This window comes from Microbispora bryophytorum, from assembly GCF_043197435.1.
Taxonomy (GTDB): domain Bacteria; phylum Actinomycetota; class Actinomycetes; order Streptosporangiales; family Streptosporangiaceae; genus Microbispora; species Microbispora bryophytorum.
The window spans coordinates 112,589-227,931 of record NZ_JBICTF010000009.1 but is presented as its reverse complement, the minus strand read 5'-3'; the positions used below and the strand labels follow the sequence as shown (position 1 = coordinate 227,931).

Annotated in this window: 99 protein-coding genes and 2 pseudogenes (2 of these 101 running past the window's edge); 65 read left to right on the top strand and 36 right to left on the bottom strand. The window is 69.7% G+C overall.

Annotated features, from left to right (window positions below; all coding sequences use genetic code 11):
• Positions 1-320 carry the start of a LacI family DNA-binding transcriptional regulator gene (locus ACGFIB_RS28435; protein ID WP_030510556.1) on the bottom strand. The gene continues 685 nt to the left of window position 1, outside the view, so only the first 320 of its 1,005 coding nucleotides appear in the window; it begins with the start codon at positions 318-320; its stop codon lies beyond the left edge, outside the window.
• Between the two features lie 459 nt (positions 321-779).
• Between ACGFIB_RS28435 and ACGFIB_RS28430 the strand changes: the two genes are divergently transcribed.
• Positions 780-1,430, top strand: coding sequence for a DUF305 domain-containing protein (locus ACGFIB_RS28430; RefSeq protein WP_393376198.1), 651 nt, complete (start codon positions 780-782; stop codon positions 1,428-1,430).
• Between the two features lie 27 nt (positions 1,431-1,457).
• On the opposite strand, the gene ACGFIB_RS28425 is transcribed toward ACGFIB_RS28430, so the two are convergent.
• Positions 1,458-2,099 (bottom strand): hypothetical protein, encoded by a 642-nt coding sequence (locus tag ACGFIB_RS28425; protein ID WP_393376196.1) that lies wholly within the window; start codon positions 2,097-2,099, stop codon positions 1,458-1,460.
• Between the two features lie 156 nt (positions 2,100-2,255).
• Between ACGFIB_RS28425 and ACGFIB_RS28420 the strand changes: the two genes are divergently transcribed.
• Both ACGFIB_RS28420 and ACGFIB_RS28415 read left to right on the top strand, forming a co-directional pair.
• Positions 2,256-2,939, top strand: a complete 684-nt coding sequence (locus ACGFIB_RS28420) for a response regulator transcription factor (protein ID WP_142571583.1) — start codon at positions 2,256-2,258, stop codon at positions 2,937-2,939.
• A 43-nt stretch (positions 2,940-2,982) separates the two neighbouring features.
• Positions 2,983-4,308 (top strand): sensor histidine kinase, encoded by a 1,326-nt coding sequence (locus tag ACGFIB_RS28415; RefSeq protein ID WP_393376194.1) that lies wholly within the window; start codon positions 2,983-2,985, stop codon positions 4,306-4,308.
• 64 nt (positions 4,309-4,372) lie between these two features.
• Here the strand turns inward: ACGFIB_RS28415 and ACGFIB_RS28410 are convergent, their stop codons facing one another.
• Entirely contained in the window at positions 4,373-5,230 is an 858-nt protein-coding gene (locus ACGFIB_RS28410; protein WP_393376192.1) for an SDR family oxidoreductase, read from the bottom strand.
• Between the two features lie 77 nt (positions 5,231-5,307).
• On the opposite strand from ACGFIB_RS28410, the gene ACGFIB_RS28405 reads away from it, so the two are divergent.
• The 6 genes from ACGFIB_RS28405 (at position 5,308) to ACGFIB_RS28380 (ending at position 14,263) form a co-directional block, all read left to right on the top strand.
• Positions 5,308-5,679, top strand: a complete 372-nt coding sequence (locus tag ACGFIB_RS28405; protein WP_142571581.1) for a winged helix-turn-helix transcriptional regulator — start codon at positions 5,308-5,310, stop codon at positions 5,677-5,679.
• Between the two features lie 354 nt (positions 5,680-6,033).
• Positions 6,034-8,190 carry a glycogen debranching protein GlgX gene (glgX, locus tag ACGFIB_RS28400; RefSeq protein WP_357244551.1) on the top strand — a complete coding sequence of 719 codons (2,157 nt, stop codon included), beginning with the start codon at positions 6,034-6,036 and terminating at the stop codon, positions 8,188-8,190.
• A gap of 168 nt (positions 8,191-8,358) precedes the next feature.
• Positions 8,359-10,569 (top strand): malto-oligosyltrehalose synthase, encoded by a 2,211-nt coding sequence (gene treY / locus ACGFIB_RS28395; protein WP_393376190.1) that lies wholly within the window; start codon positions 8,359-8,361, stop codon positions 10,567-10,569.
• Between the two features lie 28 nt (positions 10,570-10,597).
• Positions 10,598-12,295 carry a malto-oligosyltrehalose trehalohydrolase gene (gene treZ, locus ACGFIB_RS28390; protein ID WP_357244557.1) on the top strand — a complete coding sequence of 566 codons (1,698 nt, stop codon included), beginning with the start codon at positions 10,598-10,600 and terminating at the stop codon, positions 12,293-12,295.
• 109 nt (positions 12,296-12,404) lie between these two features.
• Positions 12,405-13,682, top strand: coding sequence for an AAA family ATPase (locus tag ACGFIB_RS28385; protein ID WP_393376188.1), 1,278 nt, complete (start codon positions 12,405-12,407; stop codon positions 13,680-13,682).
• On the top strand, positions 13,679-14,263 hold the full coding sequence (locus ACGFIB_RS28380; RefSeq protein WP_393376187.1) for a hypothetical protein: 585 nt from the start codon (positions 13,679-13,681) through the stop codon (positions 14,261-14,263). Before ACGFIB_RS28385 ends, ACGFIB_RS28380 begins: the two co-directional genes overlap by 4 nt.
• A 66-nt stretch (positions 14,264-14,329) precedes the next feature.
• On the opposite strand, the gene ACGFIB_RS28375 is transcribed toward ACGFIB_RS28380, so the two are convergent.
• Both ACGFIB_RS28375 and ACGFIB_RS28370 read right to left on the bottom strand, forming a co-directional pair.
• Complete coding sequence (locus ACGFIB_RS28375) at positions 14,330-15,928, bottom strand: GMC family oxidoreductase (RefSeq protein WP_393376186.1); 1,599 nt, start codon at positions 15,926-15,928, stop codon at positions 14,330-14,332.
• A 40-nt stretch (positions 15,929-15,968) separates the two neighbouring features.
• The gene (locus ACGFIB_RS28370) at positions 15,969-16,448 is read right to left on the bottom strand and encodes a hypothetical protein (RefSeq protein ID WP_142571576.1); all 480 of its coding nucleotides are present in this window, start codon (positions 16,446-16,448) and stop codon (positions 15,969-15,971) included.
• Between the two features lie 146 nt (positions 16,449-16,594).
• Between ACGFIB_RS28370 and ACGFIB_RS28365 the strand changes: the two genes are divergently transcribed.
• Positions 16,595-18,610, top strand: a complete 2,016-nt coding sequence (locus ACGFIB_RS28365) for an N-6 DNA methylase (RefSeq protein ID WP_393376184.1) — start codon at positions 16,595-16,597, stop codon at positions 18,608-18,610.
• A gap of 263 nt (positions 18,611-18,873) precedes the next feature.
• Here ACGFIB_RS28365 and ACGFIB_RS28360 read toward each other — a convergent pair whose 3' ends face one another.
• Genes ACGFIB_RS28360 through ACGFIB_RS28345 form a run of 4 tightly spaced genes read right to left on the bottom strand, consistent with a single transcriptional unit; the run spans position 18,874 to position 26,641 of the window.
• Positions 18,874-22,491, bottom strand: a complete 3,618-nt coding sequence (locus tag ACGFIB_RS28360; RefSeq protein ID WP_393376182.1) for an AAA family ATPase — start codon at positions 22,489-22,491, stop codon at positions 18,874-18,876.
• Complete coding sequence (locus ACGFIB_RS28355) at positions 22,488-23,831, bottom strand: metallophosphoesterase family protein (RefSeq protein WP_393376180.1); 1,344 nt, start codon at positions 23,829-23,831, stop codon at positions 22,488-22,490. Before ACGFIB_RS28355 ends, ACGFIB_RS28360 begins: the two co-directional genes overlap by 4 nt.
• Before the next feature lie 43 nt (positions 23,832-23,874).
• Entirely contained in the window at positions 23,875-24,237 is a 363-nt protein-coding gene (locus ACGFIB_RS28350; protein ID WP_393376178.1) for a hypothetical protein, read from the bottom strand.
• Position 24,238: 1 nt separating this feature from the next.
• Positions 24,239-26,641 (bottom strand): AAA family ATPase, encoded by a 2,403-nt coding sequence (locus ACGFIB_RS28345; RefSeq protein ID WP_393376177.1) that lies wholly within the window; start codon positions 26,639-26,641, stop codon positions 24,239-24,241.
• Between the two features lie 150 nt (positions 26,642-26,791).
• Here ACGFIB_RS28345 and ACGFIB_RS28340 point away from each other — a divergent pair, with 150 nt between their 5' ends.
• Genes ACGFIB_RS28340 through ACGFIB_RS28320 form a run of 5 tightly spaced genes read left to right on the top strand, consistent with a single transcriptional unit; the run spans position 26,792 to position 33,793 of the window.
• Entirely contained in the window at positions 26,792-28,657 is a 1,866-nt protein-coding gene (locus ACGFIB_RS28340) for an N-6 DNA methylase (RefSeq protein ID WP_393376175.1), read from the top strand.
• A 1-nt stretch (position 28,658) separates the two neighbouring features.
• A complete protein-coding gene (locus tag ACGFIB_RS28335; RefSeq protein ID WP_393376174.1) occupies positions 28,659-30,656 on the top strand; it encodes a type I restriction-modification system subunit M in 1,998 nt (665 codons plus the stop codon).
• Positions 30,653-31,954, top strand: a complete 1,302-nt coding sequence (locus ACGFIB_RS28330; RefSeq protein ID WP_393376172.1) for a restriction endonuclease subunit S — start codon at positions 30,653-30,655, stop codon at positions 31,952-31,954. Before ACGFIB_RS28335 ends, ACGFIB_RS28330 begins: the two co-directional genes overlap by 4 nt.
• On the top strand, positions 31,954-33,117 hold the full coding sequence (locus ACGFIB_RS28325; protein ID WP_393376170.1) for an AAA family ATPase: 1,164 nt from the start codon (positions 31,954-31,956) through the stop codon (positions 33,115-33,117). Before ACGFIB_RS28330 ends, ACGFIB_RS28325 begins: the two co-directional genes overlap by 1 nt.
• A 46-nt stretch (positions 33,118-33,163) precedes the next feature.
• Entirely contained in the window at positions 33,164-33,793 is a 630-nt protein-coding gene (locus ACGFIB_RS28320) for a DUF4276 family protein (RefSeq protein WP_393376168.1), read from the top strand.
• Positions 33,794-33,905: 112 nt separating this feature from the next.
• Here ACGFIB_RS28320 and ACGFIB_RS28315 read toward each other — a convergent pair whose 3' ends face one another.
• Positions 33,906-34,367, bottom strand: a complete 462-nt coding sequence (locus ACGFIB_RS28315; RefSeq protein ID WP_393376167.1) for an ATP-binding protein — start codon at positions 34,365-34,367, stop codon at positions 33,906-33,908.
• A gap of 131 nt (positions 34,368-34,498) precedes the next feature.
• Here ACGFIB_RS28315 and ACGFIB_RS28310 point away from each other — a divergent pair, with 131 nt between their 5' ends.
• The 4 genes from ACGFIB_RS28310 (at position 34,499) to ACGFIB_RS28295 (ending at position 40,520) form a co-directional block, all read left to right on the top strand.
• Complete coding sequence (locus ACGFIB_RS28310) at positions 34,499-35,278, top strand: helix-turn-helix domain-containing protein (RefSeq protein WP_393376166.1); 780 nt, start codon at positions 34,499-34,501, stop codon at positions 35,276-35,278.
• Positions 35,269-35,565: a DUF397 domain-containing protein gene (locus tag ACGFIB_RS28305; RefSeq protein WP_393376165.1), complete on the top strand. Its 297-nt coding sequence runs from the start codon at positions 35,269-35,271 to the stop codon at positions 35,563-35,565. The genes ACGFIB_RS28310 and ACGFIB_RS28305 overlap by 10 nt, the downstream gene beginning before the upstream one ends.
• 153 nt (positions 35,566-35,718) lie before the next feature.
• A complete protein-coding gene (locus ACGFIB_RS28300) occupies positions 35,719-38,955 on the top strand; it encodes a type I restriction endonuclease subunit R (RefSeq protein ID WP_393376164.1) in 3,237 nt (1,078 codons plus the stop codon).
• 44 nt (positions 38,956-38,999) lie between these two features.
• Positions 39,000-40,520, top strand: coding sequence for a protein kinase domain-containing protein (locus tag ACGFIB_RS28295; RefSeq protein ID WP_393376162.1), 1,521 nt, complete (start codon positions 39,000-39,002; stop codon positions 40,518-40,520).
• Positions 40,521-40,529: 9 nt separating this feature from the next.
• Here ACGFIB_RS28295 and ACGFIB_RS28290 read toward each other — a convergent pair whose 3' ends face one another.
• Positions 40,530-40,709, bottom strand: a complete 180-nt coding sequence (locus ACGFIB_RS28290) for an ATP-binding protein (RefSeq protein WP_393376161.1) — start codon at positions 40,707-40,709, stop codon at positions 40,530-40,532.
• A 155-nt stretch (positions 40,710-40,864) separates the two neighbouring features.
• Here ACGFIB_RS28290 and ACGFIB_RS28285 point away from each other — a divergent pair, with 155 nt between their 5' ends.
• The 3 genes and pseudogenes from ACGFIB_RS28285 to ACGFIB_RS28275 all read left to right on the top strand — a co-directional run.
• The gene (locus ACGFIB_RS28285) at positions 40,865-41,095 is read left to right on the top strand and encodes a helix-turn-helix domain-containing protein (RefSeq protein WP_393376160.1); all 231 of its coding nucleotides are present in this window, start codon (positions 40,865-40,867) and stop codon (positions 41,093-41,095) included.
• Positions 41,096-41,104: 9 nt separating this feature from the next.
• Positions 41,105-41,194 (top strand): annotated as a pseudogene (locus tag ACGFIB_RS28280) (hypothetical protein); the annotation flags it as partial.
• Positions 41,195-41,454: 260 nt separating this feature from the next.
• Positions 41,455-41,634, top strand: a pseudogene (locus ACGFIB_RS28275) (hypothetical protein); the annotation flags it as partial.
• Positions 41,635-42,020: 386 nt separating this feature from the next.
• On the opposite strand, the gene ACGFIB_RS28270 reads toward ACGFIB_RS28275, so the two are convergent.
• The 6 genes from ACGFIB_RS28270 to ACGFIB_RS28245 all read right to left on the bottom strand — a co-directional run bounded on the left by ACGFIB_RS28270 (position 42,021) and on the right by ACGFIB_RS28245 (position 47,433).
• Positions 42,021-42,488 (bottom strand): NUDIX domain-containing protein, encoded by a 468-nt coding sequence (locus ACGFIB_RS28270; protein WP_393376158.1) that lies wholly within the window; start codon positions 42,486-42,488, stop codon positions 42,021-42,023.
• 1 nt (position 42,489) lies between these two features.
• Positions 42,490-43,323 (bottom strand): protein phosphatase 2C domain-containing protein, encoded by an 834-nt coding sequence (locus tag ACGFIB_RS28265; protein ID WP_393376156.1) that lies wholly within the window; start codon positions 43,321-43,323, stop codon positions 42,490-42,492.
• Between the two features lie 4 nt (positions 43,324-43,327).
• Entirely contained in the window at positions 43,328-44,317 is a 990-nt protein-coding gene (locus tag ACGFIB_RS28260) for a hypothetical protein (RefSeq protein ID WP_393376155.1), read from the bottom strand.
• A gap of 3 nt (positions 44,318-44,320) precedes the next feature.
• Positions 44,321-45,061: a Fe(II)-2OG oxygenase family protein gene (locus ACGFIB_RS28255; RefSeq protein ID WP_393376153.1), complete on the bottom strand. Its 741-nt coding sequence runs from the start codon at positions 45,059-45,061 to the stop codon at positions 44,321-44,323.
• A 632-nt stretch (positions 45,062-45,693) separates the two neighbouring features.
• Entirely contained in the window at positions 45,694-46,059 is a 366-nt protein-coding gene (locus ACGFIB_RS28250; RefSeq protein ID WP_393376151.1) for a nuclear transport factor 2 family protein, read from the bottom strand.
• 21 nt (positions 46,060-46,080) lie between these two features.
• A complete protein-coding gene (locus ACGFIB_RS28245; RefSeq protein WP_393376150.1) occupies positions 46,081-47,433 on the bottom strand; it encodes an MFS transporter in 1,353 nt (450 codons plus the stop codon).
• Positions 47,434-47,525: 92 nt separating this feature from the next.
• On the opposite strand from ACGFIB_RS28245, the gene ACGFIB_RS28240 reads away from it, so the two are divergent.
• A complete protein-coding gene (locus ACGFIB_RS28240) occupies positions 47,526-48,083 on the top strand; it encodes a TetR/AcrR family transcriptional regulator (protein WP_393376149.1) in 558 nt (185 codons plus the stop codon).
• Positions 48,084-48,192: 109 nt separating this feature from the next.
• Here the strand turns inward: ACGFIB_RS28240 and ACGFIB_RS28235 are convergent, their stop codons facing one another.
• Together ACGFIB_RS28235 and ACGFIB_RS28230 are read right to left on the bottom strand one after the other, a co-directional pair.
• Complete coding sequence (locus tag ACGFIB_RS28235; protein WP_393376147.1) at positions 48,193-49,671, bottom strand: cellulose binding domain-containing protein; 1,479 nt, start codon at positions 49,669-49,671, stop codon at positions 48,193-48,195.
• Positions 49,672-49,683: 12 nt separating this feature from the next.
• Positions 49,684-51,267 (bottom strand): cellulose binding domain-containing protein, encoded by a 1,584-nt coding sequence (locus ACGFIB_RS28230; protein WP_393376146.1) that lies wholly within the window; start codon positions 51,265-51,267, stop codon positions 49,684-49,686.
• A 413-nt stretch (positions 51,268-51,680) separates the two neighbouring features.
• On the opposite strand from ACGFIB_RS28230, the gene ACGFIB_RS28225 reads away from it, so the two are divergent.
• The 5 genes from ACGFIB_RS28225 to ACGFIB_RS28205 all read left to right on the top strand — a co-directional run bounded on the left by ACGFIB_RS28225 (position 51,681) and on the right by ACGFIB_RS28205 (position 56,399).
• Positions 51,681-52,151: a hypothetical protein gene (locus tag ACGFIB_RS28225; RefSeq protein WP_142571570.1), complete on the top strand. Its 471-nt coding sequence runs from the start codon at positions 51,681-51,683 to the stop codon at positions 52,149-52,151.
• A 388-nt stretch (positions 52,152-52,539) separates the two neighbouring features.
• Positions 52,540-53,499 (top strand): GNAT family N-acetyltransferase, encoded by a 960-nt coding sequence (locus tag ACGFIB_RS28220; protein WP_393376145.1) that lies wholly within the window; start codon positions 52,540-52,542, stop codon positions 53,497-53,499.
• Positions 53,500-53,611: 112 nt separating this feature from the next.
• Positions 53,612-54,064 carry an NUDIX domain-containing protein gene (locus ACGFIB_RS28215; protein ID WP_393376143.1) on the top strand — a complete coding sequence of 151 codons (453 nt, stop codon included), beginning with the start codon at positions 53,612-53,614 and terminating at the stop codon, positions 54,062-54,064.
• A gap of 245 nt (positions 54,065-54,309) precedes the next feature.
• The gene (locus tag ACGFIB_RS28210) at positions 54,310-55,338 is read left to right on the top strand and encodes a hypothetical protein (RefSeq protein WP_393376142.1); all 1,029 of its coding nucleotides are present in this window, start codon (positions 54,310-54,312) and stop codon (positions 55,336-55,338) included.
• A 236-nt stretch (positions 55,339-55,574) separates the two neighbouring features.
• Positions 55,575-56,399: a hypothetical protein gene (locus ACGFIB_RS28205; protein WP_393376140.1), complete on the top strand. Its 825-nt coding sequence runs from the start codon at positions 55,575-55,577 to the stop codon at positions 56,397-56,399.
• Positions 56,400-56,478: 79 nt separating this feature from the next.
• Here the strand turns inward: ACGFIB_RS28205 and ACGFIB_RS28200 are convergent, their stop codons facing one another.
• Positions 56,479-57,405: a TIGR03564 family F420-dependent LLM class oxidoreductase gene (locus ACGFIB_RS28200; protein WP_393376138.1), complete on the bottom strand. Its 927-nt coding sequence runs from the start codon at positions 57,403-57,405 to the stop codon at positions 56,479-56,481.
• Between the two features lie 251 nt (positions 57,406-57,656).
• Here ACGFIB_RS28200 and ACGFIB_RS28195 point away from each other — a divergent pair, with 251 nt between their 5' ends.
• The gene (locus ACGFIB_RS28195; RefSeq protein ID WP_393376137.1) at positions 57,657-58,226 is read left to right on the top strand and encodes a TetR/AcrR family transcriptional regulator; all 570 of its coding nucleotides are present in this window, start codon (positions 57,657-57,659) and stop codon (positions 58,224-58,226) included.
• The gene (locus ACGFIB_RS28190) at positions 58,223-58,765 is read left to right on the top strand and encodes an MOSC domain-containing protein (RefSeq protein WP_357261260.1); all 543 of its coding nucleotides are present in this window, start codon (positions 58,223-58,225) and stop codon (positions 58,763-58,765) included. Before ACGFIB_RS28195 ends, ACGFIB_RS28190 begins: the two co-directional genes overlap by 4 nt.
• 261 nt (positions 58,766-59,026) lie before the next feature.
• On the opposite strand, the gene ACGFIB_RS28185 is transcribed toward ACGFIB_RS28190, so the two are convergent.
• The 6 genes from ACGFIB_RS28185 to ACGFIB_RS28160 form a co-directional block, all read right to left on the bottom strand.
• On the bottom strand, positions 59,027-59,383 hold the full coding sequence (locus tag ACGFIB_RS28185; RefSeq protein WP_357160690.1) for a hypothetical protein: 357 nt from the start codon (positions 59,381-59,383) through the stop codon (positions 59,027-59,029).
• 24 nt (positions 59,384-59,407) lie between these two features.
• Entirely contained in the window at positions 59,408-60,088 is a 681-nt protein-coding gene (locus tag ACGFIB_RS28180) for a uracil-DNA glycosylase (protein WP_191053414.1), read from the bottom strand.
• A gap of 183 nt (positions 60,089-60,271) precedes the next feature.
• Positions 60,272-61,159: a carbohydrate ABC transporter permease gene (locus ACGFIB_RS28175; protein ID WP_142571562.1), complete on the bottom strand. Its 888-nt coding sequence runs from the start codon at positions 61,157-61,159 to the stop codon at positions 60,272-60,274.
• Positions 61,156-62,790 (bottom strand): ABC transporter permease, encoded by a 1,635-nt coding sequence (locus ACGFIB_RS28170; protein WP_393376135.1) that lies wholly within the window; start codon positions 62,788-62,790, stop codon positions 61,156-61,158. The genes ACGFIB_RS28175 and ACGFIB_RS28170 overlap by 4 nt, the downstream gene beginning before the upstream one ends.
• Positions 62,791-62,803: 13 nt before the next feature.
• Positions 62,804-64,132: an ABC transporter substrate-binding protein gene (locus tag ACGFIB_RS28165; protein ID WP_393376134.1), complete on the bottom strand. Its 1,329-nt coding sequence runs from the start codon at positions 64,130-64,132 to the stop codon at positions 62,804-62,806.
• A 2-nt stretch (positions 64,133-64,134) separates the two neighbouring features.
• Complete coding sequence (locus ACGFIB_RS28160; RefSeq protein ID WP_393376132.1) at positions 64,135-65,397, bottom strand: ABC transporter substrate-binding protein; 1,263 nt, start codon at positions 65,395-65,397, stop codon at positions 64,135-64,137.
• Positions 65,398-65,533: 136 nt separating this feature from the next.
• On the opposite strand from ACGFIB_RS28160, the gene ACGFIB_RS28155 reads away from it, so the two are divergent.
• The 3 genes from ACGFIB_RS28155 to ACGFIB_RS28145 all read left to right on the top strand — a co-directional run bounded on the left by ACGFIB_RS28155 (position 65,534) and on the right by ACGFIB_RS28145 (position 69,136).
• Complete coding sequence (locus ACGFIB_RS28155) at positions 65,534-66,040, top strand: PadR family transcriptional regulator (protein ID WP_142571559.1); 507 nt, start codon at positions 65,534-65,536, stop codon at positions 66,038-66,040.
• Positions 66,037-66,786, top strand: coding sequence for an ABC transporter ATP-binding protein (locus ACGFIB_RS28150; protein ID WP_393376131.1), 750 nt, complete (start codon positions 66,037-66,039; stop codon positions 66,784-66,786). Before ACGFIB_RS28155 ends, ACGFIB_RS28150 begins: the two co-directional genes overlap by 4 nt.
• 76 nt (positions 66,787-66,862) lie before the next feature.
• Entirely contained in the window at positions 66,863-69,136 is a 2,274-nt protein-coding gene (locus tag ACGFIB_RS28145) for an ABC transporter permease (RefSeq protein ID WP_393376129.1), read from the top strand.
• A gap of 141 nt (positions 69,137-69,277) precedes the next feature.
• Here the strand turns inward: ACGFIB_RS28145 and ACGFIB_RS28140 are convergent, their stop codons facing one another.
• From ACGFIB_RS28140 to ACGFIB_RS28130, 3 genes are all read right to left on the bottom strand, one after another.
• Positions 69,278-69,868, bottom strand: coding sequence for a superoxide dismutase family protein (locus tag ACGFIB_RS28140; RefSeq protein WP_357261278.1), 591 nt, complete (start codon positions 69,866-69,868; stop codon positions 69,278-69,280).
• A 164-nt stretch (positions 69,869-70,032) separates the two neighbouring features.
• Complete coding sequence (gene treS / locus ACGFIB_RS28135) at positions 70,033-71,778, bottom strand: maltose alpha-D-glucosyltransferase (protein ID WP_142571555.1); 1,746 nt, start codon at positions 71,776-71,778, stop codon at positions 70,033-70,035.
• Positions 71,779-71,996: 218 nt separating this feature from the next.
• Entirely contained in the window at positions 71,997-73,673 is a 1,677-nt protein-coding gene (locus ACGFIB_RS28130) for an asparagine synthetase B family protein (RefSeq protein WP_393376127.1), read from the bottom strand.
• Between the two features lie 3 nt (positions 73,674-73,676).
• Here ACGFIB_RS28130 and ACGFIB_RS28125 point away from each other — a divergent pair, with 3 nt between their 5' ends.
• From ACGFIB_RS28125 to ACGFIB_RS28115, 3 genes are read left to right on the top strand one after another with little or no spacing between them, the layout of a single operon-like run.
• Entirely contained in the window at positions 73,677-74,033 is a 357-nt protein-coding gene (locus tag ACGFIB_RS28125; protein ID WP_393376126.1) for a hypothetical protein, read from the top strand.
• Positions 74,030-75,427, top strand: a complete 1,398-nt coding sequence (locus ACGFIB_RS28120) for an RHS repeat-associated core domain-containing protein (protein WP_393376124.1) — start codon at positions 74,030-74,032, stop codon at positions 75,425-75,427. Before ACGFIB_RS28125 ends, ACGFIB_RS28120 begins: the two co-directional genes overlap by 4 nt.
• Positions 75,424-75,903 carry an LptM family lipoprotein gene (locus ACGFIB_RS28115; RefSeq protein WP_393376122.1) on the top strand — a complete coding sequence of 160 codons (480 nt, stop codon included), beginning with the start codon at positions 75,424-75,426 and terminating at the stop codon, positions 75,901-75,903. The genes ACGFIB_RS28120 and ACGFIB_RS28115 overlap by 4 nt, the downstream gene beginning before the upstream one ends.
• A gap of 74 nt (positions 75,904-75,977) precedes the next feature.
• Here ACGFIB_RS28115 and ACGFIB_RS28110 read toward each other — a convergent pair whose 3' ends face one another.
• The 4 genes from ACGFIB_RS28110 to ACGFIB_RS28095 form a co-directional block, all read right to left on the bottom strand.
• Positions 75,978-76,409 carry a DUF4143 domain-containing protein gene (locus tag ACGFIB_RS28110; RefSeq protein WP_393376121.1) on the bottom strand — a complete coding sequence of 144 codons (432 nt, stop codon included), beginning with the start codon at positions 76,407-76,409 and terminating at the stop codon, positions 75,978-75,980.
• A 26-nt stretch (positions 76,410-76,435) separates the two neighbouring features.
• Positions 76,436-76,735 (bottom strand): helix-turn-helix domain-containing protein, encoded by a 300-nt coding sequence (locus ACGFIB_RS28105; RefSeq protein WP_393376120.1) that lies wholly within the window; start codon positions 76,733-76,735, stop codon positions 76,436-76,438.
• A gap of 5 nt (positions 76,736-76,740) precedes the next feature.
• Positions 76,741-77,085 carry a type II toxin-antitoxin system RelE/ParE family toxin gene (locus ACGFIB_RS28100; protein ID WP_393376118.1) on the bottom strand — a complete coding sequence of 115 codons (345 nt, stop codon included), beginning with the start codon at positions 77,083-77,085 and terminating at the stop codon, positions 76,741-76,743.
• 177 nt (positions 77,086-77,262) lie between these two features.
• Complete coding sequence (locus ACGFIB_RS28095) at positions 77,263-78,453, bottom strand: ATP-binding protein (RefSeq protein ID WP_393376116.1); 1,191 nt, start codon at positions 78,451-78,453, stop codon at positions 77,263-77,265.
• Positions 78,454-78,776: 323 nt separating this feature from the next.
• Here ACGFIB_RS28095 and ACGFIB_RS28090 point away from each other — a divergent pair, with 323 nt between their 5' ends.
• From ACGFIB_RS28090 to ACGFIB_RS28075, 4 genes are all read left to right on the top strand, one after another.
• Complete coding sequence (locus ACGFIB_RS28090) at positions 78,777-80,798, top strand: glycosyltransferase (RefSeq protein ID WP_393376115.1); 2,022 nt, start codon at positions 78,777-78,779, stop codon at positions 80,796-80,798.
• 287 nt (positions 80,799-81,085) lie between these two features.
• Positions 81,086-81,808: an anticodon-binding protein gene (locus tag ACGFIB_RS28085; protein WP_393376113.1), complete on the top strand. Its 723-nt coding sequence runs from the start codon at positions 81,086-81,088 to the stop codon at positions 81,806-81,808.
• 127 nt (positions 81,809-81,935) lie between these two features.
• The gene (gene lysA / locus ACGFIB_RS28080) at positions 81,936-83,345 is read left to right on the top strand and encodes a diaminopimelate decarboxylase (protein ID WP_393376112.1); all 1,410 of its coding nucleotides are present in this window, start codon (positions 81,936-81,938) and stop codon (positions 83,343-83,345) included.
• Positions 83,346-83,387: 42 nt separating this feature from the next.
• A complete protein-coding gene (locus ACGFIB_RS28075; protein ID WP_142571548.1) occupies positions 83,388-84,695 on the top strand; it encodes a homoserine dehydrogenase in 1,308 nt (435 codons plus the stop codon).
• A gap of 78 nt (positions 84,696-84,773) precedes the next feature.
• Here the strand turns inward: ACGFIB_RS28075 and ACGFIB_RS28070 are convergent, their stop codons facing one another.
• Together ACGFIB_RS28070 and ACGFIB_RS28065 are read right to left on the bottom strand one after the other, a co-directional pair.
• On the bottom strand, positions 84,774-85,907 hold the full coding sequence (locus tag ACGFIB_RS28070; protein ID WP_393376110.1) for a Vgb family protein: 1,134 nt from the start codon (positions 85,905-85,907) through the stop codon (positions 84,774-84,776).
• A gap of 159 nt (positions 85,908-86,066) precedes the next feature.
• Positions 86,067-86,717: a hypothetical protein gene (locus ACGFIB_RS28065; RefSeq protein WP_393376109.1), complete on the bottom strand. Its 651-nt coding sequence runs from the start codon at positions 86,715-86,717 to the stop codon at positions 86,067-86,069.
• Between the two features lie 284 nt (positions 86,718-87,001).
• Here ACGFIB_RS28065 and ACGFIB_RS28060 point away from each other — a divergent pair, with 284 nt between their 5' ends.
• The 6 genes from ACGFIB_RS28060 (at position 87,002) to ACGFIB_RS28035 (ending at position 94,548) form a co-directional block, all read left to right on the top strand.
• A complete protein-coding gene (locus ACGFIB_RS28060) occupies positions 87,002-87,598 on the top strand; it encodes a hypothetical protein (protein ID WP_357244661.1) in 597 nt (198 codons plus the stop codon).
• The gene (locus ACGFIB_RS28055; RefSeq protein ID WP_357244664.1) at positions 87,591-88,610 is read left to right on the top strand and encodes a peptidase; all 1,020 of its coding nucleotides are present in this window, start codon (positions 87,591-87,593) and stop codon (positions 88,608-88,610) included. Before ACGFIB_RS28060 ends, ACGFIB_RS28055 begins: the two co-directional genes overlap by 8 nt.
• 595 nt (positions 88,611-89,205) lie before the next feature.
• Positions 89,206-90,699 carry a glycosyltransferase family 39 protein gene (locus tag ACGFIB_RS28050; protein ID WP_393376107.1) on the top strand — a complete coding sequence of 498 codons (1,494 nt, stop codon included), beginning with the start codon at positions 89,206-89,208 and terminating at the stop codon, positions 90,697-90,699.
• A gap of 86 nt (positions 90,700-90,785) precedes the next feature.
• Positions 90,786-91,625 carry a polysaccharide deacetylase family protein gene (locus ACGFIB_RS28045; RefSeq protein WP_357244670.1) on the top strand — a complete coding sequence of 280 codons (840 nt, stop codon included), beginning with the start codon at positions 90,786-90,788 and terminating at the stop codon, positions 91,623-91,625.
• A gap of 149 nt (positions 91,626-91,774) precedes the next feature.
• Positions 91,775-92,890: a glycosyltransferase family 2 protein gene (locus ACGFIB_RS28040; protein ID WP_393376105.1), complete on the top strand. Its 1,116-nt coding sequence runs from the start codon at positions 91,775-91,777 to the stop codon at positions 92,888-92,890.
• Positions 92,887-94,548 (top strand): glycosyltransferase, encoded by a 1,662-nt coding sequence (locus ACGFIB_RS28035; protein ID WP_393376103.1) that lies wholly within the window; start codon positions 92,887-92,889, stop codon positions 94,546-94,548. Before ACGFIB_RS28040 ends, ACGFIB_RS28035 begins: the two co-directional genes overlap by 4 nt.
• A 242-nt stretch (positions 94,549-94,790) precedes the next feature.
• Here the strand turns inward: ACGFIB_RS28035 and ACGFIB_RS28030 are convergent, their stop codons facing one another.
• Positions 94,791-96,338, bottom strand: a complete 1,548-nt coding sequence (locus ACGFIB_RS28030) for a glycosyltransferase (protein WP_393376101.1) — start codon at positions 96,336-96,338, stop codon at positions 94,791-94,793.
• Positions 96,339-96,525: 187 nt separating this feature from the next.
• Between ACGFIB_RS28030 and thrC the strand changes: the two genes are divergently transcribed.
• From thrC to ACGFIB_RS27935, 19 genes are all read left to right on the top strand, one after another.
• Entirely contained in the window at positions 96,526-97,584 is a 1,059-nt protein-coding gene (thrC, locus tag ACGFIB_RS28025) for a threonine synthase (protein ID WP_357261322.1), read from the top strand.
• Positions 97,585-97,627: 43 nt separating this feature from the next.
• Positions 97,628-98,554: a homoserine kinase gene (thrB, locus tag ACGFIB_RS28020; protein ID WP_393376099.1), complete on the top strand. Its 927-nt coding sequence runs from the start codon at positions 97,628-97,630 to the stop codon at positions 98,552-98,554.
• 412 nt (positions 98,555-98,966) lie between these two features.
• A complete protein-coding gene (gene rho / locus ACGFIB_RS28015; RefSeq protein ID WP_393376098.1) occupies positions 98,967-101,009 on the top strand; it encodes a transcription termination factor Rho in 2,043 nt (680 codons plus the stop codon).
• A gap of 264 nt (positions 101,010-101,273) precedes the next feature.
• Complete coding sequence (gene rpmE / locus ACGFIB_RS28010; protein ID WP_139575864.1) at positions 101,274-101,492, top strand: 50S ribosomal protein L31; 219 nt, start codon at positions 101,274-101,276, stop codon at positions 101,490-101,492.
• A 110-nt stretch (positions 101,493-101,602) separates the two neighbouring features.
• The gene (prfA, locus tag ACGFIB_RS28005; protein ID WP_357244690.1) at positions 101,603-102,649 is read left to right on the top strand and encodes a peptide chain release factor 1; all 1,047 of its coding nucleotides are present in this window, start codon (positions 101,603-101,605) and stop codon (positions 102,647-102,649) included.
• A 144-nt stretch (positions 102,650-102,793) separates the two neighbouring features.
• Positions 102,794-103,648 carry a peptide chain release factor N(5)-glutamine methyltransferase gene (gene prmC / locus ACGFIB_RS28000; protein WP_393376096.1) on the top strand — a complete coding sequence of 285 codons (855 nt, stop codon included), beginning with the start codon at positions 102,794-102,796 and terminating at the stop codon, positions 103,646-103,648.
• A 65-nt stretch (positions 103,649-103,713) separates the two neighbouring features.
• Complete coding sequence (locus ACGFIB_RS27995; protein ID WP_357261331.1) at positions 103,714-104,361, top strand: L-threonylcarbamoyladenylate synthase; 648 nt, start codon at positions 103,714-103,716, stop codon at positions 104,359-104,361.
• Positions 104,362-104,505: 144 nt separating this feature from the next.
• Entirely contained in the window at positions 104,506-107,379 is a 2,874-nt protein-coding gene (locus ACGFIB_RS27990; protein WP_393376095.1) for a hypothetical protein, read from the top strand.
• Positions 107,380-107,612: 233 nt separating this feature from the next.
• The gene (locus ACGFIB_RS27985; RefSeq protein WP_191053438.1) at positions 107,613-108,002 is read left to right on the top strand and encodes a hypothetical protein; all 390 of its coding nucleotides are present in this window, start codon (positions 107,613-107,615) and stop codon (positions 108,000-108,002) included.
• On the top strand, positions 107,977-108,582 hold the full coding sequence (locus ACGFIB_RS27980; protein WP_393376093.1) for a hypothetical protein: 606 nt from the start codon (positions 107,977-107,979) through the stop codon (positions 108,580-108,582). Before ACGFIB_RS27985 ends, ACGFIB_RS27980 begins: the two co-directional genes overlap by 26 nt.
• Positions 108,583-108,639: 57 nt before the next feature.
• Positions 108,640-110,052 carry an MraY family glycosyltransferase gene (locus ACGFIB_RS27975; RefSeq protein WP_393376092.1) on the top strand — a complete coding sequence of 471 codons (1,413 nt, stop codon included), beginning with the start codon at positions 108,640-108,642 and terminating at the stop codon, positions 110,050-110,052.
• Between the two features lie 145 nt (positions 110,053-110,197).
• Positions 110,198-110,620 (top strand): hypothetical protein, encoded by a 423-nt coding sequence (locus ACGFIB_RS27970; protein ID WP_393376090.1) that lies wholly within the window; start codon positions 110,198-110,200, stop codon positions 110,618-110,620.
• 62 nt (positions 110,621-110,682) lie between these two features.
• Complete coding sequence (locus tag ACGFIB_RS27965; RefSeq protein WP_142571534.1) at positions 110,683-110,898, top strand: hypothetical protein; 216 nt, start codon at positions 110,683-110,685, stop codon at positions 110,896-110,898.
• Between the two features lie 133 nt (positions 110,899-111,031).
• Positions 111,032-111,820, top strand: a complete 789-nt coding sequence (atpB, locus tag ACGFIB_RS27960) for a F0F1 ATP synthase subunit A (protein ID WP_357283638.1) — start codon at positions 111,032-111,034, stop codon at positions 111,818-111,820.
• Positions 111,821-111,901: 81 nt separating this feature from the next.
• Positions 111,902-112,141: an ATP synthase F0 subunit C gene (gene atpE / locus ACGFIB_RS27955; protein ID WP_142560345.1), complete on the top strand. Its 240-nt coding sequence runs from the start codon at positions 111,902-111,904 to the stop codon at positions 112,139-112,141.
• Positions 112,142-112,170: 29 nt separating this feature from the next.
• A complete protein-coding gene (locus ACGFIB_RS27950) occupies positions 112,171-112,719 on the top strand; it encodes a F0F1 ATP synthase subunit B (RefSeq protein WP_357029622.1) in 549 nt (182 codons plus the stop codon).
• On the top strand, positions 112,719-113,528 hold the full coding sequence (locus ACGFIB_RS27945) for a F0F1 ATP synthase subunit delta (RefSeq protein WP_357261343.1): 810 nt from the start codon (positions 112,719-112,721) through the stop codon (positions 113,526-113,528). The genes ACGFIB_RS27950 and ACGFIB_RS27945 overlap by 1 nt, the downstream gene beginning before the upstream one ends.
• 24 nt (positions 113,529-113,552) lie before the next feature.
• Positions 113,553-115,202, top strand: coding sequence for a F0F1 ATP synthase subunit alpha (atpA, locus tag ACGFIB_RS27940; protein ID WP_142571529.1), 1,650 nt, complete (start codon positions 113,553-113,555; stop codon positions 115,200-115,202).
• Between the two features lie 3 nt (positions 115,203-115,205).
• On the top strand, positions 115,206-115,343 hold the start of the coding sequence (locus ACGFIB_RS27935) for a F0F1 ATP synthase subunit gamma (RefSeq protein WP_142571528.1). The gene runs 762 nt beyond the window's last position; only the first 138 of its 900 coding nucleotides appear in the window; the start codon lies at positions 115,206-115,208; the stop codon falls past the right edge of the window.

Below are 115,343 nucleotides of genomic sequence, written 5' to 3'. Positions count from 1 at the left end.
GTCGCGGTCATTACGACCATGGGGACCCCGTGCGTCGTCAGCACCTCCTCGCACGCGGACAGGAGCCTGGCGTAGAACGGCTCGGTGAAAAGACGTGGACTGTGCTCGCAGACGACCGCGGCGATGATCTGCTCGGCCCGCCTGCCCGCGGATCCCCTGGGGGCGCGGCGCCGGACATAGCCCAGACGCGACATGGCGTCGTGAACTTGTCGGCGGGTCGACGTGGTCACGCGTACCGAGCCGGTCAGGACCCGGGAAGCTGTTGCCGGGGAGACGCCGGCTGCGGCGGCTACCTCTGCGAGGGTGGGAAGATCGGCCATCCGGTCTCCTCGGCCCGAAGGTTCACACGGCTTGGGAGCGCTCCCAAGCGAAAGTATCACTGTTTCGCTCGTGTCAACAGAGGTTTCCTCGGTGTGAAACCTTTCGTAGAGTTTCGCTGCTGTTTGGCACAGTTGGAGGCTAGAGCACGGCGATGATCCAGGGAAGCGAATGGGAATTTTGACACGCGATGCCCAGCTTGTCCGATAATCACCGTAAATATGCCGAAACGCCGTGCCAGGCGACCGGAGTCGCCGTCCGGCGGTAGGGTCCTGCGGCAAGGGATCGCGGACGGATCCGATCGTGCCCGGCCCCGGCGGCCGTCGCGTTCGTCCGCCAGCCAGAACCGGAAAGGCCCTCCAGTGACGACCACTAACCGCCGGCTTCCCGCTGTGTCGGCTCGTGTGACGGCCGCGTTACCGGCCGCGTTACCGGCCGCGTTACCGGCCGCGTTGACGGGCGTGCTCGCGACGGCCCTGCTCGCCGGATGCGGCGCGCCGGACCTGGCGAGCGGGGCCGCCTCGCCCGCTCCGGTAGTCGCCTCGCCCGCTGCCACCTTCGAGACGCCCCCCGCTTCGCAGGCCGCGCCGAGCTCCGAGGCCACGCAGACCCCCGACTCCGCGCTCAGCGCCACGCCGGACGAGACCGGCGCGCCGTCCGCCCGGGGCGACGCCGCCGACGTGGCGTTCGCCCGGCAGATGGTCCCGCACCACCTCCAGGCCCTGGAGATGGCGAGGCTCGCGCAGACACGGGCCGGCGACCCGTGGGTCAGCGGGTTCGCGGGGAAGGTCGCCACGGCCCGCGACACCGACATCCGCACGTTCAAGGGCTGGCTCGACATGTGGGGCGCGGAGCCGCTGCCACGCGACCACGCGATGCCGGGCACGCAGACGCGGGCCGAGATCGAGGCGCTCGCCAAGCTGCAGGGCCCGTCCTTCGACCGCAAGTACGTGACGCTGATGATCGAGCACGACAACGGCGCGATCAAGCTCGCCCGGGCCGAGCAGGCCGACGGCGCGTTCGAGGGGGCCAAGGCGCTCGCCGTCGCCACCACCACATCGCTGGGCGCCGAGGTCAAGGAGCTCAAGAAGTACCGCGCACTCCTCGACTGAGTCCTCCCGCCGGACGGCCGGGGTCCCTCAGTTCTCGTACGTGTCGAGCCTGGGCGGCAGGGCGTTCCACACGCAGAACGCCGACGACTCGTGGGTGTCCCGGAGGAACGCGACCCGCAGCCACTGGTCGGCCTCCCAGACCTTGACCTCGTAGCCGTCGTTCGGGGTCGCCGTCACCATGCGGCAGTCCGCGGACGTCACCGCGATCGTCGCCCGGCCGCCCTTCAAGGTGAACGTGTGCAGGCTCTCCCCTCCGGCGGCCTTGCGCTGCCGGGCGGCGGGAGAGGACTCCGCCGATCCCGCCGGCCGCGTGGCGCGGGGCGGGCGGGGCGCCGGTGAGGTCCGCGCGGTCCGCAGCGGAGTGGCGCCGGGCCGGGCGGGGGACCGGTCGCCAGGCGTCCCGCCGGTGGGGGACGGCGGCCCGTGCGGCTTTTCGGTCGGTTCCTCGGTCGGTTCCCTGGGGGCCCCGCCGTCCGGGGTGCCCTGCGGAGTGGGGGTGGGGACGCCCGGCGAGGCGGACAGGTGCGCGACGACGGCCACCACGGGAGCGAGGGGCGCCTCGTCCAGGATCGCGCTGCGCAGCACGTCGCGCACACCGAGCCAGGACACACCGACGGCGAGCGCGGTGGCTCCGCACCAGGCGATCAGGTAACCGGCGGCCCTTCTCATGTGGCCGCTCACTCTATCCCGCGACTCGAATTGACGCTCGACCCTTTTCGGTCAAGCTCTACGGATTTGTGCATGCCTTAAATAGCCGCAAATCCCCATGTTTCGGATGGCTCTTCCTGGGACGCCGTGCCGACCGGGAGTGTACGTTTCTGCCCCATGGCGACCGTTCTGGTGGTTGAGGACGACGAGTTCGTGCGGTCCGCGATCATCCGCGACCTGACGGGGCGCGGCCATGCGGTCCGCAGCGCGGGCCGGGCGCTCGACGCGCTGCGGGAGATCGCCCACGTCGGTCCCGACGTGGTCGTCCTCGATCTGGGGCTGCCCGACCTCGACGGCGCGGAGGCGCTGAAGATGCTCCGGGCGATCTCCGACGTGCCGGTCATCGTGGCCACCGCGCGGGACGACGAAGCCGAGATCGTCCGCCTGCTGCGCGATGGCGCGGACGACTACCTGGTCAAGCCGTTCTCCGGCGACCACCTCAACGCCCGCCTGGAGGCCGTATTGCGCCGGGCCAGGCCCGGGGCGCCGTCGTCGGTCGCGAGGGTCGGCGGCCTGGTCGTCGACGCCGACCGCAGGGAGGCCCGCCTGGACGGCGCGCCGCTCGACCTCACCCGCCGGGAGTTCGACCTGCTGACCTATCTCGCCGCCCGTCCCGACCGCGTGATCTCGCGCAAGGAGCTGCTGGCCGAGGTGTGGCGGCAGTCGTACGGGGACGACCAGACGATCGACGTCCACCTGTCCTGGCTGCGGCGCAAGCTCGGCGAGAGCGCGTCCCGTCCCCGGTATCTGCACACCGTGCGGGGTGTCGGCGTGCGCCTCAGCCCCCCAGCCGAGAGCTGAGCCCCGGAAGCGGGACGGCACGAGGCCCGGAGCGGGAGCGGCGGTGAGACGGAGCCTGGCCCTGGTGGCGGTGGCCGTGACGGCGATGGTCGCGCTGGCCTTCCTCATCCCGCTGGCCGTGGCGGTCAAGGAGATCGCCGAGAGCCGCGCGCTCGCCGACGCCGAGCGCCAGGCCGCCACGATCGTGCCCGCCCTCGTGGTGACCGACGACGTGGCCGCGCTGGAGCGTGCGCTGGCCAGCACCCCGGCGGGCAGCTCCCGCCTGGCCGTCCACCTCTCCGGCGGGCGTACGGCGGGTCGCTCCCGGGTCACGCCCGCCGACGTCGCGGGCGCGGCCGAAAGCGCCAGGACCGTGCCGGTCGGCAAGGGATACGTGCTGCTCAGGCCGGTCGCGCTGGGCGGCGGGCGGCGGGCCGTCATCGAGGTGTACGCGCCCGCGGCGGACGCGAGGAAGGGCGTGTCCACCTCCTGGGCCGTGCTGACCGGCGTCGCGGTCACCCTGGTGGTGGGATCGGTGGTGGTGGCCGACCGGCTCGGGGCCAGGGTGGTCCGGTCGGCCCGCAGGCTCGGGCAGGCGGCGGCGGCCCTGGGGGCGGGCGACCTGACGGTGCGCATCGTCCCCGACGGCCCGCCCGAGCTGGTGGCGGCCGGGCGCGCGTTCAACGCGATGGCCGATCAGGTGGCGGGACTGCTCGCGGCCGAGCGCGAGCTCGCCGCCGACCTGTCGCACCGGCTGCGCACCCCGCTCACCGCGCTGCGGCTCAACCTCGGCGGCAGCGGCCCCGAGGCCGAGCAGCGCGGGCTCGCCATCGACCGGCTCGAACAGGCCGTGGACGAGATCATCGAAGCCGCGAGGCGGCCGTCCCGGGCCGTGCCGGCGGGCTGCGACGCCGCGCTCGTGCTGCGGGAACGGCTCGCCTTCTGGTCGGCGCTGGCCGAGGACCAGGCGCGGCCCTGGCAGCTCGTCGGCGCGGACGAGCCCAGCCCGGTGCCGGTCGCCGCGGCCGACCTGGGCGCGGTGGTCGACGCGTTGCTCGGCAACGTCTTCCGCCACACGCCGCAGGGCACGGCCTTCCGCGTCACCCTGCATCGGGGGAGCGGCATGGTGGGCGTCCTCGTCGCGGACGCGGGCCCGGGCATCCCCGATCCGGAGAGGGCGCTGCGGCGGGGCAACAGCGGGGCCGGCTCGACCGGGCTCGGCCTCGACATCGCCCGGCGCCTGGCCGAGTCGACGGGTGGCGGGGTGCGCATCGAGCCCTCGGCGCTCGGAGGGACCGGCGTCAACCTGTGGCTGCACACCGACGGCCGGGCGGCCGGCCCGCGTCGCCGTCTGCTGCGGCGTACCCGCGCCCGCGGCTCGCGCCACTGACCCTCGCTGCCACTGTCGCTGCCCCTGTCGCTGCCACTGTGCCGCCCTGCTCAAGGGCGTGTGATCACCCGTTCTTCAGGGCTTCCGCGAGGGTGTCGCGCAGCGGCGTCGTCGGCCGGCCGATGAGGCGGGACAGGTCGCCGGGGGTGTCGCCGAGCCAGCCGTCGGCGATGCCGGCGTCGACCTGGGCGAACAGGGCCGCGACCGGTTCGGGCAGGCCGTTCGCCTCCAGTGCCTTGGCGTACTCCGCGACGGGCAGGTCCCGATACTCGACCGGAGCGCCGGACAGTTCGGACACCACGGCGGCCAGCTCAGGCATGCTCCAGGCGACGTCGCCCGTCAGCTCGTACGCCGCGTTCCGGTGCCCTTCACCCGCCAGGACGGCGGCCGCGGCGGCGGCGAAGTCGGCGCGCGCCGCCGAGGCGACGCGGCCGTCGCGGGCGCTGCCCAGGATGACGCCGCTCTGCGCGCCCTGCCGGGCCGCCGCGATGTAGTTCTCGTGGTACCAGCCGTTCCGCAGGAAAGTGAAGGCAAGCCCGCTCGCGCGGATGTACTCCTCGGTCGCCTGGTGGTCGGGCGCGAGGCCCAGCGGAGTGGTGTCGGCGCGCGGGATGCTCGTGTAGGCGAGCAGCTCGACGCCGGCAGCCCGGGCGGCGTCCACCACGGCCCTGTGCTGGTCGACCCGCCGGCCGGGCTCGCTGCCGGAGACGAGCAGGACCCTGCTGGCGCCCTCGAACGCCGGTCCCAGCGTGGCGGGACGGTCGTAGTCGGCCTCGCGCACCTGGATGCCGCGCTGGGCCAGGTCGGCCGCCTTCTCCGGGCTGCGCACCGCCGCGACGACCCGCGAGGCGGGCACACGGCCGGCGAGATCCTCGACGACCAGCCTGCCGAGGTGCCCGGTGGCTCCTGTCACGACAATCATGGTCTCTCCTCCACAGTGCTTTCCTTTGGTTAGTGCTTTCTATCAGAAAGTACCTCAAGAGTCGTAAGCTGACGGTCATGGAGGAGTTCGAGGGGTTCGTCGCCGACGTCTTCTCACGGAAGTGCACCTCGCGCACCGTGCTGGAGACCGTCACCGGCCGGTGGGCGATCCTGGCGCTCGCGGCCCTGTACGAGGCGCCCTACCGCTTCAACGCCCTGCGCCGCCGCGTGGACGGGGTGAGCGAGAAGATGCTGTCCCAGACCCTCCAGGCACTGGAACGCGACGGCATGGTGCTGCGGGAGGCCGAGCACACGATCCCGCCCCGGGTCGAATACAGCCTCACCCCGCTCGGCCGCGAGGCCGCCGAGCGCCTGCTTCCCCTCCTCGCCTGGGCGGAGGAGCGCATGCCCGAGGTCGTCGCCGCCCGGGAGCGCCACGAGGGACGCTGACCCCCGGCACGCCCGCGCCGAGTTCGGAACACGACCGTCCGCCGAGCCAGGGGCATGGACGCACAGTGACGGGCCGGATGGGCCCCCGCGCCCGTTCACGGCGAGTCGGTCCAGGTCACCGGTGCTTTGCCGGTTGATGGGCGGTTCAACCCGTTGCCATACACGCAGTTAACGTGGCGGGACTGTCGAAGCCTTTTCTGGGCAGGCACGATGTCTTGTGAACGACACTCAGCACCACGATCTCGCACGCGGAGTTCCGGGAAGGGTACAGACCGTGGGCGAGCGCGACCATAGAGCCGGTGGGCTCCGGGACCTTCCCGGCGCGACCGCCGAGCCGGAGGGCGAGGAGGTCCAGTGAGGGAGATCTGGCCGGGGGATTCCTATCCGCTCGGGGCGACGTACGACGGAGCGGGCACCAACTTCGCCCTGTTCTCCGAGGTGGCCGAGCGCGTCGAGCTGTGCCTGTTCGACGACGACGGCAACGAGGAGCGCGTCTCGCTGAGCGAGGTGGACGGCTTCGTCTGGCACTGCTACCTGCCCGGGGTGGGGCCGGGCCAGCGGTACGGCTACCGCGTCCACGGGCCCTACTCGCCCGGCGACGGCCAGCGCTGCAACCCCAGCAAACTGCTGCTCGACCCGTACGCCAAGGCGGTGGAGGGCTCGGTGCAGTGGGACCAGGCGGTGTACGGCTACCGTTTCGGCGAGCCGGACAGCCGCGACGACAGCGACTCGGCGCCGTACGTGCCGAGGTCGGTCGTCGTCAACCCGTTCTTCGGATGGGGACACGACCGTCCGCCGGCCACGCCCTACCACGACACGGTGCTCTATGAGGCGCACGTGCGCGGCCTCACGATCAGCCACCCGAAGATCCCCGAGCGGATCCGGGGCACGTACGCCGCCCTGGGGCACCCCGAGATCATCGACCACCTCACCTCGCTCGGCGTCACCGCGATCGAGCTCATGCCGGTCCACCAGTTCGTGACCGACCACATGCTGGAGAAGCGGGGGCTGTCCAACTACTGGGGCTACAACACGATCGGCTTCTTCGCGCCGCACAACGCGTACTCCAGCTCGGGGCAGCGCGGCGGGCAGGTGCTGGAGTTCAAGGCGATGGTGAAGGCGCTGCACGAGGCGGGCATCGAGGTGATCCTCGACGTCGTCTACAACCACACGTCGGAGGGCAACCACCTGGGCCCCACCCTGTCCATGCGGGGCATCGACAACGCCAACTACTACCGGCTGGTCGAGGACGACCGGCGCTACTACATGGACACCACCGGCACCGGCAACAGCCTGCTGATGCGCAGCCCGCACGCACTTCAGCTGATCATGGACTCGCTGCGCTACTGGGTGCGCGACATGCACGTGGACGGCTTCCGCTTCGACCTCGCGGCCTCCCTCGCCCGTGAGCTGCACGAGGTCGACCGGCTGAGCGCGTTCTTCGACCTCGTCCAGCAGGACCCGGTGCTGTCGCAGGTCAAGCTCATCGCCGAGCCGTGGGACGTCGGGCCCGGCGGCTACCAGGTCGGCAACTTCCCGGCCCGCTGGACCGAGTGGAACGGCCGCTACCGCGACACGATCCGCGACCTGTGGCGGGGCGAGCCCGCCGCGCTGCCGGAGTTCGCCAGCCGCCTCACCGGGTCGAGCGACCTCTACCAGGACGACAGCCGCCGACCGGCCGCGTCGATCAACTTCGTCACCTGCCACGACGGTTTCACGCTGCAGGACCTCGTGTCGTACAACGACAAGCACAACGAGGCCAACGGCGAGGACAACCGTGACGGCGCGGACGATAACCGCTCCTGGAACTGCGGGGTGGAGGGCCCGGCCACCGGCCCGGTCTCCCAGCTCCGCGAACGGCAGAAGCGCAACTTCCTGGCCACGCTGTTCCTGTCGCAGGGCGTGCCCATGCTGTCGCACGGCGACGAGATCGGCCGCACCCAGCAGGGCAACAACAACTCCTACTGCCAGGACAACGAGATCAGCTGGGTCGACTGGGGCGCGATCCTGGAGGCCAACGCGAGGGATGAGGCGGGCACCAGGGAGAAGCGCCAGCTCCTCGACTTCACCCGGCGCCTGGCCCGGCTGCGCCGCGACCACCCGGTCTTCCGCCGCCGCCGCTTCTTCTACGGCCGGCCCGTACGCGGGTCGCACGACGAGCTGAGCGACATCGCCTGGCTCACGCCGTCCGGCACGGAGATGGCCGACGCCGACTGGACGAACGGCTACGCCAAGGCGCTGGCGGTGTTCCTGAACGGCGACGCCATCACCGAGCCCGACCGGCGTGGCCGGCGGATCGGCGACGACTCGTTCCTGCTGCTGTTCAACGCCCACCATGAGGTCATCAAGTTCACGATCCCCGACGACTACGGCGAGCTGTGGGCGACCGAGCTGGACACGGCGATGCCGGTGCTGAGCGAGTCGCGCGTGTGCCGGGCCGGTGAGGCCGTGCCCGTGAGCGGCAGGTCGGTGCGGGTGCTGCGCAGGGTCCGGCCCGTGCCGGGGTCCTGACCGGCGCCGATGCCCGAATAGAGTGCGCTTCGGCGTTAGTCCTCGTCGCGCCGGGCAGGAGGGGAGCCGGTTCTGTGCTCCTCCTGCCCGGCGCGGTGCTGGCAGGGGCGCGCCCGTGATGTGCACTATGGACACGACCTCCGGAAACGCGCTGCGAAAGGCGGATCGGTGACTTCTACCTATCGGGTGCAGTTGACGCCTGACTTCGGATTCGCCCAGGCCGCGAGCCTCGTCGGATATCTCCGCGACCTGGGGGTGGGCCACCTCTACCTGTCGCCGATCCTCCAGGCCTGCCCGGAGTCCCAGCACGGCTACGACGTGACCGACCACGGCCGCGTACGCGAGGAGTTCGGCGGCGAGGAGGGCGTTCGGGCGCTGGCGGCGAAGGGGATGCCGCTGATCTGCGACATCGTGCCCAACCACATGACCGTCCCGGTGCCGGAGTCGGACAACGCCCAGCTGTGGGCGGCGCTGCGGGACGGCCCGGGGTCGCCGGCCTCCCGGTGGTTCGACTTCCAGTGGCCCGTCACCCTGCCGCTGCTCGGCGACGACGCCGACGGGGCGCTCCGCGTGGACGACGGCGTCGACGGCAGGGTGCTGCGCTACCACGACCACGCGTTCCCGATCAGGCCCGGCACCGAGCACCTGCCGTTGCCGGAACTGCTGGAGGCCCAGCACTACCGGCTGGCCCACTGGCGCGAGAGCCCCGGATATCGGCGGTTCTTCGACGTGTCGTCGCTGATGGGCCTGAGAGTGGAGGATCCCGAGGTCTTCGAGGCCACCCACGCCGTCACCTTCCGCCTCATCGAGGAGGGGGTGATCCACGGGCTGCGCGTCGACCACCCGGACGGCCTGGCCGACCCCCGCGGCTACCTCCGGCGGCTGCGCCCGCACGTGCCCGGCCCGCTGTGGGTGGAGAAGATCCTCATCGACGGGGAGCGGCTGCCCGCCGACTGGCCGTGCGACGGCACCACCGGATACGACGCGCTCAACATGATCACCCGGCTGTTCGTCGACCCGGCCGGCCGCGACGCGCTGATCGAGACATTCGGCAGGCACACCGGCGTCCGCGACGACTACGAGACCGTGCGGCACGACGCCAAGAAGCACGTCATCGACCTGTTCTTCGGGGGAGAGGTCGACCGGCTGACCGACGATCTCGGCGATCCGGAGCTGCGGGAGGCCGTCGTGGAGCTGCTGGCCGCGATGCCCGTCTACCGGGCGTACGTGAACCCGGGTGAGCAGCCGTCCGCCGGCTCCGAGGCGATCGTCCAGGAGGCGGCCGGGCTGGCCGCCACCCGGACCGACCCCGGCGCGGTGGCCAAGGCCGCCAAGCTCGTCCTGTACGGCACGCCCGAGGCGATCACCCGCTTCCAGCAGACCTGTGGGCCGGTGATGGCCAAGGGCGTGGAGGACACCGCGCTCTACCGGTGGTATCCACTGGCCTGCCTCAACGAGGTGGGCGGGGAGCCCGACAGGTTCGGGGTGTCGCCCGCCGAGTTCCACGCGTTCTGCGCGGGGCTGCCGCCGCGGACGATGACCACGCTGTCCACCCACGACACCAAGCGGTCGGAGGACGTGCGCGCCCGTCTCGCGGTGCTGTCGGAGCTGCCCGAGGAGTGGGCGATGGCCGTCGACTCCTGGGCCGCGGCCGTGTCGTTCGACCCCAAGCTCGACTACCTCGCCTGGCAGTCGCTGATGGCGGCCTGGCCGATCCCCCTCGACCGCTTCACCGACTACCTGCTCAAGGCGGCGCGCGAGGCCAAGACGTCGATCTCCTGGCTGAACCCCGACCCGGCGTACGAGGACGGGATCAGGGACTTCGCCCGGCGGGCCATCGAGGCGTGCGGTTACTCGGTCGCCTCGTTCACCGAGGTCGTGGACCGGTATGCCCGGGTCAACTCGCTGGGGCAGAAGGCCGTCCAGCTCCTCATGCCGGGCATTCCGGACGTCTATCAGGGCAACGAGATCACCGACTTCTCGCTGGTCGACCCGGACAACCGCCGGCCGGTGGACTTCGAGCGGCGCCGCCGGCTGCTGGCCGAGCCCGACGACGGCTGGGACGGCCAGAAGATCCGCGTCACCGCCGCCGCGCTCGGGCTGCGGCAGCGGCTCGAGCCCGAGGCGCCGTACGCGCCGATCGAGGCGGGGGAGCACGCGGTCGCGTTCACGCGGGGCGTTCCCGGGCGGGGCACGGCCGCCGTCGTGGTCGCGACCCGGTTGCCGGTCGGGCTGGAGCGCAGGGGCGGATGGGGGAGCGACACGATCACGCTGCCGCAGGGGCGCTGGCGCGACCTGCTCAGCGGCGCCGAGCACGCGGGTGAGGTGCGGATGGCCGACCTGCTGTCCGCGTGCCCGGTCGCGATTCTCGAAGGCTGACGGCTTCGTCCTCTAGGGGGATATGCGCATGTTCGAGGTGTGGGCGCCGGAGGCGGCGCGGGTCGAGGTCGAGCACGGGGGCGCCCGGCACGAGATGACGCGGGGCGAGGGCGGCCGGTGGACCGCCCCCGGCGACGAGCACGACCTCGACTACGCCTTCTTCGTGGACGGCGACGGGCCGTTCCCCGACCCCCGGACGCGGCGGCAGCCGTACGGGGTGAACGGCCCGAGCCGCGTCTACCACCACGACAGGTTCGCCTGGACGGACCAGGGCTGGCACGGCCGCGACCTGCGCGGCGGGGTGATCTACGAGCTGCACGTCGGCACGTTCTCGCCCGAGGGCACCTTCCGGGGGGTGGCCGACCGGTTGGAGCACCTGGTGGATCTCGGGGTCGACTTCGTCGAGATCATGCCGGTGCCGCCCGTGCCGGGAAAGCGCAACTGGGGCTACGACGGCGTGGAGCTCTACGCGGTCTTCGAGGAGTACGGCGGGCCGGACGGGCTCAAGGACCTGGTGGACGCCTGCCACCGCGCCGGTCTCGGCGTGATCCTCGACGTCGTCTACAACCACCTCGGTCCTTCGGGCAATTACCTGGCGAAGTTCGGGCCCTACTTCCACGACGCGAAGGGGTCCTACTGGGGCGACGCGGTCAACCTGGACGGGCCCGGCTCGGACGGGGTGCGGCGCTACTTCATCGACAACGCCCTGCAGTGGCTGCGCGACTACCACATCGACGGGCTGCGCCTCGACGCCGTGCACGCCCTGCACGACAAGCGCGCCGTCCACTTCCTGGAGGAGCTGTCGGCCGAGGTCGACGCGCTGTCCACCGCGGTCGGCCGGCCACTGACGCTCATCGCCGAGTCGGACCTCAACGACCCCCGCATGGTCACCCCGCGCGAGGCCGGCGGACTCGGCATGCACGCGAGCTGGAACGACGACGTCCACCACGCCATCCATGCGAACGTCACGGGGGAGAGCAACGCCTACTACGGCGACTTCGCCACCCTGTCGTCCCTGGCCAAGGTGCTGACGTCCGGCTACTTCCACGACGGCGCCTACTCGTCGTTCCGGGGGCGCTCCCACGGCCGGCCGGCGACCGGGATACCCGGGCACCGGTTCGTCTGCTGCGCGCAGAACCACGACCAGATCGGCAACCGGCCCGAAGGCGACCGCATGCGGCCCGAGCAGCTCCGCCTCGCCTCGGGGCTGCTGCTGACCTCTCCGTTCACCCCGATGCTGTTCATGGGCGAGGAGTGGGGGGCGACCACGCCGTTCTACTTCTTCACCGACCACTTCGAGCCGCACCTGGCCGAGGGCGAGGGCGAACGGCGCAGGAAGGAGTTCGAGGGCTTCGGCTACGACTGGAAGGCCCCCGAACCGGGCGAGGAGACGACCTTCCTGAGCTCCAAGCTCGACTGGGAGGAGACGGCCAAGGACGAGCACGCCTCGCTGCTGGGCTGGTATCGCGACCTCATCGCCCTGCGCCGGTCGCGCCCCGACCTCACCGATCCGCGCCTGGACCGGGTGCGGGCCGAGGTGGACGAGGACCGGCGCGTCGTGGTGATCGAGCGCGGATCGCTGCGGATCGCCGCCAACTTCGCCGAAGGCCCGGTGCCCGTACGGCTGGCCGCGTCGCGGATCCTGCTCGCCTCCGACGAGTCCGCCCGCCTTTCCGGCGACGTGCTCGACCTGCCGGGCCGCTCCCTGGCCATCGCGGAGGTCTGACGGAGCGACGAGCTGGCATCCGCACAATCGGTGCCATAGGCTGGTTCGTGCAGGGAGTCTGCATGAAAACGCAGATGACATGTGGGAACCAGGCATCGATGGGGAGGTCGTGGTGCTGCTCCGCTTTCGGGTGGCCAATCACCGATCCATCCGGGATGAGCAGGAGCTGTCGCTCATCGCCACGGAGTTCGACGAGGGGACGGCGCGGTCGACCGGCCTCCGCCATCGGGGGCGTGATGTCCTGGCGCAGCCCGTGGTGGGCGTTTTCGGGGCCAATGCCTCCGGCAAGTCCAACCTGCTCAGCGCGCTTCTGGCCATGAGAGAGGCGGTACGGAACTCATTCGCCGACTGGGCGAAGTCGCCGGAGGCGGTGCCCCGGGAGCCGTTCAAACTCGACGCCGAGTCCCGCGAAAACACCACCCTCTTCGAAGTCGACCTCGTGCTTGGGCGGGAGCCAGTCCGTTATACCTACGGCTTCGAGTTGTCGGATGAGCGCGTGGAGGCGGAATGGTTGCATGCCTACCCTCACGGCCGCCGGAACGTCTGGTTCGATCGTGAGGCGGCTCGGCCCGGAGCGGAAGGCGGGGAGTTCGTCTTCAAGGGAGAGGGTTTCAAGGGTGAACGCGATGCCCTGGTGAAGTTCACCCGGCCCAACGCGCTGTTCCTGTCCACCGGTGTCACGTTCAACGATCCTCAGTTGTCCGCGATCCACCGGTGGTTTCTGCGCGACCTGCGTGCTGTCTGGCCGGGAAGAATCAGCAAGTCCCGGTCGAACTCGACACGCCATCTGCTGACGCATCCGGAGCTCACGGATCACTACCACGCACGGATCACCGATCTCCTGCAGTCGGCCGATCTGGGAATCACCAGGCTTGACACGGACCCGGATACCGGGGAGATCAGACTCTGGCACCGTACGTCAAACGGTGGCGAGGCTCCTCTGGACTTCTACTCGGAAGAATCCTTGGGCACGCATGCCTGGTTCGTCTTCCTTGGCCCCATGCTTACCGTTCTGGATCAGGGTTCGGTTCTTGTGGTCGACGAACTGGATTCGAGTCTGCACCCCACACTCGCGGCGGAAGTCGTGCGCGTCTTCCAAGATCCAGATGCCAATCCCCGTGGCGCGCAATTGCTTTTCACGACGCACGACGCGACCCTACTCGGCGGTGCGGTCCTCGACCGTCCGCTCGGTCGGGACCAGGTGTGGATCACCACAAAGAAGCACTCGGGGGAGACCGAGCTGTACCCGTTGAGCGAGGCGAAGCCGCGCAAGGAGGAGAACCTCGAGCGTGGTTATCTCCGTGGCCGTTACGGTGGGATTCCGCGTGTGACGGCGGGTGAGATCGTTCGTGAGGTTGCCCGGCAGGAGGCGAAGGCGACAGCGTGAGCAGGCGCACCGAGGGCGGCAAGGAGCAGAGCGTACGGAGGAGACGCGGGCGGCTGGACGACGAGCGCCCGCTCACGCGCAGGCCCGAGTCGCGTAGGCGGGAAGTGCGTGTGCTGTACGTGGCATGCGAGGGCGAATCGACAGAACCGGACTATTTGCAGTATCTGAACGAACAGTTCGGCGACGGCGACGGCCGGGAACGGCAGCCGTTTCGTATTCAGCCGGTCTATCGAAAGAACGGGATGACCCCGTCCCAGGTCGTTGAAGCAGCCAGAGCAGCGGCGGGCCCCTTTCGTGATTACGACAAGAGAGGCGACAAAAGCATCAAGGGCCCTCGGCGTGACGCCCTGAAAGGGTTGGAGCACAAGGCGGTGGCCCGTGCTCGCAGCCTCATCGCCTCCTGCCCCCAGGGGGAGTGCGCTCCCGCCCGGACAGAGCCGGATCGTGCCGGTCGCGATGCCCAACCGCTCCCGTCCAATCAGTGGGCCGCTCGCTCAGGACACGCCCAGGACTGTCCGATCCTGCGCCGCGATCCGTCCACCGACGTGTGGTGTCTGCTGGTCGCACTGGGAATCGTCTGAGACGTGGTTCGGTGGGGCAAGGCGCACGCCGACGAGCCGGATGCTCCTCTCCCCAGCACGCATGGGTCAGGCTCTGTCGAGGATGAGGTCGGCGGCGTGCCAGGCCATCGCCATGATGGGGCCGTTCAGGTTGCCGGAGATCATGCTGGGCAGCACCGAGCAGTCGACGATCCGCAGGTTGTCGAGACCGCGCACGCGCAGCCGCGCGTCGACCACGTCGTCGTCGCCCGGGCCCATGGCGCAGGTGCCCATGGCGTGGTAGCCGCAGTAGCCGCCGCCCAGCGCCGCGTCGATGATCTCCTCGTCCGAGCCGACCCCCGGACCGGGGAACGTCTCCGACGCCAGCCGTCCCGCAATCGGCTCCTGGGCGAAGTATTCGCGCATCCGGCGGAACAGGTCGACGCCGACGCGCCGGTCGTGCTCCGTACCGAAGTAGTCAGGCTCGATGCGAAGCGGCGCGCCGGGGTCGGCGGAGGTGATGGCCACGCTGCCCTCCGAGGTCGGGCGGAGGATCTCGGCGACGACCGAGACCCCGGGCTGCCGCTCGACGGCGACCGTCTCGCCCGCACGGTACGTCGCCACCGACCACGGCCCCATCAGCAGTTGGGCGTCCGGCCGGTCCAGCTCGGGCCGGGTCTTGAGGAAGGCGATCACGTCGTAGGCCGGCGCGGCGAGCGGACCCCCGCGGTTCATCAGGTAGCGCAGCGCGGTGACGCCCTGCCGCAGCGGCGTGGACAGCATGCGGTTGTAGCCGAGGTCCTCCTTCAGCCGGAACTTCAGCGCCAGGCACCGGTGCTCGCGCATGCGGGCGCCGACCATCGGCCGGTCCAGCCGGACCTCCACACCGGCCGCCCGCAGCACCTGCGCGGGGCCGATGCCGGACGACTGCAGCAGCTTCACCGTGCCCAGGCTGCCCAGGGACAGGACGACCTCCCGGGTGGCGCGATATTCGACGGTGGCGCCGCCGGCGTCCCGGGCGGTGACCCCGACGACCTTGTCGCCGTCGAACAGCAGCCCGGTCACCGTCGTCCCGGTCACGACGGTGAGATTGCTCCGATGGCGCACGGGGTGCAGGAAGGCCCGGGCCGCGCTGAACCGCCGCCCGTCCTTGATGGTCGCCATCGCGTGGCCGACACGTTCGTCGTCGGACTCGTTGACGTCCGGCATCGCGGTCAGGCCGAGCGCGGCCCCGGATGCGATCATCTCGTCGCAGAGGGGATCGGGGTCGCGCGGAGGGGACACGTGCAGCGGCCCGTCCGCCCCGCGGGTCGCGGTGGCGCCCAGGGCGTTGTCCTCCATCGCCCGGAAGATCGGCAGAATCGTGTCCCAGCCCCAGCCGGGGTTGCCGAGTCGCAGGAGTTCGTCGTAGTCGGCGCGGTGGCCGCGGTTGTAGACCATGCCGTTGATGGAGCTCGACCCGCCGAGGACCCGGCCGCGCGGCCATATCTCGGCCTGCCCGTCGGGACCGAACGGCTGTGTCCGGTAGTGCCAGACCTTCCGCGGATCGTCGAAGAGCTTTCCGAATCCCTTGGGCACGTGGTAGAGCGGGTGGCGGTCGGCGCCGCCCGCCTCGACGAGCAGGACGCGGACGGCCGGATCCTCCGACAGCCGGTTGGCCAGGACGCATCCGGCCGACCCGGCTCCGATCACCAAATAGTCGATCATTCCCTCATGGTGCCCCCGGCTCCGCGGCGAGCGGTAGGCCTCAGGCGGCCTGGGGGACGGGCAGTTCGAAGGTGACGGTGTCGGGGACCGCGGTGTAGAGCCGCCAGCTCAGGCAGGTGCGCTGGGAGACGACGGTGACGTGCAGGCCGCAGCCCGCCAGCCAGAGGGCCAGGTCGGCGAAGTAGCCGTCGCCCGAGCCGATCACCGCCCGCTCGAACCGCAGGTCCACCCGGGTCGTGCGGGCCGCCTCGTCGAGGGCGTGGTCGGCGCCGTCCGGCCCCGAACGGGCCAGCAACTGCACCCCCCGCAGCGCGATCCCCACGGAGACGAGCGCGTTGTGGTTGACCGCCACGATGAACTGGTCCAGCGGCCCGACCGGCACCCTGTGCTGGTAGGCGCCCATCACCCGCCGTACGTCGTGGGTGGTCGGAAGGGGGGATCCGGTCAGGTTCTCGATGTCCAGGAGGTGGATCGCGCGGCCGCGGCGAAGTGACCTGAGGCGAGTGATGGGAGTGCTCACGATCCTTGCTCCCTTCCACGATGACTTATGGCGTCCATTAGAGCATGTGTTGACACAATCAACCAGCCCTTGGTGCGACGTTGCCCATGTCCGGGGCATCGGATATGGTCCGGTCTGATCGGAGAACTGGCGGAAGGCGGAGCGGCGTGCGGCGAGACGTACACGTCACCGCGGCGGACATCGCCCGCCTGGCCGGCGTGGGACGTGCGGCGGTCAGCAACTGGCGGCGCAGGCACGACGACTTTCCCGAGCCCGTGGGAGGCACGTCCACCAGCCCGGCGTTCTCCCTCGCGGAGATCCGGGAGTGGCTGCGCGGCCACGCCGAGGGCAGGGACCTCCCTCCGGACGAGTGGCTCTGGCAGGACCTGCGCACCACCGTCGACGACGACGACCTCGCCGACCTGATCGCCGACCTCGGGGCCTTCCTCGTGTACGTGCGGCATGAGGCGGACGACTGGCGCAGGCTCTCGGCCGGGACCGACGAGGAGGTGGCGCGGGGACTTCCGGCCCGGGTGCGCGCGACGTGCGCGAAGACTGTCAGCGCGGAGGCGTTTCCCGAGTCCGTGCCGGTGACCAGGGTGCCGCTGGTCCGCTCCATCGCCCGGCTGGCCGCCGAACGCGGCGTCCGCGACACCTTCGAGTTCCTGCGTGAGCGGTACTTCGAGGTGCACACCCGGCGCGTCTACTCCACTCCCGCCGAGATCGTCACGCTCACGCTCGACCTCGTGGGCGACGGGTTCGGCTCCGTGCTCGACCCGGCCTGCGGCTCGGGCCGCATGCTCGGCCGCGCGCTTGAGCGCGCGCCCGGGGCCCGGCTGCTCGGCCAGGACGTCGATCCGGTGGCCGCCCGGCTCACCGCCGTACGGCTCGCGCTGCGCTGCGACAACGCGCGGATCAGGCCGGGAGACTCCCTGCGCGCGGACGCCTTCCCCGGCGAGCTGGCGGACGCCGTGGTGTGCAACCCCCCCTTCAACGACCGGAACTGGGGCTACGCGGAGCTGACGGCCGACCCCCGGTGGGAGTACGGCCTGCCGCCGCGCGTGGAGCCCGAGCTGGCCTGGGTGCAGCACGCGCTCGCCCACCTCGCGCCGGGAGGCGTGGCCGTGCTCCTCATGCCCCCGGCCGTCGCCAGCCGCAGATCGGGCCGCCGGATCAGGTCCCAGCTGCTGCGGCGCGGTGCGTTGCGCGCGGTCATCGCGCTTCCGCAGGGCGCGGTGCCCAACGTGGCGGTCGGCCTGACGTTGTGGATCCTGTGCCAGCCGTCCGAAGGCGGCACGCCGAGCCATGTGCTGATGGTCGACACCTCCGGCAGGCCGGACGACTACGCCGGGGTGGCCGTCGGGGCGTGGCGGGAGTTCGGCGCGGGGCGCGAGCTGGACGAGCCCGGCGTCAGCAGGTCGGTCCCGCTCGTCGATCTGCTCGACGAGGACGTGGACCTCACCCCCGCCCGCTACCTGTCCACGGGGGCCGACGACCTGTCGCCGGAGCGGATCGCCGGCGCCCGGTCCCGGCTCGCCGAGCTGTTGGAGACCGTCGGCGGGCTGCTGCCGTCCGTCGCGGCTGCGCCGGCGGACGAGCTCGCCCTGGTCCCGCTGCCCGAGCTGGTGCGGCGCGGCATGCTCGCCGTGGAGCAGCAGACGCCGGCCCGGCCGGGACAGGAGGCTCCTCGGGGGATGCCCGTCCTCACCGTCGAGGACGTGCTCGACGACCGGGACGCGACGGGATCCTCCGAGCACGCCGGGGCGAGACCGATCGTCACGCGGCCCGGCGACGTCGTGGTGCCGCAGGTCGTGACCGCCCCGGTCGCGCAGGTGCTGACGAAGGGCGGCGCCCTGCTCGGCCCCTACCTCTCCCTGCTGCGGCCCGATCCCGAGGTGCTCGACCCCGACTTCCTCGCGGGTTTCCTCTGCGCGTCCGCCAACGTCCGCCACTACACCGCCATGTCCTCGCGCTATCGGGTGGACGTACGGCGTGCGGAGTTGCCGGTGCTGCCGATGGAGGACCAACGCAGATACGGCGAGGTGTTCCGGCGCCTGGCCGGTTTCCGGTCGGCCCTGCGCGAGGCGGCGGCGCTCGGTGAGGACCTGTCCAGGCTGGTGGCCGACGGCCTCACCCACGGCGCCGTACGGCCGCACGAGCACGGCCGCCGGCCGTACAGCTGATGGACCTCGGCGCCCCTCCTCCGTCAGCCGGAGCCGGTCGGCGGAGATGCCGAACATCTCGTGGGCGACGCCGAAGGCGAGATCGTCGACCAGCCGGCGCTTCTATGGGCGCTGCACGATGGCGTGGGTGAGCCGCCGGGCCGCCTGCGGGCTCCTCATGATGCGCTCGGCGATCTCCCGCGCGCGGCCATGAGGGCCAGGGAGCTGGGCGTGGGGCCGAACGTCCGACGCGAAAACCGACTAGAAGAGGAGGCCGTGGCTTCCTATCGTCGGCTGCCGGAGCAGTCCGGGCACTGGACCGGCGGCCTGCCTCGGCCTGAGTAGATAAGGGCGGCACCGCAGGTGCGGCAAGCGCGCTCTCCAACAGGCTGGAGGATTGTGGGCTCGGCCGCTTCTCTCTGAAGTGGGACGAACTCCGGCAAGGGGTGGATGTGGACCCGGCCGGGGGGAATCGCCTCACGGGCGAGATCAACCAGATGGTCGTGATGGGTGAACACGATCATCTGGAATCGATCCGCCATTTCGTTCAACACTGCGAGGGCGGCACGAGCTCGCTGGTCGTCGAAGGTCATGAAGATGTCGTCGACGGCGAAGGGAAGGGCGCGGCCCTCCTCGGCGTACCGCTCCAGGGTAGCGAGCCGCAGAGCCAGGTAGAGCTGGTCGGCGGTGGCCTCGCTCAGCTGGCCGATCCGGAGGAGGCCGCGGGCCGTAGAGCGTGCCAGCACTGTGGGGGAGTCGTCCTCGGGGTCGAGTTCCAGCCCGCTGAACCGGCACAACGTCAGCTCCCGGAACAGCCCGCCGGCGCGAGTGAGGACGGGGTCCTGCTGGGCGTTGCGGTACTCCTCCATGTGCCTGCGCAGGATGGTGCGGGCGATCTCCAGGCGGAGGTACTCCTCCGTCTCCTCCACCAGGCTCGCGGCAGCGGTCTCGACTTCCTCAGCGGCCTGGGCGGCGAGTGCGGATCCGTCGAGCCGCAGAAACTCCGCCCTCTTCACGCCAAGGAGCGTGGACTGCTCGCTCCGCTCCGCGTCCAGGTCGTCGATGCGGCCGTTGAGGTCTGCCAGCTCGGCGGTGAGCTGGTCCGGGTCGGTCTCCTGGGCCTTCGCCATGAGGTCGTGCAGGCTCTCCCCGCCGGTGGCGATGGTGCCGCTCACCTCCGAAAAGGAGCTCTCCAACTCGGTATGGCGGACGCGTCGCCGTACGGCGAGGTCGAGCTCCTCGACGCTCTCCACCCCCGCCTTCGACACCAGTTCGGTCAGTTCCGCCTCCGCCTTCTCCGCAGACGCGCGGTAGCCGTGCGCATCGGCCCGGAGCCCCTCCTGCTCGGTGAGCAGCGACTCCCGCTTCTCCGCGTTCGAGCTGTTCCGCAGGGCATCCGCGTGAAGCCTGTCGGCGAGCAGATAGCGTTCGGCCTCGTCCTCAGGAACCTGGTATCCGCAGGCGCCTGCGGTCGTCCGCAGCAGCGTGTGGAACTGCTCGACTCTGGCGGCGGCCTGCGTTGTCTCGCGGTCGGTCTTACTGGCCTCGGCCGTCTTGTCCGCCACCTGCTTGAGCAGTTCCAGGTCGGCAAGGGCGCCGACCGCGTCGCGACTCGCGGGCAGACCGGCCTGCGTCAGCACATGCTGCCAGCCGGTCTCCCATTCGATCAGCTCGCGCTCGTGCTCGGCGACACGATCGGCGGCTTCGCTTAGCTCGGCGCGCTCTACGGCGACGCGCTCCTCCTGCGCGGCACGATCCTGGATCGCCTTGTCCTGCTCCTTGAGCCGCTGCTGGGCGATTTCCAGCAGATTGGGGAGCTCTGCCAAGACGTTCTCGGCGCCCAGGCTCGTCATGGCACCCGATCCTTCGGGGTCACGCAGAACTTCGCGGAGCCGCGCGATGTGCTGGACCGCCTGCGCGTGAAGTACGGCGAGCCGGGCGCCCGCCTCGCCGAGATCGTCGACTGTCTCCCGGAGCCTCCTAGCGTCGTCCAGGATGGCGACAGCGGCATCGGTCCTGGGGACGGGACCGGTGAAGTCCTCCCACAGCCGGGCCCACTCGGCTTCCATACCTTCCGCCTGGCCGGCGAGATCCTCTTGCTCCGTGGTCAGCCCGGCCAACTCCTGCTCGGCCTTCGCGATCTCAAGCTCCAACTGGAGACGGGCATTCACCTTCTGGGCGTCGCGGCGCATCTGGTCGGCGAGCTGGTCGGCCTGGCTCATGGCCAGCTCGAACTCTCCGGCCACATCCCCATCCGAGCCCTGCTCGTCGCGAATCCTCCGCCAGAGGTCGTCCCGGCTCAATCGGGCGGAGGCGAGGTCGTGTTCGGTCGGCGGAGGATCGTTGCGCAGGAGCGATGCCAGCTCCAGATGCTTGTCCCGCAGTTGCTTTGTGCAGGTCTTGATCTTCTTGGCGATTTCGCGCCGGTCACGCTTGAGCTCGTTGCGGGCGTCGGCGTGCGCGTCGACCTGCTCGCGCGAAGGCGTCATGACCGACCCGGCTTCCTCGACCGGGAGAGTCCCCAGCTTCAGGTCCCGCAGGAATTGCCTGGCGCGCTGCTGGTGCCGTTCTTTGTCCGCCTCGGCGGTGGACATGCCGTTGAGCAGATCGTGCGGGACGGCGGCGAGGGCGGCGCGCAGCGGTTCGATCTCCTCGGCGGGAGGCAGTTCGATGAGCTTCTTCTCCGCCTGCTCCAGCTTGCGGCGCCTGGCGGCCAGAGCCTGGTGGCTCTGGTCCAGGCTGTTGTCGATCAACTTACGCTGATCATGGAGATCCTGCATCCGGGACCGCACGGCCCTCGGCACCCGGTACCGTGCCGTGTCGCTGAGGGTGGCGTCGGGGTGCACCTGCTGCAGCAGGCTTTCCGCGTCTTCCCGGAGGCGGGCCGAGTCGCCGCTGGACCTACCAAGGCGGCGACTGGCCTCCTGTACGGCCCTGCGGTCCTGGAGTAGGTTTCCGATCGTGTCGGCGTGGGCCAGGAGGTCATTGTCTACCACAAGCCCCGCCAACTCCTGCTGGACCTGGTCGAGCTTCCCCTCCGCTCCGGCCAAGCGGCTCGTGGCCTCTCTCAACTCCTGATGGAGAGCGGGCAGGCGCTCGGCTGCCTCGGCCGGGGCTAGAATCCCTTCCACGCACACGCTTTCCATCTCGTCGAGGAGTTCTCGGCACCGGAGCAGCGCCGGGAGAGTCTGACTGAGCCGGGCGAGGCGGGACTGTCTGCTCCGTGCGCCCATCAGTTCGGCGGCGAGCCGGTCAAGCCGCTCCTGCGCTGCCTCGACCTCTTTCTGCAGCGTGAGGTACTCCTCTGGGCGGAGCGACGCGTTCCGCTTGCGTTCCCGCGCGTCCCTCAGAACGTTGAGCTGCGCGTTGATCCGTGGGCGGGAACCGGCCCGCTTGTAGAGCTCCCCGATGCGCGCCTCGATGTCCCGCAGCGCATTGGTGAGGCTGAGCCCCGATCGGGAGGCGGCCAGAGCTTGACTGAGATCCCCCTTGCCGCTCACCAGCGCCTGACCGCCCTGCCGCAGCTCGGCGCTGTTCAGGGCGAACACGGTGGTGAAGGTGAGCCGCTCGACTCCGCCCAGGACGGATATGAGATCCGCTTCGGCGAGAGGGGAACCGTCCGGCTTCTGAAGTGGTGCCCTACGACTCTTTGTCCGGACCATTTCCAGGGTGCCGCCGGGGTGTCGGAGCAAGGCGCCAAGCCGTAGTTCCGGCTTCGGGTGGACGAAGTCGTACGGCGACTGCTGATCGATGCCGTAGAGGAGCTGGTCGAGGGCGTGCAGCGCGGTGGACTTGCCCGCCTCGTTGGGCCCCGCGATCACATGGACGCCGGGGGCGGAGAGGTCCAGCGTTCTCCCGCTGAAGGGGCCGAACGCGGTGAGGTCAAGCCTGTCGATTCTCATCGGCCCTCCCGGCCTTCCGTGATCACAGCTTCCAGCAGGTCGACGGCCTCGTCGCCAATCCGGCGGAGCCACTCGGAGTCACTGGGATCTATCCGCCCGCGGCCACGGGCCTCATTTGGAAGCGGACCGCTGAGCAGGGCTGTCCCGGTGATCAGCCGACGGAACGCCTCCTCATCGGCCCGAAGCTCGACGGCGGTGCGGCGCAGATCCGCGAGCACACCGGCCGCTCCTTCATCCGGAGTTTCCAGCGGCCGGGTCTCGATCCGCACCTTCTCCACCCACACGTCGCCGAGGTCGTTGGCAAGCGAACGGACCTCGTTGACGAGGCGGTGCTGCTCGCTCCACAGCCGCAGGTGAGCCCCACTCCGGCCGGTGAGGCTGATCCGGACCGCCCGCAGCCGCCCGGTCTCCAGGGCTCTGAGCCGTTCGGCCACCAGATCGACCGCCGCGTCGGGATCGGTCGCCGCGCCGACGTCGATCCTGAGGTGCTCCCATCGGGCGATGTCCAGATCGCGGGGCTCGACTGAGACGACTCGCAGGTTGTCGACCGTGATCAGCGTGCAGCCCTTCGGACCGGTCTCCCGGGCATGACGGCCCTGGATGTTACCCGGAAAGACGATCCACGGGTCCTGCGACACGACCTCGCGAGTGTGCACATGGCCCAGAGCCCAATAGTCGTATCCCTTGCCGGCGAGGTGGTCCACGGTGCAGGGGGCGTAGAGGTTGTGCCCCTCCCGCCCGGTGAGCGCGGTGTGCAGCAGACCCACGTTGAACAATCCGCCGCAGGGATCCGGGTAGGCGAGTGCGAGGTTGTCGGTGACGTCACGCTGCTTGAAGCTCTGCCCGTGTACCGCCAGGCCCAGGTCCTCATCTCGCCTCGTCTCGGGTCCCTCGATGTCGAGCATGAAGACGTTGTCGGGCAGGCGCAGGCTCCGGGTCATCCTGTTCTGCGCGTCGTGGTTTCCGGAGACCAGGTAGACGCGAATGCCGGCTTCGCGAAGCTCGGACATCTGACGGATGAAGAACAGGCCGGTCTGGTAGTCAGGCCAGTCTCCATCGTAGATGTCCCCGGCCAGAAGCACCGCGTCGACGGGCTCCGACGTGGCGAGGGCGACGAGGTTCTCGAGCGCCCGCCTGGAGGCCGTGCGCAGCTCCTCCGCCGGGGCGCCTTCGTACGAGGAGAGACCGCGGAGTGGGCTGTCGATGTGAAGATCGGCAGCGTGGAGAAGTTTCACCTGGGGGCTTTCTCTCGGGGGATGTGCACGCTGATCATTGATGATGGCGTGACGTAAAGATAAATGTGATGCCAATGACAAAATGCGTGAATCGTTCCAATACATGCCGCGCGGGGGTGGACCGTTCGCCCGTCTCTCGGGCCGGTGTTCAGACGGGCGGTGACAGCTTTGTCGCGACGGTCGTAACCTCCCGATGCAGCGTCCGGAGCTCGGTGAAGGTGGGGGCGAGCTCATAGGAGTGGTAGTGGCAGGCCGCGCAGAGGGCGCCCCATGCCCCGGCTGCGATCCGTGCGGTGTCGACATCGGTGTAGGCCATCAGGCACAGGAGCTGCGCGCGCATCGTGCAGGTCTCGACGCCGGGAGCGGACCGCTTCCAGAAGCCGGTCAGGGCCTCCTCAAGGGCCAGCCGGATGAGGAAGGCCGCCGCCCGTGGCCACAACCCGGGAACGCCGGGCTTCAAGGTGTCGGAACGCCCGCGAAGGAGCAGGTCGGCCTGGTCGAGAAGGTCCATGTCAGTGCTCCTTTTTGATCTTGCTGGCCAGCTTGCCGACCAGCTGGATCGGGTCGTCGCCCGAGCCCCGCAGTGCGTTCCGCCCTGCTCCGTGGAGGCAGGCCCGGTAAACGTCCGCGGCCCAGCCTCCGTAGGTGCGCTTCAGCCAGCCCATGACGTCACCTGACCGTCCGATGTCGCCGAAGAGCGCGAGCGCGGAGATCTGGCTGAGCTTCCGCGCCGAGGCGACCTTGCGGTCGACCTCGTCATAGCCGATCCCTGCGGCGCCCAGCCTGCGGCGCGCCAGCCCGAGGAACGCGGCCTCCAGCGCCACCCGGCACAGTCCAGGGACGACGGTATCGGCCACGTCCCGCGGAACGCCCGGCGTGCGGGCCAGATCACGGGCGTCCCGCAGGGCGCGCGAGACCGGATCGGTGCACTCGACGACGGAGACGATCGAGCCTTCCTTCCGCATCACCTCGAGGATCGTGGCGGGCAGCGCGAGCTGCTTGACGACGTTGGGCAGCCGGGTGTCATGGGTGAACACGATGACCTGACGCGTCTGCGCGACCATCGAGAGTGCCTTGGCCAGGCCCTCTACTTTGGCCGGATCCATCGACTGCACCGGGTCGTCGATGACGATGAAGCGGAACGGGCTCTCCGGCGTGGCCGCCCGGGGCAGGAACAGCGACAGCGCCAGCGCGTGCAGCTCGCCCTGGCTCATGACGCCGAGACCGGTGGCGGGGGCGTCGTCCACGGTGACGTCCAGCTGCAGGCGGCGCATGTTCCCCGTTCCGGCGAGCTGGATGGGCCCGAGGCTGACGTTGCTCTCCTGCCGCAGCACCTGCCAGTAGAGCCCGGCCTCCTGGGCGTGCGGTTCCATCCGGGCGTCGCGAATCTCGTCGTGGACGGCGCGCAGCCACTGGGTGGCCTTCTTCGCGTCGGTCAGGCGGGGCTTGGCCTGCGCGGCGGCTCGTGCGTCGCCGATCCATGAGGCGACGGATACGGCGCACCGCCGCCAGGTCGCATCCAGGTCGGCGAGCCGCTCGCGGGCCTGCATCGCGGCGTCGTCGCCCGCCAGGCGAAGCCGTTCGGCGCCTTCCTCGAACCGGTCGGCGAGATCCGCGTCGTCGGTGAGGCCTCGGCAGGACAGCAGAGCCTGCCATGCCTCCCTCACCGGCTCGGGCAGCCAGCCCGGCGCGACGCCGAGTAGCCCGAGGAGGGCCTCGCGGGCCGTGCGGCGCGCGGCGTTGGCGCGGTCCGCCGCCGCGGCCTCACCCCGCAGCCGGCCGACCTCGCGTCCGGCCTGCTCGGCCCAGACGGAGTCGATCCGGTCCGGGGTGGCGCAGACCGGGCAGGCACCGTCGAGCGGGTGGCGCCGGTGGTGACTGAGAGCGAGGTCGAGGAGGTCCGCGCGGTGCCTGGCGTCCTCGGCCGAGGTGCCGCTCAGCGCGGCCACGGCAGCCGCCGCGATACGCAACCGCTCCGCGGCCTCGTGTACGGCTTCAGCCTCCGGGACGACGAGTTCGGCGATGCGCCGCAACGCTCCCATATCGCTGTCCGCCTCTGGCTCCCAGCCACTCACCAGGGCTTCGAGCTGATCGAGATCGGGAGCGCGATCGCCAAGCAGCGCGACGGCCTTGGCTGCGCGCGGATCGTTCACCGGCTCCAGCTCGCTGATCAGGCCGGGCAGCAGCGCCGCGGGACGCTTGACCGTCTCGTCGAGTTCCTTGACCAGCCGTTTGATCCGCTCGATCGCGTCGGCGACGGGACCGAGGCCGAGGATCTTCGCGATGTTCTCGTACAGGCCGGTGGGCTTGTCGAGCACCTTGCTCAGTTGGGCGTAGGGCAGGAAGGGGCGGAACAGGGCAAGGGGTCCGGCCAGGCCGGACTCGCCCAACGGTACGGCGGGCTGCCCCGGGCGCGCGATGGTCGAGACGGCCTCGTCCACTTTGGCTCCCGTCCACTCGTGGCGGACGATGCTGGGTTCCCTGTCGCCGTCGAAGAGCAGTTCCAGCTCGATCTCGGCCGATGCGTCCTCGTGGACGTTGCGGAAGGTCTGCCAGACCTGCGACTTGCCGATCCATCGGGAGTTCTCCCCGGTGAGGGCGACCTCGATGGCCTCGGCGAAGCTGGACTTGCCCGAGCCGTTCCGCCCGGTGACCAGCGTGAGCCCGGGTCCCTTCGGGATCTCCAGCCGTGCCGTGCGGCCGATTCCGCGGAAGCCGTGCACGGTCACCGCGTTGAGGTACACGTGCGGGAGCCGGACTTCCAGGCCGTGCTCCTCCGACTCGCCCACGATCTTCTCGACGAGTTCACTGGCGGCCCCGGGAAGGTCGGAGTGGGACAGCCGTGCGTGGACGATCTCGTGGATGGGTCCGGAGGTCCGGAGGTCCGGTGCCGTGCTGGGGGAGGTGGCGGACACGAGGCGACTCCTTGATGGAGGATCCTTGTTTCAACGCGCTCATTAGATCAGAGTGTTAGCGCAGCAAACAATAAATCACCTGTTCGAGTGGCGCGAACAACCCATTTGGGCTAGTTTCTAGCTAACGCTGACTAGAGGGAGGTGGTTCATATGGGGGATCAGGTGACGGTGACCGCTGCCGAGATAGCGCGGCTGACCAAGGTGGAACGGGCCGCCGTCAGCAATTGGCGGCGTCGGCATGCGGACTTTCCGTCTCCTGTAGGCGGCACAGCGGCCAACCCGCTGTACGCGCTACAGGAAGTCGAGCGCTGGCTCGCCGCTCGCGGCCGGGCGGCTTCGATCGAGCCGCTCGACCGCCTCTGGCAGGAGCTTCGCGTCTACAGCGAGGACGGCTCATTGGCCGAAGCATTGGGCGACGTGGCCTCGTTCCTCTCCTGTGAGGGTCTGTGGGATGACTGGGCATCCCAGCCGGATGAGGTCATCGCGCAGCGACTCCCTGGCGCGGTCGTCCGGAAGTCGCGACTGCCCGGTCAGGCGCCCTTCCCGCAGGGGCTGCGTCCGGCGCAGGTGCCCTTCTGGCGCAGGCTCGCCGACATCGCCGATCAGCATCCGGCCGACGACCTCTTCGAGGAACTGCACAGCCGCTACCTCGACTCGACCTCGCGTACGGCCCCCGCCACCTCTGTCGAGCTGGCGTCCCTGATCGCGACCATGGCTGAGCCGGGCAGCACGGCCTTCGACCCCGCCTGTGGGTCGGGCAATCTGCTCCGGACACTGGCGGCCAAGACAGGCGCATCCCCCGCCGGGCAGGAGATCGATCCGGCTCTTGCCCGGATCGCCGCGTTCCGCCTGGGACGGGGTGATGTCAGAGCCGGTGACTCGCTGCGTGACGACCGGTTCCCCATGGCACCCGGCTATGACCTCGTCGCCTGTGACCCGCCGGCCGGGGTCAAGGAGTGGGGATATGAGGATCTCGGCTACGATCCGCGCTGGGAGTTCGGGCTGCCGCCCCGCGCGGAATCCGAGCTGGCCTGGCTCCAGCACTGCTACGCCCACCTTCGGCCGGGTGGCACCGCGATCATGGTGATGCCGATTGCGGCGGCTTCCCGTAGGTCGGGGCGGCGCATCCGGGGCGAGCTGCTACGCAGAGGCGCGCTCCGCGAGGTTGTCGCGTTGCCCCCCGGCCTGGCGAGCGGGCACTCTCTCGGGTTGCACCTGTGGATACTCACTCGGCCCCAAACGGACGTTTCGCAATCCCCGATGACGGTGCGCATGATCGACGCTTCGGCCCTCGACCGGGACCGGCTGCGGGGCCTGGCCGACGCGATCGCCGGTGAGCCCGGCGTGATGGCCGATGTCCCCGTGGTCGACCTGCTCGACGACGAGGTGGACCTCACACCGTCCCGTCATATCCAGCGCCCGGTTCACGCTGTCGCCGACGACCACACCACCGCTCTGGCCGGCCTCGTGCCGCTGCTTCACCGGCTGGTGGGGGAGCCGCCGGTCCGCTACGGCCGTGCCGACTCGCCCGTGCCGCTGCCGACGGTGCCGATCGCCGACCTGGTGAAGGCGGGAGCCGTAGAGGTGCTGCTCAACCGCGACGCCCCGGGCTCGGGCCTCAGCCCGCGCCCCGGCGACATTCTCGTGCCGGTCCTGGATGCGGCCTCGGCGCCCACCGTCCTCACAGAGCCCCTGAACGAGCCGCCAACGGACCGCCATCTTCTCCGCTGCGACCCCGACGTGCTCGACCCGTACTTCGTCGCCGGATTCCTGCGCAGCGAGGTCAACGTCCGCCAGGCAGTCACGGGCACCGGCACGTTCCGCTACGACGTGCGGCGAGCGGTCATCCCACGGCTTCCCCTGGACGAGCAGCGGCGCTACGGTGCCGAGTTTCGCAGGCTCGCCGACTTCGCCAAGCTGCTGCACCGTGCCGCGGCTCTCGGTGATGATGTCGTACGGCTCGCGCATCATGGTCTGACGACCGGAGTATTCGACCCCCTTCCGGAAGGCGAGTGACGTGGAGACCACCCATAGGCAGTTGGCGGGCCTCATCTGGAAGGTGGCTGAGCTGCTCCGCGGCGACTACAAGCAGTCGGAGTACGGCAAGGTGATCCTGCCGTTCACCGTGCTGCGGCGGATGGACTGCGTGATGGCGCCCACCCGTGCGCTGGTGTGGGAGAAGGACAAGGCCTATGACTTCCCCGACAAGGACGAGCTGATCTGCGACCAGATCGGGCTGCGGTTCTTCAACCGGTCGAAGCAGAGCTTCGAGACCATCGGCGCCGCCCCCGCCGACGTGCGGAAGAACCTTGAGGACTACATCAACGGGTTCTCCTCGGCCGCTCGAGAGATCATCGACAAGTACGACTTCCACCGGCAGATCGTGCGGCTGGACAACGCAGGGCTGCTCTACAAGGTGGTGCAGGCCTTCGCCGGCTTCCCGCTCAGCCCGGCGCAGGTCGACAACCACGGCATGGGATACGTCTTCGAGGAGCTCATCCGCAAGTTCGCCGACGCCTCCAACGAGACCGCCGGAGAGCATTTCACGCCGCGCGAGGTCATCGAACTGATGGTCAACCTGCTGCTCGCGCCTGATCTGGGCAAGCACGACCCTGGCGACGTCATCAACATCCTCGACCCCGCCTGCGGCACCGGCGGCATGCTCAGTGCGGCCGAGGAGCACATCAGGGCGCAGAGCCGCGCCGGCGTCAACGTCGAGGTGTTCGGACAGGAGCTCAACGAGGAGTCCTACGCGATCTGCCGGTCCGACATGATGATGAAGGACCACGACCCGGCCAACATCCGGCTCGGCAACTCCTTCAGCGACGACAAGCACAAGGGCAGGACCTTCGACTACATGCTCGCCAATCCGCCGTTCGGCGTGGAGTGGAAGAAGGTCGAAGGCGCCGTCAAGACCGAGCATGAGGCGCTGAAGCACTCCGGCCGGTTCGGCGCGGGGCTGCCCCGCATCAACGACGGGTCGTTCCTCTTCCTCCAGCACATGATCTCCAAGATGCGGCCCACCTCCAAGGGAGGCACCCGTCTGGCGATCGTCTTCAACGGCTCCCCGTTGTTCACCGGAGGGGCGGGCTCGGGCGAGTCGGAGATCCGCCGCTGGATCCTCGAACGCGACCTGCTGGAGACGATCGTCGCCCTCCCTGATCAGCTCTTCTACAACACCGGCATCTCCACGTACTTTTGGATCCTGTCCAACCGCAAAGGCCCTGCCCACAAGGGCAAGGTCGTCCTGCTGGACGCCCGGGACTACTGGGCCAAGATGCGCAAGTCCCTCGGCGAGAAGCGCAAGGAGATCACAGAGGACCAGATCTTCGAGATCACCAAGCTGTACGGCGAAGCTCTTGACGCGGCGGCCGATCCGGAGCACTGGGCCCACGGCAAGGTGAAGGTCTTCGACAACGAGGACTTCGGCTACCAGCGCATCACGATCGACCGGCCGCTCCGCCAGCGGTTCGAGGTGACCGAGGAGACCCTGGAGGCACTGGCCGAGGCCAAGGCGTTCGCGGCCTATGCGGAAGGATCGTTGCTGATCGACGCGTTCAAGTCGTTGATCGGTACGGCCTGGCCGACCCGGGCCGAGGCCCGAGCAGCGCTGGCGGCGGCTGCCGCCGAGGGCGGCGTGCTCTGGCCAAGTGTGGCGGTTGACAAGGCCATCTGGAACGCGGTCGCCGTGACCGATCCCGAGGGCGAGGTCCAGATGAAAAAAGGCGCGCCGCTTCCCGACCCCGACCTGCGCGACTACGAGAACGTGCCGTTGAAGGAGGACATCGACGAGTATTTCGCCCGCGAGGTCCTCCCGCACGTCCCCGATGCCTGGATCGCCGAGACCAAGAACCCCAAGACCGGTCTCATGGAGCGCTACAAGATCGGCTACGAGATCCCCTTCACCCGGCACTTCTACGTCTACACCCCACCCCGCCCTCTCTCCGAGATCGACGCCGAACTCAAGGACCTTGAGGCTCAGATCCAGCAGTTTCTTGGGGAGGTGACGGGATGAATAGCGAGTGGCCTGTTGTTCCTCTTCGCGCAGTATCTAAGGAGGCACAGACCGGTCCTTTTGGATCTCAACTACATCAGCATGAGTATGTTGAGGGTGGGACGCCAGTCATTAACCCATCCCACATCAAGAATGGAAAGCTGGTCCCCGATTGGCGGGTAACCGTCGATGAGGAGAAGGCGGTCTCACTTAGTAGGCATCGTCTGGTTGCTGGTGACCTTATCTTTGCGAGGCGCGGCGAACTCGGAAGGTCTGCTGTCGTTAGTGACGAGGCGGCAGGATGGCTGTGCGGCACCGGGTCTATTCGGGTTAGATTGAAGTCGGGCAGCATTGATGCGGGTTTTGCCGGATATGCTCTACAGAGCGCCGAAGTGCGTCGGTACTTCGAGATGCAATCTGTTGGCAGTACGATGGACAATCTCAATACTGGGATCATTTTGAGAATGCCAATTCCCTTGCCTGCTATGGAAGAGCAACGGCGGATCGCCGACTTTCTTGATGGACAGATCGCGCGGATTGACAGCTTGATAAGCGTGCGACTGCGGCAGTGTCGAAGTATCGAAGAACGGATTTCTGCCGAAGTCTCAGAAGTCCTTGTTCCTGGAATCCTGGGCACCCCCGGAAGATCTAACGCATGGCCATGGCTGCCTGATCTGCCTTCGGGGCTGCCCATAGTTCGCCTTGGATACCTGAGCAGGCTACAGAGCGGCATCACCGTTCACGAGGGGCGCGAATTGGACGGTGACATCGTCACCCGACCTTACTTGCGAGTGGCCAATGTCCAGGCCGGACAGGTCGACCTTTCCGAGGTGAACGAGATCCGCCTTCCTCGCGCTATGGCGAGGCGCAGCACGCTCCGTCCGGGGGATGTACTGATGACAGAGGGCGGTGATCTCGACAAGCTTGGCCGCGGCACTGTGTGGCGGGGGGAGATTCCTGGTTGTCTTCACCAGAACCATGTGTTCGCCATCAGGCCTGATCGAGACAAACTCGATGGCGAGTATTTGTCGTTGGTGACACAGTCCATGCATGGTCGTTGGTATTTTGAGAGCACGGGCTCGAAGACGACAAATCTGGCTTCGACGAATAGCAGTAAGATTATGGGCTTCCCTATTCCTCTGCGAGAGCTCGATGAGCAACGACGGATCGTTCGGAGCCTTAACGCCAGCAGGGAAACGATGAACCGTGTCCTGAGAACGATCGACAGGCAGTTGATGCAGCTCGCCGAGCGGAGGCAGGCGCTGATCACGGCGGCGGTGACTGGGCAGATCGATGTGACGACGGCGCGGGGGGCGTGATGGGGCAGACGGTGCCGTTTCTGCAGCGGGTGCGGGTGACCAACTACAAGAGCATCGCCTCCTGCGAGGTCACCTTTGGTCCGCTGCTGGTCCTGCTGGGCCCCAACGGTGCGGGAAAGAGCAACTTCGTCGACGCACTGCTGTTCGTGGCGGACGCGCTGGGATCGACCCCCGCCGACGCCCTGGCCAAGCGGGGCGGTCTTGACGAGGTGCTCCGCCAAGTCCCCCAGCCCGCCGACCACTTCGGCATCCACTTGGAGTTCACGGTCCACCTGGACGGCGAACCGACCCCCGTCGAATACGGCTTCCTGATCGGGCGAGACCACACGGAACGCCGGTCACTCGTGGTCCGGAGAGAGTACTGCGTCGTTCATCTCGGGGAGGATGAGGAGGGAGTTTCGTCGGCTGGGTTCGGCATGGAAGCCGGGATGATCGACGGTGGCGGTGAGATCGAGCAGGATCGGCTCTACCTGCCACTGGCCGCCACGCAAGGTGACTACAGCGATGTCTACCACAGTCTGCGGGCGATGCTCTTCCACCACCTGGACGTGGACCGGATGCGGCAGATCGAGCCGTTTCGGCGGGGCACACAGTTGGGCTACTCGGGGGAGAGACTGGGAGTAGTGCTTGGGGCGCTCGCACGCGCGCATCCGGTGTTCAAAGCCCGGATTGATGACTATCTCAGGGCGATCGTTCCCGAAGCGGTGAGCGTGAACCAGCGTGTGATCGACAGCTATTCGACTGTGGAGTTGCATACCCGGGAGGGTGAGCGGCCTTTTGGCCCCGACGCCATCTCCGAGGGGACGCTGCACGCGGCGGGCGTGCTGGCGGCATTGTTCCAGCCAGTTGTAGTGGATGGGCAGGCGACACTGGTCGCCATCGAGGAGCCGGAGACCGCCCTCCACCCGGCCGCTGCCGGAGCGCTGTTCGACGCGCTGACCGAGGCGAGCGAGCGCGTCCAGGTTGTGGTCACCACACAGAGCGCTGACCTGCTCGATCGTGACGAGTTCGATCCGGCCTCCGTACGCGTGGTGGCGATGACCGGGGGAGTCACCGTGATCGGCGAGATAGACCACGTCAGCCGGCGTCTTGTCGAGGACAAGCGGACCACCCTTGGTGAGCTGATGCGGAGTGGCCAACTTCAGCCGGAGGTAGGTGAATGAGCTACCCGATCGCGGCAGCCTCCACCATGAACCAGCAGGCGGGCGCATGACCGACCCGATCACCGCATCCCCCCAGGTGACCGGCCCGATCACCATCGCCTCCGTCGTGGAGGGAGAGGGCGAAGTGTCCGCGCTCCCCGTGTTGCTGCGCAGGATCGCCGGCACACTGTCGCTCTGGAACGTCCGGATTCCTCCACCTCGCCGCGTCCCGCGAACCAAGCTCGTCGCCCCCGGAGGCGTCGAGGATGCTGTGCTGCAGGCCTCGTACCAGGTGACCGGTGCGGGCGGAATCCTGCTGCTCATCGACTCCGACGATGATTGTCCCGCCACGCTCGGACCCGCACTCCTCGATCGGGCTCGCCGCGCACGCGGTGACAAGGAGATCTCGGTGGTGCTCGCTCACCGCGAGTTCGAGGCGTGGTTTCTGGCCGCCGCGCCGTCGCTGGCCGGACACCGCGGCCTCGCCGACCCGTTGGAGCCGCCCCCGGATCCCGAGGCGATTCGCGGTGCGAAGGAATGGCTGAGCGCGAGGAAGATCGACGGCACGCCGTACAAGCCGACCGTGGACCAGGCTCCGCTGGCCGGTGCCTTCGACCTGGAGTTGGCGCGCAAGGCAGCGCCATCGTTCGACAAGTTCTGCCGAGACATCGAACGACTCTTGCGAGCTGGCTCATGAGCGGCCTGCGTGCGTGGCGGAGATCGCCGCGGCCGTAGACGTCTCCCCGCGGACCTTCAGAGGCGAGAGTCCCTCGTTCGTGACGACTTCGATCCGGCCTTCGTGTGGGTGGTCAGGGCCAGGCCACGAGTTGGAACCAGACGGACTTGCCGCACGGGGTGATGGTCCAACCCCAGTTGTGGGAGAAGGTCTGGACGATGGCGAGCCCTCGGCCGCAGGTGTCGAGGTGACCGGCCCGGCGCACGCGCGGGAGCACGATGCAGGAGTCGTAGACAGCCACCACGATCAACTCCTGCTCGCGGCTGACCGAGATGCGGATGGTGCTCGCGGCGGGAACGCCTTCGGCCCCGTGCGTGAGCGCGTTGGTGACGAGTTCGGAAGCCAGGAGTTCAGCTACTTCTGGGACGTCGTCTGCGGCGTCCCAGTCGGCCGCCACATCACGCACGAACCGGCGGGCGGATGCCAGACATTTTTCGTTGCGCGGGATCCACTTCTCGCCCAGGACGGGAACGAGTCGGTCCGGCTCGTACCGGCATTCGGCGGGTGCCGTACGGGCACTGAGTGCCTCTCCCATGGATGTCTCCCGGTCTCGGATTTTCTAGGTCCAGGTTGCCGAGTCGGGACTACTGTGAGTAAAGGATTCGTTACCAAGGTCGCGTTTTGAAGGGCGCGTTCGTGTCGTTGAACTCCGGCAAAGGAGGCGCCGTGGGGGATGTCTACTCACCACAGGCGATATGGGGCAGGGAACTCCGCCACTACCGGCAGGCGGCGGGTCTCACCCAGGCCCAGCTTGCTGAGAAGATCCACTTCAGCGAGTCCCTGATCAGCGGGGTCGAGACCGGCCAGCTCCCGGCCAGCCCGGAGTTCGCCGAGACCTGCGACCAGGCCCTCGGCACGGGTGGCGCTCTGCACCGCCTGCTCGACTGGCGCAAGGGGCAGGTCTTCCCCTCCTGGTTCGGCAAATGGCGTGACAAGGAGCAGATGGCCACGACGCTGCGGACCTATCAACCACTCGTGGTCCCTGGATTGCTCCAGACCGAGGCGTACGCCTACGCACTGTTGGGCGAGGACGACGCGGTCGCGACACGGATCCAGCGTCAAGCGATCCTGACCCGGGAGGATCCTCCGCCTCCAATCCTTCGATGCGTGATCGACGAGTCGGTTCTCCATCGGCTGGTGGGAAGCCCAGAGGTCATGCGCGACCAGCTCGAACATCTCGTGTCGATCGCCGGGCCGCAAACCAGCGTGCAGGTCGTGCCTCCAGGTCGCGTGCGTTCCGGGCTTCTGGCGGGTTTCGTGATCGCGACCCTAGAAGGGGGAAGCGAGGTAGCGTACCTGGAAACGGCTGTCCGGGGATTGACGACCGGCGACCACGACGAGGTCGCGGCGGCCGTCGCCCAGTTCGAGGCCATTCGTATCGAGGCGTTACCGCTGAGCATGTCGATAGACCTCATCAGGAGAACGGCGGAGGACCGATGGACCTGAGCAAGGCCCGCTGGCGCAAGTCGAGCTTCAGCGGCAACAACGGTGGGGACTGCGTCGAGGTCGCGGAGGTGACCGGCATGGTCGACGCTGACGAGACGGTCGGCCACGGCGACGGCCCTGATCGCCAAGTCGGGCATGTCGATGGCCCTGATCACAAGGCGGGCCACGCCAGGCTGATCGCCGTACGCGACTCGAAGGACCCTGATGGCCCCAAGCTGTTCTTCACCCCGGCCGAGTGGGACGCCTTCCTCGCCGGCGTGAAAGCCGACGAGTTCGACCATGGCTGAACACACACCCCGTAAGGATCGACGGCCGGAGTCGCCACTTCGACAGTCAGTTCTGTCGTAGGTTCTCCGTACGATGTCGGTTCTCGCAGGGATTCACGCTTGTTCGTGAGTGTTCCTTGCGGAGGGTAGTCGACTTCCTTTTGGGGTGGATGCATGAGCAGGGCGCACACCGAGAAGCCGTTCGAGGACGTGATCGAGAGCGCGCTGCTGAGGTCCGGCTGGGGGAAGGGCGCCTCCTCCCACTACAACCGGGAGCTTGGGCTCGACACCAGCGAGATGTTCCCATTCCTCGGCGCGACGCAGGCCGAGGAGTGGGAGGAGCTGTTGCGGCGCCGGGGCGCGCGCGAGCTGTACGATCCGGGCAGAGACCCGCAGCCGGTGGAGACCGAGACCGCGATGCGGGAGTTCACGAAGCTGGTCGCCCGGGAGATCGACAGCCGGGGAGCACTGGACGTGCTGCGGCATGGAGTGAAGGACCATGGAGTCAAGATCAGGCTGGCCTACTTCCGGCCTAGCCACACCTTGGCCGCCGAGGCCCTCAAGGAATATGACGCGAACCGGCTGACGGTCACCCGGCAGTTGCGCTACTCGGCCGACGACACGCACAAGGCCCCCGACCTGACGTTGTTCCTCAACGGCATCCCCGTCGCCACGGCGGAGCTAAAGAACCAGGGCAGCGGGAGTGACGTCACCCACGCCAAGGCGCAGTACCGGAAACGCGACCCTAAAGAAGTGCTTTTCGCCCGCCGCACCCTGGTGCACTTCGCGGTCGACCAGGACATGGTGTTCATCACCACCCGCCTCGCCTGGGAGAAGACGCGGTTCCTGCCGTTCAACACGGGAAGCCGCGGACCCGGGAAGTACGGCGGGGCGGGCAACCCGCCGCTTCCTGAAGGAGCCACCGGCTACCGGACGTCCTACCTGTGGGAGCAGGTATGGCAGCCCGATGCCTGGCTCGATCTGATCCATCGGTTCCTGCATGTCGAGGACGAGAGCCTGAAGAAGGGCAAGGCGCCGGTCGTCAAGCGGGGCGACGCACACCGCAAGCCGCTGATCTTCCCCCGCTACCACCAGTGGCATGCCGTACGGGCACTGACCGAGCACGCGGCCCGGCACGGGGCGGGTGACAACTACCTGGTGGAGCACTCGGCGGGGTCCGGCAAGTCGAACTCGATCGCCTGGCTGGCTCACCGGCTGTCCTCCTTGCACACTCCCGCGGACGCCGCGTTGATTGCTCCTGAGGCTCGGGACAGGGGAGTCGGGCCGAACCAGCCGGTCTTCGACAAGGTCATCGTGATGACCGACCGGCGGGTGCTGGACAAGCAACTCCAGGACACGATCCACCAGTTCGACCATGTGCTCGGCGTGGTGGAGCGGATCGATGAGGACTCCGAGCAGCTCGCCCGCGCTCTCATCGGGCAGACCGCGCGGATCGTCATCACCACGCTGCAGAAGTTCACCTTCGTCCAAGAGAAGGTGGCCGCGCTCAACGACCGGCGTTACGCGATCATCGTCGATGAAGCGCACTCGTCGCAGTCGGGGGAGTCGGCCGACGCGGTGAAGCGGCTGCTCGGCAGCGGCAATGGCGACGACGAGGCGGACGCGCTGACCGCCGCGGCGGCGAAGCGAGGTCGTCACCCCAACCTGTCGTACTTCGCCTTCACCGCGACGCCCAAGGACAAGACGCTCAACCTCTTCGGCATCCCGTCCGATGAGGTGGACGAGCACGGAGAGCGGGTCCGCAAGCCGTTCCACACCTACTCGATGCGGCAGGCCATCGAAGAGCGCTTCATCCTTGATGTGCTCGGCAACTACAGCACGTACGACACCTACTTCCGGCTGCGCAACGCCGCTCTCGAGGCCGAGGTCGAAGCCGACCCGAACGTGGACGCCCGTAAGGCCAAGGCGGCGCTGGTCCGCGCGGTCAAACTGAATCCCGCCGCGCTCGACCAGCAGGCGCAGATCATCGTCGACCATTTTCGCGAGCACATCATGCACCGGCTCGCCGGGCGGGCCAAGGCGATGGTCGTTACCGGCAGCCGCAAGCATGCCGTACGGCTCTATCAGGCGATCCGCGCCTACGTGGACAAGCGGGAGTTCACCGACTGCGGCGCCCTGGTCGCCTTCTCCGGGGTGCTCACCCTTGATGAGAACGACTACACCGAAGGGAAGCTCAACGGGTTCTCCGACCGGGAGACGCCGGCCAGGTTCGGCTACGTGAAGACCGACGACCCGCACGCCGCCACCCGTGACCAGGCCGAATATCGCATCCTCGTCGTGGCGGACAAATACCAGACCGGGTTCGACCAGCCGCTTCTGACCGCGATGTACGTGGACAAGAAGCTGGAGGGGGTGGCAGCGGTCCAGACCCTGTCCAGGCTGAACCGCACCCACCCGCTGAAGCGGCAGGAAGACGTCTTCGTTCTCGACTTCGCCAACGACGCGGAACGGGTCCAGAAGTCGTTCCAGCGTTACTACGAGGAGGCCAACGCCCAGCCCGCCGACCCCAACCTGCTCTATACCAAGGAACACGAGCTCAGGGGCTATCAGCTGCTGGACGACAGCGAAATCGAGGCGTTCGCCCTGGTGCAGTTGGAAGCGGAGAGTCCGCAGGCCACAAGGGCGCAGATCGAGAAGGCGCACGCTCAGCTCAACCGGCTCACCGAGCCTGCGAGAGATCGCTACCTCCACGTCGAGGAGACGGACCCGGAGGCGGCCGAAGAATTCCGCAAGGCGCTCGACCAGTTCGTCCGCGCCTACAGCTATCTCTCCCAGGTCGCCGGCTATCCCGATCGTGAGCTGGAGGCGCTCTACCGCTTCGCCCGATACCTCGCCAACCGCATCAGGCCGGACGCCGGGGCCGGTGTCGACATCGGCCCCGTAGACCTCACTCACCTGCGGATCGTCCGATCCGGCCAACAGGACGTGAGCCTCGAACCTCAGGGAGCGCAACTGCTGCCCGGCTTCTCCGCCGATGGGGGCGGGGGCGGGCGGGAGGATGAGGAAGTGCCGCTTTCCCAGGTCATCGCCGAGATCAACGACAGGCATGGCTGGAACCTCGACACCGGTGACCAGATCTGGTTCGGCCAGCAGGTCGTCGCGCTCGCCGAGAACGAGGCGATCCAACAGGCGGGTCTCGTCCTCGACGATCTCGACAAGTTCGGCCAGGTCTTCGACAAGCATCTGCGCAGGGTGGTCGGCGAGCGAGCCGAGGCCAACGACACCCTGGTGAAGCGGTTCTTCGGTGAGGATCCGGAGTTCAAGGAAGTGTTCACGCAGGTGGCGAGGAAGCAGGCCTACGACCTGATCCGCCGTCCGGCTCGCAGGGAAGCCGAACGAAGGCTCCGCCAGACGCGCGGAATGTCAGCTAGCACCCAGTCGGAGGGGTAAGTCCCGCTTGCCGTAGCTTGATCGCGGCTGTCACGCTGGCGGGTATGACCGATCTCACCAGGGCCCGCCTGATCGCTGATCGGTATCGGCTCCACCAGCCGATTGGTCAGGGCGGCATGGGCGAGGTGTGGGCGGCCTACGACCCCGTGCTTGACCGCCGCGTCGCGGTCAAGCTGATGAAGGAACCGCATGTCCTCTCCGGCGATCGGGAGACCGCACGCAAGAGGTTCCTGCGTGAGGTGAAGACAGCCGCGAGCCTGAGCTGCGTGGGGATTCCGGCTGTTCACGATGCCGGAGAGGACCGCGACAGCGGGCAGCTCTACGTCGTCATGGAATTGCTCACCGGGGCCGAGGTCCACGACCTCATCGGTGAACAGGACTACGGGGACGACCCGCCGTCGATCGCCTGGGCGGCGGCGATCGCGGCGCAGGTCGCGGCGACCCTCGCCGAGGTGCACCAGGTCTCCGTGGTTCACCGGGACATCAAGCCGCGCAACCTGTACGTCTCGAACGGCGGCGTGGTCAAGGTGCTGGACTTCGGCATCGCCGCCCTGCTCGACGGGGGAGACGGCGCCAGGCTGACCATGGTCGGGCAGACCATCGGCACACCGCCCTACATGTCCCCCGAGCAGTGCCTTTCCAGCGGCCTGGGTTCCGCAACCGATGTGTACGCACTGGGATGCGTGCTGCATGAGCTCCTCACCGGTGAGCTCGTCTTCGAGCCGGACGTCTCCATCAGGTACAACCACGTGCACACCCAGCCACCCGCGGTCACGACGCTCCGCGCGGACGTCCCTTCGCCCATCGAGACGCTCATCTTGCGGATGCTCGCGAAGAACTCCGACGAGCGCCCTGACGCCGAGTCCGTCTACGATGCGCTCCTACCGTACGTGAGAGCGGACGGGGCGCAAGCCGTACGCCCGGAGTTCGACCCCACGCGGCCCTTCACCAAGCCCATGGCGGCGGCGCCGCGCAGAAGGCCCGCATCGCCGCCCGTGTCTCACAAACCTCTGCCGGTCGAGGAGGCCGACGAGATCAGGGAGCGGGCCGCCCGGTTGGCGGAGGCCGAGCAGTTCGCCGAGGCCACCGACCTTCTGACGGAGGCAATCGCTAGAGCCGGGCACGATCGAGGGCTCGCGGCAGATCTACGGCTCGCCCTCGCGGGCGTGCTCTTCGCCGCCGGATCCTACCGGCGCGCGCTGGGCGAGTTCGAAGCCGCCGGAGCAGCGCTCACCGCTCTGTACGGGGACGGCGACATGGACGTGCTCGAATGTCGCTACTACGCCGCAAGCTGCAGATCTCTCCTGGGGGAGGACACCGCCGCGCTGGCGGCGTTCCAGGACCTGCTGCCGGCGTGGCTTCCGGTCGTGGACGAGCACGATCCGCGAACTGATGAGATCCACCTCCAGGTCGGTGTGCTCTTGGCCCGGACGCGGCGTTTCCCCGAGGCGCGAGCCGCATTCGAGGAGATCAGGGACGAGCGGGCCGAGCGTTTCGGGGATCGTTCACCCGAGGTGGTTGAGATCGACGGGTATATCGCTCGCCTCGATCAATACGACGAGTAGAAGGGCGGGTCAGGGCCAGGCGAGAAGCTGGAACCAGACGGACTTGCCGTACGGGGTGGGAGCCCAGCCCCAGTGGTGGGAGAACGCCTGGACGATCGCGAGGCCCCGGCCGTACGCGTCGAGTGAGTCGGCTGCGCGCAGCCGGGGGAGCGCGGGGCAGGGGTCGTGGACGACGACTGCCTCTGCCATCGCTGTTCTCCTGATGTCGGAAATCCACATTTAGGCTATCGAGACTCGGCTACTAAAGTATCGATTCCGTTACCAAGGCTGACATTTGAAGACTCTGTCCTTGTCGTCGCACCATGGTGGGAGGTCGCAGTGGATAGCTACTCCCCGCAGGCGATATGGGCAGGGAGCTGCGCCACTATCGGCAGGCGGTCGGGCTGACGCAGGCGCAACTGGCCCAGAAGGTGCACTTCAGCGAGTCCCTGATCAGCGGTATCGAGACCGGTCATCTTCGCGGTGGTGGCTCGCCTACTGCCGCTGACCATGTCCCTCGAACTGATCAGGAAGGCGATGGAGGACAAATGGACCTGAACGACGCCCGCTGGCGCAAGTCGAGCTTCTCTGGGTAGAACGGCGGCGACTGTGTCGAAGTGGCGGAGGTCGACGGAGGACCCGATCACAAGAGCGGCCGGTTGATCGCCCTACGCGACTCCAGGGCTCCGGCGTAGTTGCGGTTTGATGCTTTCTGTCCGGATCGTGGTGGGGTATGCCGGAGAAACATGCGAGCGGGCACAGTCTTCGCGATCATGAGGTTGTCGAAGCCTTGATCGTGAGAGAAGACCGTGCCCGCTCCCTCATCATCCCCGATCTTCACCGTCCTCGGCCAGTTGGCCGCGTTGCCGCCGGCCGGACGTGAGGCGCTCGCCAGCCGGATGCCACAGTTGATGCCTACCTGGCGTGGGTCCCCGATCCGCGTGACCCGAGGGGAGTGCGACACTCACTCGTATCACTGCTGGCCGGTGCGGTCGCGGCGACACTCACCGGGGCAACGTCATGGGCGGTGATCGGCGACTGGATCGCCGGTGTGCCCGACCACGTCCTTGCAGCGCTGACGATCCGCTACGACCCGTTCGCCCGCCGCTATGAGGTGCCCGAGGAGTCCACCTTCCGGCACGCGCTGGAAGCACTGGACGCCGTAGCCCTCTGCGCCGCGACCGGCGGTTGGTTGAACGACCTGGCCACGACCCGGGACACGGCCACACAGACGACCGGCCATACGCCACGCCGCCGCCCGCGCCGGGTACTGGCGGTCGACGGTAAGGCATTGCGCGGCACCCGACACCACACCGCCACCGGCCGTGCCGCCCATCTGCTCGCGGTGATCGACATCCGTACCCTGGCGGTCCTCGGTCAAGTCGAGGTCGACGGCAAGAGCAACGAGTTGACGGCATTCGCTCCGCTGCTGCAGCCGCTGGACCTGGCCGGCGCGCGATCGTGGACGGGCACGGCCGGAGGTCTGCGGTGGTTCAGCCCTGCCGGCCGTCTGTGCACCAGTCAGCGCGCGGACATGACCTTCTGCCATCTCCGGATCGTGTGCTTGTACGGATCGGGCATGTGCAGAGAAGGTACGTCGGCGTACGTGAAAAGACCGAGCTTCTTGTGCTCGTTGGAGTTCCGAATCTCCTCGTCCCCGGTGTAGGTCGCACCATAGCTCACGACGAACGTGTGACGTAGCGGACTTATCTCATAAACCCACGTGTCGATGATATCCTCGACGGTGACCGTGATGTTGAGTTCCTCAAGAACCTCGCGACAGACGCAGACTTCAGGGGTTTCTCCAATTTCCAGTTTTCCGCCGGGCAGCTCCCACTCGTCGCGCTCGTTCATTAGCAGTGGAACCGTTCCGCCCATGTCGATGACGAGCTTCACCGATATCGGTAGCTGGTATTCGAAGTATCCCGGGTTGCGCTCGACAAGATACTCGGGCATGCCGTTGTTGCGGAGGCGGTCAGGGCCATCCATTTCAGGTCTCTCTTTCGATGCTCACAATAATTGCCGCCAAGTCGTCGGCGTTCTTGAATTTCGGCGTCTGTGTAGCCGGGTCGGGATCTGACTCGTGTCGTCTGATCCGGGAGGTGATCTCTTCGAGTCCTTTCTCGCCGGCACAGCGGCGCAGCCCTCGCCAGTCCGGAAAAAGCGCGTAGTCCGCGATCGCCCGCGCGAAACCGTCGGTGCAGAGAAGAACGCTGTCCACGCGGTCGAGAGACAGGATCGCCGAATGTATTTTGAAAACCGCCTCGGGATGCCCTGAGAATACGGACTCCGGATGTACGCCTCTGATGTACTCAAGGCGCCGGGCGAACATCTCGCCGATGATCTCCTGCCTGCTCTGCCGCTCTGTCCGGGACCGCTCGACCGCACCCGCTTCGCGCCTGTCGAAGAACGCTGTGCTGACCTCGCAGACGACCTGCGATCCTCGGCAGGCAATCAACGTGGCGTCGCCGATCCGGCCGAGTTCCAGGCGGTCCGGCAGCAGGGCCGCGACACCGATCGAGCAGCAGGGGTGATTGCGCAGACCTGCCGGGGCAACTTCCGCCAGTCTGCGCCGGACCTCTTTTCCCAGGTCTTCCAAGACGAGGCGTACCCCTGTGAACTCGTTGGTGCGGCCGATTTCCCGCAGGCGTTGGTCGACGAAGTTCACCAGCCACTGGACGTCGGAGTCGCCGGGGAGAGTTCTCTCTTCGGTGAAGTCGGTCGCCCCGTCTACCACCCACGCCAGGTCCCCCGACGAGCCGACGCGATCCTCGGTCGGCCGCACACTCGCCCCAGGGCTCTCTGTGAGATCCACAATGTGCACGCCCTCACCGCCCGAGAATATAGGGGACCGTTATCAGCGCTGCTCCCGCGACGAAGGAGACGAGTACCCGCCACAGAGATCGCGCCGTCATCAGGGAGAACGCCGAGAAGACGATGACGACGGCTCCGGCCATCACCTGGATGAGGATGACGCCGTCCGCAGGTTTGCTTTGGCTTGCGATGTTCCCTCCCGCGGCGATCAGGGCCACCACCGCGGCGAGCAGTCCCATCAGCTGGAGCTGCTGGTTCTTGAACTCGGTCAGTTCGCGCTTGCCGCTTTCCTGCAGTTCGTCCCAGCGGGCCTGCTGCTCAAGCAGGTCTATGCGTATCCGGGTGGTCTGGTACTGCGTCAGCCGCCTGTGGTGGTCGCGGCCCTGGCGCGGCTCCAGCTCGATGGCACGATTCAGCGAGACGCGCGCGGAGTCAAAATCACGGCGAAGCGCAAGAACGCGCGCTTTCGTCTCATGATAATGCGCGATCTGCCCGTTGGTCGCTGTGATTGCCTTGTCCACGCATCGCTCGGCTTCCGCGATCTCGGCCGTCGTCGGCGGGGCCGCCCGCCGTTCGAGATACTCTGCCATGAAGACCGCCACCTGATGGACGACCCCCGCGACCTCGGGCATGTCGCTCGCGGCTTGACGAGAAAGTTCTACGGCTTTACGCAAGCTCGCCACATCTCCGCGATTGCGTTCTGCTATGGCGAGGAATGTGATGAAGTACGGTTCTTTGGAAAACTGCTTCGCGTAGCGGGCAACCGTCTGTTCGTAGTCGCTGTGCCGCTCCTCCCGCCGCATCCGCAGGAGCAGGCCGTACAGGGCGTAGAAGCGGATCGACGTGGTCAGCCCTGGCAGCTCCAGTATGGCCCGCAGGGTCTCTTCCGGATCGGCAATGCGCTCGATCACAGCCCGGATGGCCTGGGGGAAGTCCGGGGTCGTCTGCTCAGGCAACCCCTTCAGGTCCCGGATGATGTCGGCGTATCGCCGATGGGCGCGCACCTTTCAACCTCCGTGTTCGTCGCGTAAGCCGAAACCCCTGTTGATATGCGCGTATTCGGAGGACCGCGCAACTGTCGCAAGAATCCGCAGGGCTGTGCGTCGTCCGCTGAATGCGGCGCGGCCGTGCAGGAATCGCTGATTATGGATGAGGTAACCCTGTCCGGGTTCAAACAAGCGCACGCTGGGTGCCCATAACTCACCCGATATGGTCGTCAACAGAGGGCGGGCGCTCCTGGTGGCGGCGTGCGGCCTCGCCACCTGGTCGTTTCTGTAGCGGATGCGGCAGCGGTGCCCGTCCTTCGCGAGCTCGATGACTGGGAGCCAGGGTCGTCCACGGGAGCGGAGGACGACGTATGCACTCTCACCTAACTGGCTTCTCTCGCCGGCCGCGCGGACGAGATCCTTTCCGTCGAGCAGTAGCGATTCGCCACCGGTGGATGATGTCCGCAGGTAAAGGCAGCCGAGTATCGTCGGCGGAGCGAGCGACTGTGCCCGGTCGGTGTGGAGAGAAAGGAAACCGCAGGTAAAGCCGTTGCGGTTGTCGCCTTCGGGTCTCCCGGGTTCAATGACCGTTACGCCGGGACTGCTTTCGTGTGGATGTGAATACGGCACCGTCCAGTCGTCGAGAAACGACGTAACCTCCTTCAACGTGGCGTCGGCCACCAGGACGACACCGTTCACGGCCAGGTCTCTTCTCGCCTCTGAGGGGCTCAGCCGGAGCCCCGTCGGGGTCAGGAGTCTCATGCTGCGGCCCCTGTCATATCGGCATCGGGGAGTGGGCAGTGTTGTCACGGCAAGTACAGCGCACAATCATCGCCCCAACCAGTCCCGGCACAGAAATCGGGGGGAAATCGCCCTCGGCAAACACCTATATGTCCCGCCCTTTTAGGGCCGGATAGTGCCCTGTCGCAGTGCAACGAGTGGCTTCTTCCGCCTAACGGGCTCCTGCCGAGGTGTGGCGATGATTCACCAGTTCTCGCAGCTTGCGAAACGTAGTGCTTCCCGCTCTCCCCGTCCCGAGGCAGCAGATGGCACAGATGCATCAGGAGGAGGTCTCCGAGGACGTGATCGAGCGCGCGCTGCTCGGCTCGGGGCAGTCGTGGCGCAGGCCATCGGCGACGGTGGGGCGCTGGGAGCGCTATGGCACTCGTCGAGGACTGCGGGGGAGGGGGCACGTTCCGGCTCGTCTGTTTCCAGTCGGCGCACTGGAGCCGTACAGCAAGAACATCCTCAGCGTGGTACGTCAGTTCACTGTTCTTCACTTTCTGTAGAGAACGTTTCTCCTCGGCGTACAGGCCCATGAATCGAAGCCGAGCCGCTGACAGGCCCTCGCGCCGCCCGCTGGGGTGGTCCGTACGCGAGGGCCGGGCGCGGGGTCAGCTCTCGATGAACTGGTGATCGGTCCTGATCCGGCCGTCCTCGCCGAGCGTGAGGAAGTCGAACCCGACCGAGTCCACCTCGCCGGAGGCGGTCCGCACCATCTCCCAGTTGAAGCGGACCGCGTCGTGGTGGCCGTTCGCGTTCTCCACGGCCCGGAAGACGTACGTGCCCGGCTCGACCCACTTGTCGTACGACGTGGCGATGCGCACCTCCAGTTGCGCGTGGCCGTGGGCCTCCACGGACGGGGTGTAGTGGGCGGCGTCGGGGGCGAACAGCTGGGCGATCATCTCGCGGCGTACGGCGGCGTCGGGCTCGTTCCACACGGCGACGTAGTGGCGGGCCAGGTCGTTGAGGTCGTTCATGATTCTCCTTCGGAACAACGGTCAGGCCGCGGCTCTGGCGCGGGGGAGCCACTGGACGAGAGCGGCGATGGCCAGGGTGATGACGATGAGGTAGACGAGCCCGTGCTGGAACGCCACGGTGACGCCGCCGGACAGGGCGCCGTAGAAGACGATGCCGATGATGCCGACGCCCAGCGCGCCGCCGACCTGCTGGGCGGTGGTGAGGGCGCCCGCGGCGCCGCCGGCGTGGTGTGGGGCGACCCTCGACAGGACGGTGCCCATGATGGGCGACAGCACCAGCCCCATGCCGGCGCCGTCGACGGCCAGCACGGGCACCAGCCAGCCGATCGGCGCGTTCTGTGTGACCGCGACCAGCAGGACGGCCAGGCTGACGGCCCTGGTCAGGCCGCCGAACGCGATGATCTGGCGGCCGAAGCGCGCGGCCAGGCGCGGCGCCGCCAGCGACGCCGCGAGGTAGCCCGCACCGATCGGCGTGAAGACCAGGCCGGCGTGCAGGGCGTCCAGGCCCCGGCCCTCCTGGGAGTACATGGCGAAGATCAAGAAGTACGCCGCCATGCCCATGGAGAACGCGAGGTTGGTGAGCAGCCCCGCAGTGACGGCGCGCTCGCGGAACAGGGTGAGGTCGATCAGCGGTGAATCGTGCCGCCGCCGGGCGTAGGCCAGCAGCAGTGCGACGGCAAGGGCGAAAGACACCCAGGTCCACACCGGCCATCCCTGCTCACGGCCCTCGATCAGCGGCAGCAGCGTGGCCGCCAGCGCGAGCGTGACCAGGGCGGCCCCGCCGAGGTCGAGCCGTACGGCGCCGGCCGCGCGGCTCTCCGGGATCACCCGCCAGGTCGCGGCGAGAGCGGCGGCGCCGATCGGCAGGTTGATCAGGAAGCAGGCGCGCCAGCCGAGCCCGAACAGGTCGGCCTGGATGAGCAGGCCCCCGACGAGCTGGCCGAACACCGCCGCCAGCCCCATGGTCAGCGCGTACGCGCTGACGGCTCTGGCCTGGGCGGCGCCGCTGTAGGCGGTGCGGATGACGGCGAGCACCTGCGGGGCGAGGACGGCGGCCGCGGCCCCCTGGACGACGCGGGCGGCCACCAGCGAACCCGCGTCGGGGGCCAGTCCGCAGGCGACCGACGCGAGCGTGAACAGGGCGAGGCCGAGGGCGAACATCCGGCGCCGGCCGAACACGTCGCCGAGGCGTCCGCCCAGGATCAGCCCCGAGCCGTACGCCAGGGCGTATCCGGCGACCACCCATTCGATCGCGGCCGGCCCGGCGTGCAGGTCCCGCTGCATGGTGGGGATGGCCACATTGACGATGAAGAAATCGAGGATGGCGACGAAAACGCCGGTCAGCACGGTGGGGAGAGTCCCCGCGCGGGCCATTGGCACTCCTGAGGTAGATAGAACGATCGGTATATGCCGCCTAATTAGATAGACCGATTGATCTACTGTCAAGCGCGTGCCAGAATCGTCCCGTGACGACGAGACCCGGCCCCCGCGAGCGGCTGCTCGACGCCGCCAGGGAGCTCACCTACAGCCAGGGCGTTCAGGTGGGCGTCGATGCGATCCTCAAGCAGGCCGATGTCGCCAGACGGTCGCTCTACCAGCACTTCGGCGGCAAGGACGGCCTCGTGGCCGAGGTGCTGCGCAGCGACGACAACCTGGACCGCTACCGCCGTGTCATGGATGAGGCCGGGGACGACCCGCGCGAGCGGGTGCTGGCCGTGTTCGACGAGCTCGACGCCATCGCCTCGCAGCCGTCGTTCCGCGGGTGCCGTTACACCGCGGCCGAGCTCACGCTCACCGACCCCGGGCATCCGGCGCACGCGGAGGTGCGGGCCTTCAAGGAGGGACTGCACCGGCTGATGGCGGCGGAACTGACCCGCCACGGGCACCCCGCCGCCGACGCGGGCGCCGACCAGCTTCTCGTGCTCATCGACGGTGTGCTCGCCCACGCCGTCACCCGGCCCGGCGCCCGTCCCGCCCTGGCCGCGCGGGCGCTCGCGGAGGCCGTCCTCGCGGCACGGGCCTGACGGCGCGACCTGACCGCCCGCTGCGCCGGATCCAGGGCAGGCGCCGCTCCGGCCTGGATCGCTCCGGCCCGGCGCCGCTCTGGCCCGGCGCGGGCCGGGCCGGTCACGGTCAGCGGACGGCGCAGGGCATGCCGTTGAGGGCGAAGGCGGTCGGCTCGCCGTTCGCGCCGGACTGACTGGCGATGAAGCCGAACGCCGCCGTGCCGCCGGCCGGGATAGCGGCGTTCCAGCCGGCGTCGGTCACGGTCACGGCGCTGCCGCTTTGACTGTAGGCGCCGTTCCACGCCTGGCTGATCTGCTGCCCGTTGGGGAAGGACCAGGTCAGCCTCCAGCCGCCGACCGCCGCGCTGCCGGTGTTCGCGATCGTCACGTCGCCCTGGAAGCCGCCCTGCCACTGGTTGGTGATGGTGTAGGTCACCGTGCAACTTCCCGCGGCGGTCGGTGTCGGCGTGGGACTGGGCGACGGGCTGGGTGTCGGGCTGGGGGACGGGCTCGGCGTGGGACTGGGGGACGGGCTCGGCGTCGGGCTGGGTGACGGTGAGGGGGACCCGCCGAGCTTGGCGGAGATGATCGGGGTCAGACGGTCGGCGATCGCTTGATGACCGGCGTCGTTGGGATGCACGGAGTCGCTGAGCTGTGCGCTGGTCAGCCATCCCTCGGTGTTGACGTAGTACACGTCGGCGTCGCCGCCGTCGTTGAGGGTCTTCACCGCGGCCTGGGTCTGGGCGGCGAACCGTTTGCTGAAGGTTTCGAGCGCGAAGACGGCCGCCTTGGGATATTTCGCTCGCACCTGCCGGAGGAGGTTGGTGTAGGAGGTCTGGAATTCCGGTGTGTGAACCCCATGGCCGGAGTCGTTGGTGCCCAGGTTGATCACCACGGCGTCGGCGGTGTAGCGGGAGAAGTCCCAGTCGGGGGTGGACGTGTTGGGGTCGAGCTTGACGAACTGCCTCTCCAAACCGACACAGCCGTCGGCGGTGGCGACCAGACAGGCGCCTCCCTGGGCGATCTGGGTGTGCCGCGCGCCCAACCGCTCTCCGATGAGCCAGCCGTACGCGGTGAGCGCGTTCTTCGAAGTCGTCGTGCCCACGGTGATCGAGTCGCCGACGAACTCGATGAGCGCGCGCGGAACCGGCGGGGCGACCGTACCGGCGCCGGAGTCGAGGACGAGCCCCCGGAAGACGGCGTCACCGTGATAGGACCCTGCCACGACTCGGTAGGACACGCGCAGGGTGTGGGTGCCGGCCCTCAGCGGGGTCGGGGTCAGATTCACCGTGCCGCTGACGTTCGTGTAGTAGGTGTACGGACCTCCGTCGATGCTGGCGTACAGGTCGATGGTGTTGCGCTGTTTGAGCTTGACGGTGGTGCCGGTGAAGCCGGTGGTGAGGTAGGCGCCGGCCCAGTGCGGCGTGTACGCGGTGGGGTCGGCCGTGTCCCACCGCCCGGTGAAGGAGATGTTGGGATCGGTAGGCGAGCCGTCGCCGGTGGCGGCATGCGCACGGGGAGGCAGCGTGATCGAGACAGCGGCGAGGGCCGCGGCCAGCGTGGCGACGAGCGAGGAGCGAAGCGCCCGTCGCGTGGGATAGGGCACGGACGGCCTCCGTTAGGGGACGGAAACACCGATCTTGGGGGCGATGACGGGGGCGAGACGGTTGGCGATCTTGATGTGGCCGGCGTCGCTGGGGTGCCCGTCGCCGTCGGCGTAGTCGACGCCCGGAGTCAGCCAGCCCTCGGTGTTGATGTAGTAGACGTTGGCGTCGCCGGAGGCGTTGCGAGCCGCCACCGCCGCCTTGGTCTCGGCGACGTAGCGCTGCTTGAACGTCTCCATCGCGAACAGGGCCGCTCTCGGGTGCTTCGCCCGGACGGCACTCAGAAAGGAGGTGTAGGCCGCTTGGAAGGCGGAGCCGGTGACGTGATGGCCGATGTCGTTGGTGCCGAGGTTGATCACGACGGCGTCGGCGGTGTAGCGGGAGAAGTCCCAGTCCGTGGCGCCCGTGCTCCCGAGCTTGAAATACTGCGTGCTCTGCCCGACACACCCCTCCTGTGCCACGAGGCAGTAGCCGGCGCGGGCGATCTGGGTGTGCCGGACGTGCAGCTTTTCGCCCAGGACCCAGCCGTACGCGGACAGCGCGAGCTTCGAATCGAGGTAGCCGGCGGTGATGGAGTCGCCGACGAACTCGATGAGCTTGGTGGGCGGGTGTGGGTCCACGGTGGTCGCTCCCGGATCGAGCACCAGCCCTTGGAAGACCGTGTCCCCTGAGCGGTAGGACACGCGCAGCGTGTGCGTGCCGGAGGGCAGCGGGGTCGGGGTCAGGTTCACGGTGCCCCTGACGCCGGCGTAGAACACGTCGTCGCCCCCGTCGATGCTGACGTACATGTTGACCGCGTCCCGCTGTTTGATCTTCACCGTGGTCCCGGTGAACGCGGTCTCGAAGTAGGCGCCCGTCCAGTTCGGCACGTACCCGGTGCTCGATCCGGTGTCCCACCGCCCGGCGTAGGCGATGCGGGGGTCGGCCGGGCTTCCGTCGCCGCCACGCGGGCTCGGTGTGGGGCTCGGTGTGGGGCTCGGTGTGGGCGTGGGGCTGGGCGTGGGGCTGGGCGTGGGGCTCGGTGTCCGGCTCGCGGAGGGGCTGGCGGAGGGGCTCGGCGTGGGGCTCGGTGTGGGGGTGGGGCTCGGTGTGGAGGTCGCCGACCCCGCGCAGGGGGTGCCGTTGAGCGTGAAGGAGAGGGGCAGGGGGTTGGCGGAGTTGTTCCAGGAGCCGTTGAAGCCGAACGCGGTGGAGCCGCCGGTGGCGAGGGCCGCGTTGTATCCGGCGTCGGCCGCGGTGACCTGGGCCCCGTTCTGCGTGAGGGTGACGTTCCACGCCTGCGTGACCGTCTGACCCGCGGTGAAGGACCACGCGAGCTTCCAGCCGGAGACGGGGTCGCCGAGGTTCGTCACCGTGACGGCGCCGGTGAACCCGCCGGGCCACTGCGACGTGACGGTGTAGTCGACCCGGCAACCGGTGGCGGCCGCCCCGGCCACCGCCTGGTGGGACATGGTGCCGATCACTGCGGTGAGGGCGGCCACGGAGCACGCGAGGACCGTGCGCATGCGGGCCCGCACACGCGAGCCGTGCGTCCGGATTCCGCTCCGGACCTGCGTGTGCGGTGTCGCCTGGCGACGGCTGCTTCCTCTGCCGAGCATTCGACCTCCGTCATGTGCGCGTTGACAGGAGCAGCCGCGAAGATCACCACGAGTTCGGCCTCACACGCGGGAGCGGCGTGATCCCATTGGTCGTGTGCTGCGGGAGGAGCCGCCGGAGGAAGCGTCAGCCGTCGGCCCGGGCAGGGTCAAGCCTTCGGTGGAAGGGCCTCGTCGTTCGGCTCTTCAGGGGCCGATGAGGGCGTTTCGTGCTGAATGTTTCACCCGCCGGACTCGATTTGGGCGGCCTATCAGGTGATGCACCGGTCAGGCCTCTCCTGCGCCCTGCCGGCGCGCTGAACGCGATTCGTCTTGCCCGGATTTGACTGTTTCGGTCATCTCCTGGTTGATGATCCGCAAGGATGATCGCCAGGACGCCGCCCGGACGGAGGGCGGCGGTTGGGAAAGGACAACGTATGCGCAGGTCCGCGAGTACGGTCGTCGTTGCAGCGGCGCTGGCCGTCGGAGGGCTCGTCGCCAACCCGGCATACGCGATCTCCGCCGGCTACACCCCCGAGGGGGTGTGCGGCTCCGGCTTCGGCCGGGTCACCCACGACGGCAGCCGGGCGGTGAAGACCCCCTCGGGGCAGGTCTTCGGGCGCGTCTACCTGCTCTACAACCGCAAGACCGGGCAGAACTGCGTCGTCACCATCAAGTCGGCGTACGTCGGCACGCCCACACGGACGTCCGCCCAGCTCATGGTGCGGCAGTCCAACGGGAGGACGGCCGAGAAGATCGACCACCTGAAGAAGTACAAGTACTACGCCGGTCCGGTGAAGATGAACGCCAAGGGCAAGTGCGTGAAGTACTACGGCACGGTCGCCGACACGCGCGTCGACGGGGAGATCGCGAGCGGTGGCCGCCTGACGTGGGGCAACTGCAGCTGATCCCGGACGTTCCCGCCACGGCCCGGCGGGGCCGGACACCGGGGTCGCCCGGCCGGCGCCGGGCGGGGACCACGCCGCGACGCCGTACGGGCGGACGAGCGGCGCACCGGGAGCGTGCGGGTCGCCTACCGTCGTCGTGACGGTGGCGACCCGGTCGCCGCAGCTGGAGCCGAAGGGCCACTGGCCTGCGGTCTCGCCGGTGGAAAATGATTGGCGCACCAGGTGGCGCGTCCGATAGAACAGGCGCGGATCTTCGACGACGATTCTTCGACGACGAGAGGAGGGACGAGCCGATGTGTGCCAAGAACGTCGTGCCGGTTCCTTCCCGGGGTGCGGCCGGACGCTGACCCCTGGGCGCGAGCGGGCACGCCTCATCTGAGGAAGTGCAGTGAACCCCGAAGACTTGATCATGCGCCCCATCGCGGGACGCGAGGAACTCGGCCTTTTCCGCCGCCTGCCCTACGTGCTGAACGACGAGCTGGACGACGACCTCGCCTCCGGCCGCCGGCGGCCCGAGTGGATGTGGATGGCGCTGTGCGGCGACCGCCTCGTCGCCAGGCTGTCGTGGTGGGCCCCGCGCGCGGGCGAGGCCCCGGCGCTGTTGGACATCCTCGACCTCGACGACGCCACGCCAGGACCGGCGAGCATCGACGCCGGGGTCCGGTTGTACGAAACCGCGAGCGCCGCCGTGCTGCCGGCCGGAGCATGCCCGCCGGAATACAACGCGTTCGTGCCTTCGCGATGGCGCGACGATGCGACGGCGAGGCCCGCCGTCGAGAACCGCATGGCCGTGCTGGAGCGGGCCGGCGCCCGGCCGCTCGTCGAACGGCTGCGGCTGGAGTGGCGTCCCGGCACTCCCGTCGCGGCGCCGAACGGGCGGCTGACCTTCCGTCCCGTGGCCGGCAGGGAGGAACTGGTCGCCCTGATGACCCGCGTCCTCGACGGCACGCTCGACGCCCACAGCCGCGCGGACCTCGCCCGCATGCCCGCCGAGCGGGCCGCCGCCCAGCACTACGACGACGAGCTCGCCCACTACCGGAGCCCACGGGAATGGTGGCGAATCGGCACGTCGCCCGAGGGCGAACCGGTGGGATTCGTCATCCCGGCGCGCAACGAATACAACGCGATGATCGCCTACATCGGGGTCGTGCCCGCCCATCGCGGCAAGGGCCATGTCGACGACCTGCTGGCCGAGGGGACGCGCGTCCTCGCCGGGCAGGGCGTCCCGCGAATCCGCGCCGCCACGGACGTCGGCAACGTCCCGATGGCCCGGGCGTTCCTCCGCGCTGGATACGAGATCATCGGGCAGCGGATCGACATGACCTGGAGTGACGGCGGGTCGCGGTAGGGCGGTCGCCCCGCGCTAAGTGGCACGGGGTCGGGCGCCCGGCCTGTGATGATGTCCTTTTCGCCGCTGGAGTGACCGTGGACGAAGGGGCTCGTGGACGAAGGGACTCATCGTGAACGATCTGGTCGCCCGGCTGTGGCGGAGCATCGGCGGCTCGGTGCAGTGGCGACTGCTGTGGCTTTCGCAGGCGAAGTTCATGGTCGGCGTCACAGGGATCGTCCGGGACGGAGACGGGCGGGTGCTGCTGCTCCGGCATCGGTTGTGGCCGGAAGGCAGGCAATGGGGGCTGCCCACCGGCGGCGCCATGAAGGGGGAGACGTTCCAGGAGACGGTCGTCCGGGAGGTGCGCGAAGAGACCGGCTTGAAGGTGCGTGTCGGTGAGCTCGTCCAGCTCAAGAGCGGCTACCGGCTGCGGGTAGAGGTGGCGTACGAGGCCGAGTTCGCGGGCGGAACGATGAAGATCGACCCCAAGGAGATCCTGGAGGCGCGGTGGTTCGCGCTGGACGACCTGCCGGAAGGGACGCTGGAGTCCCATCGGCTCCTGATCTTCGGTAAGGCCGGTTAGGCGATCGCCCGGCAGGCCCATTGACGAGCCACCTGTGGAATAGGGCGATGTGGCGCGGGGATTCGCCCGTTCTGTTCGCCGGCTGTCCACAGAGCGCCGTTCGGGTGGGGCGGCCGGCGACGAATTCGCGCAGGCTGTGGCCCTGCGGCAGTGCGAGGAGCGGTGGGCGTGGGGCCGGCTGCTCCTGCGGCGCTTCCGCGGCCGCTTCGGCGGTTGTAGGTGCAGCACGTCGCGGAGGAGGAGCCATGCTAATCACCTATCCCGTGCCCGCGCAGACCTCGTCGGTCTTCGTCGTCGCCACGGACCGCACGCCGACCGATCTCTCGTCGGTCGTCCCCTGGCGGATGGGGCCGTCCCACCGGCGTGCCGCCAGGGACGCGCTCGGCACGCCCCGGCTGACGCTGGAGGCGTTCCGGTCGGCGCGGTCCCCGTGGCGGCGGATGGACCTGAACGCGGAGGACCTCAGACAGGTGAGACGGGCCCGTCATCACGTGGTGGTGACGAGCACCGCTCCCGTCGAGGAACAACCCGAGGCCGCCCAGGTCGCCCGCGCGGCCGCGCGCGGGATCGCGGAGGCCTACCACGGCGGGTTGTACGACCCGCTCACGGGAGCGGCCGTCTACCACTGCGCCGAGTGCCCGGGGGAGCGGCGTGACTTCCGCCTCGGCGACGACTGGCTGGGCTGGAAGGTGTCGTGCGCCGACGAGGATCACACCTGCGGCCTCGGCGCCGCCGCACCCCCGGGAGCCGATGTCGACGAGGGCTGTTCGTGCCTCGTGACGACCTCGCGCGGCCTACGGCGTTTCGGTCTGCCGGAGATCACACTGACCGGCCTCGCCTGTGCCCACAGCCTGTGCGCGGTCACCGTCCTGCGCACCGTGGCCGAGTCGCTGCTCGCCGGCCATTTCGCCTGGCTGTCCACCGGCTCCCATTGGCAGACCGAGACGCATCCGCCCCGCCGCGGCGTCGCCCGCCGCCTCCGGGTGGCGGGGCTGGACCATATGGCGGGGCAGGACTATGTAACGGAACTGGACTATGTGGCGGAGCTGGACTGTGCCGTGCTGTCCGGCGGAGCGGATCGGGAAAGCGGGCCCTTCCCCGTTCCCGCAGGCGAGGACGGGTCCCCGCCCGGCCTGCCGGACGAGGAGAGCGGGCTCCTGCGCGCACGCCTCACGCCGGCCGCCGCCGCCCGGTCCTGTCTCAGGCTCCGCCTGCCGGGCGGTCACGACGGAAGCCCCCACCCCCGTCATTCCCCGGGCCTGTTGGTCGCCTGAGCCGGCTTCTGCGGGCCGACCGGCAGAACCACCGGCACGATCATGCCGGTTCCCTGACCAGGTGATCAGGCGGCGGGGCGGGAACGTTCGGGTGTCTGCCGGACGTCTGTTGAAGTGTGACCCTTTTCGCTGCTATCGATGACGAGATCCGGGACGCACGGGACCGCGCCAGACGCCGGGACCAGCTCACCCGGCAGCGTGCCACTCTCCTGACTCAGATCGAGGAGGTCCGAGGCATGCTCGCGGACCTGGAGCGGCAGCTTGCCAAGGAGGACCGCGACGTCGCCAAGCTGGAACAGGGCGGCTTCGCCGCCCTCCTGGCGGGTCTGACCGGGAGCAAGGAGGAGCGCCTGGCGCGGGAGCGGGCCGAGGCGGTGGCGGCCCGCCAGCGGGTCACCGGGCAGCGCACCCGCCTGGAGTGGCTCACCGGCGACCTGCGTACGACCGACCAGGCCCTCGCGGAGCTCGGCAACCCGCATCACGAGCTGGAGGCACTGCTCGTCCGCAAGGAACGGATGCTGGTCGAGTCGGGCGATCCGCGCGGGCGGGAGCTGGCCGACATCGCCGCCCGGCTGGCGAGTGTGAGCGCCGACCTGCGTGAGCACCAGGAGGCGCAGCAGGCCGGGGCGGCCGCGGGCCAGGCGGTCGGCTATGTCATGCGGCATCTGGGCGGCGCTCGCGGCGCCTCGACCTGGGACATGTTCAGCAGCGGCGGCGGTTTCGCCGACATGGTCGAGCACGGGCATCTGCGCCAGGCCGACGAGGCGGCCTGGCACGCGCAGGGTGCGCTCGACCGGTTCTCCCGTGAGCTGGCCGACATCGGCGTCCGCGCCGCACCCCAGTTGCCGAAGGTGGACACCCGCTGGTTCGCCGACGTCTTCTTCGACAACATCATCACCGACGCCATCAAGCACCAGCGGATCGCCCGTACGGCGGAGGCGGTGCGCGAGGTGGCCGAGTGGGTCGCGGCGATGGTCAACCAGGTGTCCGCCCGCTGCGGTGAGCTGACCCGCCAGCAGGACTCCCTCGCCCGGCGGCGCCAGGAGGTCCTGAGCTCCTGACCGACCCCGTCCGGGCAGACCGGTCGGGAAGTCGCCGGCACCGTGGGCCGGCTCTGCGTGGTCCGAGCGGCCGGGGGCCTCAGGTCGAGTGGCCGGTCGATCCGGCGAGGCCGGCGAGCACCGCGAGGGTGCGTTCCTGCTCGCGCGCGTCCCCGTAGGGCGACGCGGCGAACTCGGTGACACCCGCCTCGGCGAGCTCCCCGATTAGGTGGACAACCGCCTGCTCGTCGCCGACGATCACGACGTCCTCCGGGCCGTCCACGCCCTCCCGGTCGAGCACGGCCCGATATTCGGGCACCTGGCCGGCCAGCCCGAACTCCCCGGCGATCCGCCGCCGCACACCCTCTTCGTCGTCCGTCACGCAGACGATCAGCCCGGCGACGACGCGAGGGGATGGGCGCCCCACGGCGTGGGCCGCCCGCGTGACCGTCGGGACGATATGGCCGGCCAGGGTGCGAGGGCCGGTCATCCAGGTCACCACGCCGTCCGCGTGCTCGCCCGCCAGGCGCAGCATGGCGGGGCCGAGCGCGGCCAGCAGCACGGGCGGCGGCGCGGCGCCGGGAACGTTCACCGTGCCCTCCACTGTGAACATCTCGCCCCGATGACTCACCTGCTCGCCCCTGAGCAGGGGACGGAGCACCGACAGGTATTCGCGCATCCGGGCGACGGGCCGGTCGGCGGAAAGGCCGAACATCGTCCGCGTCATCATCGCGATCCCCACGCCGATGCCGAGGGTCAGCCGGTTCCCGGTCGCCGCCTGGACGCTCAGGGCCTGGCTCGCCAGCACCAGCGGATGACGCGCGGGCACCGGAACCACGGAAGAGCCAAGCGCGATGCCCGGCACCTGGGCGCCCGCCACGGCCAGCGCGGTCAGTGCGTCCCATCCGAGCGCCTGAGCCGACCAGGCGGTGGAGAGACCGGCGTCCGCCGCCGCACGCACCTGGCCGGCGAGCTTCCCGGCCGTCACGGCTCCCCGGACCTCCCCGACGAAAACGCCGATCCTCATCGAACACCTCCACGATTCCGACCGGAGAACCTCTCCGGTTAAGTTGCGGCTAGAATACGGAGATCCTCTCCGGATGGCAATGCGAGGGTGAAGTGAATACCGAGAGTGCCAGGGCCCCCCGGCGGCGGGCGAACGAGACGACGAGCGACGCGGGGCCACCGGCCCCTGCGACGGCGGGCGACACGAACGCGTCGGCCGCTCGGCCGGCCGACGCCGTGGGCTCGCCCGGCGATGCTCCCGGGAGCCGGCGGATGCGGGCCGACGCGCGCGACAACCGCGAACGCGTGCTCCGCGCCGCCAGAGCCGCCTTCGCCGAGCACGGAGCTCAGGCGTCGCTCAACAAGATCGCGCAGAGCGCGGGGGTGGGCCCGGGCACCTTGTATCGCCATTTCCCCACCACCGGAGCCCTGCTCGTGGCGATCATCGGGGACGACGTGGCGGCGCTGTGCGAGAAAGGACGCGACCTGCTCGACCACACGTCGCCGGCGCAGGCGTTGCGCACCTGGCTGCGGGCCGTGGCCGAGCACGCGACCGAGATGCGGGGCCTGGTGGCCGCCCGGATGGCCGCACCGCCCGCGCCGGACACGGACGCGGCGCTCGCGGCGTGCCACGAGCGGATCCGGGCCACCGGCGCCGCCCTGCTCGAACGCGCGCAACGGGACGGCGCGGTGCCCGGCGACATCGAGATCGCCGACCTCCTCACGCTGGTCAACGCGATCGCGTGGGTCAGCGAGCAGGCCCCGTGTGACGAATATCTGCTTGACCGCCTCCTCGCCCTCGTGCGCGGAATGGAACCATCGCCCCAAGAGGAGGAGACGTGACGAGCAGAGTGACGGCGGTGAGCCGCAGCGCCGCCCACACCTTCAGCAAGACGTCGCTGGAGTCGATCCGGCTGCTGGCGGGCCTGGGCGTCGAGGGGGACGCCCACGCCGGCGTGACCGTGAAGCACCGGTCGCGGGTCGCCCGCGATCCCAGTCAGCCGAACCTGCGCCAGGTGCACCTGGTCCACGCGGAGTTGCACGACGAACTGCGCGAGGCGGGCTTCGCCGTGCGGGAGGGGGACATGGGGGAGAACGTCACCACCAGGGGTGTCGATCTGCTCGCGTTGCCCGCCGGGACCCGGCTGCATCTCGGCGAGACGGCCGTCGTCGAGGTGACCGGTCTGCGCAACCCCTGCGTGCAACTCGACGGTTTCCAGGACGGGCTGATGAAGGCCGTGCTGGACCGGGACGAGGAGGGCAATCTGGTGCGCAAGGCCGGGGTCATGGGTGTCGTCGTCGCCGGCGGCGAGGTCCGGCCCGGCGACCCCATTCGTGTAGAGCCGCCGGCCGCACCCCACCAGGCTCTTCGGCCGGTATGAGCGGGGCACACGTCTACCCGCCGGTCCCCGACGCGTACGCGGTTCCGTGACGCTCACGCGGTCCCGTGACGCCCACGCGTCCTATGACGTCCACACGGTCTGTGGCGCGTACGCGGTCTGTGACGTCCATGCGGTCCTGTGACGTCATGCGGCAGGGACGCGCCGGCCTGTGTGAGGGGCCCGGCACGGACGCGCCGGTCGGGCCGGCGCGTCCGGCCCGACGCCCTGTCGTGGACCGGCCTCAGTGGATGTGGTCGGGCCTCAGTGGATGTGACCCGGCTCGTCGTGATCGTGATCGTGATCGTGGTCGTCCTCGTCCTCCAGGACGCCCTCCGACGGCTCCACGCCGAGCATCGCCTCCCTCGGCTCGATCTCGGCGACGTGCTCGACCAGGCCCAGCACGTGGTCGGGCTCGATCAGCCACTGCAGGGCCGCCGCGCCCGTCTCGTCGGAGTTGACCAGTTCGATCTGCTCCTGCCGCTCGGCGTCGTCCAGTTCGGCCTGGGGGTCGCGGATCTCGGCGAGCGCCGCGGCCTGCAGCGCGTCTACATCAAGGACCTCGACCACCAGGTCGACGGTGAGCCGCAGGTAGCGACCGGTGTCCGTTCCATCGCTCATGGTGGTGATCCTATCGGCAAGCCGTCACGGCAGTTTCCACTCGACCGGCGCCCCGCCCTGCTGCTCCAGCAGGGCGTTGGCCCGGCTGAACGGACGGGTTCCGAAGAACCCGCTGCGCGCCGACAGCGGGCTGGGGTGGGCCGACTCGATGCACGGCACGTCCCCCAGCATCGGCCGCAGGTTGCGGGCGTCGCGGCCCCACAGGATCGCCACGAGCGGTCCGCCCCGCTCGACCAGCGCCTTGATGGCCTGCTCGGTCACCTCTTCCCAGCCCTTGCCCCGGTGGGAGGCGGGCTTGCCCGGCATCACCGTCAGCACCCGGTTGAGCAGCAGTACGCCCTGCTCGGTCCACGGGGTGAGGTCGCCGTTCGAGGGCGGCGTGGGATGGCCGAGGTCGGCCATGTACTCCTTGAAGATGTTAACCAGGCTGCCCGGAAGCGGCCGTACGTCGGGGGCGACGGAGAAGCTCAGCCCGACCGGGTGCCCGGGGGTGGGGTAGGGATCCTGGCCGACGATCAGCACCCGGACCTCGCTCAGCGGCTGCTGGAACGCGCGGAGGACGTTGTCCCCCGCCGGGAGGTACTGGCGGCCTTCCGTGATCTCCTGCCTGAGGAAGTCGCCCATGGCGGCGATCCGCCCGGCCACGGGTGCGAGGGCCTCGGCCCACCCGGCTTCCACGAGTTCGTGCAACGGACGTCCTGACATGTCCGCGGACTCTATCGGCTTTTCGGCCCCCGTTAGGCCCGGCGACGGAAAGATCGGATGCCCGCTTACCCCCGTGAAGCGGGCATCCGACGCCCTTCCGGCATGGCTCGCCACACACGGGACATTTCCCGTGTCAACCGCGGTGATACCGGAGGCCCCGGACGATTCGGGGCCTCCGGCCGGTCACTTGACCGAGCCCGCGAGCATGCCCTGCACGAAATACCGCTGGAAGGCGAAGAACAACACCAGCGGGATGATGAGCGACAGGAACGCGCCCGGCGCGAGAATGTCCACGTTCGTGCCGAACTGCCGCATCTGGGATTGCAGTGCCTTCGTCATCGGCTGGTTGCCGGTGTCGGCGAAGACCAGCGCGACGAGCAGGTCGTTCCACACCCACAGGAACTGGAAGATGCCGAGCGACGCGATCGCGGGCTTGGCCAGCGGGAACACGACGGTGGCGAAGATCCGCCACTCCGGCGCGCCGTCCATCCGCGCCGCCTCGAGCAGCTCGCGCGGAATGCCCACGAAGAAGTTGCGCAGCAGGAAGATGGCGAACGGCAGGCCGAACGCCACATGGAACAGCACGACCCCGAGAATCGAGCCGAAGATCCCGAGCGCTCCGTACAGCTTGGCGATGGGGATCAGCGCGATCTGCACCGGGACGACCAGCAGGGCGATGACCACGAGGAACACCAGGTCCCTGCCGGGGAACTCGATCCAGGCGAACGCGTACGCCGCCATGGCCGCGATGCCGATCACCAGCAGCGTCGCCGGCACCGTGATGAGGACGGTGTTCCAGAACGACGAGCCGAAGCCCGACGCGAGCAGGTTCGAGTAGTTGTCGACGGTGAGCTGCGCGGGTTTGGTGAACAGCGTCCACCAGCCGGAGGAGTTGTTCTCGGTCTCGCCGCGCAGCGAGACGACGAGCAGCCCGAGGGTCGGGAGCAGCCAGAAGAGCGCGACCAGGATCATGAAGACCTGGACCAGGCCGCCGCCGAGGCGGTCGACCGCCCGCGCGATCAGGCCGCGCCGCATGGACTGCGCGTGCAGGGGTTCGGCCAGGGTCGTCATCCCTCGTCCCTCCTGAACCGGCGGATGTTGAAGATCATGAACGGCACCACCAGCACGAGCAGGAAGATCGACAGCGCGCTGCCCAGACCCTGGTTGCCGCCGCCGCCGAACGACACGCGCCACATCTCCAGCGCGATCACGTTGGCCTGTGGCTGCACCGAGCCGGGAGCGATGATGAACACCAGGTCGAACACCTTCAGCACATTGATGATCATGGTGACGAAGACGACGAGCAGCACCGGCGACAGCAGCGGCACGGTGATCCGGCGGAACACCTGCCACTCGGTCGCGCCGTCGATCCTGGCCGCCTCCAGGGCGTCACGCGGGATCGCCGACAACCCGGCCGCGATCAGCACCATCGCGAACCCGGCCCACACCCAGATGTACGCGCCGATGATCGCGGGAGTGATCAGCGACGGCCCCAGCCAGGTCAGCCCGTTGAAGGGCGCCGTGAAGTTCGACTGCGGCAGCCGTACGACATAGGAGCCGGCCGGGAGGCCGGAGAAGCGGAACGTGCCGTCGGCGGCCGTCTCGGTCGTCGCCTTGACCGCGCCGCCGGAGACCGCCTCGACCGTGACGCCGGCCAGGCCCTTCTCCTGCGGGTCGATCTGGTTCAGTGTGCCTCCGCCGCCGCGGACGACGTCGAGCCAGATCGTGCCGCTCAGGCCGTCGCCGCCGGGGGCGGCCTTGGCGGGCGCGGTGTTCTTCACCGCGTCCTGGGTCAGGCCGACGAGCGGGATCAGCACCGGAGTGCCGGCCTGCGCCTGCTGCTTCGTCACCACCGCGCCGCCCTGCACGACCGCGGGCGCCTGGTCGTTCTCCCGTGGCCGGGCCCCGGGATAGCCCGCGCCGGCGGAGAAGGCGTCGTGGACGGTCGTGATGACGGCGTTGGCCACGCCCTTGTCCGGGTCCTGCTCGTACACCAGGCGGAAGATGACGCCGGCGGCGAGCAGGGAGACGGCCATCGGCATGAACAGCACCAGCTTGAACGCCGTCGACCAGCGGATGCGCTCGGTGAGCACCGCGAAGATCAGACCGAGCGCGGTGACGATGACCGGGGCCACCACGACCCAGATGATGTTGTTCCTGATCGTGGTGAGCGTCGAGGAGTCGGTGAAGATCGACAGGTAGTTGCTCAGCCCGACGAAGCGGTCGCCGGCCGAGTCGTAGAGGCTGCGCCAGATCGAGTAGACGATCGGATAGATGACCCACGCCGCGAGCAGCAGCAGCGCGGGCAGCAGGAACATCACCGCCAGTCGCGGGGACGGGCCGAGGCGCACCAACGCCTTCGCCGCGCCTGCCGTGCCGCTCGCGTCTGCCGTGGCGACCGCGCCGGGCGGGGCCGCCGTCGCATACCCCGCCGCCGGACCCGCCGGTGGCTCCTCGGAAACGGTCGGGGAGTCCGAGGCGGCCGGGGAGTCCGGGGGAGGGGTGTCGGCGTCGGAGCCGGGAAGGGGCGCTCCCGGCTGGGGGGAGTCAGCGGACTGGGGAGTCTCGGAGGACTCGGGGGAGTCGGAGGGCTGGGGGGAGTCGGAGGAAGGATCTGCGGGGGTTTCGCTCGGGCCGGAGGAGGCCCCGGCGGCGGAGTCTCCGCCGCCGGTGGCCTGCGGGCCGTCCAACCGTTCGGTCACGGCCGTCCTTCCTTTACTTCTTGAAGGCCTTGGCGGCGTCCGCCTCGAGCTTCTCCTGCGCGCCCTTCACGTCGGAGGGGTCGCGGAGGAAGTCCTGCAGGTCCTTCCACTCGCCCTTGCCGTCGGTGCCGCCGAAGGCGCTGGGCGCGAGGTCGGACATGTCGTACCGCACCGACTCACCGGCCGAGATGATCGTCTGGGCGAGCTGCTTGGTCAGGTCGTCGGGGTAGTTGTCGGGGGAGACGTTGCGGTTGGGGGACAGGTAGCCGGGCTGCTTGGCCCAGACCTCGCCGCCCTCCTTGGAGGCCAGGAACTCCACGAGCGCCTGCGCGCCCTTGCTGTCCTTCATCACCACCGCGACGTCGCCGCCGAGGATGACCGGAGCGGTGTCGCCGGCCTTCGGGAACGGCATGATCTTGGCTTCCTCGCCCACCTTGGCGCCCGACTGGCCCAGGGAGGCGGCGACGAAGTCGGCCTCGATGACCATCGCGGCCTTCTTCTGGGCGTACACCTGCGTGACGCAGGTCGGGAAGTCGGTCTGCAGCGCGCCGGACGAGCCGCCGAGCATGAACTCCTTCTTGCCGAAGACCTGCGCCAGCTTCTCCAGGGCGGTCGTGACCGAGGCGTCGGTCCACGGGATCTCGTGCTTGGAGAGCTTGTCGTAGTTCTCCGGGCCCGCGGTGGACAGGTAGACGTTCTCGAACAGGTCGGTCAGCGTCCAGCCGGAGGCGGCGCACAGCGCGAACGGCGCGACGCCGGAGTCGGACAGCGTCTGGGCGTTCTTGATCAGGTCGTCCCAGGTGGAGGCGGGCTGGGCGCCGGCGTCGTCGTAGGCCGACTGGCGGTACCAGACGAGCGACTTGTGCGCCGCCTTGACGAGCACGCCGTACACCTGGCCCTTGGCGGAGCCGAGCTCCTTCCAGTACGGCGTGTAGTTCTGGTCGATCTGCGCCTGCACCTCGGCGGACAGCGGCTTGAGCGCGTTCTCGTCGGCGTACTGCTGCACCAGGCCCGGCTGCGGCAGGATCGCGACGTCCGGAGGGTTGCCGCCCTGGATGCGGGGCCCGAGGTAGGCGCCGGTGTCCTCACCGGTGGAGGCGTAGGTGACCTTGGCGCCGGTCTTGTCCTCGAACGCCTTGAGCACCTTCTCGAAGTTGGCCTGCTCGTCGCCGGTCCACTTCGCGGCGACCTCGACGTTCACACCTTCCAGGGCCTTGGCGGCGCCGCCGGCGGCGGCCGAGGCGCTGCCCGGGGCCGCGGGCTCGCCGCCGGAGTCGCTGCCGCACGCGGCGGCGGCGGCGAGAGCGAGGCACGCGACCATGATGGGGGGAAGTTTCCGCATATCTATCCTCCGAACTGGATGACCTCGCCGAGCCCCTGCTTCAGGTCGGCGACGGTCTCGTCCACGGGTTGGGCGAGGGTGAGCGCGCCGGAAACGGCGCTGGAGATCAGCAGGCTGACCTGGTTGTAGTCGGCGGTGACCGGCCTGGGCCGGGCCGAGACGATCGCCTCCTTGAGCGCGGGCAGATAGGGGAACCGCTCGATGAGCTCCGGGTCGTCGTACAGCTCCGCCCACACCGGCGGGAACGAGCCCTCGGTGAGCACGAGTCGCTCGTTGTCGAGGCCGGTGAAGTAGCGGATGAAGTCGAGTGCCGATTTCTGCCGCTTCGAGAAGGCGCTGACGGCGAGGTTGTAGCCGCCCAGCGAGCTGGACCCGGGCCCGTTCAGACCGGGCAGCCGGGCGACCGAGAACTTCCCGGCCAGTTTCGAGTGGGCGGCCGGTCCGTACGCGTGGGGCCAGTTGCGGGCGAACAGCAGCCGCCCCTCCTGGAAGGCGAGCCGCGACTCCTCCTCCTTGTACGTCAGCGCCTCGCGGGGGATCCACCCCTCCTTGACGCCGCCGACGAGGAAGTCGAGCGCGGCCCGCGCGCTGCCGAGGTCCATCGTGACCGTGCGGGCGTCCGGGCCGAGGATCGACCCGCCCGCCGACTGGACGGCCTCGGCGAAGTTGACGGTCAGTCCCTCGTACGGCAGGAACTGCCCGGCATATCCTCCGATGTGATACTTCGCGCTCAGGCGGGAGGCCTGATCGCGCAGCTCCGCCCAGGTCTTGGGCGGCTTCAGGTGCTCCTTCTTCAGGATGTCCGACCGGTAGTAGAGCAGGCCGGCGTTGCTGGTGTACGGCGCGGCCCACAGCCTGTCGCGGTAGATGGCGGTGTCCGCGACGCCCTTGAGTAGCTTGTCCAGGGGGAACAGGCTGCGGTCGAGCGGCACGATCCAGCCGGCGTCGGCGAACTCCGCCGTCCATATGACGTCGAGCGCGAGCACGTCGTAGACACCGTTGTGCGCCTGCAGGTTGGCCACCATCTGGGCGCGCTGCTCGTCGGCCGCCTCGGGCAGTTCGAGCAGCGACACCGGCTCGTCCGGGTGCGCCTGGTTCCACCGGTCCAGCAGCGGGCGGAGATACGCGGTGGTGTCCCGGCCGATCGCCAGGGTGATCGGCCCGGTGCCGTCGCTGCCCACTGCGGAGTCGGCGCCGGTGTCGGCGAGCCCCGCGCACCCGGCCACCAGGAAGGCGGCCAGAACGGCGAGGGCTCGGCGAACCATGTGGCCTCCGTATGAAAAGCGGGTTACATACGTGTTAGGTAAGTGCATGCATGTTATGCATAGCGATAATGTGAGCGTCAACGGATGAGCTCGTAACGCTCCGATAACTGCTCGATACGGCTGGGGGGGTGGGCGCGTGCGGCAGTCGCTGCTGGCGCTCCTTGCGAAGGAACCTGCCCACGGCTACGAGCTGAAACAGGCACTCGAAACGATCTTCGGTGGCGCCTACCCGTCGCCCAACATCGGCCAGATCTACGTGACCCTGGGCCGGCTGGAGAAGGACGGGTACGTCCGGTCGGTCGACGTCGAGCAGGCCAACCGGCCGAACAAGAAGGTCTATTACATCACCGCCGCCGGCAGGGAGGCGCTGGAGACCTGGGTCGAGGAGCCCTCCGAGGGCCCCCGGGTGCGCGACGAGTTCTTCATGAAGCTCGTGCTGGCTCCGATGACCGGGCTGTCCGACCGCATGGCCTTGGTGAACCGGCAGCGACGGCACTACCTTGCGCTCATGAGAGACCTCCGCGAGCTGGCCGAGCGCACCGACCCGGCCAACCGCGTCGCGCTGCTGCTCATCGAGGGGGCCATGCTCCACCTGCAGGCCGACCTCGACTGGCTCGAACGCTGCCAGGAGGATCTGCCGTGACCGCCGACGCTCCCGTCGTACAGGCCGTCAACCTGGTGAAGATCTACCAGACCGGCGGACTGCCCGTGCCCGCCGTGCGCGGGGTCGACCTGACCGTCGAGGCGGGGGAGTTCGTCGCCATCATGGGCCCGTCCGGGTCCGGCAAGTCCACGTTCGTCCACATGCTCGGCGGCCTGGACACCCGTACCAGCGGCGAGATCTGGCTGGACGGCAGGCGGGCGGACACGCTCTCCGAGAGCGGGTGGGCGGTGCTCCGCCGGGAGAAGATCGGCTTCGTCTTCCAGTTCTTCAACCTGGTCGCCAACATGACCGTGGCCGACAACGTCGAGCTTCCCGCGCTGCTGGGCGGCGTCTCGCCCCGGCAGGCGAGAGAACGGCGCGAGTATCTCCTCGGCGAGCTCGGCCTGGCCGACCGCGCCGAGGCGTCGCCCGCGCAGCTCAGCGGAGGTGAGCAGCAGCGGGTCGCGCTGGCCCGCGCGCTCGCGAACCAGCCCCGGCTGCTGCTGGCCGACGAGCCGACCGGCAACCTCGACAGCCGCAACACCCGCGACGTGCTGCGCCTGCTCGGCAAGGTGCACGGGCAGGGCCAGACGATCGTGCTGGTCACCCACGACGCGCGAGTGGCGAGCATGGCCGACCGCGTCGTCAGCCTGCTGGACGGTCAGATCGTCGACGACGGCGCGATCCCGAAGTCGCGCCGGCGCCCCCTGGGAGCGGCCGGAGACGTCGTGGAGCTGCGCAGTTGAGACCGTCCGGCCACCAGGCTCCCCCGGCCACACGCCCGGACGGTTCGCAACGCCCGGACCGGCGCGAGGGGGTCGCTTGATCACGACGAGGACCGCGGAGCTGCGGTGGATCCGCGCGGACCTGCGGGCACGCCGGGGCCAGGCCGCGCTCACGGTCCTCGCGGTGGCGGGGATCGTCACCGCCCTGATCATCGCGGCCACGCTGCTGGAGGACGGCACCAACCCCTGGCGCGGCCTGTTCGAGCGCAGCAACAGCGCGCACATCTGGATCCACAGCAAGGACGTCCCCGACGCGTCCGCGCTGCGCCGCCTGAACGGCGTGACCGACGTCGCCGGGCCCTACCGCAGCGCGCCCGCCACGCTGGTCACCCGCGGCCGGCGGGTGCCGATCACCCTGCAGGAGACGCCGTCGGCCTTCCCGGCCGTGGCCCGCCCGCTCCTGCGCGAGGGTCGCTGGCTCGACGTGCACACCCCGAACGGCGTGGTCGTCGAGCGGTCGTTCGCCCGCGCTCTCGGCCTGCGGCCGGGCAGCCCGTTCACCGTCACCGGACTGAACGGCGCGACCCACGCGCTGACCGTCGCCGGGCTGGCGGAGAGCGGCGACCAGGGGTTCTACCCGGAGTGGACCCCGGGCCTGGCCTGGACGCTCGCGCAGACGCTGAGCGTGGTCGAGCCCGCGCCCGGTCGCACCGAGACCGTGACCGGGCTGCGGCTGGCCGACCCCGCCGCCACCGATCTCGTCGTCCAGAGGGCCGTCTTCACGATGCGCAACCAGGTGCAGCGGGTGACGACCTGGCGCGAGGTGCGGGCCTCCATGGAGCTGGACAACCGGCTGCTCGGCCTGCTGCTCGCGCTGTTCGGCGGCGCGGGCCTGGCCGCCGCCGCGCTGGCGCTCGCCAACGCCGCCGGAGGCCGGGTGCTGATGCAGTTGCGCGACATCGCCACGCTCAAATCGCTCGGCTTCACCCGGGGCCAGGTGATCCGGATGCTCGTCGCCGAGCACGGCACGCTCGGGTTGCTCGGCATCGCCGCCGGCGCGGTCGTCGCGCGGCTGATCACGGCGTACGCCATGGGGGAGACGGTCGCCGTGCCGCTGTCGGCCGGCCCGCTCGCCGCGATCATCGTGGGGACGTCGCTGACCGTGCTGGTCGCGGTGCTGATCCCGGCCTGGCGCGGCGGGCGCACCCCGCCGATCCCGGCCGCCCCGGCGGCGCCGCCGCGCGGGCACCTGTCACGGCTGGCCCGGGTCGCCCTGCTCGTACGGCTGCCGCCCGCGCTCGTCCTCGGCGCCAGGGACGCCTTCACCCGCAGGACGCCCGCCGCGCTCACGGTGTGCGGCGTCGCCATCCCGATGATGATGATCGCGATAGGGCTCGGCTGCTGGACGACCCTGGACGACTTCATCCGCCACCCGGAGAGCGTGGGCCAGGCGGCGGCCCTGACCGTCCGGCCGGGCGAGCTGCCCGCCGAGGAGGCGCGCGGGCGCGCGATGGCCGATCAGGACGTGGTCGCGGCCTACCCGGGCGCCGAACTCGACGCGCTCGTCCCCTGGCAGACCAGGACCGTGCGGACCAGGGCCCTCGGCCTGTCCTCCGACCCGTACCCCTTCCCGGTGGTGGAGGGCCGGATGTTCGCCGACCGGGGCGAGGCGGTCGCCGGGCAGGGCCTGCTCGACCTCCTCGGCGTACGGATCGGCGACCGGGTCCGCATGACGATCGGTGGCACCCCGCTGATCGTGCGGATCGTCGGCCGGGTGGTCGAGCCGGAGCAGGACGGCGAGGTGCTGTCGTTCGGGGTGGACAGCCTGGCGGCCAAGGACGCGATGCCGCCCCAGTTCTACGCCCTGGTGCTGCGGCCCGGCGCCGACGCGGCCCAGGTGCGGGCCCGCCTGCAGGGGCAGGGGCTGGAGGTGGCCCAGGCGGTGAACCCGGCCGACCGGCTCGCGGTCATCCGCGTGATCATCGTCGCGCTGGTCGCCGTGCTGGCCCTCATCGGGCTGGCCAGCCTGTTGACGGCCAGCGCGCTCGGGCTGCGCGACCACGTCCTCGACCTGGCCGTGCTCAAGGCGATGGGCCTGACTCCCCGGCAGGTGATGGCGACGCTGGTCACCGCCACCGGCCTGCCCGCGGCGGTGGGGGTCGTGCTGGGGGCGGCGGCGGGGGCGTTCTGGTCGCGGTGGCTGATCGACCTGGAGGGCCGCGGCAGCGGCGTCGGCGCCGGCATCGGCCGGGCCCCGACGCCCGGCATGCTCGCCGCGACCCTCGTCATCGCGATCGGCGCGGCGTTGCTGGTGGCGCTGATCCCCGCCAGGCGCGCGGCGCGGGCGCAGGTGCCCGTCACCGCCCGCTGAGGGAAACGGCGGACCGTGCGAAGGACCCGCCAAAGCCCATGCGGAGCGCCCGCCGATGCCGATGCGGGAAGCGCCTGCCGATACTGATACAGATGAGGCCCGCCGGTCTTCCCGCTGGTCTTTCATGGCCGCCCGTGCCGCTCAGGCCCTCTTGAAGACCCCGCAGGCGATCCGGCCGCCCGAATCGCCGGCCTTGCGCGTCTCGGCGTCGGGCCCGGCCGTCCCCGAACGGCTGTAGCGGTCGGGGACGTTCGCCTTGTTGTCCGACTTGGCGTGGACGACGATCGAGCTGCCGTCGCCGCTCAGCAGGTCCTCCACCGTGAACCGGTCGGTGACGAAGGTGGCCTGGCCCACGCCGTCGCCGCGGACCAGGAGATCGGGCAGATCCCCGGTGTGCCCGGGATGCGCGCCAGAGCCCAGATGCGGGCCCGCGCTGAAGAAGGGGCTGCCGGTCGCCGGGTCGATCGACTTCGGGTCGCAGACGCCTTTGGTGTGGATGTGCACGCCGTGGAATCCGGGCGGCAGGGCGGTGGCCCTGATCTTCACCTCGGTCCCGCCGTTCTCGTCGTTCTCCACACTGACCGTCCCCACGTTGCGGCCCTGCGCGTTCGTGAGGGTCGCGGAGGCGTCGAGGTCGCGCGGTGCCGCCGGCGTCTGTGCCGTGGCGATCCCGGAGACCGCCGCGCCCGCGACCAACGCGGCGGCCAGGGACAGGTAGGTGTGCCGGAGCATGACGCTCCCCTCTCGCCGATGCGAGCGATCCGTCCTTCTACCTCACGGTAGGCGCGTCGGGCGGAAGGGGTGGGCCAAGACGGCGTCAAGTCTGTCGCCGGTGCGACGGCGCCCCGCCCAGGGCCCCGCGAAGGGCCCGAGGGCGGGGATGCCGGACGGCCGGATCAGGACGAGGGCCGCAGGGACAGCCAGTAGAAGCCGTAGCCCGGCAGCGTGAGCAGGTAGGGCAGATCGCCGACCGTCGGGAAGGAGACGCCGCCCCGGCACTCGACCGGGGTGACCCCGGCGAAGCGGCGCAGGTCGAGCTCGACCGGCTGGGCGAAGCGCGACAGGTTGTTGACGCACAGGACCACGTCGTCGCCCTCCTCCCGCAGGAAGGCCAGCACGCTGAGGTTCGGCGACCACAGCTCGGTGTAGTCGCCGGTGCCGAAGATCGCGTGCTCTCGCCTGATCTGCAGCATCCGCCGGGTGAAGTGCAGCAGCGACGACTCGCTCTTGGTCTGGGCCTCGACGTTGACCGACTGGTAGCCATACACCGGGTCCATGACCACCGGCAGGTAGAGCCGGCCGGGGTCGGCCTCGGAGAAGCCGGCGTTGCGGTCCGGGGTCCACTGCATCGGCGTGCGGACCGCGTCGCGGTCCTCCAGCCAGATGTTGTCGCCCATGCCGATCTCGTCGCCGTAGTACATGACCGGCGAGCCCGGCATGCTGAGCAGCAGCGCGGTGAACAACTCGATCTGGTCCCTGTCGTTGTCCAGCAGGGGGGCCAGGCGCCGCCGGATGCCGAGGTAGGCGCGCATGCGCGGGTCCTTGGCGTACTCGGCGTGCATGTAGTCGCGCTCTTCCTCGGTCACGGTCTCGAGCGTCAGCTCGTCGTGGTTGCGGAGGAAGATGCCCCACTGGGCGCTTTCCGGCAGCTTCGGGGTGCGCGACATGATCTCGGAGATCGGCTCGCGGCTCTGCCGGCGCACCGCCATGAAGATGCGCGGCATCAGCGGGAAGTGGAAGGCCATGTGGCACTCGTCGCCGCCCACGGTGGGGTCGCCGAAGTACTCGACCACGTCCTCGGGCCAGCCGTTGGCCTCGGCGAGCAGCACCCGGTCGGGGTAGAGCCGATCCACCTCGGCGCGGATCTTCTTGAGGTAGTCGTGCGTCTCGGGCAGCCCGGCGCAGGAGGTGCCCTCGCGCTCGAACAGGTAGGGCACCGCGTCCAGCCGGAACCCGTCCACACCGAGGTCGAGCCAGAAGCGGATGACCTCCATCATCGCGTCCCGGACGGCCGGGTTGTCGTAGTTCAGGTCGGGCTGGTGGTGGAAGAACCGGTGCCAGTAGTACTGCTTGCGCACCGGGTCGTACGTCCAGTTGGACTCCTCGGAGCCCACGAAGACGATGGGCACGCCCGAGTATTTGTCCGGGTCGTCCGACCAGACGTAGAAGTCTCCGTACGGGCCGTCCGGGTCGGTGCGGGACGCCTGGAACCACGGGTGCTGGTCGCTGGTGTGGTTCATGACCAGGTCGGTGATGACCCGCAGGCCGCGCTCGTGCGCGGCCTCGATCAGCTTCACGAAATCGCCGAGATCGCCGAACTCCGGAAGGATCTTGAGGTAGTCGGCGATGTCATAGCCGCCGTCCTTGAGCGGGGACTCGTAGAGCGGCAGCAGCCAGAGGCAGTCGACCTCGAGCCACTTGAGGTAGTCGAGCTTCTCGATCAGCCCGCGCAGGTCGCCGGTGCCGTCGCCGTTGGAATCCTTGAAGCCGCGGACCAGTACCTCGTAGAAGACCGCGCGCTTGTACCAGCGTGGGTCCTGTGAGGTGAAATCGGTGATCTCCGGCAGATCGCCGGAGGACGCACCAGTGGTGGCGCCGAACGACCCGGGAACCGAGTCAGGGCAGGGCGCAGCAGCGTTCATTGGTTCTCGCTTGAGGAAAGAAGGAGCGCGTTGTCAGGTCACACCCGAGCTTTGAAGCTCTCGCCATGAAGTTTGGCTCTATTTGACCAAAACTACCACTAAGAGTGGCCTGACCGAAAAGGCTGACGACGGTCTGACATGCAGTTTTTACCTGTTTCCAGGTGATCACGGACTGCTACCGCACACACGCGCCCCAGGACTGTGCGGGGTTACCAGCCCTACGGCGCAGGCCAGGGCGGGGTGAGGTCGCCGAGCGCGTCCTCGTAGTCGGCGAGCCAGGCCCCGAACGCCGCCAGGGCGCGCAGCCAGAACCGCGAGTTCCACGACCCGAAGGCGGTCAGCGCGTCCGGACCGCCGGCGATCGCGTCCAGCATCTGGGGCGACATCAGTCCGGGGATCGCCGCGGCCCTGACCAGCATCCGATGGTTCCACTCGCGGGCGACCGGCCCGTTCGAGCGCAGCGGCACCCGGCGGTTCGGCAGCAGCGGGGTGTTTGTCGAGGGCAGCGCCGCCACGCGAGGGTTGGCGGCCCGCAGGACCTCCCGGTAGAACCTGCCGCCCTCCTTGCGGCCGACCGGCACCGACAGAGCCGCGTCGAAGAACTCCGGGTGCAGGAACGGGAAGACCGGGGTCGCCTCCGGGCCGACGAGGTTGACCGGGGACCGGGCGATGCCCCGCACGGTCCGGGTGTGGAGCACGCTCAACGGCAGCTCGGCCCGGTGCCCGTGCAGCATCGAGGTCGCCCGGGTGAACGCCGTACGGACCCGGTCGCCCATGAACGCGGCGGCGGCCTCGCCGAGCACGGGGATGTGGGCGTCGCCGGTCGCCAGCGCCTTGAGCAGGGCCTCGCGGCGGGTCGCGCCCGTCCCCGCGCCCACGGCGTCCGCCGTGATCAGGAAGTTCTTCATCAGCGGGCCGCCCGCCAGGCCGTCCACCAGCGCCCGGCCCGCGCCGTGCACCTCACGGGCGAAGGGGGAGTACCACGCGTGGTGGCTGGTGAGGAACTCCAGGCGCCGGGCCGCCCACAGCGCCTCCTGCGGGTAGGCGACAGGGTCCTGCGGCATGATCCGGTGCGGGATGCCCAGCTCGCGGGTGATGTAGCGGGCGAAGTCGATGTCGTTGTCCAGCCCGTCGTCGGGGCTGGTGGTCCACGACTCGACGTCCATCTTCCTGGCCATCGCCACGCTGGCCAGCAGCCGCGAGTCGTACCCGCCGCTCACCGGCACCAGCACCCGCTCGTACGGCTTGAGCGCGTCGTGCAGCAGCGCGACCAGGTCGCCGCCCGTCACGCCCCGGTCCACCGGCTCCTCCCGCACCCAGCGCGGGGTCCGCCGGTCCACCCTCAGCCTGCGCTCGCGCCGCGACCAGGTCAGCGCGGTCGCCCCGGGCAGGCGCCGGATCTGGCGGTACGGCGTGTCCTCAAGCAGGGGGTAGGTGAGCGTGAGGATCGCCGCCCACGCGTCCCAGTTCACCTCGTAGGGCCGGGCGAGCGCGAGGAGCGGCTCGATCAGGGAGGAGAAGTAGACGGCGTCGCCGTCCTGAAGGTAGTAGACGTCGACCAGGCCGAGGCCGCCCGTGTGCAGGCTCACCGCGTCGGGCTCGTCCACCAGGCCCGGGGTCTCGTACGTCTCCGCGACCCGCAGCCACGCGTTCGCCCGGGGCTCGGCCCCGGTCTCCGGCGTGCGACCGCCCCACGCGTACGCGGTAGTCCGCTCGCCCGTGGCGTACGGCGCAAGAGGAGCCGACGCGAGCAGCGCGGCCGCCGGGGCGGTGTGCACGGCCTGGACGGCCGGCCCCGACCGTGCCAGCACGTCGAGCGTCGCCTGCTCGAAGGGCCCGACGGCCCCGCAGACGTACGGCCTGGCCTGGAATCGCGGCCACTCACCCTTGCGCACGGTTTGCCCTCCCTTGAAGCCCAGCCGAGTCTACGGACCTCGGGGCCGGCAGGGGGACCGGAGCCTGCCACGGCCGCGGGCTGGAACGGCGGCTGTCCGGGGAACCGCACGCGGGCGGGGAACGACACCTTCACCTACGACGAGCGCAACCGCCTCACCTCCGGCGCAGGGGTCAGCTACACCTACACCCCGCGCGGCACGCTCGCCTCGGCTTCCAAGGACGGGGCCGTCAGGGCCTTCTCCTTCGACGCGTTCGACCGGATGGTCGGGGACGGGAACGCCGACTACACCTACGACGCCCTCGATCGCATGACCGGCCGCACCAAGGGCGGCGCCACCACCACGTCTACGCCGACATGAGCAACGACCTGGTCGCGGTCACGGACGGAGCCGGAGCGGCGCGGGAGACCTACAGCCGGGGCGCCTTCGGCGACGTCCTGTCCGCCAAGATCGGCACCGGCACGGCCCAGTTCCAGATGGCCGACCGGCACGGTGACATCGTCGCGGCCTTCACGGCCGGAGCCACGAGCCTGGCCGGCTCCACCGCCTACGACCCCTTCGGCAAGGTCACCACCAGCACCGGCACCCAGCTCCAGCTCGGCTATCAGAGCGAGTGGACGGACGCCGACACCGGTCAGGTCAACATGCACGCCCGCTGGTACCAGCCCGGCACCGGCACCTTCACCAGCCGTGACACGGCGAACCTGGATCCGGTGCCGTCCGTACAGGCCAACCACTACACCTACGCGGGCGCCTCGCCCCTGAACTATGTCGATCCCACCGGGCACCAGCAGGTGGAGGTGTGCCTGTCCGGCTTCTCCTGCGGCGGATACGTCTGCTCCGGCGACACCTGCTATGAGACCGATGCCCACGCGCGATGGTGGGAAGAGTACATGCAGTCGCCGTGGTTCAAGGAGTCTCAGCCCCGGTTCACTGACGAACGGGCCAAGGAACTGGGCGTCATGCCGGACGGCCACCAGGCTCCAAAGGACTTCTGGTCAGTTGACGAGAAGCGTAGGGAAGCCTACATGCTGGCGTACGACGGGCGGCTCACCAACCAGCAACTCGACCTGATGTGGCAGCTGGTGAAGGCGATGCCGATGAACGAGAAGGACATGGAGGGCATGCTCCCCTCGGGAGGCGTGAGTGACTGGCTCAAAAAGCTGCAGAAGAAGGTCGGCGAAGGCGCTTGGAAAGGTATCAAGGCCGCGTTCTGTGCGGTCGTCGGAGGTGAGGGTCAGTGCGGCAAACTGCTGAATGGTGATAAGGCCATATGGGACAAGTATGGTAACATGCTGGCAAAAGCGGCGGACATCGTTTTCCGGTCCTGGGTTTCTCTGACTTCCGTGATGCTCGAATACAACGCGAAGTTCAAGCTGGCCGATGTCGAAAGGCAACTCAAGGCGTGGACGTACAAGCTGACCGGGGCGCCGTGCGGCAGCGCCTTGGGCGGGAGACTGTCGGTCTGCGGTGGGCTGCCGGAATGGTTGTTCCCCGCCGGCCGCAGCGGCTACACCATCGGGGCCGTTTTCCTGACCAAGATTTCCACTGCGGCCGCTCTGAAGAAGACGGACCTCTTGCAGCACGAATATGTGCACACGCAGCAGTGGTACACCTACGCCGACAGAACTGGTTGGTGGTTCTCGTTCGCCGTCGCCTACTGGCTCGCGGGGCCGAATCCCTGTACCAACGGGTTCGAGATCCAAGCAGGTCTGGTCAAGGGTGGATACGGCTCCCAGTGCGGCCTGACATGAGAAAGATTCTGCGGCTCGTGGTCGCGCTGGCAGTGGCCTTCATGCTCGCCGGCTGTGTACAGAAACAAGTAGGAGTGGTGGGGCTGACGCGCTCGCAGGACGGTGGCATCAACATTCCTGTCGCGTGGTGCGGAAGGGCACCTCACTCGATGACCATGACCATTCTCGTGGACGAGTCCTGGACGCGTGTCGCCAAATTCAGCACCACGCGCGTCGGAGACGGTTCCGTGACGCTTGATCTCGATTCGCCGTCGCCGGATTGGAAACTGATCTCGGGCGATCCTCGCCTGCGCCCCGGCGTCACTTACTACGTCGAGGCGTACCCTGATTCCGGAAAGGACGCGATCGTGGGTCAGCTCACCTTCAGCCTGAACGACGCGGTCACGCTCCAGCCCGGAGACGTGTACGTCGGCGACAAGGACGACCTGTACACCTGGAACGAGTTCCTTGAGAGTGCGAATAGCATGTGCGCGTGAGGCGAAGAGGGCAGGTCAGGGCGGCTTGCGACAGTGCACGCCCGCCCTGACCGCCTGTGCGCGCGACTCAGCCGTCAGACCTGCCACAGGGCGCTGACGGGCATCGCGCGCAGTCGCGGGCCGAAGGGGAGGGTCTGGGTGCCGGTGTAGAGGACGATGCCGGCCACGAAGTCGTCGCCCAGGCGGTCGGCGAGGTGGCGCAGGCCGCGAAAGTCGTCGGTACGAACTGTGGAAGATGCCTTGACCTCGACGCCGACGACGCGGCCCTGCCGGTTCTCCAGCACCGCGTCGACCTCGACCTTGTCCTTGGTCCGGTAGCGGAAGAGTTCCACGCGCTCGTCCGACCAGGTGAGCTGGCGGGCGAGCTCCATCAGGACGAATCCCTCCAGCAACGGTCCGAACTGACTGTCGGGCCGCATCAGGCTCCTCGCGTCGGCGCCCAGCAGGTTGGAGACCATGCCCGAGTCGACGGAGGACCCGGGGCGTGTGCGCGGTGGATGTGTCAAGCCGACGTTCGGCTTCACGCACTGGGCTAACTTGCCTCCCGGAAGGGCTGGAACTGCACGCTCAGCCGTACCTCGAGGGCTTCGGCGAGGCGTTCCAGCATTGGAATCGTGGGCATGGTGCCGCCGGCCTCGAAGCGGGCCACCGCAGGTTGTTTGAGGCCTGCGCGAGCTGCCAGCTCCGTCTGCGTCAGGCCGAGCTCCTCGCGCCGCCGCCGCACCGTGTCGCCAAGTTCGAAGCGGAGGCGAGCGGCCTCGTAGGCGGCTCCGGCGCCGGGCCGATTCATGATCTCGGAGCGCTTGTCGGACCACGCTCTGCGCTCGCTCACGTCGATCACTCCTCGTCTGCCGTGTGCGCTTCCGCGACGCATCGCCGCATGGCCCGCACAGCTCGCTCGATCTCTGTCGTCTCCCGCATCCGCTGCTTGCGGAAGACCGTGAGCAGAATGATGCGCCTTCCCGGAGCGATCCAGTAGGTGATGCGGACCGCATTCCGGGAGAGGTGGAAGCGCAGCTCCCGAAGCTTGCCGCACAGTTGCCGGGTGTACGGCTCATCGAGAAGCACGCCGCGCTCGGCCAGCAGATCGACATAGAAGACGGCAGTCTCCTGGTCGTCCTGGCTGAGCGAGTCGAACCACTCGTCGACCTCGGGTTCAAGCTCCACCTTCCCCCAACTCATAACACGAACGTTATAGTCAGGGCAAGTGGCATGTCCTTCGAATTGGAAATCGGTTCATCGCGCGATGGTAATCGCGACCTTCCAGCAGATCCGCGCCCGGCCCACTGCACCCGGGTCGGCTCACTCGCGCCGGCCTGTCAACGTACGCGAGGCGCTCGCTGTGGCCCGGCGGAGGCGTCAGACCTGCCACAGGGCGCTGACGGGCATCGCGCGCAGTCGCGGGCCGAAGGGGAGGGTCTGGCTGCCGGTGTAGAGGACGATGCCGGCCACGAAGTCGTCGCCCAGGCGGTCGGCGAGGTGGCGCAGGCCACGGAAGTCGTCGGCGCGGACCGTGGAGGATGCCTTGACCTCGACACCGACGACACGGCCCTGCCGGTTCTCCAGCACCGCGTCGACCTCGACCTTGTCCTTGGTCCGGTAGTTGAAGAGCTCCACGCGCTCATCTGACCAGGTGAGCTGGCGAGCGAGCTCCATCAGGACGAATCCCTCCAGCAACGGTCCGAACTGGCCGTCGGGCCGCACCAGGCTCCTCGCGTCGGCGCCCAGCAGGTTGGCGGCCACGCCCGAGTCGACGAAGGCCACCTTGGGAGTGCCGACCGCTCGATTGCTGAGGTGGCGCGACCAGGCGGGGACGCGCTTGATCAGGAACACCTCTTCGAGCAGGCCGAGGTAGCGGTTCGCGGTGCTGGGGGACAGTCCGATGTCCGCCCCGAGCGCGCCGGTCACGAGCAACTGTCCCGACCGGGCGGCCACCGACCGCACCAGGGCGCGTATCTCGGGCGTCCGCTCGATCTCGGACAACTGGCTCACGTCCCGCGCGATCAGGTCGGAGACGTACGAGTCGAAGAAGCGCTCGCGTCTGCGCGGGTTCGTCCGGGCCACCGCCTCCGGAAAGCCCCCTCGGACGACCCGTTCGGCATAGTCGGCGCGCGACAACGAGGACGTGTGACGGAGGTCCTCGCCCTTGGCGAAGATCGCGTCCACGAACCTGTCCGGAGTGTCGTCGATCTCCCCTTGCGAGAACGGCCACAGCTCGATCGTCTCCATGCGTCCGGGCAACGCGTCGGGGAGGGCCCGCAGACTGAGCACTCGCGCGGATCCGGTGAGCAGAAACCGCCCCGGCCGGGGGTCGGCGTCCGCCTGTTCCTTGATGGACAGCATGAGTTCGGGCACGCGCTGGATCTCGTCGATCACCATCAGATCGGGGAACGCCACGAAGCCCGCGGGATCCTCCTGCGCTGCCTGGCGAACGACCGGGGTGTCCAGACTGCGCCACTCTGCCGTCCGTTCCTTGGCGAGGAGGCGCACAAGGGTGCTCTTGCCGCTCTGGCGGGCACCGTTGATCAGTACGACACGGGTGTCGCTCAAGGCGTCCGCGGCAGGCTTTTCCGCGTGTCTCGGAACCACTCGGCCGAGAGGGGTCCGCGAAGGGCCTTTCACCAGCTCAGGATGGCATTCCGGACCCTCCTCGTGGAACAACGGTCGCATGCTCGGTGGCCGTTTGGTCGCTGGTGTCGTGGTGATTTGGTCGCAGAGCCTGTGGCGATCTGGTCGCGAGGTTCGTGGGCCACCGGTCGCGGGGTGGTGTGGCGGAGGAGGTGGACGAGGTCTCGGCTCTGCCTGAGAGCGATCAGGGCGTTCTGCGAATATTGTGACTCTGGTCCTGAAGGTCTACCGCGGAGTCAGCCCTTATGAGCGAGGTAAGCGAGCCGGCAGCCGGACAGCCCGAGCGGAGCGACCCGGCGGCGCTGCGGCAGGCGCTGGCGGAGGCGGTGGAGCGGGCCTCCGGCGCGGCGGAGCTGGCCCGGCTGATCACCGACTATCAACGGCGGCTGGAGGAGGTGGCGCGCTCGGAGGCCGAGGCGCTGACGAAGATGCGTGAGGCCGAGGCGCGGCTGAAGACGGCCGAGCGGCAGAACGCGCAGCTCGCCAAGCAGCTCGCGGAGCAGAAGTACCAGACCGAGGTCGCCAACTGGAAGTTCGCCTCGCTCCAGGAGAGCCGGTGGAGCAAACTCGGCGACGCGATCCACAGCAAGAAGCCCGGCACGGTGGCCAGGACGCTCAAGGCGCCGATCAGGAAGCGCCCCGCGCCCAGGCGATCGGACTTCAAGCCCGAGATCCCCGCCGTCCCCGAGATGAAGGCGGCTCCCGCCGCGCCCGAGCCCAAGGCCCCGCAGGTCTCCGCGCCGCTCGCCGAGTCGTTCACGGTCCCCAAGGGCCCGACGGCCCGGCCGTACATGACGGTCGCCGCGATCGTGGACCGGCAGACCGAGGCGCTGCTGCGGTATGAGTGGCGGCTGGTTACCAACTTCGGCCCGGACAACTGGGAGGCCATGCTCGACCAGCAGCAGCCGCACGTGCTGTTCGTCGAGTCCGTACGGCCCGGCCCCCGCCAGGGCAACGGCGGGCGCTGGCTGGAGGCGCTGGCCGGGGAGACGCGGGCGCTGCGCGACCTGGTGGCGGCCTGCCACAAGCGGGGGGTCAAGACGGTCTTCTGGCACTCCGGCGGCGCGGTGTCGCGGGCCGTTCCGGCGGCCGAGCACTTCGAGTACGTGCTGGCCACCACCGAGGCCCGCGCCCGCGAGTGGCGGTCGGCGCTGCGGCACGACCGCGTCGGCGTGCTCCCGCTCGCGATCCAGCCTCGCGTGCACAACCCCATCCCCGCCGACGGCGGCAGGACCGGGGAGATCGTCACCCTTGGCACGGTCACTCCTCCGGCCGGCGGCGCGGCCTGGCAGCCGCTGGCGGGGCAGGACGACGACACGACGGCGTACGACGACGTGCTGACCGCCTACCGGCGGCCGGCCCTGGTGATCGCGGGCGCCGACGCCGAGCCGAGAGCGATAGAGGAGGTCGCGGCCTGCGGCACTCCGGTGCTCCAGGTGCGAGCCGGGGCCAAGGGCGAGGAGATCCTCGCGGCGGCCGAGGTCCTCATGGCCGACGCCGGACACCTGGCCAGGGAGGCGCATCTCGCCTGGCGGGCCCGCACCAGCGTCACCCCGCTGCTCGACCCGGTCCTCGACACCCTCGGCGTGCCGAGCGTGCGGGGCAGCGGTGCGATCACGGCGATCACCGCTGTCTCCGACCCGGCGGAGCTGGACCGCCTGCTCGGCCAGGTCACCCGTCAGGTGGAACGGCCGGGCCAGATCGTGGTCGTGGCGGACGGCCTGGACGCGGGTCTGGTGGACAAGACGGTCCGTCAGTCGTGCCCGGACCTCGACGTCGTGGTCCGCGCGACCCAGGAGCCGGTCACCCGGGGCGCCGCTCTCGATCGTGCGATCAGGCTCGCCGACGGCGACTACGTCGCCGTGCTCGACGCCAGGGACCTGTACGGCGAGCACTACCTGGCCGACCTCGTGCGGCACTTCGCCTCCACCGACGCCGAGGTGCTCGGGAAGGCGTCGTTCTACGCCCACCTGCCGCAGACCGGCGCGACCCTGCTGCGCCAGCCGGGGGCAGAGCACCGGTTCCTGCCCGAGGTGGCCGGCGGCACCGTCCTGGCCCGCCGTCAGGTCCTCACCGGCCTCGGCTTCGCCGACGTCTCCGAGGAGTGGGGCGAGGTCCTGATGCGGCAGTGCCGTACGGACGGGGTGCGGGTCTACTCGGCCGACCAGTACTCCTACGTCTGCGTCCGCGACTCGGCCGAGGGCTCGCTGCTCGGCTCGGCGCGTTTGGAGGGCTACGTCCCAGCCGAGCCCCTCGCCCTCATCTAACCCCCCTCCCTCCCTCCCCACCCCTCGTGATCTTGTAGTTTGTCGCATGGATGGGCCGTCACCTGCACCGATCCCTTTGATGATCATGCAAGTGTGCGCCGCTATGCTTCGTGACCTGGCGTTATCGCCGCCGTGACCTTGCGATTGCAGGATCACGAGTCGTGTTTCCCCTGGTGGGCCCTCTGGCTGTGTCAATTCTGCAAGATCATGAAAGGTGGAGGCCCAGCTCGGCGGGGATGTGTGCGACAAATTACAAGATCACGGCGGTGAGGGGGTGTGGGGTGATTATGGAGGCGTTGTGTGGCGTCCTTGGCGCGCCGCCGGTGCCGCAGGGGTCGTGGGAGCGGGACGCGTGGTTCGTCTCCACGGCGGCGCTGCGGGGAACGGCGGAGGCGCCGGCTGAGGTGGCGGAGCGGCTCGCGGCACGGCTGCGAACGGTGCCCGGCATCCGGCGGGTGGACGTCCGGCCCAACGGCTTCCTCGTCATCGGCGTCGCCACCCCCGGAGAGATCGTCGAGGACGTGCTTGCCGCCCCGGTCGCCGTCCCCCCGCCGCCGGGAGCCTCCGTGGCGCCGTGGCCGGACTTCCCGCGCACCTGGGACAACCCCGGTTTCGCCGTGCGGTACGCGTACGTGCGGGCGGGTGCCGTACAGCGGTGGGCGCGCGACCTCGGCGTGCCGGCCGGCGTGCGGGCCGGTGCGGCGGCAGGTGGTGCGGCAGGTGCGGCGGTGCGGCCCGAACTGCTCGACGGCCCGTTCGACCGGGCCGTGCTGCGGGTCCTGGCCGAGCTGCCGAGCAGGAGGGACAGCCGCGACCCGGGATGGGCGGCCTATCTCGAACGGCTGGCCGAGGCCTACCACACCGCCGTCGAGCGCGCGGCCCCGATTCCCAGGGGCGACGAGCCGCCGACGGGGGTCCACGCGGCCCGGGTGCGGATGGGGGAGGCGGTGCGCCGGGTGCTCGGCGAGGGACTGGCGGAGCTCGGCGTCGCCCCTCCCGGCAAAATCTGAACAAAACCGGCGGTTCGCTGAAAGTGCTGTCGCCGATGACCTGCGGATGTGAATATCTTCCGCCGGGGCCGTCTCGCAGGATGAACAGCGGGCGCGAGTGAATCGCCGGGTCGGCTAGCCTCGTTGGGTGAGTCGATTCGCCCACCCTGCCGGCGACCTGCACGCCGCCTCAACGATCGTCGCCGTGACCGCCGGACTGCCCGAGGAGCGTCCGCAGCAGCACGTGCCGGCCGACCTCAACGCGCTCGAACCGGCCATCTGGCCGCGAACGTCCGGCCGGGCCGACGGAGCCGTCACGATCGGCGGAATCGACGTTCGCGACCTGGCGAAGGAGTTCGGCACGCCTCTGTACGTCGTCGACGAGGAGGACTTCCGCTCACGCTGCCGCGAGTACCGGTCCGCCTTCCACGACGGCGAGGTCCACTACGCCGCCAAGGCGTTCCTGTGCCGCGAGATCGCCCGCTGGATCGACCAGGAGGGCCTCGGCCTCGACGTGTGCAGCGCCGGTGAGCTCGCCGTGGCGCTCAGCGTCGGCTTCCCGCCCGAGCGGATCACGATGCACGGCAACAACAAGTCGCTCGCCGAGCTGGACAGGGCCGTCCTGGCCGGCGTGGGCCACATCGTGGTCGACTCGTTCGAGGAGATCGCCCGCGTCGGCTTCCTCGCCGACCAGCACGGTGTGCGGCCGAAGGTGATGATCCGGGTGACCGTGGGCGTCGAGGCGCACACCCACGAGTTCATCGCGACCGCTCACGACGACCAGAAGTTCGGCCTGTCGCTGAGCAGCGGCGCCGCCGCCGAGGCGGTGCGGCGCATCCTCGCGCTGCCGCAGCTCGAACTGGTCGGCCTGCACTCCCACATCGGGTCGCAGATCACCGACACCGGCGGTTTCGAGGTCGCGGCCCGCCGCCTGGCCCGGCTGCTGGTCGAGATCAAGGAGGAGCACGACGTGGTGCTCCCCGAGCTGGACCTCGGCGGCGGATACGGCATCCCGTACGTCGTGGGCGACGAGTCGCTGGACGTCAAGGTCATCGCGGACGGCCTGCGGGAGATCGTCACGAAGGTGTGCGAGTCGGCCGGGCTGCCGGTGCCGCGCCTCACGGTCGAGCCGGGCCGGTCGATCGCCGGAGTGTCCGGCGTGACCCTGTACGAGGCCGGTACGGTCAAGGACGTGGAGGGCCTGCGCACGTACGTGAGCGTCGACGGCGGCATGAGCGACAACATCCGCACCGCCCTCTACGGCGCCGACTACACGGCCGTGCTCGCGTCCCGGGTGAGCCAGGCGGCGCCGATGCTGTCGCGCCTGGTCGGCAAGCACTGCGAGAGCGGCGACATGGTCGTGCGCGACCTGTACCTGCCGGGCGACCTGGCCCCCGGCGACCTGATCGCCGTCGCCGGCACCGGCGCCTACTGCCGGTCGCTGGCCAACAACTACAACTATCTGCCCAAGCCCGCCGTCGTCGCGGTGTCCAACGGCCAGGCGCGGGTCATCATCCGCAGAGAGACCGAGGACGACCTGCTCAGGGGGCAGATGTGACAGGCCGTCCCGGACAGTCCGGCGGCGAAGCGAGGAGGGGTCGTGACTAGAGCCAAACCGGCGCTCAGGGTCGCGCTGCTGGGCTGCGGCGTCGTCGGGTCGCAGGTCGTGCGTTTGCTCCACGAACAGGCCGACGACCTCGCCGCCCGCGTCGGAGCCCCGCTCGAACTGGCCGGAGTCGCCGTGCGGAGAATGGGCCGCAAGCGGGACGCCGACGTGGACCCCGCCCTGCTCACGACCGACGCGGAGGCCCTGGTCACCCGCGACGACGTGGACATCGTCGTCGAGGTGATCGGCGGCATCGAACCGGCCAGATCGCTGATCCTCGCCGCGATGGCGCACGGCAAGTCCGTGGTGAGCGCCAACAAGGCGCTGCTGGCCGAGGACGGCGCGACGATCCACCGGGCCGTCCGCGAGAACGGCGCCGACCTGTACTTCGAGGCCAGCGTCGCCGGGGCGATCCCGCTGCTGCGCCCGCTGCGCGAATCGCTGGCCGGCGACCGGGTGCGCCGCGTGCTGGGCATCGTCAACGGCACCACTAACTACATCCTCGACAAGATGGACTCCACCGGCGCCTCGTTCAACGACGCTCTGGAGGAGGCCCAGGCACTCGGGTACGCCGAGGCCGACCCGACGGCCGACGTCGAGGGCTTCGACGCCGCCGCCAAGGCGGCGATCCTGGCGGGCATCGCCTTCCACAGCCGGGTGACGGCCGCCGACGTGCACCGCGAGGGCATCACGGAGATCACCGCTGCCGACGTGGCCTCGGCCAAGGGCATGGGATACGTCATCAAGCTGCTGGCCATCTGCGCCCGCTCAGACGACGGCCGGTCGGTCGGCGTCCGGGTGCACCCCGCCATGATCCCGAGGTCGCACCCCCTGGCCGGCGTGCGCGAGGCGTACAACGCCGTCTTCGTGGAGGCCGAGTCGGCCGGGCGGCTGATGTTCTACGGCGCGGGCGCGGGCGGCGCGCCCACCGCCAGCGCCGTGCTGGGCGACATCGTCGCCGTGGCGCGCAACCGCATCGCCGGCACCCGCGGGCCGGAGGAGTCGACGTACGCCGACCTCAAGGTCCATCCGATGGGCGACAGCGTCACCCGCTACCACGTGTCGCTGGACGTGGCGGACAAGCCGGGTGTCCTCGCCCGGGTGGCCGAGATCTTCGCGAGCCACGACGTGTCGATCCAGACGGTGCGGCAGGAGGGCCGGGGCGACGACGCCCAGCTCGTGCTGGTGACCCACCGGGCCAGCGACGCCGCCCTGTCGGGCACGATCAAGGACCTGCGCGACCTGAACATCGTCCGCGCGGTCGCGAGTGTCATGCGGGTCGAGGGCGACGACACGCCCTGACGCCGAGGACGGACGCTCTGTCCGGAGGAACTCCCGGGTGCTCCACCCGGGAGTTCCCGCTGCCGCGTCGCGGTCGGACTACAGGGTGACCTTCGCGATCTGGTCGACGTAGTTCTCGGTGAGCCAGACGTTGTCGTCGGGCCCGCTGGTGATGTCGAAGGGCCCGGCGAGCGTGGTCGGCATGTTGTACTCGATGATGATTCCCGAGGTGGTGACGCTGGCCGCCGCGTTGCCGAGTTGCTCGCTCACCCACAGCCTGCCGTCGGAGCCGCTGGTGATGCCCCAGGGGAAGGCGTTGGAGTCGTCGAATGAATACTCGGTGAAGTCGCCGTCCGTGGTGACGGAGCCGACCTTGCCGTTGGCGTCGGCATACCACAGGTTGTCGTCCGGCCCGGTGGTGATCCCTATGGGCGTCGCCCCCGAGGAGGGGACGGCGAACTCGGTGATGTCTCCGTCCGGGGTGATCTGGCCGATCTTGCCGACGAACGACTCGGTGAACCACAGGTTGCCGTCGGGACCGGACGTGATCCGCATCGGGTAGGCGTCGGCGGTCGGCAGGGCGTACTCCGTGATGGTCCCCGAGGTGGTGATCCGGCCGATCTTGTTGCCGATCGTCTCCACGAACCACAGGGCGCCGTCGGGGCCCGCGGTGATGCCCCAGGGGTAGGATCCCGCGTTGGGCAGCGCGTACTCCGTGATGACCCCGGAGGTGGTGATCCGGCCGATCTTGTCGCCGGTCGCCTCGGTGAACCACAGGGCGCCGTCCGGTCCGGTGGTGATGTGCCCCGGCTCGGGGTCGTCGGTCGGCACGGCGTATTCCGTGAAGTCGCCGCCGGTCGTGACGCGCCCGATGTTGCCGGCGTAGTTCTCCGTGAACCACAGCGCGCCGTCGGGACCCGAGGTGATGCCGACGGGCCCGGACGTATGGGTCGGGGTGTCCAGTTCCGAGACCGTGGGGACCCGGGCGGCGTCGCCGGAGCCGGATGTCCTGACCCGCGGGCGCGGCGGGTGGAGCGGACACCGCATGTGCCGGTGCTCCGGCATCCGCTTCAGCTTCTGGCAGATCCGCACCCAGGGCGGCGGAGGCTTCGGGCGCTCGTCCGGCCCGGCGGCGGCCCCGGCGGGCAGGCCGGTGAACAGGGGCGCGGCCGTCGCCAGGGCCAGCGCCATCGCCGCGAGCGGGCGGCGGAGGTGTCGTGAGAAGCGGGGCATGGCATTCCTTCGGCTGAGGAGCGACACGAGACGCCGGATCGGAAGCCGTGCCGCCGGCCCGGCGGGCCTCACTATCTCCGACCCGCCCGACCGGCCGCCGAGCCGTCGCGTCCGTGGCGGGTCACGAGACCCTCAACTCCTGTGCCGGAGCGGGGACGGTCAGGCGACCGAGTGCGTGATGGTCCCGGTGTAGACGCCGGCGGCGGCGTTGGACGGGATGGTGATGACCAGGGTGGGCTGCCAGCTCGTCGACATCGGCGGCGCCTGCTTGCGTCCGCTGAACGCGACGACCGGCGAGGTGAGGGCCACCCGGCTGGCCGCGGTGGGCTCACCGGGATTGCGGGTGCCCACGCCGGACGACGCGGTGACCGGCCCCGACCAGTAGGCGATGTTCGCCGTCGTGATCGTCTGCGCGGGCGTGCCGCTCCCGGTGGTGAAGTTCGTGGCGGACACGGTCGCCGTCCACGGAGGGATTCCTCCCCTGGAGTCGATCACGGTCACGGTGCCCATCGAGGCGCTGATCGTGCCGCCCCGGGAGCCGCTGCCGAGGCTCACCGAGCCGGGCACGGTGATCGTCAGCGGATCGGCCCGCAGGGGCACCAGCGCCGTTCCCGTGCCGGCCTGCGCCGCCGGTGCGAGGCCGGGTACGGCGGACAGCGGGGCGGACAAGGAGGCGGGCAAGGAGGCGGGCAAGGAGGCGGGCAAGGAGGCGGACAGCGCGACCGGCAGCGCGACCGGCAGCGCGACCGGCAGGGTGGTCGACCCGGCCAGCGTCGCCGTCACGATCACCCCCACACCGACCCGCCGCATGTGTGACCTTCCTCGTCGTCGTGCCGTCGTCGCGCCGCCGCGCGGCAAGATCTCGCGGCGAACGACCCACGGCAGGCTAGGACACCCGGAGGGCCCTCTTGCTGTCGCCACGCCGGAACCAGCCGTAACCGTGGACGGCGGACCGCGCGTCTCCGCCGGTCGTCATCTGATCACAAAGGGTCTCCAGACGCCGGCGTAAGAACCCTGTCCTACGCCTCGGACCGGCCAGGATGTCACCGACCGCGGCCCGCACGAGGCGGCGCATCCTCGAAGGAGATCGGCAGATGGGCAACAGGAGTGTCGCGGCGCCGTCGGCGGCTGTCGCAGGGCTGGCGCTGGTTACGGCGCTGACGATGACTACGACGGCGCCACCCGCCCTGGCCGCCACCTGTCCCGCCTCCACGACCTGTGCCACGACAGTAACCTTCACCGTCAACGCCCCCGACGGCCTGACGATCAACGTGCCCGACGGCCCCGTCAGCATCGGCAGCGGTGCGCCGGGAGCTCAGATCAGCGGCTCGCTCGGGCCGGTCACGGTGTCCGACCAGCGCGCGGCGCTCACCGCGACGTGGGAGGCCACGGTGTCGGCCGCTTCGGGGGGCTTCACCACCGGCGGCGGCACCCCTGCCGAGACCGTGCCTAACACCGCGGTCCTCTACTGGTCCGGCCCGGCGACGGCCACCACCGGCACGGGCACGTTCGTGCCGGGGCAGGTGGACGCGGCCGCCGCCCAGTCGCTCGACGTGTCGCGCACCGCGTTCAGCAAGACGAGCGGCTCCGGCAACAACTCCGCCACGTGGGACCCGACCATCGTCGTCAACGTGCCCGCCCAGGCGGTGGCGGGGACTTACACCGGCACGGTGAACCACTCCGTTGCCTGACCGTTCAGCCAACAGGACCATCGCCGCGAGTCTGCTCGCGATCGTGCTGCATGCGGTGGTCGTCGCGCCGGCGGCCGCCGCCGGCGCGAACGGGCACCGCCAGGAGAGGTTCGGCATCCGCCTGCTGGAGATTCCCGAGAACCGTCTGGACGACCCCCGCTCGCACGCGTTCATCGTCGACCACGTGAACCCCGGCACCACCTTCACCCGGCGTCTCGAAGTCTTCAGCACCTCGCCGCGGCGGCAGCACGTGAGCCTGTACGCCGCCGCGGCCCGGGTCGGCGACGAGGGCTTCACGTTCGCCCCCGCCCGTACCGCGAACGAGCTGACCTCCTGGATGACGCTCAACCGGACCTCGGCGGACCTGCCGCCGCGCGGCCATCTCCCGGTGACGGTCACCGTCGCGGTGCCGTCCACGGCTTCCAAGGGCGAGCGCTACGCCGTCATCTGGGCGGAGATCTCCTCGCCCTCGCCTGGCCCGTCGGGCAACGTCGCGCTGGTCAACCGAGTCGGCGTCCGCACCTACCTGGACGTGGGCCCGGGCGGCGAACCGCCGACGAGCTTCCGGATCGGCGAAGTGACCGCCGGGCGCGCCGGCAACGGGCAGCCGCGGCTGGTGGCCGAGGTCGGCAACACGGGGGAGCGCGCCGTCGACCTGGAGGGCGAGGTGCGGCTGTCGGAGGGGCCGAGCGCGCTCAGCGCCGGGCCCTTCCGCGGCGCCCGCGCCGTCACCCTGCCTCCCGGCGGCCACGGTCAGGTGACCGTGCTGCTTGGCCACGACCTGCCCGCCGGGCCCTGGAAATTCCGGCTCACCCTGCGCAGCGGCCGGGTCAGCCATACGGCCACCGGGACGATCACCTTCCCCGCGGCCGGAGAGCGGGCGGCCGCGGAGGACGACCCCAGCGTGCCGGTCCTCGCCGCCTGCGCCGCCGTGGCCATCGCCGCCGCGGTCCTCCTGGTCGTGAACCTGCGCAGGTTCCGCCGCCGCCCCTTGGACGGCGAAGCGGCCTGACCCGCTCGCCGGCCCGTACGGGCACCACGCCTTCGGGGCGAGGGGCGGGTCAGCGCCCCGCCAGGGCACTGCGGACCGCGTCGAGGGCCTCCTTCTCGGAGGCCCCGAGGTGCCGCACGGCGCCGGCGAACACCTCCGCCGACGCGGAGCCGGGTGTGGGCCTGGAGGACCAGGAAGACCGTGAGAAGCGCCGCCATGGTGGGCGGCTGCCAGAAGGGCGAGAAGCCGGGAGCCCAGAACCAGGCGAGGGCGAGGAACGCCGCGCCCGCCGGAGTCGCCCACATCTGTCGCGGCGCCGGGCCCTCGGCGTCGATCAGCGCCGCCACCGCGAAACCGTTCGACGCCCCATGGAGACGCCGAAGGCCAGGCGATCACCAAGCGCTGCAGCTCTGGCCAGCGCCCGTAGTGCATGAACATGGCGACGAGCGCCACTTCTGCGAGGAGTCCCCGCGGAGATCTCGTACGGTGGAGCCCGGCATGTCCGGAACGGATGGCTTCGGAACACTGGCGCGACAACGACTCGATCGGATAACGGCCCGCCGATCCGCGCGTCCGTGCGTGTTCGATGTCCTTGATGTCGCCAATGATCAGTTCTGTGGGGGGAAGCGTGGTTGCGGGCGAGGCGGTCCGGACGTCCGGCCGGAGGATGGACGCGGACGCGAAGGACTGGCCCCGCTGGGTCCCGCTCCTCGCGGGCCTGCTCACCACCTGTGTCGCGATCTCCGGCACCACGGCGTCGCTGTCGGCCGACGAGGTGGCGACCTACAGCGCCGCGGTGGCCCGGCCGCTGAGCGGGCTGTGGGGGCTCGTCCAGCAGATCGACGGCCACTTCCTGCCCTACTACCTGCTCATCCATGTCTGGTCGTGGCTGGGGGAGGCCGAGTGGTGGCTGCGCCTGCCCTCGGCTCTCGCGGCCGGTGTGGCGGCGGGCTTCCTGGCCGACCTCGGCCGCCGGCTGGCCGGTCCCCGGGCGGGCGTGCTGGCCGCGGCGCTGTTCGCCGTGTTGCCGTCGGTGTCCTACCACGGCGCGAACGCCCGGCCGTACGCGTTCGCGGCGGCGGCGGCCGTCGTCTCCGCCTGGGCGCTGCACCGGGTGGCCGAGGCGCCCACAGGCTCCCGGATCCGCTGGTACGCGGCGTCGGTGGCGCTGCTCGGCTGCACGCACCTGTTCTCGGTCCTGGTGCTCCCGGCCCAGTTCCTGGCCGCCCTGCTCGTCCTGCCCCGCCGTACGTTCCTGACCAGGATCGTCCCCGCGACGGCGGTGGGCTGCGTGCCCCTCGCGGTCCTCGCCCTCGTGGGCTGGGGCGAGCGCAACGCGATCAGCTGGATCCAGCCGCACGAGCTCGACGTGCTGCTGAAGTTCCCCAAGCACGCGGCGGGCTCCGACCTCGCCGGGCCGCCGCTGTTCGCCCTCGCCGTCGTGGGGGTGGTGGTCCTGCTGCGCAGGTCGGTCGCCTGGGGCGTCCTCGCCGGCGGCTGGCTCGTCCTCCCGCCCGTGCTGCTTCTTGCGATCGACGAGCTGGTGACCCCGGCCTACGTGGACCGTTATGTGTTCGTCGCGGCGCCCGCCCTGGCCCTGGCAGGAGGCGTGGCCCTGGCCTCGGTCCGCCTGGCCCCCGTCCCCTTCGCGCTGGTCGGCGTGCCCGTCGTCCTGGCGGTCGCGCTGCTGGGGCTGCCCGACCAGGCCGACTATCGGCAGCGCAACGGCCACTACGACGACTTCCCCGGCGCGCTCGGCGTGATCCAGGCGCGGGAGCGCCCCGGCGACGCCATCGTGTACGGCCAGAGCCGGTTGCGCACCGGCTTCGTCTACTACGGCCGCGAGGGTCTCCCCGAGGACGTGCTTCTCAGGGGGCAGGGCCCGGCCTTCGAGTACGCGGAGCGGGACGACCTCACCGAGGCCCTGGCGGGACACCGCCGGGTCTGGGTCGTCTGGCGGGGGACGAAGCAGGCCGGACTGACGGGGAAGAAGATCGCCAAGGTGGCCGCCGTACGCGCGGCCGGGTATCGTCTGTCGACGGCCTGGCACTCCGCGGAGTTGCCGGGCCTGACCGTCGCACTGTTCGAGCGCGGGCGCGACAAGGGCTGACAATTGTGGACCGTTTCATCACGGTTGGACATCACGCGCAAGAGTAATTGCCAATATGAGTAAAGTTTCTCCTCATGCGACTTACGGTGAAGAGACTCTTGCCGGCCTGTCTCCTAACCGCGGCGACGATCGCGGGACTTCAGCATCCGGCCGCGGCGACGCCCGGCTCGGCTGGTCTCGGGCAGGCGGCTCAACAGCAGGCACGGGCGGCCGGGGTGCCGACCGTGGTCCTCACCTTCGACGACGGCACGGCCGACCACCTGGCCGTCGCCAAAATGCTGAGCAGGCGCGGCCTCAAGGGCACCTTCTACGTCAGCAGCGGCCGCCTCGGCAAGCGCGGCTACCTGAGCGTGGCCGCGCTGCGGGCGATCGCGAAGCAGGGCCATGAGATCGGCGGCCACACCCTCCAGCATCCGCACCTGCCGGAGATGTTCGACGCGGCGCAGCAGGCGCAGATCTGCGACGACAGGCGGGCGCTGCTGAAGATGGGCTTCGCCGCGCGGTCGTTCGCCTATCCGTTCGGCGCCTTGGACGAGGGGAGCAAGCGGATCGCGATGAGCTGCGGCTACAACAGCGCGCGCGACATCAACGGCCTGTACCGGCCGGACAGCTGCCGCGCCTGCCCCGTCACCGAGACGATTCCGCCCGCGGACCTGGCCGCCGTACGCGCCACGAGCCAGACCCGCCTGCCGCGCACGGCCCGCACGCTGCGTGAGTTCGTCACCCGCGCAGAGCGGGAGGGCGGTCCCGGCATGGTGACCTTCGTGTTCCACGAGATCAAGAACGAGCCGCGGGACAAGTACGCGACGGCGCCCAAGGAGTTCGCCGCCTTCATCGACTGGGTGGCCCAACAGCGGAAGGCCAAGAAGATCGACGTGAGGACGCTGGGCGACCTCGTCGGCGGGAGCGTGTCGCCCGTTCCGTGATCCCGGCTGCCGCGGCAGTTCACAGCGAGCCGTCAGTTTGACCGCAAGGGTCACAGGGATTCACAAGGTTCGGCTGATAAGAGTTCAACAGCCTGTAAATGCTGCTAAGAGTTCACCAGCCTGTAAAACGGACGCGCGGGAGGGACACCGTGACGGTGACGACCGGCATGTGCTCGCCGTACGGCTTCACGCGCAGTCCCACCGAGGAGATCGCGACGCTGGTCTGGAGCGACGGTCGGTGGACGATGGAGGGCCGGTCACTGGCCGTCCCTCCGCAGGCCGCCGACGTCGCCGCTCTCCGGCCGCTGCGCGGGCTTCGGGTGGAGTGGCCGGAGGAGCACGCCGCCGAGGCGCTGGACGCGGTCGGCGGCCTGGCCGCCGCGGGGGTGCCGCTCACCTTTCATGATCCACCGAGGTGGGTGCGTGAGGCCGATCCCGTGCTCGCCGACGTGGCCGGGGCCTGGACCCCCGAGGCCGACGACGGAAGGCCCGACTCGGTCGCCGACCTGCGCAGGGAAGAACACAGTGTGCGTCTGCGCAGGCACGCGCTGCGGGCCAGGGGCGTCGGCACCGGCCTCGCGCCGGTGACCGTCGTCATGGCCACGCGGCGGCCCCACTACGTGGGCCACGCGCTGCGGCAACTCGCCCGCCAGCGCGGCGTCAGTCTGGAGGCGATCGTCGCCCTGCACGGGTTCCCGGCCGCGCGGGTGCGCGAGGCGGTCGAGGAGTTCCCCCACCCGATGACGGTGATCGAGGCCGAGCCGGACGCGCCGCTCGGGACGGTGCTCAACATGGCGGCGGCACGGGCGTCCACCGGCATCGTCGCCAAATGGGACGACGACGACTGGTACGGCCCCGAGCACCTGGCCGACCTGCTGCTGGCCATGGCCTATTCCGGGGCGGAACTGGTCGGGACCGCGCCGGAGTTCTTCTACCTCCAGCCCCTCCGCACGACGATCCGACGCGTCGACTACAGCAGCGAGGTGTGGGCCGACCACGTCGCGGGCGGCACGATCCTGGTCGGCCGCGAGATGTTCGAGCAGGCCGGCGGCTTCGGGCCGAGTGGCCGCGGGGAGGACGCGCACCTCCTGCGCGCGGTCGAGGCGGCCGGCGGCCGCGTCTACCGCACCCACGGCCTGGGCTACGTCCTGCGGCGCTCGGTCGGCGCCGACCATTCCTGGAACCTTCCTCTTGCCCACTTCCTGCGACTCGCCGCGAACCAGTGGCGCGGCTTTCGCCCGAGTGTGATGTTGGAAGCACCATGACGCCACGTATCAGGGGAAACGACTACACCGCCCTCCAGCCGCCCGCCCTCGGGTCGTCGTGGACGCCCCGCCTGCGGGCCAGCGTGGTGATCCCCGCCTACGCTGATCAGGTCAAACTCGATCTCACGCTCGCCGGGCTGGCCAGGCAGACGTACCCGGCCGGCCTGCTCGAAGTGATCGTGGTCGACAACGGCAGCGAGCCGCCGCTGCGCCTTCCGGAGATCCGGCCGCGCGACACGCGGCTGCTGGTCTGCGCGGCGCCGGGCCGGGCCAGGGCGCGCAACACCGGGCTGGCCGCCGCGACGGGCGACGTCATCCACTGGATGGACTCCGACGTCGTGCCCGAGCCGGAGGAGGTGGAGGCGCACATGCGCTGGCACCACCTCGCGCCCTATCTGTCGGTCACCTCCTACCTGCGCTTCACCACCGCCCCGCTGCCCCGCCCCGCGGACGTCGCGGGAACGGACGACCTGGCCAAGCTCTTCGAGCCGGCGGAGCCGCACGCCTGGATCGAGGACCTGGTGCAGCGGTCGGACGGTCTGGTCCGCTCGCCGCGGCCGTTCAGCATCCACATCGGCGGCGCGTCGTCGGTCTCCGCCCGGCTGTTCGAGCGGGCCGGGCCGATGGACCCCGAGATGATCCTCGGCCAGGACACCGAGATGGGCTACCGGCTCGCCCAGGCGGGCGCGGTCTTCATCCCCGACCCGCAGGCCAGGGCCTACCACCTCGGCCCGTCCATGCGCATGCGCGACAGCGCGTCGATCAGCCGGGTCAGCCACGCCCTGGTCACCGACCGGGTCCCCGGCTACCGGTGGCTGCGCACCCATCCCTCCCGGCAGTGGAAGGTCCCGCAGGTGGAGGTCCTCGTGGACGCCGCCGCCGGGTCCTACGACGACGTCAGGGCCACCGTGGACGGCGTGCTGGCCGGCACGGTGACCGACCTCGCCGTGGTGCTGACCGGTCCGTGGGACGAGCTCGCCCCCGAGCAACGCGCCCCGCTCAAGGACCCGCGCCTCGACCTCGTGCTGCTGCGGGCCCACTACACCCACGAGGGCCGGGTACGGCTGGTCACGGCGGAGTCCGACACCCAGTCGCCGTACCGCCTGCGCGTCCCGCCCGGCTGGGTGCCGGAGGAGGACGGCATCGGCCGGCTGCTCGACGTGCTGCGCGGACGGGAACGCGGACTGGTGAGCGTGCTCCTGACCGAGGACGCCGAAGGCGTCACCGCCGCCCGCCTGGAACGCACTGAGGCGTTCTCCCGCGCGGCCCTCGTCGTAGAGGAGGGCGAGGACCTCGACGACGCCGTCGACGAGATGTTCGGCACCTACTGGGTCGACGGCGAGACCTTCGGCTTCCACGCCGCCGCGGAGGCCCCGGCCTACGTGAATCGGCGCACCGCCTATCGCAAGCAGGTGCAGGCGCAGGCCGAGGTCGAGCGGCTGACCAAGGAGGTCGAGCGGCTGCGCGGACAGGTCACCCGATGGCGCGACGAGGCGGCGCAGTGGCGCAAGTCCGCCGTCGAGTTCCGCCGGGAGATCGGCACCCTGCGGCGGCAGGTCTCGGCGCTGCGCGGGCAGGTCTCGGCGCTGCACCGCGCCCGGGGCCTGCGCGGCATCGCGCGGGGGCTCGGCCGGCCCTTCACGTTCAAGAAGACCTGACCGCCCCGGCCCGCCGACATGGGGCAGGCCGTCCCGCCCCGGCTTGGTCGGTGCGGGCCCGGCCGGTGTGGGTCGCCTGTCCCGCTCTGGCCTGGTCGGTGTGGGGCAGGTCGTCCGGCCCCGGCCCCGTGACGGCGGCAGTCCTTGTCGGCCCCCTCCACGCCGCCGCCGAGCCGGCCGCGGAAGCCGGTCATCAGAGCCGGTCATCCGAGCCGGCCATCAGAGCCGGCGATCAGAGGGGGTCAGGAGCGGCGGAACAGGCCGCGGCGGCGCGCCGGTTCGACCTCCGGTTGCGGGGCCTGAGCCGGGGCCGGTCGCGAGGCGGGTGCCGGAGCCGGTCGCGGGGTGGTCTGCGGCTCGGCGGGCGCGGCCGGTTTCGCCGCGGTCTTGGGTAGCTCCTCGAACTCGCTCGCGGCGGCGTGCCGCACGCCGTGGGTCTGGGCGATCACGTCGGCCGGGTCCTCGCCCGGCGTGGCGAGCCGGCGGGCGCGTGCTACGGCCTCGGTCCGCTCCAGGATGGCCGTGCCCCCACCGGGCAGGTCCAGGACCAGCAGGCCGATCCGCTCCTCCAGCATCGCCTTGACCGCCCGCTCCAGCAGCGCCGGAGCCGGCGGGGCGTCGACGGGCGCCGTGCAGCGGAAGGGGACGGGCGCGGCGGTCGGCGCCGCCCGCTCCGCGAACCGCACCCGCGCATCGTGCCCGAACGCCGCCCTGACCAGGGCGAGGTCGAACGCCCCGGTTCCCGGCGCCCACCTGCTTTCGCCTTCGAGCGACGACCAGGGGCCGGCCAGCGTCACCACGACGTCGGTGAGCGTGCCGCGAAGCACCGCGTCGACAGCGGCGACGATCCGCCGCTCGTCCGCCCCGGTCACATCGAAGACGACCTCGACGTACGGCACGAGCCAGCGCCGGCCGGGCTCCTTGCGCAGGTCGCGGCGGAGCGGGACCCGGTGCGCCAGGTGGGTCTCGACGAGGCGGACGATCGACTTGCCGTGCTCACCGCGCTGGGCCGGCAGGCCGAGATGCACGGCGCGGGCCTCCATGTCGGGGACGAACACCGCCCCCGCCTGGGCGAGCCGGTAGGCGAACTCGGTGTCCTGGCCGCGCACCACCTCGGCATCGAAGCCCCGGACCTCGCCGAGCAGGGCCCGCCGCAGGGAGACCGTCGGACCGGTGCACACCTGGTAGGGGTTCTTGCTGGCCCGCAGGCCGTCGAGGCGGTGGATGGTCTCCTCGGTCGAGCTGGACACCAGCGCCGACGGGTCGAACAGGTCCTCGGGCGAGCCGTGCCGTACGGCCTCGTGGACCTGCCCGGGGGTGAGGGCCGGCTCCTCGGCGAACTTCTTGCCGCCGATGGTGACGAGATAGTCGGTGAGGTGATGCCAGCGGAACAGCGCCTCCAGGTGCTCCCGCGAGATCACCATGTCGGCGTCGAGACGCTGCACGATCTCGCCCTCGGCGGCGGCGATTCCGGCGTTCATCGCGTGCCCGGCGCCCCATCCGCCGGGCGGGACGACCACGACGCGGGTGTTGCCGGGCCGCAGATCGGGCAGGCGCAGCGGAGGGTCGCTGCGGTCGTCCACCACGATCACCTCGGTGAGGTGCGCGGGATAGGTCTGCGCGGCCAGCGCGGCCAGTGTCAGGTCGAGGCGGTGCTGCCCGCCGTGCGCGGGGATGACGACACTCGCGCTGAGGGTGGGCGTCCAGCCGCCGATGGGTGGCGGCGTGAGCGGAGAGTAGTCGTTGTGGCGAATTCTCGGCCGGGGCTCCACGCCCGTCAGGTGGGCCAATCCACGTCCTCTACAGCGATGGTCAAATGGCTGGTCCACACTAGCGAAACCCACTGACGGTTCCCTAAGGTGACGCCCATTATGTCCATTTGGTGGACAACGGAGTCCGCACGTCAAACGGTTGGCCGTAGACTCGGTGACCGATACCCCTGGTGACACGCGTGTGCGCGCGTGGGAGGAGCAACCAATGTTCAGGGCTTGGCGTGGCCTGATCGAGGAGTACCGCGACCGTCTGCCGGTCTCCACGACGACGCCCGTGGTGACCCTGCTCGAGGGCGGCACGCCGCTCGTCCCCGCCAGGCGGGTATCCCAGATCACGGGCTGTGACGTCCATCTCAAGGTCGAGGGCCTCAACCCGACCGGCAGCTTCAAGGACCGCGGCATGACCCTGGCGATCAGCAAGGCCGTCGAGGAGGGCGCCCAGGCGGTCATCTGCGCGTCCACCGGCAACACCAGTGCCTCGGCCGCCGCCTACGCCGTACGGGCCGGGCTGACCTGCGCCGTCCTCGTGCCGCGCGGGAAGATCGCGATGGGCAAGCTCGCCCAGGCCCTGGTGCACGGCGCCAGGCTGCTCCAGGTCGAGGGCTCGTTCGACGACTGCCTGGAGATGACCAGGAAGCTCGCGGAGACCTACCCGATCGCGCTGGTGAACTCCGTCAACCCGCACCGCCTGCAGGGTCAGAAGACGGCGGCCTTCGAGATCGTCGACGCGCTCGGCGACGCGCCCGACGTCCACTGCATCCCGGTCGGCAACGCGGGCAACATCTCGGCCTACTGGATGGGCTACAAGGAGTACGCCGACGACGGCGTGGCCACCAAGCGGCCGCGCATGCTGGGATTCCAGGCCAGCGGCGCGGCGCCGCTGGTCGGCGGCAGCCCCGTGACCCACCCGCAGACGATCGCCACGGCGATCAGGATCGGCAACCCCGCCTCGTGGCGGCTCGCCGAGGCGGCGCGCGACGAGTCCGGCGGCGACATCCAGGCCGTGACCGATCGCCAGATCGCCGCGGCGTACAAGCTGCTCGCGCAGGAGGAGGGCGTGTTCGTCGAGCTCGCCTCCGCCGCGAGCGTCGCCGGTTTGCTCCAGGCGCACGAGCAGGGCCTGCTCACGCCGGGACAGCGAATCGTGTGCACCGTGACCGGCAACGGCCTGAAGGACCCCGACTGGGCCATCTCCGGCGCACCGGCGCCTGTGACGATCCCGATCGACGCCTACGCCGCCGCGGCCGCGCTTGGACTCGCCTGACCGGCCCTCTCATTCCCGCCCATCAAAGGGTTCAGGTGACGAATTGACGGATAGTCACGGCGTCGTCGTCCGCGTGCCGGCCACGAGCGCCAACCTCGGCCCCGGTTTCGACAGCCTCGGCCTCGCACTCGACCTGTACGACGAGGTGGAGGCCGAGATCTCCGGCTCGCCCGGCGTGCGGATCGCCGTGGAGGGCCAGGGAGCCGGAGAGCTGGACGAGGGCGAGGGCCACCTCGTCGTCAAGACGATGCGCACGACGTTCGACCGCATGGGGTTCGCCCAGCCGGACGGCATCGCGCTGCGCTGCCGCAACCGCATTCCGCACGCGCGGGGGCTCGGCTCGTCGTCGGCGGCGATCTGCGCCGGCATCCTCGCCGCCCGCGCCCTCGCGCGTGGGCAGGGCGCGGGAGACCTGCCGGACGCCGAGGTGTTCGCGCTGGCCACGGAGTTGGAGGGGCATCCCGACAACGTGGCGCCGTGCCTGGCGGGCGGTCTCACCATCGCCTGGACGCACCAGTCGGGAGCGGCGAGTATGGTGAAACTGACTCCGCATGAGGACGTCCGGCCGGTGGTTCTGATCCCGGATTTCCGGTTGTCCACGGAGGAGGCTCGGGGCCTGCTGCCGAAGGACGTGCCGCATGCGGACGCGGCTGCCAACGCGGGGCGGGCGGCTCTGCTCGTCGCGGCGCTCACGCAGAGACCGGAACCGGATATCCTGCTCGCCGCCACCGAGGACCGCCTGCACCAGGGGTACCGCGCACCCGCGATGCCCCGCACCGCCGACCTGGTGCGACGGCTTCGCGAGGCCGGGGTGCCCGCCGTCGTCTCGGGGGCAGGCCCGACGGTTCTCGCGTTGACGACACAGGAAACCAAGGATTTGATCGCGCCAGAAGTGGGTACGGACTGGCACATCCAGCCAATGAACGTCGACCCGCTTGGTGCGTACGTTCGGTTTCCCGAGACACGCTGATGCTTCTTCGACTTCAGGGAATAGCTGTGCGCGCTGGTGATGTTAGGCTGATAGCCGCACCAGGTGCCCCCGTGTTGGGTGCGTGCTTGTCATTCGCACATCGCTGCACTTCGCCTCGCGTCCTTCGACGCGGGCACGGCGATTTCCCCGAAACCGTTTCCTCCAGTCGGCACACCTTCGGGTGGCATGGCCAGAGGCGGCGTTCTCGGAGACATGCGCGTTCGAACCACCAAGACATCTGGTCGGTGGCGGCAATCCGGGGGATCGCCCCCGGGCACCTACCGCTCGCGAATCCCGAGGGTCATCGACACATGAGATTCGCGAAGCCCGACCCGGTCTGTCCCGCCGGGTCGCATCACCGGGACGCCTGGACGCACGATTCTGGCGCCCGACCCCTGGGAAGGACCCTTAGTTGAGCGACACCACCGAACTCCTCTCCGACGGCAAGGCCGCCGGCGACACCCCCACTTCCGCCACGGCCCGTCCGCGACGTCGCTCCGGCACCGGCCTGGCGGGCATGGTGCTCCCCGAGCTCCAGGCCCTGGCGACCAGCCTCGGCATCACGGGGACCGGACGGATGCGCAAGAGCCAGCTCATCGCGGCCATCCAGGAGAAGCAGGGCGGATCGGGAGAGGCCGCGGCCGAGCCGAAGGCCACCGCCGAAGCGCCCGCCGTCGCCGAGCGCCCCGCCCGTGGCCGCCGGGAACGTTCCCGCACCGCCGCGGCGCCGGCGCCCGAGGCCGCCCCCGCCGCCACGCCCGCTGCCGAGCCCGTCGTCGCGGCTCGTGAGGAGCGTCCCGTGGTCGAGGCCGCACCGGTCGTGGCCGCCGAGGCCGCGCAGAACGGTGTCGCCGCCGTCGCCGAGCCGCAGGCCGAGGCCGCCCAGTCCGAACCCCGCGCCGAGCGGCCCGAGCGCGGCGAGCGCCGCGAGCGCCGCACGCGCGGTGAGCGGGGCGAGCGGGGCCGCGAGCGCGACGGCCGCGGCGACCAGCGCGGTGACCAGCGCGCCGCCGACGCGGGAGACGGCGGCCAGAGCCGTCGTGACCAGCAGGGCCGCGGCGACAACCGCAGTGACAGCCGCGGTGACAGCCGTGACAGCCGTGACAACCGCGCCGACGGCCGTGACGGCCGTGACGGTCGGGATGGCCGTGACAGCCGGGATGGCCGTGACGGCCGCGGCGACAGCCGTACGGACAGCCGCGCCGACGGCAAGGGCGACCAGGGCGACGACACCCGCGGGCGCCGTGGCCGCTTCCGGGAGCGCGGACGCCGCGGGCGCGACCGCTTCGAGAGCAACGAGCCGGTCATCGGCGAGGACGACGTCCTGATCCCGATCGCCGGCATCCTGGACATCCTCGACAACTACGCCTTCGTGCGGACCAGCGGCTACCTTCCGGGCACGAACGACGTCTACGTCTCGCTCGCCCAGATCCGACGCAACGGCCTGCGCAAGGGCGACGTCATCACCGGCGCCGTCCGGCAGCCGAGGGACGGCGAGCGGCGTGAGAAGTTCAACGCCCTCGTCCGCCTCGACACCGTCAACGGCATGGACCCGGAGCAGGCCCGTCAGCGGCCCGACTTCAACAAGCTGACGCCGCTCTACCCGCAGGAGCGCCTGCGCCTGGAGACCGAGCCGAACGTCCTGACCACGCGGATCATCGACCTCGTCTCGCCGATCGGCAAGGGGCAGCGGGGCCTGATCGTGTCGCCGCCCAAGGCCGGCAAGACCATGGTGCTCCAGGCGATCGCCAACGCGATCACGCGGAACAACCCCGAGTGCCACCTGATGGTCGTCCTCGTGGACGAGCGTCCTGAAGAGGTCACCGACATGCAGCGGTCGGTCAAGGGCGAGGTCATCCACTCGACCTTCGACCGCCCGGCCGAGGACCACACCACCGTCGCCGAGCTCGCCATCGAGCGGGCCAAGCGCCTGGTGGAGCTGGGTCACGACGTCGTCGTCCTGCTCGACTCGATCACCCGTCTCGGGCGCGCGTACAACCTCGCGGCGCCCGCGAGCGGCCGCATCCTGTCCGGTGGTGTCGACTCGACCGCGCTCTACCCGCCGAAGCGGTTCTTCGGCGCCGCCCGCAACATCGAGAACGGCGGCTCGCTGACGATCCTCGCCACGGCTCTGGTCGAGACCGGCTCCAAGATGGACGAGGTCATCTTCGAGGAGTTCAAGGGCACCGGCAACATGGAGCTCAAGCTCAACCGGTCGCTCGCGGACAAGCGCATCTTCCCGGCGGTGGACGTGGACGCGTCCGGCACCCGCAAGGAGGAGATCCTCATGGCCAAGGACGAGCTGTCCATCGTCTGGAAGCTCCGCCGCGTCCTCCACGCCCTTGACATGCAGCAGGCGCTGGAGCTCCTTCTCGAGAAGATGAAGGAGACCAAGTCCAACGCCGAGTTCCTGCTCCAGGTGCAGAAGACCACGGTCAGCAACGACCGCGACTGACGCCCTTTCGACCGACGCCCCGGACGGCCGCGCCGTCCGGGGCGTCGGCCTGATCCGCTGATCCGCCTGTCCGCCACCCCCGGTCACCACGGTGGCCGGCCCCGGGAATAGCCCATGGCCTGGGATGGTTGGAGGATCTGGCACACTGGTAAACCGAACCGCAGCGGTACCGGTTCCCGCACTGCGCATCACAGGTGTGCCGATGCGCACAGACCGTGACAGACGGAGCGACCCGGCGACCGCGCCTAGCGTTAGGACTGAGATATGAAGCCCGACATCCACCCGGAGTACGTGGTCACCCAGGTGACCTGCACCTGCGGGAACACCTTCACCACGCGTAGCACCGCCAAGAACGGCGTGCTCCACGCCGATGTCTGCTCCGCCTGCCACCCCTTCTACACGGGCAAGCAGAAGATCCTCGACACCGGTGGCCGGGTGGCGCGCTTCGAGGCGCGCTTCGGCAAGAAGGCCCAGAGCAAGTAGCTCCTCCAGGACGCCGGCTCGGGGGCGCCCCTCTCTTGGGGGGGCGTCACCGGGTCGGCGTTCTTGGTGATTGCGGCCTTTACCGAGGAGCTTGAGCAAAGGAGTGTGCGGTGAACCTCGACGAGATCATGAGTGAGTTCGCGGATCTGGAACTGCGGCTCGCCGACCCCGCCGTGCACGCCGACCAGAGCAAGGCGCGGACGTACGGCAAGCGTTACGCGGAGCTCACGCCGATCGTCGCGACCTACCGGGAGCTCGAAGGCGTACGGCAGGACGTCGCGGCCGCGCGCGAGCTGGTGGCGGAGGACCCGGCGTTCGCGGAGGAGGCGGCCGAGCTCGAGGCCCGCATCCCGGTGCTGGAGGAGAAGCTCACCCGTCTCCTGGTCCCGCGCGACCCCAACGACGACAAGGACGTCATCATGGAGATCAAGGCGGGTGAGGGCGGCCAGGAGTCGGCCCTGTTCGCCGGAGATCTCCTGCGGATGTACCTCAGGTACGCCGAGCGGATCGGCTACAAGACCGAGATCATCGACGCGCAGCACTCCGACCTCGGCGGCTACAAGGACGTCACCGTCGCCATCAAGGGCAGGGAGGGCGTCTGGTCGCGGCTCAAGTTCGAAGGCGGCGTGCACCGCGTCCAGCGGGTGCCGGTGACCGAGTCGCAGGGCCGCATCCACACCTCGGCAGCCGGAGTGCTCGTCTATCCCGAGGCGGAGGAGGTCGATGTCCAGATCGACCCCAACGACCTGCGTATCGACGTGTTCCGCTCCAGCGGCCCGGGCGGCCAGAGCGTCAACACGACCGACTCGGCCGTGCGGATCACCCATCTGCCGACCGGCGTCGTCGTCTCCTGCCAGAACGAGAAGAGCCAGCTCCAGAACAAGGAGTCGGCGCTGCGCATCCTGCGCGCCCGGCTGCTCGTGATGGCACAGGAGGAGGCCGAGGCGGCCGCGATGGCCGAGCGCAAGTCGCAGGTGCGCACGGTCGACCGCTCCGAGCGCGTCCGCACCTACAACTTCCCGGAGAACCGCATCTCGGATCACCGGGTGGGCTTCAAGGCATACAACCTGGACCAAGTCCTGGACGGCGATCTCGACGCGGTGATACAGGCTTTGCTCGACGCCGAACTCGCGGAGAAGCTGGCCGTTCATTCGTGAGCCCGTGGCGAGCCTGATGAGGGGACGATGGGAGAAACGGTGATGGACGTGGGTCGTGGAACGACGGTGGGCCGTCCGGGCGGCCCGTCCGCCCATGACCGGCGATTCCCCGGCCACGCCGCGACGACCGTGCTGTAAGAGACCATGACCTTCCTGATCGACGAAATCGCCCTCGCCACCGCCCGGCTCGCCGAGGCGGGAGTGCCGTCACCGCGAACGGATGCCGAGGAGATCGCGGCCTTCGTGCACGGCGTCCCGCGCGGCATGCTGCACACGATCAAGGACGCCGACTTCGACGCGCGGTTCTGGGAGGGCGTCGCCCGGCGCGAGGCGCGTGAGCCGCTGCAGCACATCACCGGACGGGCCTACTTCCGCTACCTCTCCTTGGAGGTGGGACCGGGCGTGTTCGTGCCCAGGCCGGAGACCGAGGTCGTGGCCGGCTGGGCCATCGACCGGCTGCGCGAGATGGACGTCACCTCTCCCGTCGTGGTCGACCTCGGCACCGGTTCCGGAGCCATCGCGCTGTCGATCGCGCAGGAGGTCGCGCTGGCGCAGGTGCACGCCGTCGAGATCGACCCCGTGGCGTACGGCTGGGCCAAGCGCAACATCCTCGAGCACGGCCAGGGCCGCACCACCCTGCATCCAGAGGACCTGGCCGACTGCCTGCGGGAACTGAACGGCCAGGTGGACCTGGTCATCTCCAATCCGCCGTACATCCCGCCCGGAGCGATCCCGCGCGACCCCGAGGTGCGCGACTACGATCCCTCGCGGGCCCTGTACGGGTCGGGGGAGGACGGGCTGGACGAGGTGAGAGCCGTCGAGCGCACGGCGCGGCGGCTGCTGCGGCCGGGTGGGTTCGCCGTGGTCGAGCACGCCGACCAGCAGGGCAACGCCGTCTATTGGCTGTTCGCCGAGGAGAACGGCTGGCGCGACGTGCGGTTGCGCCAGGACCTGACCGGCCGGGACAGGTTCGTCACGGCCCGGCTGACGCAGGACTGACCCAACGGCCCGGTCGGTGCCCACGCGGCGGCGGAGCCGGGCGGGACACGTGGAAGGATGGCTTCGTGAGCCGACGGTTTGACTGTGCCGACCAGACGGAGCGGATGACCGGACTGGCCGAGGCGATCTCGGCGGTGCGGCGGGGCGAGCTTGTGGTGTTTCCCACCGACACCGTCTACGGGGTCGGCGCCGACGCCTTCACCCCTTCCGCCGTCAACGCGCTGCGGGAGGCGAAGGGCCGGGGCAGGGAGATCCCCGTGCCCGTCCTCGTGGGCACCGTACGGGCCGCCAACGCCCTCGTGGAGAGCCTCGGGACGTACGGGCAGGACCTGGTGGACGCGTTCTGGCCCGGGCCGCTCACGCTCATCCTCAGGGCCAACCGGTCGCTGTCGTGGGACCTCGGCGACGCCAAGGGAACGGTCGCCGTCCGCATGCCGCTGCACCCGGTCGCGCTGGACCTTCTCAAGGAGACCGGCCCGATGGCGGTCTCCAGCGCCAACCGCTCCGGCAACCCGCCGCCCGTCACGGTGGACGAGGCCGAGGAGCAGCTCGGCGAGCCGGTGGACGTCTATCTCGACGGCGGCCCCTGCGAGGACAAGGTGCCGTCCACGATCGTCGACCTGACCACCGCCGTGCCGCGGGTGCTGCGCAGGGGCGCGATCCCCGTGGACAAGATCCGCGCCCTCGTGGGATACCTCGCGACCGAGGAGTGACCGCGATCCGGGCGGGTGTCTCAAATGACGAGACGTCGTCGGGGCTCTGATCAGGGAGATCGATGCCGTCTGGCTATCGGGCTTCTTTACTGATGCCACCCCGGCTACCGTGAAGTGCGCCGATATCTCTGTGGAGGCGCGCCCATGGCCAAGCTCGACGGGATGGATCCGAAGCTCGTCCGTGAGTTGCTGTCGGAGGTTCAGCACGCAGCGAAGCAGATGGACGGCATCGAGGCCCGGGTCACCCAGTTGACGCGTACGGCCGGCGTCTCCGTGCACGTGACCCATCGGCCGTCGCAGGTCGCCGACGCGTGCTCGACGATGGTCAAGGACGTCACGAACCGCGTCACCCTGCTGGAGAAGAAGGAAAAGCAGCAGAGCACGGGCAAGACGCCCACGACCCACGGGGCCTCCTTCACGGAGGAGAGGGACACCACCGCGCCGGCGGACGATCCGGCGCCGTCCGGTGCGCAGGGCGACAAGGGCGACGGCAAGCCCGACGCGAAGACGGACGACCATAAGGGCGACGCCAAGCCTGATCACAAGGCCGACGCGAAGACGGACGAGCACAAGCCCGACCACAAGGCCGACGGCAAGGCCGACGCCAAGCCCGACGCGAAGACGGACGACCATAAGGGTGACGCCAAGCCCGAGCACAAGGCCGACGCGAAGACGGACGAGCACAAGTCCGACCACAAGGCCGACGGCAAGGCGGATGCGAAGCCTGACGGCAAGTCCGAGGGGAAGGCGGCCCACGACAAGCAGGACGCCACCCGGACGTCGTCGCATGGTTCCGGCGATTCCGGCACGGCATCGAAAGGTGAGACGTCCCACGGGGCGCACAGCGCCGCCGACGGAGCGACCCGCGCGAACGGCGACGGCGGAGGTCACGGCGTGGCCGAAGGGAAGCTCTCTGACAAGCCCTCCTACGGCACCGTCGAGGGTTCCCTCGCCCAGATGCCTTCCTCGACCCATGGTCCGGCCCACCCCGCCGACACCGCCGGTACGGCCACAGGGACGGGGACAGGAACCGGCACGGGGACGCCTCCGGCCACAGGAACCGGCACGGGGACGCCTCCGGCCACCGGCGCGAGCGGCGACACCGGCGTGGGGACCGGCTCCGGTGCGGGTCAGCCGGGTGCCAACGGCGCCGTAGGCGGCACCGGCGACACGGGTGCGACCGGCGGCGACTCCGGTCAGGGGCACCAGCCCACCGGCCAGGATCAGCCCACCGGTCCGGGCCAGCCTGTCGGTGATGGTCAGGGTGTGGGGCCAGGCGCGGGCCAGGGGCAGCCTGCCGGTCCGGGTCAGCCTGGCGGTGGTGATCAGATCGTGGGTCAGGATCAGACCGCGAACCACGCGCAGCCCGTCGCCGACAGCCAGGGCGCCGCGCAGAGTCAGTCCGACGGCGGCCCGCAGCCCGTCGCCCAGGGGCAGGACCATAACGCGGGGCAGGCGACTTCAGTCGATTCGAAGGCGGCAGGGGAGCAGCCCTCCACCGGCGACAACTCGGCAATCTACGACACCCCCGGCAAGGATCACCCGGACGACATCGACCCCGCCGGTCGGCAGGTGACCGTCGTCGACGGCGTCAAGGTCGTCAGCACTCCGCTGAACCAGCCCAGCGCTGAGCACCCTCAGGGCGTCCAACCGAGCGGCATGCCCGGCGTGGACGGGCCGACGGCGAGCGCCACAGGTGCGCACCCGGACGGGCCGCCCGGGTTGGTGCCGCCCGCCGAGCCGACCAATCCGGCGGCGAACCGGCCTCCGCAACCCGGCCTCGCGCCCGGCGATCCCATGGGCGCCTACGTCGGCACGCCTGCGGACAACCTGTCTGGTGATCCGTTCGCAGGGGACAACCCGAACGTTGTGCAGGGGACTTCCGCCGGCCACGCCGCCGTGACGGCGAGCGCTGGCGATCATGCGTACACGGGAGACACGGCCGCAAGCGGTACGGCGACCGGGACCTCGCATCCGGCGACTTCGACGGGTACCACCGGTACGGCCGGTGCGACCGCTGCGGCACCGGGGGCTGCCGGGATCACGCACCCGGCGGGTACGGCCGACGCGACATCTGCGCCGCCCGCGGGGACGAGTGCGGCGAACGGCGCTGCTCATGCGGTCGGGACGGCGGGTGTCACGGGTACGGCCGACGCGGCGCCCGCGACATCAGGCGCGACGGGTGTGGTGACCGGCAGCCTGCAGACGGTGGACACTCCCGGCGCCGGGCACACGGCGGGTACGACCGGCACGGCGACCGGCACCCTGCACGCGGCGGGGCCGGCAGCCGGCGGCGGCCAGGTGGCTGGGACGGTGGGGACAGCGGGCGCGACGGGCACCGGTGACGGTGGCGCGACGGGCCACGCCGGCACGACCGGTGTGAGCGATACGGCCGACGGCGCGGCCGGTACGAGCGGGCGAGCGTGCGACAACGATGCCGCCACGGGCGCGGCCGGGGCAGCCGGGGCGGCCGGGGGCAACACGGCGACGCAGGGCTCCGGCGCATACGGAGCGGCGACGCATGTCCATGGCTCGCACGGTGCGGGAACCCACGGTCACGGCATACAGGGTGCGGGAACGCATGGCCATGGCGTGCACGGCGCGGGATCCCACGGTCATGGCATGCACGGTGCGGGAACGCATGGCCCGGGGACGTACAGCGCGGGGACCAGCGGCGCAGCGGAGGCGAGCGGTGCAGTGGAGACGAGCGGTGCGGGGGAGGCGAGCGGTGCGGCGGGGAGGCCGGACACCGGCCAGGCTCCGGCTCCCGGTCCCCGGTCACCCGCCGCGCAGCCCGGGGACTCGCTCACCTATCCGGCCCGCCACCCGGCCGACGAGGCCGTGCCGCGCATGCCCGTGGATCACCATCGGGACATCGAGCCCGTGGACATGCCGGACGTCGGCGTCCCGGAAGGGGAGTGGGGCAAGGACGACTGGGTGGACAGGAAGATCCAGCCCGACAGTTCCGCCGGCGACGCCGAGGCCGTCGAAGTCATCGTCCAGAAGCCGGAGAAGTGAGGCGTGCGCGCGACGCTCCCGCTCGGGCGGGAAGGCCCGTCCCGCGAGGATCTCTTCCCCGCGACCCGCGCAACCTGCGCGACTCGCGCGACCTGCGCGGCCGGGCCGGATGACGGCGCGGGGCGAGACGGTGACCGGATGAGCAGAGCCGGGCGGCCCGCCGGGGTGCTCGGGACAGGGCGGGCGACGACCAACGCCGGTGTGCTGGCCGGCTTCGCACAGGAGGCGTGATCGTGAGTTATGTCGACCCGCCGGCGCCGACTCCGCTGCAGCCGGGGGAGACCCCGCCGGCGCCGTCGAGCACCGACTTGCTTTCGCCCGGCGGGCAGCCGACGGGTTGGGTGTTCAACCCGGAGTACCAGAAGCTCGTCGACCTGTGGCTGCAGGTGGTCCCGCTGATGGACCAGCTCACCAAGTCTCTGGACAAGCCATACCAAATGGCACGAAGTAGGGACGTATGGGACGCTCCGGTTGCCGAGCGGTACGTCCAGGACGTGACCGAATGGCGCAACCGGCTCGGGATGTACCGGCAGGCGGTGCTGACGGCGATCAGCGACCAGGCGGCGGACACGCCGCGCTGGATACCGGGCAAGGCCGGTGCGCCGCACGCCTTCACCTCCTGAGCGACGACCGACCATCCGCGGCAACGTCCTGAACGGCGATGACGCCCGGCTGCGCGGCGGGCTCCAGTTCATCGCCGACAAGAATCTGCCATCGCTCGTCGCGCTCGGCTCGGTGCTCAATGGCAAGTCCGCCGAGGGCTACCCGGGCCACTGGTACGACCGCGGGGGCGAGATAGCCGACCGCGCGGAGCAGATCGCCGTGGAGCGGCCAAGCGGTTGTTCGGGGCAGATGAGCCACTGTGCAGCCCTACCGCGGCACCACGGCCATCCTGGCGGCGTACGCGGCCCTTCTACGGCCGGGGGGCACCGTCGCTCGCGCCGGAGCGCGGCGGCCACATCACCCGCGGGTCCAAGGTCAACTTTTCCGGCAGGTGGCTGCACGTCATCTCCTACGACCGTGACCTCCGGGAGCAGGACCGGCACGCTCTGCGCGACCACCCAGGACACGGGCGCGGCGGAAATGAGGGAGATCGCGTCTCTCGTCGTCCGGGCCATCCGGCAGCCGGGTGCGATAACGTCGATCCTCGAACGGGTAAAGGGGCTGACCGCGACGCATCTGGCATATCCCCGTCAGGGATAGGGCGCTCTATGTCTTTTGCCTGTCACAACTGATCCGCCTATCCAGGAAACTAGGTCAGTGCGCGAATATCTCCTCTTGGCGCTCGTGGCGGCCGCGGTGACGTACCTGCTGGTGCCGATGGTCAGGGCGTTCGCCCTGCGTATCGGCGCGGCGCCCGAGGTGCGGGAGCGGGACGTGCACACGGTGCCCACCCCACGCCTGGGCGGGCTCGCGATGTTCGGCGGCATGGCGGCGGCACTGCTGGTGGCGAGCAAGCTGCCGTACGTCGGCGGCGCGTTCGACAGCGGCCAGACGGGTCAGACGGTCACGGCCCTCCTCGCGGCCGGCGGCCTGATCGTGATCACCGGCTTCCTGGACGACTGGCTCGGCATGGACGCGCTGGTAAAGCTGGGCGGCCAGATCGCGGCGGGCGGGCTGCTCGTCTACTTCGGTGTTTACCTGCAGTTTCTCCCGCTGCCGCAGTCGATGGGCGGCTCCCAGGCCCTCGACACCACCCTGCACACGATCCTTACCATCATGATCGTGGTCGTGGTGATCAACGCGGTGAACTTCGTCGACGGGCTCGACGGCCTGGCCGCGGGGATCGTCGGGATCGCGGCGATGGCGACCTTCGCCTACTCGATCGTGCTGCAGCAGACCGCGAGCGGGTCGCGGATCAACGGGACGGCCGCCATCGCGGCGATCCTCATCGGAATGTGCGCGGGCTTCCTGCCGCACAACTTCAACCCCGCCAAGATTTTCATGGGCGACACCGGCGCCATGCTGCTCGGCCTGCTGCTCGCCGCCTCGCTGATCACGAGCCTGTCGTCGGTCGAGCCGGACGCGGTCGTCGGCAAGATCAACCGGTTCCCGGTGATCCTGCCGCTGGTGCTGCCGATCGCGGTCGTGGTGCTCCCGCTGGCCGACCTGATCATGGCGGTCGTCCGGCGGACATCGGCGGGGTTGTCCCCGTTCGCCCCCGACCGCGGCCACCTGCACCACCGGATGCTCGACATCGGCCACTCCCACCGCCGCAGCGTTCTGATCATGTACGCCTGGACGTTCCTTTTCGCCTTCGCGATCGTGGGCCTGTCGATCGGCCGCGTGCCGCTCATGGTGTTCCCGCTGACGATCGTGCTCGCGGTGGCGGTGCTGGTGATCATGGGCCTGCCCCGCTGGCGGTCGCGCCGCAACGCGGCACAGGAGCCCAAGGGCGACCAGCGGTTCGCGGCGCGTCCGGCGGGGAGTCGCTCGCCCGGCGCCGGTCCCGCCAGACTCGGGACGACCGAGCACGACACGCTCGTCTATCCCATCGTCCCCCCGCCCGCCCCGCCCGTCACCCCCGGGCAAACCGCTCCCACCGGTTCCGGCCAGGCGGTCCCCGGAGGGCTGCCCGCGCAGGGTCGCCATCCCTACCCGGGTCAGGGCGCCCCGGGTTCCCCCGGGGGGCCTCCCACCACTTCCCGAGCCGACACCGGGACCTTCCTCTGAGTCGTCCCCGCAGGTCGGCACCGACCCGAAACGCCAGGTAAAGGCGGCACTCCAGGGCTTGTGATAGCTTTCACTAGCAAGGGGCGAGGGCAACGACGCCCCAGTAGGTAGCAATCGCTCGTTTGACAACCGATTCTGGAGTCCCATGCAGGCCAACGACGTGCGCGTTCTCAAGGGCGCCGCCGTGCCGACCTTGATCGTCGGTCTCCTCGCCGCGCTCATCGCGGTGTTCACGACCGGGGCCAAGGGTGCGTTGGGCGCCGGCATCGGTCTTGTCCTCGTCGCCGCCTTCTTCACCGTCGGGCTGGTCGTCGTCTCCTGGGCCGGCCGGATCTCGCCCATGGCGATGATGGCGGCGGCCGTGCTGGGTTACGTCGTCAAGATTCTCGCGATCATGGCCATGATGAACGCCTTCTCCGGCACGACCGCGTTCGACTCCCGGGTGTTCGCGCTGAGCGTCATCGCCTGCACGCTCGCCTGGACCATCGGTGAGATGCGCGGATTCATGAAGCTCAAGCTGCTTTATGTGGAGCCCGAGGCGAAGGTTCCCGGGCAGGGCGGCGGATGACCATGCGTACGGGGCAGCCCGATATGACTAGTCCGCATGGCTCCTGCTATCGTCGTGCCGCGATGAGCGAACAGGAGCGCAGGCCCGAGACCGACGGCCGCGACTTCGCTGACGCCGCCTGGTCCGTCCCGAGCTATCTGCTGTCCGGGATGCTGATATGGGGCGGCCTCGGCTGGTTGCTGAGCTGGTGGACCGGCGTGCATGCGTTCATCCCCATAGGCGTCATTCTCGGGGTCGGGCTGGCTGCCTACCTCGTCTATCTGAAGTACGGCCGCTGACAGCCGGCCCGCTTCCCACGCTCTTCTGTTGATCCAAATCGTTGAAGGGAACGCCCGTGCGCGAGCGTAGCGAACGGACGAACAAGCACATGCTTCGGGCATTCGGCCCCGAGCAGGTAGGCGAGGTGGCCAAGTGACCCCCCTCATGCTCGTCGCCGAGGACTTCACGGCGCCGGGACCGTCCATCTTCGACTTTCCCCCGCTGTACGAGGGTGCGCCGTACTGGCTGACCAAGCCGGTGCTCATGGCGATCTTCGGCGCCCTCGTGGTGACCGCCCTCGCGTGGAGTGCCTTCGCCAACCCCAAGCTCGTGCCTCGCGGCATGCAGAACGTCGGCGAGATGGGCTACCAGTTCGTCCGCGACCAGGTCGCCCGCCCGTTCCTGGGCAAGGACGCCGAGCGGTGGATGCCGCTGCTGATCAGCCTGTTCTTCCTCATCCTGTTGTGGAACTTCTTCGGTGTCATCCCGCTGATCCAGATCCCGGTCGCGTCGCACATCGCGTTCCCCATCGTCTTCGCGGTCACCATCTACGTGATCAAGATCTATCTGGGCATCAAGCATCAGGGCCTCGGTGGCTACTTCAAGAACATGATGTTCCCGCCCGGACTGCCGAAGCCGATCTACGTGCTGCTCGCGCCGATCGAGTTCCTGTCGAACCTGATCATCGCGCCCTTCACGCACGCCGTCCGGCTCTTCGCGAACATGTTCGCCGGACACCTGATCCTGGCCTTCTTCAGCGCCGTCGGATTCTGGTTCCTCTTCGAGAAGCCGACCCTGCTCGGGGCGGGCCTCGGCGTCGTCGGAGCGATCATGACGATCGCGATGACCGGCTTCGAGATGTTCATCGAGTTCCTGCAGGCCTTCCTGTTCACCCTGCTGGCTGCCATGTACATCGGCGGCTCGCTGCACCCCGACCACTGACGGATCTCTGAGACCCGCCCCTTACGTAGACCAGACCGGTGAGTTAGGCACTCACCGGCCGACCAGTAAAGGAAAAGACGAATGAGCGTTCTCGCTGCGGCCACCGGCGTCATCGGCAACCTTGGTGCCATCGGCTACGGCCTGGCCGCCATCGGCCCCGGCATCGGCGTGGGCATCATCTTCGGCCAGGGCGTGCAGGCCATCGCGCGCCAGCCCGAGGCCTACGGCCTCATCCGGCAGAACATGCTGCTCGGCTTCGTCCTCACCGAGGCGCTGGCTCTCATCGGCCTCGTCGCCCCCTTCATCTACCCCACGAGCTGACGTACCCACTCTGAAGGAAGGCTGCACTCATGACTCTGGCAGCTACGTTCCTGGCGGCCGAGGGGGCGGAGAACCCCCTCCTTCCGCACGCTTACGAGCTGGTCGTCGGCAGCTTCGCCTTCCTCGTCGTCTTCCTCGTCGTCGGAAAGATCCTCACCCCGCGCATCCAGAAGACGCTGGCCGAGCGGACCGAGGCTATCGAGGGCGGCATCAAGAAGGCCGAGGACGCCCAGGCCGAAGCTCAGCGCACTCTGGAGCAGTACCGGGCACAGCTCGCGGAGGCCCGCCAGGAGGCGGCTCGACTCCGCGAGGAGGCCCGTGAGCAGGGCGCCGCGATCAAGGCCGAGCTCCGCGAGGAGGCCCAGACCGAGGCGCGGCGCATCATCGAGGCGGCCCACGCCCAGATCGAGGCCGACCGTCAGCAGGCGATCACCCAGCTGCGCGGTGAGATCGGGCGTCTGTCCACCGAGCTGGCGAGCCGCATCGTCGGTGAGTCGCTCGAGGACGAGGCCCGCCAGCGCCGCATCGTGGACCGGTTCCTCGAAGAGCTCGAGGGCCGGCCGGAGACGGTCCGCTGATGCGCGGCCTCAGCAGGACCGCCCTGACGGAGGTCGAGGAGCGGTTCAACAGCGCCGCCGCGGCCGCCGACCTCGGTGCCCTCGCCGAGGAGCTTTTCGCCGTCGCCGACCTCTTCGACCGTGAGCACGGGCTGCGGCGGGGTCTTTCCGACTCCTCGCGCCCGGCAGAGCAGAAGGAGAGCGTCCTGCGCTCCCTGCTCCAGGGCAAGGTCGGCGACGCCGGGCTGGAGATCGCGGTCGCCGCGGTCGGGGCGAAGTGGTCCAGGGCCGGCGACCTGCCGGACGCCCTGGAGCGTGTCGGCGTGATGTCCGCGGCCGCCGAGGCCGAGTCGGAGCGCCGCCTCGACGACGTCGAGGACGAGCTGTTCCGCTTCGGTCGCATCCTCGCCGCCAACCCGCAGCTGCGCCGCGCGCTCAGCGACCCGGCCGTCCCGGCCGAGCGTAAGCGCGACTTGCTCACCACGCTGATCGGCGGGAAGGCCGCCCCCTCCACCGTACGGCTCGTCACGCAGGCTGTCGTGCACCCGCGGGGACGTAGCCTGGAGACGGCGCTGGAGGAGTTCGGCTGGATCGTCGCGCGGGCGCGCGAGCGCCTGGTGGGCGTGGTCCGCAGTGCGGTGCCGCTCTCACAGCAGCAGAAGCAGCGGCTCGCGGCCTGGCTGCGAACCACCTACGGGCGAGACGTCCACCTGAACGTCGAGGTGGACCCGGAGGTGCTCGGTGGGTTCTCCGTCAGGGTCGGAGACGACTACATCGACACCACGATCGCCGGACGTATCGAAGAAGTCCGCCGCCGGTTGGCCGGCTGAGGCGAATAGGGAGACAAGAAAGAGATGGCGGAGCTTACGATCCGGCCGGACGAGATCCGGGACGCCCTTGAGCGCTTCGTCCAGGCGTACGAGCCGGAAGGTGCCGCGCGCGAGGAGATCGGGACCGTCGTCGACGCCGGGGACGGCATCGCCCATGTCTCCGGCCTTCCCTCGGCGATGGCGAACGAACTGCTCGAATTCGAGAACGGCACCCGCGGCCTGGCGCTGAACCTCGACGTCCGCGAGATCGGTGCGGTCGTCCTGGGCGACTTCAGCGGCATCGAGGAGGGCCAGCAGGTCCGCCGCACCGGCGAGGTCCTGTCGGTGCCGGTCGGCGACGACTTCCTCGGCCGTGTGGTCGACCCCCTGGGCAACCCGCTCGACGGCAAGGGCCCGATCGCCGCGGAGGGCCGCCGCGCCCTCGAGCTGCAGGCCCCCTCGGTGGTCCAGCGCCAGCCGGTGAAGGAGCCGCTGCAGACCGGCCTCAAGGCGATCGACGCCATGACGCCGATCGGCCGCGGCCAGCGTCAGCTGATCATCGGCGACCGCGGCACCGGCAAGACCGCGATCGCGGTCGACACCATCCTCAACCAGAGGGAGAACTGGCTCTCCGGCGACCCGAGCCGCCAGGTTCGCTGCATCTACGTCGCCGTGGGCCAGAAGGGCTCCACGATCGCCCAGGTGCGGGGCCGCCTCGAGGAGGCGGGCGCGCTGGAGTACACCACCATCGTCGCCGCTCCGGCCTCCGACCCCGCGGGCTACAAGTACATCGCCCCGTACACCGGTTCGGCCATCGGCCAGCACTGGATGTACCAGGGCAAGCACGTGCTGATCGTCTTCGACGACCTGACCAAGCAGGCCGACGCCTACCGCGCCGTGTCGCTGCTGCTGCGTCGTCCGCCGGGCCGTGAGGCGTTCCCCGGCGACGTCTTCTACCTCCACTCGCGTCTGCTGGAGCGCTGCGCCAAGCTCTCGGCCGACATGGGCGGCGGCTCGATGACCGGTCTTCCGATCATCGAGACGAAGGGCAACGACGTATCGGCCTTCATCCCGACCAACGTCATCTCCATCACCGACGGCCAGTGCTTCCTGGAGACCGACCTGTTCAACGCCGGCGTCCGCCCGGCGATCAACGTCGGTGTCTCGGTCTCCCGAGTCGGTGGTTCCGCGCAGGTCAAGGCCATGCGCAAGGTGGCCGGCACGCTCCGTCTGTCGCTGTCCCAGTTCCGCGACCTGGAGGCCTTCGCGGCCTTCGCCTCCGACCTGGACGCGGCCTCCCGCGCCCAGCTGGAGCGCGGCGCCCGCCTGGTCGAGCTGCTCAAGCAGCCGCAGTACAGCCCGTTCCCGGTCGAGAAGCAGGTCGTCTCGGTGTGGGCCGGCACCACCGGCGAGCTGGACGACGTGCCGGTCGAGGACATCCGCCGCTTCGAGGCGGAGTTCCTCGACTACCTCGGCACCGCCCAGAAGGGTGTCTTCGACAGCATCCGCGAGACCAGGGAGCTGACGGACGACACGGTGACCGCTCTCAAGGACGCCATCACGGAGTTCAAGAAGGGCTTCACCACCTCCAGCGGTGAGCTGCTCGTCAACGACGAGCCGGTGGAGGCGCTCGACGCCAGCGAGGTCGGCCAGGAGAAGGTCGTCAAGCACGTTCGCAAGGTTGAGGCGAAGTAACCCATGGGTGCCCAGCTTCGACTGCTGCGGCGGCGGATCAAGTCGGTCAAGTCCACCGCGAAGATCACCCGCGCGCAGGAGCTGATCGCCTCGTCGCGCATCGTCAAGGCGCAGCAGCGGATGCAGGCGGCCGTGCCGTAC

What these genes read in the sequence shown, in the direction of transcription:
- ACGFIB_RS28425 (WP_393376196.1), bottom strand. Translation starts at nt 2,099, where the DNA reads ATGAGAAGGGCCGCCGGTTACCTGATCGCCTGGTGCGGAGCCACCGCG.
- ACGFIB_RS28420 (WP_142571583.1), top strand. Translation starts at nt 2,256, where the DNA reads ATGGCGACCGTTCTGGTGGTTGAGGACGACGAGTTCGTGCGGTCCGCG.
- ACGFIB_RS28410 (WP_393376192.1), bottom strand. Translation starts at nt 5,230, where the DNA reads ATGATTGTCGTGACAGGAGCCACCGGGCACCTCGGCAGGCTGGTCGTC.
- ACGFIB_RS28405 (WP_142571581.1), top strand. Translation starts at nt 5,308, where the DNA reads ATGGAGGAGTTCGAGGGGTTCGTCGCCGACGTCTTCTCACGGAAGTGC.
- treZ (WP_357244557.1), top strand. Translation starts at nt 10,598, where the DNA reads ATGTTCGAGGTGTGGGCGCCGGAGGCGGCGCGGGTCGAGGTCGAGCAC.
- ACGFIB_RS28375 (WP_393376186.1), bottom strand. Translation starts at nt 15,928, where the DNA reads ATGATCGACTATTTGGTGATCGGAGCCGGGTCGGCCGGATGCGTCCTG.
- ACGFIB_RS28360 (WP_393376182.1), bottom strand. Translation starts at nt 22,491, where the DNA reads ATGAGAATCGACAGGCTTGACCTCACCGCGTTCGGCCCCTTCAGCGGG.
- ACGFIB_RS28355 (WP_393376180.1), bottom strand. Translation starts at nt 23,831, where the DNA reads ATGTATTGGAACGATTCACGCATTTTGTCATTGGCATCACATTTATCT.
- ACGFIB_RS28350 (WP_393376178.1), bottom strand. Translation starts at nt 24,237, where the DNA reads ATGGACCTTCTCGACCAGGCCGACCTGCTCCTTCGCGGGCGTTCCGAC.
- ACGFIB_RS28340 (WP_393376175.1), top strand. Translation starts at nt 26,792, where the DNA reads ATGGGGGATCAGGTGACGGTGACCGCTGCCGAGATAGCGCGGCTGACC.
- ACGFIB_RS28330 (WP_393376172.1), top strand. Translation starts at nt 30,653, where the DNA reads ATGAATAGCGAGTGGCCTGTTGTTCCTCTTCGCGCAGTATCTAAGGAG.
- ACGFIB_RS28325 (WP_393376170.1), top strand. Translation starts at nt 31,954, where the DNA reads ATGGGGCAGACGGTGCCGTTTCTGCAGCGGGTGCGGGTGACCAACTAC.
- ACGFIB_RS28320 (WP_393376168.1), top strand. Translation starts at nt 33,164, where the DNA reads ATGACCGACCCGATCACCGCATCCCCCCAGGTGACCGGCCCGATCACC.
- ACGFIB_RS28315 (WP_393376167.1), bottom strand. Translation starts at nt 34,367, where the DNA reads ATGGGAGAGGCACTCAGTGCCCGTACGGCACCCGCCGAATGCCGGTAC.
- ACGFIB_RS28305 (WP_393376165.1), top strand. Translation starts at nt 35,269, where the DNA reads ATGGACCTGAGCAAGGCCCGCTGGCGCAAGTCGAGCTTCAGCGGCAAC.
- ACGFIB_RS28300 (WP_393376164.1), top strand. Translation starts at nt 35,719, where the DNA reads ATGAGCAGGGCGCACACCGAGAAGCCGTTCGAGGACGTGATCGAGAGC.
- ACGFIB_RS28295 (WP_393376162.1), top strand. Translation starts at nt 39,000, where the DNA reads ATGACCGATCTCACCAGGGCCCGCCTGATCGCTGATCGGTATCGGCTC.
- ACGFIB_RS28290 (WP_393376161.1), bottom strand. Translation starts at nt 40,709, where the DNA reads ATGGCAGAGGCAGTCGTCGTCCACGACCCCTGCCCCGCGCTCCCCCGG.
- ACGFIB_RS28285 (WP_393376160.1), top strand. Translation starts at nt 40,865, where the DNA reads ATGGGCAGGGAGCTGCGCCACTATCGGCAGGCGGTCGGGCTGACGCAG.
- ACGFIB_RS28270 (WP_393376158.1), bottom strand. Translation starts at nt 42,488, where the DNA reads ATGGATGGCCCTGACCGCCTCCGCAACAACGGCATGCCCGAGTATCTT.
- ACGFIB_RS28255 (WP_393376153.1), bottom strand. Translation starts at nt 45,061, where the DNA reads ATGAGACTCCTGACCCCGACGGGGCTCCGGCTGAGCCCCTCAGAGGCG.
- ACGFIB_RS28250 (WP_393376151.1), bottom strand. Translation starts at nt 46,059, where the DNA reads ATGAACGACCTCAACGACCTGGCCCGCCACTACGTCGCCGTGTGGAAC.
- ACGFIB_RS28245 (WP_393376150.1), bottom strand. Translation starts at nt 47,433, where the DNA reads ATGGCCCGCGCGGGGACTCTCCCCACCGTGCTGACCGGCGTTTTCGTC.
- ACGFIB_RS28230 (WP_393376146.1), bottom strand. Translation starts at nt 51,267, where the DNA reads ATGCTCGGCAGAGGAAGCAGCCGTCGCCAGGCGACACCGCACACGCAG.
- ACGFIB_RS28225 (WP_142571570.1), top strand. Translation starts at nt 51,681, where the DNA reads ATGCGCAGGTCCGCGAGTACGGTCGTCGTTGCAGCGGCGCTGGCCGTC.
- ACGFIB_RS28210 (WP_393376142.1), top strand. Translation starts at nt 54,310, where the DNA reads ATGCTAATCACCTATCCCGTGCCCGCGCAGACCTCGTCGGTCTTCGTC.
- ACGFIB_RS28205 (WP_393376140.1), top strand. Translation starts at nt 55,575, where the DNA reads ATGCTCGCGGACCTGGAGCGGCAGCTTGCCAAGGAGGACCGCGACGTC.
- ACGFIB_RS28200 (WP_393376138.1), bottom strand. Translation starts at nt 57,405, where the DNA reads ATGAGGATCGGCGTTTTCGTCGGGGAGGTCCGGGGAGCCGTGACGGCC.
- ACGFIB_RS28195 (WP_393376137.1), top strand. Translation starts at nt 57,657, where the DNA reads ATGCGGGCCGACGCGCGCGACAACCGCGAACGCGTGCTCCGCGCCGCC.
- ACGFIB_RS28185 (WP_357160690.1), bottom strand. Translation starts at nt 59,383, where the DNA reads ATGAGCGATGGAACGGACACCGGTCGCTACCTGCGGCTCACCGTCGAC.
- ACGFIB_RS28180 (WP_191053414.1), bottom strand. Translation starts at nt 60,088, where the DNA reads ATGTCAGGACGTCCGTTGCACGAACTCGTGGAAGCCGGGTGGGCCGAG.
- ACGFIB_RS28175 (WP_142571562.1), bottom strand. Translation starts at nt 61,159, where the DNA reads ATGACGACCCTGGCCGAACCCCTGCACGCGCAGTCCATGCGGCGCGGC.
- ACGFIB_RS28165 (WP_393376134.1), bottom strand. Translation starts at nt 64,132, where the DNA reads ATGCGGAAACTTCCCCCCATCATGGTCGCGTGCCTCGCTCTCGCCGCC.
- ACGFIB_RS28160 (WP_393376132.1), bottom strand. Translation starts at nt 65,397, where the DNA reads ATGGTTCGCCGAGCCCTCGCCGTTCTGGCCGCCTTCCTGGTGGCCGGG.
- ACGFIB_RS28140 (WP_357261278.1), bottom strand. Translation starts at nt 69,868, where the DNA reads ATGCTCCGGCACACCTACCTGTCCCTGGCCGCCGCGTTGGTCGCGGGC.
- treS (WP_142571555.1), bottom strand. Translation starts at nt 71,778, where the DNA reads ATGAACGCTGCTGCGCCCTGCCCTGACTCGGTTCCCGGGTCGTTCGGC.
- ACGFIB_RS28120 (WP_393376124.1), top strand. Translation starts at nt 74,030, where the DNA reads ATGAGCAACGACCTGGTCGCGGTCACGGACGGAGCCGGAGCGGCGCGG.
- ACGFIB_RS28115 (WP_393376122.1), top strand. Translation starts at nt 75,424, where the DNA reads ATGAGAAAGATTCTGCGGCTCGTGGTCGCGCTGGCAGTGGCCTTCATG.
- ACGFIB_RS28100 (WP_393376118.1), bottom strand. Translation starts at nt 77,085, where the DNA reads ATGAGTTGGGGGAAGGTGGAGCTTGAACCCGAGGTCGACGAGTGGTTC.
- ACGFIB_RS28090 (WP_393376115.1), top strand. Translation starts at nt 78,777, where the DNA reads ATGAGCGAGGTAAGCGAGCCGGCAGCCGGACAGCCCGAGCGGAGCGAC.
- ACGFIB_RS28085 (WP_393376113.1), top strand. Translation starts at nt 81,086, where the DNA reads ATGGAGGCGTTGTGTGGCGTCCTTGGCGCGCCGCCGGTGCCGCAGGGG.
- ACGFIB_RS28070 (WP_393376110.1), bottom strand. Translation starts at nt 85,907, where the DNA reads ATGCCCCGCTTCTCACGACACCTCCGCCGCCCGCTCGCGGCGATGGCG.
- ACGFIB_RS28065 (WP_393376109.1), bottom strand. Translation starts at nt 86,717, where the DNA reads ATGCGGCGGGTCGGTGTGGGGGTGATCGTGACGGCGACGCTGGCCGGG.
- ACGFIB_RS28060 (WP_357244661.1), top strand. Translation starts at nt 87,002, where the DNA reads ATGGGCAACAGGAGTGTCGCGGCGCCGTCGGCGGCTGTCGCAGGGCTG.
- ACGFIB_RS28035 (WP_393376103.1), top strand. Translation starts at nt 92,887, where the DNA reads ATGACGCCACGTATCAGGGGAAACGACTACACCGCCCTCCAGCCGCCC.
- thrC (WP_357261322.1), top strand. Translation starts at nt 96,526, where the DNA reads ATGTTCAGGGCTTGGCGTGGCCTGATCGAGGAGTACCGCGACCGTCTG.
- rpmE (WP_139575864.1), top strand. Translation starts at nt 101,274, where the DNA reads ATGAAGCCCGACATCCACCCGGAGTACGTGGTCACCCAGGTGACCTGC.
- prmC (WP_393376096.1), top strand. Translation starts at nt 102,794, where the DNA reads ATGACCTTCCTGATCGACGAAATCGCCCTCGCCACCGCCCGGCTCGCC.
- ACGFIB_RS27990 (WP_393376095.1), top strand. Translation starts at nt 104,506, where the DNA reads ATGGCCAAGCTCGACGGGATGGATCCGAAGCTCGTCCGTGAGTTGCTG.
- ACGFIB_RS27970 (WP_393376090.1), top strand. Translation starts at nt 110,198, where the DNA reads ATGCAGGCCAACGACGTGCGCGTTCTCAAGGGCGCCGCCGTGCCGACC.
- ACGFIB_RS27965 (WP_142571534.1), top strand. Translation starts at nt 110,683, where the DNA reads ATGAGCGAACAGGAGCGCAGGCCCGAGACCGACGGCCGCGACTTCGCT.
- atpE (WP_142560345.1), top strand. Translation starts at nt 111,902, where the DNA reads ATGAGCGTTCTCGCTGCGGCCACCGGCGTCATCGGCAACCTTGGTGCC.
- ACGFIB_RS27950 (WP_357029622.1), top strand. Translation starts at nt 112,171, where the DNA reads ATGACTCTGGCAGCTACGTTCCTGGCGGCCGAGGGGGCGGAGAACCCC.
- ACGFIB_RS27945 (WP_357261343.1), top strand. Translation starts at nt 112,719, where the DNA reads ATGCGCGGCCTCAGCAGGACCGCCCTGACGGAGGTCGAGGAGCGGTTC.
- atpA (WP_142571529.1), top strand. Translation starts at nt 113,553, where the DNA reads ATGGCGGAGCTTACGATCCGGCCGGACGAGATCCGGGACGCCCTTGAG.